The following is an 88,481-nucleotide window of genomic DNA, read 5'->3' as shown; positions in this document are numbered from 1 at the left end:
TTGTTTGGTTTTATAACGTGGAGGAAAGCCACCTCAATGCTATATCTAATGAGTTTAATAAGTTGAAAGATAGAGTTTCTGTTGCAGAAGAGCTATTGAATTCAAGATATAGTCGAAAATATGAAGGTTGTTTTGTTTATGACTAGTGAATTAGGTATAGGTAGTGAATATCTTTAATTGTAAGTGCCTAGATATGTTTGTTGATTAGTCGTTTTTGAATTAATAACCACCTTGATGGAAATAGATGAAATAATATTGGGATAGTTTGCCTTCTATAAGGAGTAATATGTCGCCATATTGGCGGCATTTGTCTATCTGCAGGTCAAAGCTTTCTTTTTATGCCAAGGCAGGTAAGCTGCGGGGCAAATAGCGTCAAGCAGGAGACGGGACGATGACAGAACAACATATCGCCGGGACTATCGGCATTCTGGGAGCGGGGTGGCTCGGGCTGCCGCTGGCGCGGGCCCTGCTGGCGGCAGGCAAGCAGGTGGTGGTGACGGTCAGCAGCGCCGAGAAGGCGGCCCGTCTGCAGGGGGAGGGGATCGATGCCCATCCGCTGACCATCTCTGCCAACATGGGCTCTGCCGAGATGCCCGTTGCTGATCAACAAGCGCCGTGGCCCATCCCCTGCGAGAGTCTGGTGATCTGCGTACCGCCCAGCAAGACCGATGACTATCCGCAGGCGGTGGCAAAGGCCTGCGCGTTGGCCAAAGCGAGTGGTACCCGGCGGGTGCTGTTTGTCAGCGCCACCTCGGTATGGGGGGCGGGGCAGCAGGAGGGGGAGCAGCCCAAGCCGCGTCATGCCCGTGGCGAGCGGATGCTGGCGGCGGAGCAGGCGGTGCTGGCAGCCGGTTTCGAGGTGGTGATGATAGTGCGCCCCTCCGGCCTTTATGGCCCGGATCGCCATCCCGGCCGGTTCCTCGCGGGCAAGACTCTGGATGGTGGCGCCCAGTCGGTCAATCTGGTCCATCTGGACGATGTGGTGGCGGCTTGTATGTTGCTGCTGGAGCGGGGCAAGGACGGGGATGTCTTCAACCTGAGCGCGCCGGTGCATCCGCGCCGCGAGCAGTTTTACCCCTTTGCGGCGCGTCAGCAGGGGCTGCCTGTTCCGGTCTTTATCGAGCCTGCCGGTGAATTTCAGCCCATCGACGGTCAGCTGATTTGCCAGCAGATGGGATTCAACTATCGCTGGCCCGATCCGGCCCACTGGTTTGCCGAGCTCGCCGCCTCGGGCAATTGAGGTTTGCCAAGGGGGTGATCGCCCCCTATCATGCCGCCATCCATGAGAGAGAGGCGGTAATGATGGTAGATACAAAACGTCACCCCGATGGGGAGTTGTTGCTGAGAACCCTGGCAATGCCAGCCGATACCAACCCCAATGGCGACATCTTTGGTGGCTGGATCATGTCCCAGATGGATATAGGTGGGGGCATTATGGCCAAGGAGCTGGCAAAAGGACGTATTTGTACCGTATCCGTCGAAGGCATGACGTTTCACAGTCCGGTCAAGGTGGGCGATGTGGTCTGCTGCTATGGCCGCTGCATGAAGATCGGCCGCAGCTCCATGAAGCTCAAGCTGGAGGTGTGGGTCAAGCCGGTACTGCGGGAAAACGACGCCCAGCGCTACTGTGTGACCGAGGGGATCTTCACCTATGTCGCCATCGACGAACACGGCAAATCCCGCCCGGTTCCGGTGAGTGCCTGATCAAATAAGCCGGGCGTTGATGATGGATATTTCCTGCTCAAGCCCGGTTTTTTGCCGTATCATGCGTTCCAGCATCTCCTCTGACCCTACATACTGAAGGGTGTCGAACAGACAGAGATCGCACTGCGGGTCCCGTCTTATCTGGTAGACGGTGGCCAGCTCCACTTGATGACAGTTTCCTTGTTGATCATAAAACGTCACGTTGTACCGAAGTTCTTTCGCCATGAGACAGCGTCCTTCTGGTTGAGTGGAACAGGGACTATCAGCTTAGTCGGCGTTGATGACGTTTGTGATGGTCAAGATACAAAGCAAAGGCGGGCGGTTTAGCCGATGAAAAATAGTTATCGCATTCTTGGCACCTCCCTGCTGACCATGGGGTTGGTAGGCTGTTTCGAGGTGCCGGATCAGAACCATCTGGTCACGGCCGATGGGATTGTGCCGGGTATCGACTGCCAGCGTCCGCCGCTGGTGGCGCTGGCGACCACGGCGCTGCCTCGTGAATTCGGCATCACGGTCTGGAACCTCTACAAGGGACAGCGCAAGAACTGGCGCGAGGGGATGGACAGCTACGCCAAGGGGCAGGATCTGGTGCTGCTGCAAGAGTCGGCCACCCGTCCCGAGATGCTCGACTGGCTGCGCGCCGGTGATTTCCAGTGGCAACAGCTGCAGGCCTTCACTCAGGGCGGCGTCTCGTTCGGAGTGATGACGGTAGCCAAGACCCCGCAGGCGTTCGTCTGTGGCGTGCGCTCCCCCGAGCCCTTGCTGCGCATCCCCAAATCCGGGCTGGTGAGCCTCTATCCGCTGCAGGGCGATCCTGACGGCGTGCTGGTGATCAACCTCCATGCGGTCAACTTCGAACTGGGGATGGCCACCTTCCGCGAGCAGCTCAACGATCTGACCGCGCTGGTGCGCCGCCATCAGGGGCCGGTGATCCTGGCCGGTGATTTCAATACCTGGAGCGACAAACGCCAGTTCTGGCTGAGCAAGCTGGTTGAAGAGTTGGGTCTGCAAGAGGCTGTGCCGGTGCCTGACTTGCGCCGCACCGCTTTTGGTCGTCCGCTGGATCACCTCTACTACCGCAATCTGGATCTGGTCGAGGTGAGCTCACCGGCGACCGACAGCTCCGATCACAACCCCATCATTGCGCGCTTTGCCGCCCAGTCGCTGACGCCGTAGTCCTGTGATTGCCCCATAAAAAATCCGGCGCCAATGGCGCCGGATTTTTTTGCGCTGTTGCCAGCGACAGAGGCATTACTGCTGATAGAGGCCCAGATGCTCTTTGGCGTAGGCTTCAAAATCGGTGCAGCCACCGATGTGCTGCTCGTCCAGGAAGATCTGCGGCACTGTGTTGACCGGCTTGCCGGCGCTCTTGGCCAGATCTTCTTTAGTGATGCCTTCGGCGTGGATATCGACGTAGCGGAATTTGAAATCATCGCGTTGTTCAACCAGCTGCTCGGCAATCTGCTTGGCACGAACGCAATAGGGGCAGCCGGGGCGACCAAAAATCACTGCAAACATCATTTCTCTCCGTTGGTGAGGCCGTTGTGTGAAACCGTCAGGTCAGGCCATTGATAAGAGGCAGGGGACAGCATATCCCCCCCTCGTCACGACTTAAAGTTGAAATTGTCGATACCGTGATTCGAGCGGCTCTATTGCCTCAGTTCTCGTCGGCGATCTGGATCGGCTGCTGCTGGTAGATGCTCTCCAGCACCCCCTTCTCGAACACGGTCCAGGGCCAGGGGGCCTTGCTGGCGCGGTAGCGCTCGTGAGTCGCCGGGTCTTGCGACAGACCGCGCTGGAACATCACGAACGCCTTGCGCTGGCCACCGGCGGTATCGATAAAGCCCACCAGGTTGGAGGTGCCGGTGATGGTGCCGGTCTTGGCGTGCACCTTGTTTTTCATCATGGGGGCGGTGACGCTGCGGCGCCACGCCAGAGTGCCATCCACCTGCGAGCTTGGCAGCAGCTTGATAAGGCCAAGCTCCGCATCATTTTTCTGGATGAAGTTGAGCACCGACAGCATCTGGCGGGCGCTGATGAGATTGTGAGCGGAGAGGCCGGAGCCGTCAGCCAGGGTGGCGTTGCCCAGATCGATGCCGTTCTTGGTCAGGATGGCGCGCACTGCCATGGTGCCGCTGCGATAGCTGCCCGGCTTGTTGTAGTAGTGGCGACCTACGGTCTTGAGGAAGGTATCGGCATAGAGGTTGTCCGATTTCTTCAGCATCTTGGCCAGCATCACCGGCAGGGAGACCGAGTAGTGGGTGCCCAGCGTCTCGGCGTTGTCCGGTGCCTTGTGGGTGACCCGCAGCAGGCCGTCATGCTTGATGCCTGCTCTGTCCATCGCCCAGCGGATGTTGTCCCAGCCCCAGGCTTCCACGTCGTGGATGGCGAAGCGCAGACCCTGTGGATCCTTGTTCGGAGTAATACAGCCCTTGAGCTCGTAGAAGTTGCCCTTGGCCATGTCCACTTCCAGTGCGCAGAACTGGCGCGCCATGTCGGCGTAGCTCATCACTTCCACGTTATCGGCACCGATGCCGATGGGCACGCCGGTGGCCACATTGCCAACCGCCGGTTTGCCAATCTGGGTGGCGGTAATGGTGCCGTAGGCGCAGTTCTTGTCGATGATGACCGAGGAGACCGGAGCGGCGAAGCAGAGGGTCTGATCCCCCCACGACCAGCCGTTGCCGCGCTCGTAGCCGTTGTAGGCACCGGTGTTGACGTAGACGTTGCCCTTGATCTGGTTGACGCCAAGCTGCTTGAACAGGGCCAGCAGATCCATCCGTGACAGAGTGGGGTCGCCGACGAAGTTGATCCAGATATCGCCATTGATGACGTTGCCCTGCTTGGCGCCGGGCTGGGCCTGAATGTCGGTGGCAAAGCGGAAGTCGGCACCCAGCTCAAGGCGGGCCGCCAGCGCGGTGAGCACCTTCATGGTGGAGGCGGGGGCGATCATCTGATCCGCATGACGGGCAAACTCAACGCCGTTGTTGCCCTGCACTATGATGGCGTACTGGCCACCCTGAGGGGGCGTCAGCGGGGCGGCATGAGCCGCCAGAGAGAAAAGAGCACAAAAACCAATCAACAGCCGCTGCATAACATCCTCTAACGTGACGAAGGGGCCAGACCGATAGCACTGACCCTGATAATTCAACCTTGTTTCACCCACCGATGCAGGATCGGCTGTGGCAAAGCAATTCATACGATTTACGCCGGTCGCCACTGGCCATCACGCCAGCGAGTTGGCGGTGCGATAGCGACCCTCATAATCAAAAATCTTCTCTTTTATCTGCCAGAAGCGCCCCGATTTGCGGGCGATGACGAAATCGGGATGGCGAAACTGGCTTTCTGCCGCCAGCACGCTCGCCAGGGTGGCAAATTCGGGCTCCAGACCCGGGGCGGGCCAATGATGACGCACAAAGTGCTGTTGAAACAAGCGCCGTGCGCCCTCGGAGTGAAATCCGAAGTACTCATTGAGGGTGAGACCATCCTCATCGTGATAGATCACCTCCAGCCGCTCCCCCTGTTTGCCGCGCCCTGCGGTGAAGGTGAGACCGGCGCAGCGGATCACCATGCAATCCTTGAGATTGAGCGCCTCTTTAAGCTTGTCGTCAGGGTCCACCAGCAACTGATCGCAGCTCTGGCAGCGGCGGGCAGCGATGTCGTTATCACTGCCGCAAGCAGGGCAGATCTTGGCGCGAAAGCGGTAGTCGCACTCTTCGTGGTTGCCCTCGTCATCTTCAAACAGCCCCTGACAGCGGCGGCCATAGTGCTCGATCACCTTGCCATCCTCGTCGGTCTTGCCCCAGAAGGTGTTGGCAAAGCCGCAGGCGGGACAGGGTACCTGCACCGGCTCGGTACCGGCGTGGGGGCGAGGTTCCCCCACTTCTGGGGCAAACAGGTTGAAGTTGTTGCCCGCATAGTCGAGCACCAGACAATCGGTCTTGCCCGGCGAGAGACGCAGGCCCCGCCCGACGATCTGCTGATAGAGGGAGACAGACTCGGTAGGTCTGAGCATCACGATAAGATCGACATGGGGGGCGTCGAAGCCGGTGGTGAGCACCGCTACGTTGACCAGAAACTTGAGCTCGCGCGCCTTGAAGGCATTGATGAGGGCATCGCGCTCCGGCCCCGGCGTTTCGCCGGTGATAAGGGCGGCCTGCTGGCCTCGGGCACCCAGCAGGCCGTGGATTTCACGGGCGTGTTCGACGGTGGCGGCAAAGATCATCACCCCCTGCCGGTCGGCGGCATACTCCAGTACCTGACTCAGGATATGGGGTGTAACCCGCTCCTGCCGCTTGAGCTCGCCGTTGAGCTCCGCCTCGCTGAAGAGGCCGTTCTCCCGCGGCACCAGCTTGCTGAAGTCGTAGTGAACGATGGGAGCATCCACCATGTGTGGCGGTGTCAGGTAGCCGTTTTTGACCATAAAGCGCAGCGGCAGCTCGAACACGCAGTCGCCGAATAGCCGCTCGCCGTGGCTTTTGACCATGCCGTGGTAGTGGCGCCGGTAGATCCAGCCCAGCCCGAGCCGATAGGGAGTGGCGGTGAGGCCGAGGATCTTGAGGGCCGGATTGGCAGCCTTGAGATGGTCGATCACCTGATGGTACTGGCTGTCGTCATCCAGCGAGACCCGGTGGCACTCGTCGATGATGAGCAATGAAAACGCCCCGTCGAAGGCAGCCAGATTGCGCGCTACCGACTGAACCGAGCCAAACACCACCTGTGCGCTTGCCTCCTTGCGATCCAGCCCTGCGGCGAAGATGTCGGCCTTGAGCCCCCATGCCTCGTATTTGGCGTGGTTCTGCTCCACCAGCTCCTTGACGTGGGCCAGCACCAGCACCCGACCACGTGCCTTGCGGGCCAGTTCGGCGATCACCAGACTCTTGCCGGCCCCGGTGGGCAGCACTACCACGGCGGGGTCCGGGTGTTTGCGAAAGTGGCTGATAACGGCGTTGACGGCGTCGGTCTGGTAGGGTCTGAGAACGAACATGCAGGTTTGGCGCGGGGCAGGGCAGGATGGCGCCATTATAGGGATCTTGCCGCCACAAAAACAGCGGGCCGGCATGATGCCGGCCCGTTGAATAGATTGTGTGCTTAGTGGAAGGGGAAGATGTAGTTCATCCAGCTTGCCATGCGCAGCAGTACCTTGCGCATTACCGAGACGTGGTGGAAGTACTCGGTATAGACGGCGGCCTGGCCGCTGGCACCGGCAATCACCTGATACTTGGCCCACTCGGGGTCGGTGATGGAGATGAGCACCGGCATGCGGCCCGGGCGGATAGCGCTGGTCTGATCCAGCAGCATGGCGTTGGCCTGCACGTTGCCGGCGGCGATGGCCGGGATCACGGCGGTCACCTTGCCCTTGAAGATCTTGCCGGGGATGCCGTCGATCACCACTTCGGCCTCGTCACCCACCGCCAGACGCTGCATGCTGTTCTGCCAGAACCAGCCCACATAGGCGGTCTCATCCTTGTGGATGAAGGTCATCACCGGACGATACATGAAGGGGGTGGCGATCATGCCGGGACGCAGGGCGAGCTGCACCACATGGCCATCGCTCGGGGCATAGACCACGGTCTGGGCCAGCTGGTATTTGGCTTCATCGAGCTGGGCCTGCAGATCTTCCAGCATGGCGCGTTGCTGATCCATCTGGGCGGCGATCTCGTCCACGCTCGCCTGAGTGACGTCGAGGTCACGCTGCTTGCCGACGCCACGGCGCATCAGGTCGCTGGCGCGATCCCGATCCAGCTTGGCGGAACGCAGTCTGGCATCGATCGACTTGAGTTGATCCTTGTTGGCATTGAGCCGGGCAGTCAGACTTTCCACCTTCAGCTTGAAGGGCTCATCATCAAGGCGAAACAGCACGTCACCCTTTTTCACCGGCTGGTTGGCTTGTACCGGCACCTCGACCACCCGGCCCTTGACCAGCGGCACAATGGGGGTTGAGAGGTAGTAGTTGCGCGCCATCTCGGAGTAGGGGTGGTTGTAGTTCATCAGCATGATGAGGGTGCCGATGAGGATCACGCCACCCAGCGCGGCGGTGGGAACAGTCCACTTGTTGAGCGGGATCCGGAAGATTTTGAAGATGGCCACGCAGAGTGCCGTGTAGGTCAGGATCAGTAGCAGGTCCATGATTTATCCCTGTTGCTCTTGCTGTTCGATATGGTTGAGGCGGCCTTTCAGCTCGGCCAGCTCCTCTCTGAGGGCCGCGATATCATCTTCATCTTTTTGCAGGCGCTGGTTAAAGCCCCAGCCCCGATCCGGGCGGTAGAGGGTGGCCCAGATCCAGAGGAACGGCCACAACACGTGCAGCGTAAACAGGCTGACCCAGCCGGCAACATGGATGGCATCCTGATGAGGGTGATTCCGATGTTTGGCTATTTCGTAAGGAATATCGTGGATCACGATGACTCCGTAGAAGATGACCAGCGCGACAAAGACGAGCAGGCCAAGGGCAAAGTAATCAAGGAACATGTATAACCTCCACTGGCTTCAAGCACAGCTTTATCATTGATTCATATATTCGGGAAAGCAATTAAGAATCACATATTTATCGTCAGGCCGCACGGAATCTAAAGGGGCTCTGCTGTATAGGAGCTTAAGGAGATTCCGGGTTGTTTTATTGGTTGTTTTGTTAATTGAAAAAGGGGCCTGCTGGCCCCTTTTTTTACAACCGGATACCGGCATCACCCTTCGCTGGGGTTGCTGACCAGCGGTTGGCGGAATTTCACCAGGAAGGCCACGGTAATTACTGTGGTGGCAGCCAGACCGATGATGGTCGAGATCCCCATCTCCAGCCCGAACCCGATGGGGGCGTTGGCCAGGTAGGTAAACACCACGGCGGTCATGAACATGGCAGGGATGGTGCAGACCCAGTGCAGCTTGCCCTCTTTGAGGAGGAAGGCGGCAGCGGCCCACAGCATGATGACGGCGGTGGTCTGGTTGGCCCAGCCGAAATAGCGCCAGATCACCCCGAACTCGGCCTTGGAGATGATGAAACCAAGGATGAACATGGGGATGGCGATCAGCAGACGCTTGGCCATCGGTTTCTGGGTCAACTTCAGGAAGTCCGCCACGATGAGGCGGGCACTGCGAAACGCGGTGTCGCCCGAGGTGATAGGCAGGATCACCACACCGAGAATGGCCAGAATGCCGCCCACGGTGCCGAGCAGGCTGGTGGAGACTTCGTGCACTACGGCAGCCGGGCCGCCGTTGGCCATGGTGGCGTTGAGCGCTTCGGTGCTGTCGTAGAAGGAGAGACCCAGGGTGCACCAGATAAGGGCGATGATCCCTTCACCGATCATGGCGCCGTAGAAGATGAAACGGCCTGACTTCTCGTTCTGCATGCAGCGCGCCATCAGCGGTGACTGGGTGGCGTGGAAGCCTGATACCGCGCCACAGGCGATGGTGATGAAGAGCAGCGGCCAGAGCGGCAGTTCGGTCGGGTGCAGGTTGGAGAAGTCCATCCCGGTGTTGTAGAAGCCTTTGCCGGAGACGATCAGGCCAACGATGAGGCCGACCGACATGAAGACCAGCAGGGCGCCGAAGATGGGGTAGAAGCGGCCGATGATCTTGTCGATGGGGACTATGGTCGCGAGGATGTAGTAGGCAAAGATCGCCACGATCCAGTAGACCAGATCGGTGGATGTGAGGTTGGCGAGCAGCCCTGCCGGGCTCAGCACGAATACCACGCCCACCAGCATCAGCAGCACCACGGCAAACAGGTTCATGAAGTGCTTGGCGGCGGTGCCCAGATGCTCACCGACCACGGTTGGCACCGAGGCACCCTTGGCTCGCACAGACAGCATGCCGGAGAAGTAGTCATGTACCGCACCGGCGAAGATGCAGCCAAAGACGATCCAGAGCATGGCGACCGGGCCGTAGAGGGCACCCAGGATGGGGCCGAAGATGGGGCCGACACCTGCGATGTTGAGCAGTTGAACCAGATAGACTTTCTTGTCCGACATGGGGACATAGTCCACCCCGTCAGCCATGGTGATGGCGGGGGTTTTCAGCTCCGGTTTCGGGCTGAATATCCGTTCGATGAATTTGCCGTATATGAAGTAGCCGGCCACAAGTAAGCCGACACAGAGGAAGAACCAAATCATTGCTACGCTCCTGCATTGTTATTTTTTAGTGTGCAGAGCGAGTCTAAAACGGTTGCGCCTGTCTGGCAGGTGAAACTCCCCGAGCGGCGCTTTGGCGCGCCGAGCGGTCGGCGGCTGTGATCAGGCGCACACTCCGCGGTTCAGTCCAGCCCCAGCTGATCTTTGAGCTCCTTGAGATAGCGACGACTGACCGGCACCCGGGCGCCGCTCGGGGTGACTATCTCCGCCAGCTGGTTATCGAGCAGCCGGATCTCGAAGATGGCGTTGGGGGAGACCAGATACTGGCGGTGACAGCGCAGCAGTGGGCTCTTTTCTTCCAGCGATTTGAGGGTGAGCTGGGTGTGGAACAGCTCCCCCTGACAGGCCACATGGACCCCGCCCAGATCGGAGAAGGCATACTCCACCTGTGCGATGGGCAGCAGCCGGACCCGATTGTGCAGATAGCCCGGAATATGTTCGATAGTCGGGGCCAGCCGCTCGATGGGCTGCGGGGCGATATCCTGCTTGAGGCGAGCGAGGGTCTTGGCGAGCCGAGCGGGCTCCACCGGCTTGAGCAGGTAGTCGAAGGCGTTCTCTTCAAATGCCTGAATGGCATACTCGTCAAAGGCGGTGACAAAGACGATGCGGGGTAGGGGGTCGAGCATGGCGACCAGCTCCATGCCGCTCAGCTTGGGCATCTGGATATCGAGGAACACCACATCAGGCTTGAGGCGCTGAATAAGCGGCAGCGCCTCGATGGCGTTGGCCGCTTCCCCCACGATCTCGATGGCAGGATCGCAGGCCAGCTGCTGCCTCAGCTCTTCGCGGGCGTAGTGTTCGTCATCGACTATCAGGGTCCGGATCATGGTTGCTCCTTGGGCAAGGTCACAGAGACGCGCGTCCACTGTTCCGGCTCGCAGCTGACGGTCACCCCGTAGCGCTCGCCAAAGGCGCTCTTGAGGCGCCGATCCACTATGGTCATTCCCAGTCCATCCCCGGCCGGACGCGGCTGCCAGGTACCAGCGTTGTCCTCTACATGGATGGTCACTGTCTCCTGTGTCTCTTCCGTGTAGAGATGCAGGCACCCCTTATCCAGAAGGGTGGAGATGCCGTGCTTGATGGCATTTTCGATAAGGGGCTGCAGAGTGAAGCTTGGCAGCTGCAGAGTGGCCAGATGGGCCGGAATGTCGTTTTGCACCGTCAGCCGATCGCCAAAGCGGGCCAGCTCGATCTCCAGATAGGAGCGGCAGTGTTCCTGCTCCTCCTGCAGAGTGGTAAGGCCGCTCTGGCGCTTGAGATTCTTGCGGAAAAAACGCGACAAATGCAGCAGCAGATCCCTAGCCTTGCCCGGATCCTGGCGGGTAATGGCGCTGATGGTGTTGAGGGTATTGAACAGAAAATGGGGGTTGATCTGGGCCTGGATCAGTTTGAGTTCGGATTGCACCAGCAGCCGCTGCTGCTGCTCCAGCCGACCGGCCAGCAGCTGCTGTGACAGCAGGTTGGCGATCCCTTCCCCCAGGGTGTGGTTGATCTTGAGAAAGAGCCGCTTTTTGGGCTCGTAGAGCTTGATGGTGCCGATCACCCCTCTGTCCCCTTGCAGCGGGATCACCAATACCGATCCCAGCTGGCATTGAGGCGAAAGGCTGCAGCGATAGGGCTGAGCATTGCCATCGGCGAACAACACCTTGTTGCGCTCTATAGCGCGCATGGTGATGGCAGAGGTAATGGGAGTGCCCGGCAAGTGGTGATCTTCGCCGGTGCCGATAAAGGCGAGGATCTTGTCGGTATCCGTGATGGCCACGGCGCCGACGCCGGTCTCCTCCTGAATGATGCGGGCTATCTTGTGGCTCGCTTCGGGGGTAAAGCCCTGACTCATGATGCCCACGGTGCGGTTGGCGATATTGAGCGCTTTGGCGGAGAAGACCCGGGAGAACTTCTCATACATCTGCTGCTGATCGCGGATCATGCTGATAAAGAGTGCCGCACCGCAGGAGTTGGCCAAAATCATCGGAGTGGCGATGGTGCGCACCAGCAGCAGGGATTTGTCGAACGGGGTCGCCACCAGCAGGATGATGACCATCTGCAGGATTTCGGCATAGAGGGTGGTAAAGAAGGCGATGCGCGGCTCGAACAGTGCATCCATCTTGCCGGCACGCATCAGACGCCAGTGGACTATGCCGCCCAAGAGCCCTTCGCAGGTGGTGGAGATGGCGCAGGCGAGATCGGTAAATCCCCCCAGGGTATAGCGATGCAAACCCCCGGTCAGCCCGACCAGAAATCCCACCAGCGGGCCGCCCAGCAGGCCGCCCAGCACGGCACCGACGGCCCGGGTGTTGGCGATGGCGTCATCAATGTCGAGGCCGACATAGGTGCCAAGGATGCAAAAGCTGGAAAAAATAATGTATATCAGTACCTTGTGAGGTAGTCTGACGGAATAGTTGGCAAGCGGGCGCAGCAGCGGGCTTTTGGAAAAAAGGTAGGCGATCACCAGACTGACGCTCATCTGTTGCAGCAAAGAGAGGACCAACTGCATAAAAAACGCTCCTCATAAGTCGGGTGAAATAATCGCCAGCCCGTGCATAAGTGTGATCAGGATCTTGTTCTGGCGGCCGAACGGGGCGGCACGGTCGGCCAGTTTGCCAGAACGAATGAATAAAACCATATTAAATCAGCAAGTTAAATTGATATTTGTGTAAGCGCACCGGGGTTGGTATTGGTGGATGGAGCATGAATGTATCCGCTGGATACGCCACACGGAGGTGGCATGCTCCGCCCGGCCGAATGGCTGGGCGTTTTTTATACATGGTCAGATGACAACCTTTCGGCGGGTCTTCGAGCAATTATTCCGGTTTGTCCAATGAGTTATCCCCAGCTTCTGGGGATAACTCAAAACGCAAAGTAGTAACAGAAGCGACGGGTCAGATTGAAGAAGAGCCGTTGCCCCTCATCCAGCTCTTCCTGCTTGATAAATGCGGTGATGGTGCGCTCGTCCTCGCGCAGGTCGATCATCGGTACGGCTTCCGGGCGCTGCCCCTTGATATAGGTGAGAATTTTCGGTTTGAGCGGCATGGTCGGTTCGGTGGACAACACCAGCGCTACCGTCTCGTCCGAGAGTTTCACCAGCGATCCCGGTGGATAAACCCCCAGCACCTTGACCAGCAGCTTGACCAGCGTCTGATCGAACTTCTTCTGAGAGAGCTTGTAGAGCTGGCTGATGGCCTGGCTTGGTGCCGCCGGATTGGCGCTGCTGCGCGGATGCAGCAGCTCGTCATAAAAGTCCACCAGTCCGATCAGACGTGCCAGTGGTGGTATCTCCCCTCCCTTGATCCCCAGCGGATAGCCGCTGCCGTCGAGCCGTTCATGATGCAGATGTGCCACCTGACGGATCTTGGGCTCGAAGGCATTGAGCTGGGTCAGCATGTCGAGACCGTATTGCGGGTGCATATTGAGAAAATTCTGCTCTGCCTTGCTGAGCTCACCACGCTTCTGGATGATCTGGCTCGGTATCTTGAGCTCGCCGATATCGTGGATAAGTCCGGCCAGACCGGTCTCTTCCAGTTCAATGGGATTCATGCCCAGCTCGCGCGCCATCAGCATGGCGATAAAGGCCACGTTGAGGCTGTGCTGCAGCAAAATGTCGGTGTGGGGGTTGCGGATCAGGTGCAGTCCAAGCGGCCCTTCATGCTGACTGAGCTGGAGGGCGGCATTGCGAACAATCTGAGCGGTATTGGCCAGCCCCTCGTCCGGCTTCAGGTTGAGGGAGCCCAATGCATCGCGCAGCTCGCTCATCGACTGGCCAAATGCCTTGTCGGCGGCACGCATGGAGCGGCGGAAGGCTTTTTCATCAAAGGGGGGCGGGCCCGAGGCAATCAGCTCTTCCAGCTCTTCAAGGTCGGGGCCGGCATCGGGAATATCGCCGCGCAGCAGGGGCTCGATCGGAAGATCGCTCTTGTCGGGGTCCACCATCATGAGGTTCAGATCAAGGTGGCGAATGATGTCCAGCTGCTGCTGATCCTTGATTTTGAAGGCATTGAACATAAAAGGATGGTTGGTCCATCCGGTGGGAAGATGGATAAAGTGGCCAACCCTCAGCTGTTCTATAGAGGCTTCGATCAGTGCCATTGATGAACTCGCATTTCTTGAATGCCTACCCAACAAGCTAGCAAAATCCGATGGATAGACAACAAAAAAACCAAGGTAACGGCTGACTGGATGCGAGGCTGTGATGATGCGCACGGAGCGCTGCGTTATCTCTTAATTCGCGCTTAATTTTTGCCTTCTACGCTGGCGGCATTCTTTCTGGTAGTGTTGCCCCCGCCATTTATTGTGTCATCCGGCATTCAGGAGTCTTCTATGCGCATCACGCTCGGTGTGATGAAGGTGAATTTGTTGCTGGTGCTCTTTTTTGCACTGGTGCTGAACTGGCCTTTCTTCCTTCGTTTTTATTCTGTTATCAGTGGTTTGGAACATGTCCGGGCCGGCTTCGTTATCTCGGTTCCTCTGGTACTGCTTGCCGCACTCAATGCCGTCTTTATCCCCTTTACCTTCCGCTGGTTGCTCAAGCCCTTCTTTTCGCTGTTGATCCTGACGGGCTCCATCGTCAGTTACGCCATGCTCAAGTACGGCGTCATCTTCGATGCCAGCATGATCCAGAACATAGTGGAGACCAACAACAGCGAGGCTACCTCCTACCTGAATGTGCCGGTCGTGCTCTGGTTCCTGCTGACCGGCGTGTTACCCATGCTGGTGCTTTGGTCGCTGAAGGTGCGCTATCCGGCAAACTGGTACAAGGGGTTGGCCATCAGGACTGGTGCACTGGCTCTCTCGCTGTTGTTCGTAGGAGGCGTTGCCGCACTTTACTATCAGGATTACGTCTCGATCGGCCGCAATCACCGGATCCTGGGCAAGCAGATAGTGCCGGCCAACTATGTCAATGGCATCTACAAATATGCCCGCGACGTGGTATTTGCTACCCCTATCCCTTATCAACCGTTGGGGACTGATGCCAAAGTCGTCGCCAAAGGGGATAAACCGACCCTGATGTTTCTGGTGGTGGGGGAGACGGCGCGCAGCAAAAACTACTCCCTCAACGGCTATGCCAAACCGACCAACAGTTTTACCGACAAAGAGGAGGGCGTCGTCTCGTTTCGGGATGTGCGCTCCTGCGGCACCGCCACTGCGGTTTCGGTGCCCTGCATGTTCTCCAACCTGACTCGCCGTGGCTATGACGAGCAGCAGGCAAACGCCCGGGATGGCTTGCTCGATGTGCTGCAGCATGCCGGTATCTCGGTGCTCTGGAAGGACAACGATGCTGGTTGCAAGGGGGTATGCCGCAATGTGCCGACCATCGATATAGCTCCAAAGGATTATCCGGCCTTCTGCAAGGGTGGTTCCTGTTATGACGAGGTACTGCTGGAGGGGCTGGATCAGCAGATCGCCCGAATGAAGGGCAACAAGCTGGTGGTCTTTCACCTGATGGGTAGTCACGGCCCGACCTACTATCGCCGCTATCCTGCCAGTGATCGGGTATTTGTGCCCGACTGCCCGCGCAGCGACATTGAAAACTGCAGCGACGAGGAGCTGGTCAACACCTATGACAACACCATCCGCTATACCGACAAGGTGGTGGCGCAGCTGATCGACAAGCTCAAGGCTCTGGAGAGCAAGTACAACACCGGCCTGCTTTACCTCTCGGATCACGGTGAGTCGCTAGGGGCCATGGGGCTCTATCTGCACGGCACACCCTACAAGTTCGCGCCGGACGATCAGACCAAAGTGCCCCTGCTGACCTGGCTCTCTCCGCAAATGGTGGCCAACCGTCAGCTGGATATGAGCTGCCTGGCCGGGGAGGCGAGCAGCAAGCGCTTCTCCCACGACAACCTGTTCCACTCGATGCTGGGGATCATGGATGTGCAGACCAAGGTCTACGACGGGGATCTGGATCTTTTCAAAGCCTGTAGAAGCCAGTAATGAGGGGTTCGAGAGTCGCCCAATAAAAAACGGCAGCCACTGGCTGCCGTTTTTTATTGCAAAGGATAAACCTTACTTCTGCTCCATGATGATCTGTAGCAGATCTCCCTCCAGCAGGGCACGCTTGACCAGCGCAAAGCCGCCATAGGTCGGCTGGTTCTGGAAGCGCGCTTTCACGATGGGCAGGCCACGGTGGAAACTCGGCAGGGACTGGTGTTCTACGCAACGGCGGATAGCCGGGAAGAGGATCTCTTCTGCTGCAGTGATTTCGCCAGCGATCAGCACCTTTTGCGGGTTGAACAGGTTGACCGTGATGGCTACCGCCCGTCCCAGATGTTCGCCGACGTTCTCGATGACGCTGCGAGCCAGTTCGTCGCCCGCCAGAGCCGCCTTGCACACCTCCTGAATGGTGATGTGCTTCTCCTGCAGCGAGCTCTGGTGACCGCGGCTGATAAGCTCCTTCACCTTGTCGATGATCGCTTCGTTGGAGGCGATGGTCTCAAGGCAGCCAAAGTTGCCGCAGTGGCAACGCTTGCCGAGCGGCTCGACCTGAATATGACCGATCTCGCCGACGTTGCGGTTTTGGCCTAGGAACACCTGACCCTTGGTGATGATCCCGGAGCCGGTGCCCTGGTGAACGCTTACCAGAATGGAGTCCATGCAGTCGCGGGACTCGCCGAAGAAATGTTCGGCCAGCGCCAGCGAGCGGGTGTCGTTGCCCACGTAGCAGGGGAGGTTGAAGTGGTTCTCAAGCAGCTTCGCCAGTCCCAGATTGCGGATCTGGTACTTGGGGGTATAGATGACCATGCCGGATTCCGGATTGACCAGACCCGGCATGGTGAGGGCGATGCTGATGAGATTGCGGCTGCGCTCGGCGTTGGCGTCGATGAAGGCGCCAATTTCCCGCAGCAGCATGTCGACCACGGGTTGCTGGTCGATCTCGGTCACCTGAATGACGTGCTGGTCGAGCTCCTTGCCGTCGAGATCATAGAGACTCAGCTGCAGGTAGCCACGGCCCAGCTTGGCGGAGACAAACTGAAAGCGATGCTTGATGGTGGTCAGCGAGATGGCTCGCCGCCCACCGGTGGAGGCTTGCGGAGAGGTCTCCTTGATCAGGCCATGCTCGATCAGTTGCCGGGTTATCTTGGTCACGCTGGCCGGGGCCAGCTGACTCAACTCGGCAATCTTGACCCGCGAGATGGGGCCTTGCAGGTCGATGAGCCTATATACGGCTGCACTGTTGACCTGCTTGATAAGATCTACGTTTGCTATTTGTCCGCCAGTCATGATGTCACTGTTGTGTGTAGTGTCCGTTAACCACGGTCCCACGGACCGTGAAGTCCTGATCGAAGACAGTGAGGTTGGCTACTTTACCGACCTGGATACTACCGAGACGTGAGTCCCATCCAATGGCGCGCGCGGGATAGAGGCTGGCCATTCTCAGTGCTTCATCGAGCGGTAATCCGACCTGCTTGACCAGATTCTCCACCCCTTCAATCATGGTGAGGGAGGAACCGCCGAGTGTACCATTCTCGTCAATGCACTGACCATCGCGCAAAAAGACGGTAGTGCCACAAAAATCAAATTTCTCAAACCCTTCCGGTGCCCCTGCTGCGGCAGTGGCATCGGTGACCAGCACCAGTCGCTCACCAAGGATCTTGTGTGCCAGACGCACGTTGGCCCAGTGTACATGGTGGCCATCGACGATCACGCCAGCATAGACATCCTTGCGATCATAGATGGCGCCCACGACGCCCGGCTCGCGACCGTTGAGGGTCGGGGTCATGGCGTTGTAGAGGTGGGTGGCAAAGCGAATGCCGTTGTCAAAGCCAGCCATCGCCTGGTCATAACTGGCGGCGGTGTGGCCGGCAGAGACCAGGATCCCCGCATCCACCAGACGGCGAACGTGGGCCGGATCGTTGCGCTCCGGTGCCAGGGTGATCTTGGCGATGGCGTCCGCGTTGGCGCAGAAGAAGTCGATCATCTCGTCCGCTGGCTGGCGGATTTGCGCGGCAGGGTGGATACCCTTGCGCTTGAGGTTGGTGTAGGGGCCTTCCAGATGGACACCCAGCACCTCGTTGGGGTGGGCTGCCATGTAGTCACGGGTGACGGTGACGGCTTGCTTCATGTCTGCATCCGGACTGGTGATCAGGGTCGGCAGAAAGCTGGTAGTACCGGATTTCAGGTTGGCCGCCTGCATGGTGGCCAGGGTCTCGGTGGTGATGTCGGTGTTGAACATCACGCCGCCACAGCCGTTGAGCTGCACGTCGATGAAACCGGCGGTCAGATTGGCGCCTTTGAGATCAATCTTCTCGATATCCGCAGACAATTCTGCCTCGCGGGAGATGGCGACAATCTTGTCGCCCTCGATAAGCACCCCGTAACCGGTCAGCACGCAGCTGCCGGTATAGAGAGTGCAGTTGGTCAATGCGTACATGGGCGCTCCTTACAGACGGCCGATGTTGGCAGCTTCCAGCTGCTGGAAGTAGCGAACGGTCTTGACCTTGAGCTCCATGGTGGAGGGCTCGTCGCACACCATCATTCCTTTCGGATGCAGTTGCAGGGTGGAGATGGTCCACATGTGGTTGACGCTGCCTTCCACGGCGGCCTGCAGAGCCAGTGCCTTGCTGTGACCGGTCACCAGGATCATGATCTCTTCCGCATCCATCAGGGTGCCGACACCCACGGTCAGCGCCAGCTTGGGCACCTGCTCCATGTCGCCACCGAAGAAGCGGGAGTTGGCGATGCGGGTATCCTCGGTCAGGGTCTTGACACGGGTACGGGAGGAGAGGGAAGAGGCCGGTTCGTTGAACGCGATGTGGCCGTCATTGCCGACGCCGCCCATGAACAGGTGGATCTTGCCGTAGGACTTGATCTTGTCTTCGTAGCGCTTGCACTCGGCCACCAGATCTTCGGCATTGCCGTTGAGAATGTTGATGTTCTCGGGACGGATGTCGATGTGGCTGAAGAAGTTGTTGTGCATGAAGCTGTGGTAGCTCTCCGGGTGATCTTCCGGCAGGCCGACGTACTCGTCCATATTGAAGGTGACCACGTTCTGGAAGCTCACTTCGCCAGCCTTGTGCAACTCGATAAGACGCTTGTAGGTATTGAGCGGAGTGCCACCGGTGGGCAGGCCCAGTACGAAGGGGCGGTCTGCTGTCGGCTTGAAGGCATTGATACGGTCAACGATGTAACGGGCAGACCACAGGCCTACTTGGCTGGCGGACTTCAACGGGATCAGGCGCATATGGATACCTCTGTGTCGGGTTGCGACCGGCTTGACGGTGGCAATGGGCTAAGACGAATTTAAGTTGTTTTATAGCGTAAATAAAGATTGCGAACTAAGCCACATCTATCCACCACCTTTATCTTGTTTGGGTGATAACGATCACGATTATCGGTTTATTAATTTGCGCAGCGAAATAAAAGCCCTAGACTGCAAATCAAGCCTTGATGGCTTATGCGTCAAACGTGATAAGCACTTAATTTCTAGAAAAACATTAACTAAGGAGAGGAACCGTGAACATTCTCGGTTATTTGCAAAAGATCGGCCGTGCCCTGATGGTGCCGGTAGCGGTATTGCCTGCCGCCGCGATCCTGATGGGGGTTGGCTACTGGATTGACCCGAATGGTTGGGGTGGTGAGAGCGCGTTGGCTGCCTTCCTGATTAAAGCGGGCGCAGCCATTATTGATAACATGTCCGTACTGTTCGCAGTCGGTGTTGCTTACGGTATGTCCAAGGATAAAGACGGTTCTGCTGCTCTGGCAGGTCTGGTCGGCTTCCTGGTCGTTACCACCCTGCTGAGCCCGGGCGCTGTGGCCCAGATCAAGAGCATCCCGGTGGAGCAGGTTCCTGCCGCGTTTGCCAAGATCAGCAACCAGTTCGTGGGTATCCTGTGTGGTGTTATCGCCGCTGAGCTCTACAACCGCTTCAGCAGCGTCGAGCTGCACAAGGCTCTCTCCTTCTTCTCCGGTCGTCGTCTGGTACCGATCGTAACCTCCGTCGTGATGATCGTTGTATCTTTCATCCTGATGGCCGTATGGCCAGCAATCTACGGTGGTCTGGTCTCCTTCGGTGAGTCCATCGTGAGCCTGGGCTCCACCGGCGCCGGTATCTACGCCTTCTTCAACCGTCTGCTGATCCCGATTGGTCTGCACCACGCCCTGAACTCCGTGTTCTGGTTCAACGTGGCCGGTATCAACGACATCCCGAACTTCCTGGGTGGTCAGGCTACCATCGATGCCGCTCTGGCCGCTGGCAAGAGCCTGGATCAGGTGAAAGGCGTGGTCGGTATGTACCAGGCTGGCTTCTTCCCCATCATGATGTTTGGTCTGCCGGGTGCCGCTCTGGCCATCTACCACTCCGCCAAGAAAGAGAACAAAGAGAAAGTTGCGTCCATCATGATCGCTGCTGCCTTTGCCTCCTTCTTCACCGGTGTAACCGAGCCGCTCGAATTCTCCTTCATGTTCGTAGCTCCGGTACTGTATGTCATCCACGCCGTGCTGACCGGTATCTCCGTGTTCATCGCAGCCTCCATGCACTGGATGGCCGGTTTCGGTTTCAGTGCCGGTCTGGTGGATATGGTGCTCTCCAGCCGCAACCCGCTGGCAACCAACTGGTACATGCTGATTCCTCAGGGTCTGGTCTTCTTCGGCCTTTACTACACAGTGTTCCGCGTAGTCATTGCCAAGCTGAACCTGAAAACTCCGGGTCGTGAAGATGATGAAGCTGCTGCTCCGGCTGTTGCCCAGTCCACCAACCGTACCGAGCTGGCCAAGCAGTATCTGGAAGTGCTGGGTGGTCAGGACAACCTGGTTACCATCGATGCCTGCATCACCCGTCTGCGTCTGACCCTGAAAGACCGCAGCATCGTCGATGAGCGCAAGCTGAAAGCCCTGGGTGCGGCCGGTGTGGTCAAGCTCGGCGAGCAGAACCTGCAGGTGATTCTGGGCCCATTGGCCGAAATCATCGCCGGTGAGATGAAAGCCCTGCGTTAATCGAGCGACTCGCTCACCTCAAGTCTAAGTCCATTGTTGACATAACTAAGGGCCCCACTTAGGGGCCCAATATAAAAAAAGCCAAGAAAATCCAACCTTTACTTCAAATGAGAGCAGCAGTTATGAACTTGAAACATTCTCTGTTAGCCATTGCCATGTCTACCGTTTTCGTCAGCCAGGTCCAGGCAGCCGATGCCGCCAAGCAAGCCGTGGTCGACTCCCTCGCCAACAATCTGGTGGTCAAGTATGAAGTCGTCACCAACGATGGCGCCGGTGCCGGTCTCGATTGCCAGGCGTTGGGCTCCGAGTGGGCGAGTTGTGGCGTTGCCAAGCTGCACCTGACCAACACCGGTGCTGACGTCACCTCCAAGGACTGGAGCATCTATGTCTCCTCCATCCGCCGCATCCAGCGGGTGGACAACGACCAGTTCACCATCACTCACCTGACCGGCGACCTCTATCGTTTGACGCCAACCGAGAAGTTCCAGGGGTTCGCCAAGGATGCCACGGTCGAAGTACCGTTGGTGGTCGAATATTGGGTACTGTTCGAATCTGACATCATGCCGAACTGGTATGTCGCCAGCGAAGGTGCCGAGCCGAAAGTGCTGGCCAGCATGAGCAACATCGACGATGCCACCACCTACGAGAAGCCGATGCCGGCTGATGGCTGGAAGCGCATCAAGGATGACAAGAACATCCTGATGAACAGTGAGACCCGTTTTGCTGCCAACCAGACCAGCACCCTGCTGCCGGCTGGCAAGGTCGACAACCAGATCCTGCCGACCCCGATGAAGCAGGTGGTCAAGGCTGGCCCGCAGGTTGACTTCTCCACCATCAAACTCAATGCCCTGGATCTGCCGAGCGATCGCGCCGAAGCCCTGAAAGCACAACTGACCAAGCTGGGTGTTACCCTCTCCGACACCGGCTACCCGGTCACCATCAAGCTGGGCAGCAAGCTCAAGCAGGCCGAAGGTTATGACATGACCATCGGCAAGAAAGGCACTGTTATCCAGGGTCACGACATTGAAGGCGCCTACTGGGGTGCTCAGTCCCTGATCTCCCTGTTGGGTGTCAACGACAAGCTGGTTAGCCAGATGACTGTTGAAGATGCGCCGCGCTTTGAATACCGCGGTATGCAGACCGACGTGGCTCGTCACTTCCGCAGCCTGGACACCATGAAGAAGCTGGTTGACCAGATGTCTGCCATGAAGCTCAACGTGCTGCATCTGGGCCTGACCAACGATGAAGGCTGGCGTCTGGAGATCCCGGGCCTGCCGGAACTGACTCAAGTCGGTAGCCAGCGTTGCCACGATCTCTCCGAAACCAAGTGCTTGCTGCCGCAACTGGGCTCCGGCCCGACCAGCGACAACCAGGGCTCCGGCTTCTACAGCAAGTCTGACTATATCGACCTGGTGCGTTATGCCAGAGCGCGCGGTGTGACCGTCATCCCCGAGATCAACATGCCGGCGCACGCCCGTGCCGCCGTGGTTTCCATGGAAGCGCGTTACAAGCGTCTGATGGCTGAAGGTAAAGAAGCCGAAGCCAACCAGTTCCGCCTGACTGACCCGAACGATACGTCCAACGTCACCTCCGTCCAGTTCTACGACAAGATGTCCTTCATCAACCCTTGCCAGCCGGGTGCTGCCACCTTCGTGGCCAAGGTGATGGATGAAGTTGCCCAGATGCACCAGGCCGCCGGCCAGCCGTTGACCGCATGGCACTACGGTGGTGACGAAGCGAAGAACATCATGCAGGGCGGTGGTTATCAGGATCCCGCTGTCACCAAGAAAGAAGAGCTGGTGGCATGGAAAGGCAACGTCGACTCCAGCAAGCAGGACAAGCCGTTTGGCAAGTCCCCGATGTGCCAGAAGATGATCGACGATGGCAAGATCAAGGACGTAGCCGAGCTGCCGGTTTACTTCGCCAAGGAAGTGGGCGAGATGGTCAAGGGCCACGGCTTCTCCACCCTGCAGGCGTGGGAAGATGGTCTGAAGTACGCCAACAGCGCCAAGGACTTCGCCACCGACAACACCCGTGTCAACTTCTGGGAAACCCTCTACTGGGGTGGCTTCAACGAAGCGATGAAATGGGCGCATAAGGGTTATGAAGTGGTCCTCTCCAACCCGGATTACCTCTACTTCGACTTCCCGAACGAGGTGCACCCGGCTGAGCGTGGCTACTACTGGGCAACCCGTTTCAACGACACCCGCAAGGTGTTCGCCTTCGCCCCGGAAAACCTGCCGCAGAACGCCGAAACCTCGGTTGACCGCGATGGCAACGCCTTCGTGGCCAAGGGTGACCAGGATCCGGTCAAGTTCAAGGGGATCTCCGGTCAGCAGTGGAGTGAAACCGTACGTACCGACGCTCAGTACGAGTACATGGTTTACCCGCGTATCTTCTCCATGGCCGAGCGCGCATGGCACAAGGGTGGCTTCGAGCTGAACTATGTGAAGGGTCGCGAGTTCTCCGGCGAAACCAAGCATGTCAACAAGGCCACTCTGAACAAAGAGTGGAACCAGTTCGCCAACCTGCTGGGTCAGCGCGTCCTGCCGAAACTGGATCAGGCCGGTGTTGAATACCGCCTCTCCGTACCGGGTGCCAAAGTGGTGAACGGTGTGCTGGAAGCGAACGTGGATCTGCCGGGCCTGCCCATCCAGTACAGCCTGGACGGCAAGACCTGGACTGCCTACGACGCCGCGGCCAAGCCGGCCGTTGATGGCAAGGTCTACCTGCGTACCACCAGCTTCGATGGCAAGCGCACCAGCCGCGTCACCGAGTTGAACTGATAGTACCCATGCCGTAACGCAAGGTGGGTCGCAAGACCCGCCTTTCCCAAGGGCGATGGTCTATCGGATTTGGGAAAGGTTGACTGTGCGTGTGAGCCTTTGTTGTGTGTGTATTGTCTGTTTTGTTTTTCATCACTTTCAGCCCCGCCTTGTGCGGGGCTTTTTTATACATCCTGCGTGACGAGGCGGCTTTGACCCGCTTTTTAGCACGCCAATAGCCTGGAACTGCCAAATTCAGGTTGAGGCAGGGCGCGTAATGAGGGATCATATCCGGCTTGACGGCGGGGGGATGAGGGTGCCAGCCGGCACAACTTCCGCCAGTGACGCTTTTTTGAGGTGAGCCATGAGTCAGGCGAACAGCCCAACTAACTTTATTCGTCAGATCATTGATGAAGATCTGGCCAGCGGTAAGCACAGCAGTGTGCATACCCGTTTTCCGCCCGAGCCGAACGGTTATCTCCATATCGGCCACGCCAAATCCATCTGCCTGAACTTCGGCATCGCCCGCGACTATCAGGGCCAGTGCAACCTGCGCTTTGACGATACCAACCCGGCGAAGGAAGATATCGAGTACGTTGAGTCCATCAAGCAGGACGTGCAGTGGCTTGGCTTCCAGTGGAACGGCGAGATCTGCTACTCCTCCGACTATTTCGACAAGCTGCACGGCTACGCCGTTGAGCTGATCGAAAAGGGTCTGGCCTATGTGGACGAGCTCTCCCCCGAGCAGATGCGCGAGTACCGTGGCACCCTGACCGAACCAGGCAAGAACAGCCCGTTCCGTGAACGTAGCGTGGCAGAGAACCTGGCCCTGTTCGAGAAGATGAAGAACGGCGAGTTTGCCGAGGGTTCCGTCTGCCTGCGCGCCAAGATCGACATGGCTTCTCCCTTCATGGTGATGCGCGATCCGGTTATCTACCGCATCAAGTTTGCCCACCACCACCAGACCGGTGACAAGTGGTGCATCTACCCGATGTATGACTTCACTCACTGCATCTCGGACGCCTTGGAAGGGATCACCCACTCCATCTGTACTCTGGAGTTCCAGGATAACCGTCGTCTGTACGACTGGGTGCTGGACAACATCACCATCGACTGCCACCCGCGTCAGTACGAGTTCTCTCGTCTGAACCTCGAATACACCGTCATGTCCAAGCGCAAGCTGAACCTGCTGGTGACCGAGAAGCACGTCGATGGTTGGGACGACCCGCGCATGCTGACCGTGTCCGGTCTGCGTCGCCGTGGTTATACTCCGGCCTCCATCCGCGAGTTCTGCAAGCGCATCGGCGTGACCAAGCAGGACAACATCGTCGAGATGAGCATGCTGGAAGCCTGCATCCGTGAAGACCTCAACGAGAATGCACCGCGCGCCATGGCCGTGCTGCACCCGGTGAAGGTGGTGATCGAGAACCTGGCTGCCGATGAAGTGCTGACCGCCCCGGCTCACCCGAGCAACGCCGAGATGGGTACCCGCGAGCTGAACTTTACCCGCGAAATCTTCATCGACGAAGCTGACTTCAAAGAGGAAGCGAACAAGCAGTTCAAGCGTCTGGTGCTGGGCAAGGAAGTGCGTCTGCGCAATGCCTACGTCATCAAGGCCGAGCGCATCGAGAAGGACGCCGACGGCAAGGTCACCTGCATCTACTGCAGCTACGACCCCGAGACCCTGGGCAAGGATCCGGCCGATGGCCGCAAGGTGAAAGGGGTGATCCACTGGGTCAGCGCTACTCACTCCCTGCCGGCAGAAGTGCGTCTCTATGACCGTCTGTTCAAGGTGCCGAACCCGGGCGCCGAAGAGGACTTCGAAGCGGCTTTGAACCCGGAATCCCTGGTGATCATCGAGGGTGCACGTGTCGAGGCTTCGCTGAAGAACGCAAAGCCGGAGCAGGCTTACCAGTTCGAGCGCGAAGGCTACTTCTGCGCCGACAACAAGCTCTCCAGCCCGGAGCATCTGGTGTTCAACCGCACTGTTGCCCTGCGCGACTCCTGGGGCAAGGTAGAAGGCTGATACCGTGGGGCAGGGGAGACTCTGCCCTCCATTGTGCTTCTATCCTGTTTCGGACAATAAAAAAGCCAGCTGATGCTGGCTTTTTTATTGTCCGTGATCTGATGTTGCAGCCGACTTAGTCGTCGTGCTTGCACTCACCGCTGGCACAGTGACCGTAGAGGTAGAGACTGTGGTTGGTGAGACGGATATTGTGCTTCTTGGCGATCTCGCTCTGGCGTTGTTCAATCACCTCGTCGGAGAACTCAATCACCTTGCCGCAGTCCAGGCAAACCAGATGGTCGTGGTGCTCCTGAGTCGCCAGCTCAAATACCGACTTGCCCCCTTCGAAGTGATGGCGGGTCACGATACCGGCATCATCAAACTGGTTGAGAACGCGGTAGACGGTGGCGAGACCAATCTCTTCACCCAGATCGATCAGGCGTTTATAGAGATCTTCGGCACTGGTGTGTTGGCAGTCCGGCTGTTGCAGGATTTCCAGGATCTTGACCCGGGGCAAGGTGATCTTGAGCCCGGCCTTTTTTAACGCTTGGTTGTTGTCTGCCATATTCTACTTATTCGCATTCTCGAAGGTGGGGTTTATTCTGATGGACTGCCGCGGGAATGGCAACCTTCAACTCGCTTGGCCTGTCATTATAGGTCGTTGCATCCCAAAAAATAAACCCGCAAATTCAAAGGGTTTAGCCACTCATCCGGGTCTGGATTGAAATAATCAATCACCTTGGACGACTTGCCGGGATGGCAGATGTTGATAAGATGTAACTTTCACATGTCTGGTCGGATGAGATCCATGGATTGGCTTTTTGACAACGCGGCCTGGGTGCGCCGCGCCCTCAATGCCTGGCCCCCTTTCTGGGGCGCCGGCATCAAGATAGAGACCCTGAGCGATGATTTTCGCTACTGTCGGGTGACCCTGAAATCCCGCTGGTGGAACAAGAATGCCAACCGCACCCAGTTTGGCGGCAGCATGTTTGCCATGACAGATCCCATCTATCCGCTGATGCTGATGGGTTACTTCAAGAACCGTTATTACGTCTGGGACAAGGCGGGCAGCATCAACTACATCAAACCGGGCAAGGGCAAGCTGGTGGCGGAATTCAACCTGAGCGATGGCAAGCTGGCCGAAATCGTGGCGGCGACCGAAGGGGGGATCAAGTACTTTCCCGAATTCGAGGTGACGGTGCAGGACGGTCAGGGGGAGCTGGTGGCGCAGGTGAAACGCACTCTCTATGTGCGGGCCAAACCCGAGCACAGGGGAGAGTGAACGGCCGCAAATTGCAGATAGAACAAGGGCCCCGACGGGGCCCTTGTTGTTTCAAGCAGGGGGAGGAGATTACTCCAGCTCGCCCAGGCACATCTCTTCGTGCAGCTGCTTGCACCAGCCTTTGACGCGCTCGGCGGTCAGCTCCGGCTGACGATCTTCATCGATACCCAGACCGACGAAGTGCTTGTCATCTACCAGCGCCTTGGAGGCTTCAAACTCGTAACCGGCGGTCGGCCAGTGACCGATGATGATGGCGCCTTTGGCTTCAACGATGTCGCGCAGGGTACCCATGGCGTCGAGGAAGTACTCGGCGTAGTCTTCCTGATCGCCACAACCGAAGATGGCAACCAGCTTGTTGGTGAAGTCGATTTCGCCCAGATCGGGGAAGAAGTCGTCCCAGTCGGCCTGTGCTTCGCCGTAGTACCAGGTCGGGATGCCGAACATCAGCAGATCGAAGTTCTCGATGTCGGCCTTGCTGCTCTTGGCGATGTCACGGACTTCAATCAGATTTTTGCCCAGCTCTTTCTGGATCATCTTGGCGACAGCTTCGGTGTTACCGGTATCGCTGCCAAAAAACAGACCTACACTTGCCATAGTGTTTAGTTACCCGTATTTGGTGTTAATGCTTGACGCTCAGACTGCAATATCCACCGCAAAGGCGGACTCAATCTGTTGCTTCAGGATAGATTGGATCAGCTCGGCTCGGCTGATGTTCTGTTGCAACGCAAGTTGGTTCAGGCGCTCCAGCAACTCGGCCTCCACCTTTAACTCTACCCGCTTCAGCCCATTCTCCCGATCGCGCTTAAGCTGGTTACGCTTGTTGATCTTGAGTTGGGTCTCGCGGGGGAGTGGGTTGGTCTTTGGCCTGCCGGGGCGCTTCTCGTTTGCGAACAGATCCAGTGTTGTTCGATCAGTTTGCTGTTTGGCCATACATCACAGATGAAAATTGTTAGCCTAGTCCTGAGCCTTCCCAGCCCAGTTCGATCAGCCCCTTGGCGACAAAACCTGCACAACCCAGAAACAGTACCAACCAGACGATGAAACGACCGAAACGGGGCACGTTGCCGCGTTTGAGAACGTCCTGAATGGCCAGGCCAATCAATATGAAAATGGCCACAAAGAATAACTTGAGGCCCAAACTTTCGATCAGGTCGATATGTTCACTTAGCATGGATTGCGCACACTCCTTATGACGGGCGCACTATATCACAAAGGATTTGGAACTGTTAACCGCCTGTGGACAGGAAATCCACAACCAGTTTGTTGAACAACATCGGTTTTTCCGCATGCAGCCAGTGGCCGGTTCCGGCGATGACGCGCACCTTTGCCGCCGGGAATTGGGCCAGTGCTGCCTCGCTGTATTGGGGCTGCATATAGTCAGAATCCCCTCCCTTGATAAAGAGTACCGGCCCTTCGAAGCAGCGCTCATCCTCGGGCCAGCCCATGATGTTGGCGTAGTTCTCCTCAAGAGCAGGCACATTGAAGCGCCACTGCCAGCCATCGTCGCCTTTGGCGAAGGATTTGAGCAGAAACTGGCGCACCCCGGCGATCTCGATATGCTCGGCCAGAATGCGCTCCGCGTCGCTGCGGCTCTGGGGCTGTGCCGCTAGAGTGGCGTTGAGGCCGGCGAACACATTCTGGTGGCGGGAGTGGGGATAGGCGACCGGCGCTATGTCGGCGACCACCAGCCGGCTCACCCGCGCGGATGCCAGCTTGGCAAGCTGCATCCCGACCTTGCCCCCCATGGAGTGGCCGACTATTGCCGCCTGATCCAGCCCAAGGTGATCCATCAGCGCGAGTATGTCGGCGGCCTGCGCCGGATAGCTCATGTCGTTGCTGCGAAAGGAGGTGCCGTGGTTGCGCAGATCGACGCTGATGACCCGATAGTGCTCGCCGAGGGCGCGGGCCAGCAGACCCAGATTATCGAGGCTGCCGAACAGCCCGTGGATCAGAATGACGGCTTGGCCCTGGCCCTGCTCTTTGAAGTTCACTACGCTCTTTTGTTGCAAAATGACACCTTGTTCGGTCATGAGTGCGTTGCCGATATGATTTAACGCACTGGAAAGAAAAGGATTTCGTGTGATGAAGGGGAAATTTGTGTGGTTTTTTTTCTAAAAAATCCCGTTCAGATTGGCTATCAGTGCGGCCGATCACACACTTGGGCCGCTATTATGCCGTATTCTCGATGAGATTCATGTACATCTGCCAGCCCCTCCCTTGGGCTGTCGGGTTTGCCTATGTATAATCGCCGCATCCGAATTTCGACGAGTCCAGCGCATCCCTATGAAAACCATCGAGCTTGATGACGATCTCTACTTCTATATCGCCAGCCAGACCCGGCACATCGGTGAGAGTGCCTCCGACATCCTGCGCCGTCTGCTGGAACAGCCTGCTCAGGGGGCCGCGTCAGCCGCCGTTGCCGAGCCAGCCGTGGCGGCACCACCCCGTGTCGTTGCCGCACCGCAGGGGCTGCAAGCCCTGCTCGACTCAGGTGAGCTGCAGCAGGAAGAGAAGTCCATCAACCGTTTCATGCAGGTGCTGAGTACCCTCTACCGGGATGACCCGGTCGGGTTTACCCAGGCCACCGAAATCAAGGGGCGCAAGCGTGTCTATTTCTCACGGGATCCCGAGGCTCTGCGCGCCAGTGGCAGCACTACCAAGCCCAAGCCGGTACCGGAAACCCCGTTCTGGGTGATCACCAACACCAACACCAGTCGCAAGCAGAACATGGTGGCCCAGCTGATGAGCAGCATGGGTTACGGCGACGAGGTGATCGCGCAGGTGTGCGGCGCAATCTAACGGTTTTTCAAGACTCAGGCCTTGCCCGGCAAGGCCGCCATTACGCAAGGAAAACGCCATGGCTCAGCATTCCCACGCCGGTCAACCGGCCCGCTTAAGCGACCTGACCAACATCCCCCGTCTGGTCAGCGCCTACTACCTCAACAAGCCGGACATGAGCCGCCCCGAGCAGCGAGTTGCCTTCGGTACCTCCGGCCACCGTGGCAGCGCCCTGCACAACGCCTTTACCGAATCCCATATTCTGGCGGTGACCCAGGCACTGGTGGAGTATCGCCAGCAGGCCGGTATCACTGGCCCGCTGTTTGTCGGCATGGATACCCACGCCCTGTCCGAATCCGCTTTTGCCAGCGCTGTCGAAGTGCTGGCCGCCAATGGCGTTGAAACCCGCATTCAGGCCGGCCTCGGTTTTACCCCGACCCCGGTCATCTCTCACGCCATCCTGCGCTACAACTCTGGCAAAGAAGGGGCTGGCAAACCGGCTGCCCGTGCCGACGGCGTGGTGATCACCCCGTCCCACAACCCGCCGGAAGATGGTGGCTTCAAGTACAACCCGCCCCATGGTGGCCCCGCCGAAGGGGAGATCACCAAGTGGGTCGAGGACCGTGCCAACGCCATTCTAGAAGCGGGTCTGGCCGGCGTGAAACGGATGCCGTTCGCCGAGGCGCTCAAAAGCCCGTTCGTGGTCGAGCATGACTATGTCACCCCCTATGTGGATGATCTGAAGAACGTACTGGATATGGATGCCATCAAGAACGCAGGCATCAAGATCGGTGTCGATCCACTGGGCGGCTCCGGCGTCGCCTACTGGGACGTCATCGCCAAGACCTATGGCCTGAACATCGAGGTGGTGAACTACAAGGTCGACCCGACTTTCTCCTTCATGACCCTGGATAAAGACGGCAAGATCCGGATGGACTGCTCCAGCCCGTTCGCCATGGCGAGCTTGATTGCCCTCAAGGACAAGTTCGACATCGCCCTTGGCAACGACCCTGACTACGACCGTCACGGTATCGTCACCAAGTCCGGTCTGATGAACCCGAACCACTATCTGGCGGTGGCAATCCAGTATCTGTTTACCCATCGCACCGGCTGGTCTGCCGATGCGGCCGTCGGCAAGACGCTGGTCTCTTCCTCCATGATCGACCGGGTGGCCGGCGAGATTGGCCGTACCCTGAAAGAGGTGCCGGTCGGCTTCAAGTGGTTCGTGGATGGTCTCTACAGCGGCGAGTTCGGCTTTGGCGGTGAGGAGAGCGCAGGCGCCTCCTTCCTGCGCAAAGATGGCACCGTCTGGACCACCGACAAGGATGGCTTCATTCTGGCGCTGCTGGCGGCGGAAATTCTGGCGGTCACCGGCAAGGATCCGCAGGCTCACTACGACGCGCTGGAAGCCAAATTTGGCCGCTCCAGCTACCGCCGGATCGACGCCCCGGCCAACAGCGCCCAGAAAGCGGTGCTCTCCAAGCTGGATCCGGCGCTGGTGGAAGCCTCCACTTTGGCCGGTGAGCCCATCATCGCCAAGCTGACCAAAGCGCCGGGCAACGATGCCGCCATCGGCGGCCTCAAGGTGGTGACCGAGAACGGCTGGTTCGCGGCGCGCCCCTCCGGCACCGAGTCCATCTACAAGATCTACATGGAGAGTTTCAAGGGCGACGCGCACCTCGACCTCATCCAGCAGGAGGCCCAGCAGATCGTCTCCGCGGCACTGGCCAAGGCCGGGGTCTGATTTCGGGTCAATCTGCCGTGAATAAATAAAGTAATTAGTATAAAAAAAGGAGCCGTTAAGGCTCCTTTTTTTATTTGCTGAGCGCGGTTTGTCAGCGCGCCGCCTTCACCGCCAGCCCCAGCTGCCACACCGCCATGGCGTAGTGGGTGCTGTGGTTGTAGCGGGTGATGGCGTAGAAGTTGGGCAGGCCGTACCAGTATTGGTAGCCGGTGCCGACATCGAGGCGCAGCAGGCTCGCCTCGCTGTGGTTGCCAAGGCTGCTGGTTGGCGTCAGCCCGGCGCGGCGCAGGGAGGCCACCGGGTAACGAGTCTGGAAGCCGTGCTCATAGCCGGGCAGTTGGCCCTGACCGCGCACCGCCACCGGTTGCCCTTTCTCCCAGCCGTGGGCCTTGAAGTAGTTGGCGACGCTGCCGATGGCATCCACCGGATCCCACAGGTTGGTGTGGCCGTTGCCGTCAAAGTCCACCGCATAGCGCTGGAAGCTGGAGGGCATGAACTGGCCGTAGCCCATGGCGCCGGCGTAGGAGCCCTTGGGTTCGGTGGGATCCATCCCCTCATCGCGGGTCATCACCAGGAAGGCTTCCAATTCGCTCGTGAAGAACTCGGCGCGGCGCGGGTAATCAAACGCCAGGGTGGCCAGCGCATCCAGAATGCGGGTCTTGCCCATCACCCGGCCCCAGCGGGTCTCGACCCCGATAATGCCGACGATGATCTCGGGCGGTACCCCGTAGATCTGCTCTGCCCGGTTCAGCTCGCTCGCGTATTCACGCCAGAAGTTGACGCCGTTCTGTACGTTGTCCGGGGTGATGAACTTGGCGCGGTAGCGGTTCCAGGCGCCGGTCGGGCCGGTCGGTTTGCTGGTGGTCGGCGCCTGGGCATCCATCAGACGGATGATCCAGTCGTAGCGCTCTGCCTGAGCCAGCACCTGATGCAGCTGGGCGCTGTCAAAACCGTGCTTCTCGACCATCTTCTGGACGAATCTGTCCACATTGGTGCGATTGGCGAAGTCCCCTTTGCTCACCCCCTGGCTGTACACGGGGCTGCGTGACGGCGTCTGGTTGATGAAAGCGCTCTTGGGCTGGGGGACGACCACGGGCTTGGCAGCCGGCGTGCTGCTGCAGCCACCGAGCAGAGGAAACAACGACAGAGTGAGAAGAGAGGCAAGGCGACGCATAGGGTTCTCAAAGAGACTGATAAAAGTGCCGCCATGGTAAAACATTGTCATCCGGGCGCAAGTGTTCCGTGCGCCTCACCCATCGCCAATTCATCGTGTGATGGATTAGCAATCTGGTGAGGAGTGCACCGCTTAGCGCTGGGGGGGACGTAGCGTGTGGTAACCGCTCCAGAGCCGGGTCAGGGTGGTGATGGCGCAGAGCAGGGCAAAGCCGTACGCGAGCGGGGCGAAGGCGGCGGGCCACAGGCACATCAGCACGAACAGGGCGATGGTCTCGCTCCCCTCGGTGAGACCGCCCAGATAATAGAGAGACTTGTGGTGGTAGACCGGATTATCGATACCCCGCTTGCCCGCCATGATGGCAAACGCCAGAAAGCTCGATCCTGTGCCCATAAAGGCAAACAGCAGGGTGGCGGCGGGCAGCGCATTGGCGGGGGCGGCGAGGGCAAAGCCCAGCACCACGGCAGCGTAGAAGATGAAATCCAGCGTGATGTCGAGAAAGCCGCCGCAGTCGGTGATGCCGGTTTCCCGCGCCACGGCGCCATCGAGCCCGTCCAGCAGCCGGTTGAGCAGGATGGCCGCCAGTGCCGATTGATAGCAGCCAAGGGCCAGCAGTGGCAACGCCAGCATGCCGATGGCAAAGCCGGTGAGGCTTATCTGGTTGGCGCTGATCCCGGCGCGGCAGAGCGGTTTTGCGAGCCGTGCAAGGGGGCTGCGGATAACGGGGATCAGGTGGCGGTCAAACAAGGTGAACTCCTCGGTCAAAAACGGGATTCGGTGAGCTGAACTATGGTGCCCGGCGCGTCTTCTTCGTCGTGGGTTACCAGAATGGCGGGAATGGCCAGCGCCTTGATCTGCGCGAACACCAGCTGGCGAAAAGCGGCCCGCAGCGGCTTGTCGAGGCGGGAGAAGGGCTCATCCAGTAGCAGGGCCTTGGGCTCGGCCAGCAGCGCTCGCAGCAGGCTGACGCGGGCCTTCTGGCCGCCGGAGAGCGCCCCCGGCAGCTTGTCTGCCTGATCGGTCAGATCCACCTGCGCCAGTGCTGCCACCGCCTTTTCCCGCCGCGCCTGATGCCCCTTCACGCTGGCCGGTATGCCGAACATCAGGTTCTCGGCAACTGTCAGATGGTCGAACAGCAGATCATCCTGAAACAGCATGCCGATACGCCGTGCCTGGGGTGGCAGATGGGTGAGCTGACGCTCGCCGAGGGTTACTTCCCCCTCCAGCCGGAGCGGGCCGCTTGGGGGCAGTACCCCCGCCAGCGCCGCCAGCAGCGAGCTCTTGCCACAGCCGCTGGGCCCCATCAGGGCCAACACCTCGCCCGGTGTCACCTGCAGGGCGGGCAGCGAGAGCAGCAGGTTTTCCTCCAGATAGAGGCGAAGAGGTGTGCTGCTCAGCATATGGTGATTTCCAACGTGAGAGTTCATCGTGAGCTGCCCCCCTTGAGCGCCGGATTGATCCGCGCCGGCAACCAGAGCGCCAGCAGATAGATAAGAAGCGGCAGCAGCAGTTGCAGCAGGCCGTAGAGACCCGCCAGCCGCCGGTTGAGGCCGCTGCCGATGGCCACCGCTTCGGTGGTGATGGTGACCACCCTGCCTGCGCCAAAGAGCAGGGTCGGCAGATACTGGGCCAAACTCACCGCAGCCCCTACCGCAAAGGCAAACAGCAGCGGGCGTGCCAGCAGCGGCGCTTTGACCTGCCACCAGGCTCGCCATGGGGTCGCCCCCAGCAGCAGGGCGCTCTGGGTGATCCGCGGGTCGAACTGGCGATAGGGGCCGTGCAGGCAGAGATAGACATAGGGAAAGACAAACAGCAGCTGACTCCAGAGCACCCAACCCCAGCCGATGCCGTCGCCCCCCCACCCGAGGCTGAACCAGTCCACCCCGAGACGGATGCCAAACAGCAGGCTGGCCTGCGGCAGCAGCAGTGGTAAGCAGATGAGCCAGAGCGGCCAGAGGCGGCGGCCCGCCTTTTGTGCCTCCAGACTCAGCACCGCCATCGCCAGCGCAATAGCCCCGCTCGCCAGCGCCAGCAGGATGCTGGTGGTCAGCAGCGGCGATAGAGTCGGCAGCAGGTCGAACCAATAATGGCCGCTCCACTGGCTCGGCCAGAGGGCGGGAAAGGGCCAGCGCCGGGCCAGCGACCAGAGCAGCAGCGCCGCCAGCACCGCCAGATTGAGGGTGATCAGAGTGAATGCAGAGCCTGCTGCGAGCCGGTTGGCAAGGGGATGGGGCGCCGCCCGTTTGCCATCGAGCCAGCAGCCTTTGCCCATCTCTTTATGAAGCCACTCCAGTAATCTGAGCAGGGCGATTAGCAGCGCCGTGATGGCGAGCAGCAGCAGGGCACCGCTGGTAGTGGCACCGCGCCAGAGCAGATCCGGGTCCTGATACCAGAGCCACAACCGCACCGCCAGCGGGGCGGGGGCATCAGGCCCGAGCAACTGGGCGAGATCCACCACTGCCACACCATATGCCGCCACTGCATAGATGGGCAGACGCAGAGCAGGCCACTGCGCCGGCAGCAGCAGGCGCCACCAGATCTGGGGGGCGCTGAAGCCAAGGCTTGCCCCCAGCCACTGCTGGCGTGCCACCCTGGCGGGGTCTTGCGCGGCGATCGCCATCAACAGCAGGAAGGGAGTCTCCTTGAGGGTCAAGGCGAGAATGAGCCCGAGTCCGGCGGGATCGCGCAGGGTCTGCCAGTCGGGGGGCAGTTCAAATCCGGTGAGGGTCGGCGAGAACAGGCGCAGCAACCAGCCGGAGGGGGCGAGCAGAAAGGCAAAACCGATGGCAAAGGCGACGTGGGGCAGCGCCAGCAAGGGCGATAGCAACCGACGCAGCCAGCAGAAGGCCCGGCTGTCGCTGTGGGCCAGCAGCAGAGCGGTCAGCAGCAGACTACCGAGGGTTGAGGCAGCGCCAATCCACAGGCTCAGCGCAGCCGAGTGCCAGAGGCCCGGTTGGGCCAGCAGCAATTGCAGATGGGGTCGGGTCAATCCCTCAGCCAGCAGCTGCCAGCCCCCCGCCAGCAGCGGAAGGCCAAAAACCAGGGCGCACCCTGCGGTAAACAGGGGGCGCCAACCGAGGGGATCGTAGTCAAACCGGCTCATCAGTGGCCGTAGCGCTCGGCCCAGGCGGCTTCGAGCCTGAGCTGCCAACTGGGGTGGGGCTCTGCCACTGATTTGAAGCGCAGTGCGGGTTGTCCCTTGGCGGAGTCCGGCAGGGCATCGCTGCGCAGCACGCTGGGATCGCCCCAGTACGCCGGATCAGCCTTGCGCGCCTGAGCGGCAGGGCTTAGCAGGAAGTTGGCGACCACCTTGGCCCCCGCGCGGGCGTTGGCGTTGAAGGGGATGGCGAGAAAATGGCTGTTGGTAAGCGCCCCTTTCTCCATGGCAATCGCTTCCACACTGGGGGGCAGGGCGCCAATCTGGGCGGCGCTCTGCGCCTCCTGCGGGTTGAAGCTGATGGCCATCGCCAGCTCGCCATCATCGAGTAGCTGGCGGGTTTCGGCGGCGCTGTTGGGGAACAGCTTGCCCTTGCGCCAGAGTGTCGGGTGCAACTCATCGAGCCAGGCCCAGAGCGGGGCGGTGAGCTTGGCAAAATCGCTTTCGGTCGCTTCCCGATAGAGGGGGGCGGGGTTTGGCGTCAATTCCAGCAGGATCTGCTTGAGAAAGCTGGAGCCATGGAACTGGGGCGGCTTGGGATAGGTGAAGCGGCCGGGATGGGCCTTGGCCCACGCAAGCAGAGTTACTGCTGAGGTGGGCGGGCTGGCGACCTCTTCGGTATCGACCATCAGATTGAGCTGGCCTATGCCCCAGGGGGCCTCCAGTCCCTCTACCGGCAGGGTGAAGTCTTCACTCACCGGCAGACTATGGTCTACCTGCGCCATGTTGGGCAGCTCCTGAGTAAAGGGGGCGCCGAGCAGCCCCTGCTCCTTGAGCGCCTTGAAGTTCTCGCCGTTGACCCAGAGCAGGTCGATGGGGCCGCCAGCTTGCTTGCCCGCCTGCTTGTTGGCCAGCAGCTGGCTGACGCTCTGGGCGATGTCATCCACCTTCACCTGCACCAGCTTGACCTGATAGTCGCGCGCCAGCTCCTGCCCGGCCCACACCAGATAGGCGTTGATCTCCGGGCTGCCGCCCCAGGCGTTGAAGTAGACGGTCTGCCCTTTCGCCTCCTCAAGGGTCTGTTGCCAGTTGTTATCAGGGCTGGCAAACAACGGGCCGCTGGCCAGCAGTGGCAGGGCGCAAAGCAGATGGGCCACTCGGCGCCTGAACAGTGAAAATGGCTTGAGCATCAAAGTTTCTCTGGTTGTCAGGCGCCACGGCGCCAGCGGTGATAACGGGCCAGCAGGGTCAGCACCCGGGTGGGCTGGTGGGCCCGTTTCCATTCACCCGCCACGTATTTGTTCCCCTCCATCAGGGTGGGATAGGCGTGGATGGTGCCGAGGATCTTGCCAAGGCCCAAGCCATGGCGCATGGCGAGCACGAACTCGGCGATCCGCTCGCCGGCGTGAGTGCCCACTATGGTGGCACCCAGGATCTGATCCTTGCCGGGTACGGTGAGTACCTCGATAAAGCCCTGACGCTCGCTGTCAGCGATGGCTCTGTCCAGCTCGGCCAGCTCGAAGCGGGTCAGCTCGAAGGGGATGCCCTGCGCCCTGGCCTCTTTCTGGTTGAGGCCGACCCGGGCAATCTCCGGCGTGGTGTAGATGGCGGCCGGCATGACCCGATAGTCGGCCCGAAAGCGCTTGAACGAACTGAACAGGGCGTTGACCGCGGCATACCAAGCCTGATGGGCGGCGGCATGGGTGAGCTGGTAAGGGCCCGCTACGTCCCCCACCGCCAGAATGCTGGGGTAGTTGGTGGCAAGGAAGCCATCGACCGCTACCGTGCCGTTCGGAGCCAGCTCCACCCCCAGCTCTTCGAGCCCGAAGCCGCTGACGTTGGCGACCCGACCCAGAGCCAACAGCAGCTGATCCCCTGCAATGGTTTGCGTTTCGTCGCCCCGGCGCAGTTGCAGCCGGATGGGGAGATCCTCAGCCGCAGGCAGATAGTCGGCTCGCTCGGCACGCCAGCCGGTGAGCACCCGTACGCCGTCGCGGGCCAGCTGATCCGCCAACAGCTCGGCCACCTCCCGCTCTTCGCGGGGCAGCAGCTGATCCGAGAGCTCTACCAAGGTAACGGGCACACCTAGCAGGGTAAAACTTTGGGCCAGCTCGCAGCCTATGGGGCCGCCGCCCAGCACCAGCAGCTGGCGCGGCGCAGTGCGCAGTTGCCAGAGAGTGTCGGAGGTGAGGTAAGGTACCTGCTCAAGGCCCGGCAGCTTGGGCACTAGCGGCCGGGCGCCGGTGGCAAGCACGATATGGCGGCTGGCAAGGCGCTGACCGTTCACCTCCACCTGCCAGGGAGAGACCAGCCGCGCCTCCCCTTCGATGCACTCCACTCCAAGTCCTTCATAGCGCGCCACCGAGTCATGGGGTTCGACCTCCTTGATGACGCGGGCGACCCGCTCCATCACGGCGGCAAAATCGGCGCAGGTTTTGCTCGGGTCAAAACCCAGTTCACTGGCCCGGCGCTGCTCTGCGGCAAAGCGGGCACTTCGGATCAGTGACTTGGAGGGAACGCAGCCGCTGTTGAGGCAATCGCCTCCCATCTTGTGCTTCTCGATGAGCGCCACCTTGGCCTTCACCGCCGCGGCAATATAGCTGGTGACCAGACCGCCGGCCCCGGCGCCAATCACCAGCAGGTTGTAGTCATAGCGTGTCGGCTTGCGGTAGGGGGCGTGTAGCCGATGCAGGGCGAGGCGCCGCTGCAGGCTCTTGAGCAGCATCGGCATCAGCCCGAGCAGGGTCAGCGCCACCATCAGGCCGGGGGAGAGGATATTGCCGGTGCTGGTGAGGTTGGCAAGCTCGCTCCCCGCCAGCACGTAGACGAAGGTGCCGGGCAGCATGCCAAGCTGGCTCACCCAGTAGTAGGTGCTGACTCTGATAGGGGTGAGCCCCATCAGCAGGTTGACCAAAAAGAAGGGGAAGATGGGGATGAGGCGCAGGCTCAACAGATAAAGCGCCCCTTCCTTCTTCATGCCGGCCTGCAAGCTGGCCAACTTGTCGCCAAAGCGCCGCTCGACCCAGTCGCGCAGCAGAAAGCGGGCGCTGAGAAAGGCCAGGGTCGCGCCAATGCTGCTGGCAAAGGAGACCAGCAGCAGGCCCCAGGCAACGCCGAACACGGCGCTGCCGGCCAGGGTAAGCAGGCTGGCGCCGGGCAGGGAGAGGGCGGTGCTCACCACATAGACGGCGACGAACAGCAGGGCGGCGCTGACGAAATGGCGGTCGACCAGGGCGGCCAGCTCGACCTGACGGGCTTGCAGCTGGGGCAGGCTCAGGTAGTGGCCAAGGTCGAAGGCGAAAAAGGCGCCGATGAGGCAGCCCATCACCAGCACCAGCAGCAGGCGGGAGCCTCTCATCAGGCGTCCTTGCTATCCGGCTGGGCCGGACGCACTGGCTGCACCGGCAGCTGGCAGAAGCCTTGCGGGGCGATATCGAGGGCGGCGTTGAACTTGGCCGACATGTTCTGGAAGGCGATGAGGCCGGTCAGCTCCACCATGGCATCGTCGTCGAACCAGGGCTTGAGGCGGGCAGCCTGCTCATCGCTGACCCCATCGAGGCCCGTCATCGCCTCGGTGTAGTCGAGAACGGCCCGCTCCCGCTCGTCGAATAAGGGGCTTTCGCGCCAGTTTGCGAGTGCCTCCACCTTCTCGCTGGAGCCCGCCCGCTTGATGAGGGTCATGGCGTTGATGTCGACGCAGAAGCGGCACCAGTTGAGCTGGGAGACCCGCACCGTCACCAGGGAGCGCAGCACGGGGTCGATGGGGGAGCGCTTGCGGTTGATGACGCCATAGAGGGTGGCGACGGCAGCAAACAGGCGCGGTGAGCGGCCCCAGCACTTGCCGGGAATGAGCACCTGACCGTAGTTGCGCTGTTGCAGCCAGAAAAAGGGGCGGATAAACCAGGCATATTCCCGGTCGGGTTTCACCTCGACGCGCATTGATGACCTTCTTATTGCTTCAAATTGGGTTTGTAGGCCTGACCCAGCCGCTCGTTGAGGCGGATCAGAAAATCCTCGATCCGTGCCCGGTTGGTGCCCAAGTCGCTGCGCCCCTGGCGGGAGGCGGAGCGCATGTCGATGCGGGTTTCGCTTGGGCCGACAAAGACCCGCAGCGCCACATCATCCTGAAAACCGAACCAGCCGGTGGTGGCCACCGCATCGAGGCCATCCGGACTTGGCCGCACCTGCCAGCCGAGCTGCTCCATCAGGGCGTGGGCTTCGGTGATCACCTCGGCCGGGGAGGCCTTGGTATAGAGAGGACCGGGTTTACCCTCAAGTGCTTTCAACGGAGCCGGATTAATCGGTAGATCCTGCGCCGTTCTGAGCTCGCTGGCCCAGCGCAACAGGGGCGGGTTGTAAGGATCCGTACTGACATCGTTGACCAGCGGTACGCGCAGCGCCTGTATCACAAAGGCCAGAGGCAGCAGCAGCGGCACTGCGCCCCAGCCATTGGTGTGTCGGCTGCGGCACCAGGGGAGGCGCACCAGCAACACCAGAGAGATGATGGCTCCAAGCAGGCAGAGGGTGAACCCGAGCCACCAGGGCCAGAGATGAAAGCGGCTGCCAAGAGCCCCTGCCAAAGGGAGCAACCAGGCCAGCAGTGGCCACCTGTATAAGCTGGGCATAGCGCGGGATCCATCCTCGAAGTGCGGAACGTGCCGAGAAGAATAAACTTAATAGCCTGATAACGTTAGTAAATTCGTGTGTGCTCAGGGGGCTTTTGGCCCATGTGTCAAGGGAGACGGTAAAACAGCGCGAGGCCCGTTGCAAACGGGCCTCGCTGGAAGGTGATTGGGGTGCGCTGACGGTATGGATCAGTTGCGATAGAGCACCTTGATAAGATGGAAGCCGAACTTGGTGCGCACCGGCCCCAGTACCTTGAGCAGCTCACCCTTGAAGACTGCATCGTCAAAGGGTTTGACCATATCCCCTTTGTTGAACTCCCCCAGATCGCCACTGCGTTTGGCAGAGGCACAGGTGGAAAAACGCTTGGCCATCTGGCCGAAGTCAGCGCCCTTTTCGATCTTCTCCTTGATCTCCAGACACTGTTTTTCGGTCTTGACCAGAATGTGCTGGGCACAGGCTTTTTTCATCGGGCGCTCCTCGGGTATTGGGGTTGGCAAATCGGGGGCGCAAGATTACCTCAATTGGCCGCGTCCGTCAGCCGCCAGCGCAGCTTTGGGGCGTGCTTGCCAGATTATCTCCAGCCCGAGCAGGGCGTAGAGGCTCCAGATGGCCAGCGGATTGAGCCACTCGCCGCCCAGTTGCATGGTCATCAGGGCGCCGGCTGCCAGCAGCAAGGTGATCCCCGGCAGGCGCCAGTAGGCGGGTAGCGGCGCCAGCAGAGCCATGGCCAGCAAGATCCCGAGGCCAAACGGCAGGTTGAGTGCGGTAAAGGCCAGCGCCTGCTGGCCACTCATGCCGGTCAGCAGGGCCAGCAGGGCGCTGCAACAGGCGAGAAAGGTGATGAACTCGAGACGATCGGCAATATAGTCAGCCATCTGTTCGCTACGTGCATGCATGATGTGTCTCCTTTAAATTGCTGACTTCAAGTGTGGGGCAGGGGGGGCGGCAAGGGGAGCGGGATAATTCGATTGCCCTGAACGAGCATTTCTTAACCGCAATTGGTTGCGTGTTGTGAGGCTCTCGCATTCGACGAGATTCTGCTGCGAAAGCGCGTCGTGGGACCAGGCTGCCGACAAATTCTGTCGCATGTTGTTTTGCGTGCCGTTGCTGGCGGGAATCCGGACGTAGCGGGTATGTGGTACTGGTGAGCGCGGCGTTGGGGTGAGATGAGGGCTAGGGTCGGCGTTTTGAGCTCGGCAGCACGTACCCGAGCGGATGATTTGTAGCCAACGTCTTCAAAGATATGGTGAATTTGCCACGGATGCCGCACTGTTGCCAGCCGGTGCCTATGTTAGGATAGGGCTCGCAATTTGCTGGGGTGCTCCGTTTCTCTGCCTCCGATGTGCCGTGAGCCGCTCCGCCATCTTAACCAATTTTCAGGAATATTGACCTTTGACAGGATGCAATCCGTCCCTGCTGACAGGGAGTTCGCTCTTTGGCTCAGCCCTTCGACGTAGCCTCCTGGTGCTCGGGTTGGGCCTTATGCTGTCGCTGATGGCCACCCCCGCACTGGCTGCCAAGCTCACCTATCAGGTCAAGGGGTTGAAAGGGGAGAACAAGGATAACGTTGAAGCCTACCTCAACGCCTTGCCCGTCTATCAGGAGCGGCAATACCGTCCGGCTCGCGCCAAGATCACCGAGAGCGTGCAAAAGGCGCTGCAGGTGTATGGTTACTACCAGCCCAAGATCACCCTGAGCCGCGACAAGAAGACCCCGTCCAACGTCCTGATCGAGGTGGACAAGGGGGAGCCGGTCATCGTCTCGCGCCTCGATATTCTGCTGGAGGGGGATGCCGGCAGCGACGAGGTCTACAGCGCCCTGCTCGATCAGTTGCCGCTCAAAGAGGGTGATCCCCTCAACCATGCCAAATATGAGTCGATCAAGGCGGATCTGGGCAGCCTCGGGCTGGCCCGCGGCTACTTCGATGCCAAGTTGGGCAAGAGCCAGGTCAAGGTGTTCCCGGACAAGGGGACGGCGGAGATCTACATCCTCTTCCAGTCGGGTCACCGCTACCACTTTGGCGAGATCCGCTACGACGCCACCCCCGAAGCGCTCCACCTGATTCGGCCGCTTATCAACATCAAGAGCGGCGACCCCTATCTCGCCATCCGTCTGGCCGAGATGTCGCAGGATGTCTCCTCCACCAAGCTGTTCCGTCAGGTCGATATCAAGCCGGTATTGAGCGAGGCGAGCAACTACCGGGTGCCCATCTCGGTGACCCTCGACAACCGGGTCGATCACGAGATTGAGACCGGTATCGGCTATGCCACCGACGTGGGGCCGCGGATGAGTGCCACCTGGGAGAAGCCCTGGGTTAACCGCTATGGCCACCGCCTCTTTGCCACCGCCAAGGTCTCCCAACCGGAGGCCGAGCTCAGCTTCGACTACCAGATCCCGGTGGGCAACCCGCTGCGGGACTACTACTCGATCCAGACCGGTTACCAGTACAAGGACAACAACGATACCCGTTCCGACCTGACGACCGTCGGTGTGCACCGCTGGACGCGGCGGCCGGAGAGCTGGGACCGGGATGTCTTTATCCGGCTGGAAAACGAAATCTATACCCAGGGTGCCGACGAGGGGAACAGCTTGCTGCTGATCCCCGGTGTCTCCTGGTCGCGGCTGCGGGTGCGCGGTGGTCTGGTGCCCGACTGGGGCGATCGTCAGCAGCTGACGCTGGAGTTCTCAGACCCCTCCTGGGGCTCCGACATCAGCTTTATGCGGGTGTGGGGGCGCAGCAAGTGGCTGCGTACTCTGGGGGATAACCACAGATTCCTGATGCGTGCCGAGCAGGGGGCCATCATTGGCGACAGCTTCTCGCTGGTGCCGCCTTCTCTGCGTTTCTTTACTGGTGGTGATCAGACGGTGCGCGGCTTTGGCTACGAGACTATCTCGCCGACCGGCTCGGACGGCAAGCTGACCGGTGGCCGCTACACCAGCGTCGCCAGCATGGAGTACAACTATCGTTTCAGCGACAAGTGGCTGGGAGCCCTGTTTGTGGATGGCGGTACCGCCACCAATGACTACAGCGAGCCGTGGAAGATTGGTACCGGTGTCGGTGTGCGCTGGGTGACCCCCATCGGTCAGGTCAGGCTGGATCTGGCGGTCGGGGTATCGGAAGAGGACAAGCCCTTGCGGCTGCATTTCGCTCTGGGGCCTGAATTATGATCTGGGTAAAACGCATTTTTCTCTGGCTGATGGGGCTGATTTTCCTGCTGCTCATCGGCGTCAGCCTGCTGGGATTCACCCATCAGGGCAACAAGTGGTTGTGGCAACAGGCCAGGGCGGCGCAGCCCTCCCTCAAGGGGGAGTTGGTGGCGGGCCAGCTTGGCTATGGTTGGACTCTGGAAGGGGCGGGTTGGCAGGATGAGCTGGTGGATGTCACCGTCGATCGCGCCGTGCTCGACTGGGATCTTGGCAAACTGCTGCAGGGCAAACTCTGGATCAAATCTCTTGAGGTGACCCATCCGGTGGTGAAGGTGGCCGACTCGGAGCCTGCCCCGGAAGAGCCGTCGGAGCCTTTTGTCTGGCATCCGCTCCCCCTCAAAATTCAGATCGACAGCCTCAAGGTGGCTGACCTCGATCTGGCGGTACCCGGTGTTGCCGTGACGCTGGGATCCCTCGATATCGGCGCCACCCTCAATCGCAAGGGGCTGATCGTGCGCGGGCCCGTGCTCGATGACCTGAAGGTGACACTGGATGACTCGGCGCCCGCCAACGCAGGGGCCAGCTCCGCCAAACAGCCAGCCACGGCGAACGCCAAGCCCGTTAACGCCAAGAGCGCTAAAGATAAGAGTGCTAACGAGCAGCAAGCCGGGGCTGCGGTTGCTCGCACCGACAAGGCCAGCATCGAGACTGCCAAACAGGGTAAGGGAGCGACAGTTGCAAAAACTGCAAAGGCAGCCCCCATTATCCTGCCCGCCATCCATCTGCCATTCCCCATTCAGCTTGAAGGGGTGAATGTTACCCGGGTGCAATACAAGCAGGGTGAGCTGGTCGAGGGGATCGACAAGTTGCAGCTCTCTGCCAGTGCCGTCGGCGATCGTATCGAGGTGCGCGAGTTGTCGCTGCGCCATGCCATGGCGGATCTGGCGCTCAAGGGCAATATCCGGCTGGGGGATGACTATCCGCTGGCGGTGACCCTGGATGCCAAGGCCCGCAAGGGGTTGCTCGATGGCGAGCTGCAAGGTGAGCAGGCGACCCTGACCCTGGGCGGCTCGGTTGGCAAACTGGCACTGACGCTGGCAGCCAAGGGGCCGGTGGCCGCCAACCTCAAGGGATCTCTGGCCGCGCTCGATCCGGATCTGCCCTTCGATCTGGCTCTCGACTGGAAGAGCCTCGGCTGGCCGTTGCACAAACCTGCCAAAGATGAGCCGAACTATCGGCTGGATAAAGGGAGCCTGACCGCCAAGGGCAAGCTCTCCGGCTACCAGTTTGCCTTCAATACCGCTGGCAAGGGCACCGATGTCCCTCCCTTCAAGGTTGTGCTGGAAGGGAAGGGTGATCTGGAGCGGCTCAGCAAGATCGCTTTGCAGCTCAACGCCCTCAAGGGGGAGCTCAAACTCGATGGCAAGCTCGCCTGGCACAAGGGGATCGAGTGGCAGGGGACGACCCTGTTCAAGGGGATCAATCCGGCCGAGCTGGTGCCTGAGTTGAAAGGGACGCTGGCCGGTGAGCTGGAGAGCCGGTTTGCGATGAACGAGGCGGGCCACTGGGAACTCAACCTGCCCAAGCTCAAGATCGATGGCAAGCTCAACCAGTATCCGCTGGCCCTCAAGGGTGAGCTGCGCGGTAACGACAAGATGGAGTGGCAGATCCCGACCCTCTCGCTGCAAAGCGGTCCCAACCAGCTGCAGGCCAAGGGGAGCATAGCCCCTGCTCGCTGGCAGCTGGATGCGGCACTGGATGCGCCCCAGCTCGGCGGCATTTATCCCGGTCTGAAGGGGGATATCAAGGGGCAGGTGAAAGTGAGCGGCAACCAGCAGACCCCCAGAGTGGCTGCCGACTTGACCGCTGGCCGTCTCTACTACGCGGGAACCAATCTCGGTGGCATTACCCTCAAGGGCAACGGCGCGCTGGGGGCCAGGCCAGCTGGCGAGCTGTCACTCTCGGTTGCCGAGTTGACTCAGGGGGCCACCAAGCTGAGCCAGCTGCTGCTCAATCTGAACGGTGATTTTAACCAGCATCAGCTGACCCTGACCATGAAGGGTGACCCGGTTGCGGCCAACCTCAAACTGGCGGGCGGAATGCGTGGGGATCATTGGCGTGGCGCTCTCTCCGAGCTCAAGCTGAAGACCCCGCTGCGCCGCTGGGATCTTACCTCGCCCTGGGATCTGGATGTGGATCTGCCGCGCCAGCGCGTGGCAATGGGGGATCTCTGCCTTGGCTCGCAAGGGGCCAGCCTCTGCGTGAAACGGAGCCAGGTCTCGGCAGCGCAAGGCTCGCTGGAGTTTGCACTGGCCGGGTTTGACCTCAAGCGGTTGCGTCCCTGGTTGCCGGACAACTTTAGCTGGCAGGCGGTGCTCTCTGCCGACGGCCGTGCCAGCTGGCGCGGCAATCAGCCGACCCTCCATGCGGTGGTGCGCACCACGCCGGGTACCTTTGTCACCGATGATCTCAAGACCGATTATCAGCAGCTGGCGCTGGGCCTTGATTTCGAGCGGCAGCAGGCGGCTATTCGTCTCGACTTTGCCTCCAAACAGATCGGCAATATCGATACCGAGCTGCTGATCAGGGAGCCCGCCGGTCGCGGTCTGCTCGGCGGCCAGCTCAAGTTTGATGATCTCAAGCTCGACACTTTTGCCCCGCTCATTCCGGAGGTGCGCTCCCTGCACGGGGTCATCTCGGCCAATGCCCGTTTTGATGGCACTTTGGCGGCGCCGCTGCTGTTTGGCCAGCTCAATCTGAGCGATGGCGAGGTGCAGACCCACTCCGACATGGTGACCCTGACCAAGCTGGTGACACGCCTCAAGATCGAAGGCAACCGGGCCGAGCTGGATGGTTCCATGCTGGTTGGCAAGGGGCCGCTGGCACTGGGGGGCTGGCTCAGCTGGGCCAAGATGCCGGTGACCGGCAGCCTCACCATTCAGGGCAAGGAGCTGGAGGCGCAGTATCCGGGGATGGGGCGGGTGAAGGTATCCCCCGATATCGCCGTCTCGCTGGGTGACGAAACCCGGGTGACCGGTCAGGTGGATATCCCCTGGGCACGCATTCTGGTCAAGAGTCTGCCTGACTCGGCGGTCGCCGTCTCTGACGATGTCACCGTGGTTTATGATGATCTGCCCCCACCACCCAAGCAGACCAGCCTGCCGCTGGCGATGAAGGTGGCGATCCGCCTTGGCAATGATGTGAAGCTGGAGGCGATGGGGCTCAAGACCGATGTGTCGGGCGGCATCAATATTCGTCAGGATCCGGGCAAGCCGCTGGCAGGCAATGGTCAGCTGGTGCTCACCAATGGTCGCTTCAAGGCATATGGCCAGAACCTGATCATCAAGGAGGGGCGGATCCTCTTCTCCGGTCCACTTGATCGCCCCTTCCTCAATATCGAGGCGTACCGTGACCCCGATACCATCGAGGGGCAGGTGACGGTGGGGGTGCGAGTGACCGGCCCGGCCAGCAAGCCGGCGATCAATGTCTACTCCGAGCCGCAGATGGCGCAGTCGGAACAGCTCTCCTATCTGCTGCGCGGCAAAGGGTTGCAGACCGGCGGTGAGGATGGCGGTTTCAACGGCCTGCTGGTGGCCGGTGCTGTGAGTCAGGCCAACGGCGTGGTGTCGAGCATCGGCGAGTCGCTCGGGATGAGCGATGTTTCCCTCGATACGGCAGGCAGTGGTGACAACACCCAGGTGACCCTGTCGGCCTATCTGCTGCCGGGCTTGCAGTTCCAGTACGGGGTCGGGGTGTTCAGCCCCATCGCCGAGTTCAAGCTGCGCTACGAACTGCTGCCGCGCCTCTATCTGCAGGCGATGAGCGGGGTGGCACAGGCAGTGGATATCTTCTATCGCTTCACGCTCTGATGGCGGTGAGAACTGAACAACGGGAGGCTCTGGCCTCCCGTTTTTATTTCGCGCTCGCCAACAGACAAATGGCGCTAAAGGTTGGGAGTGCAGAGGGATAACGGATTGGACGGGCCAGAAAAGCGAAAGCCCGGCGCAAGGCCGGGTTTTCTGAATGATGGTGGAGGGAGAAGGATTCGAACCTTCGAAGGCAGAGCCGTCAGATTTACAGTCTGATCCCTTTGGCCGCTCGGGAACCCCTCCACGGGGTATTGCTTCATATTTTTGCACTTGAATGGTGGAGGGAGAAGGATTCGAACCTTCGAAGGCAGAGCCGTCAGATTTACAGTCTGATCCCTTTGGCCGCTCGGGAACCCCTCCCCAAGTGCGAGGCGCATACTAACAGATCTTCCGCTTTTGTGAACCCCTGAAGCGGATTTTTCCATTAAAAGAATTGGATATGTGGCCGATAAGAGATGAAATCACCATTTTCAAGAGTTATCCCATGCTACCCAGTTCAATCCGTAATCAGCTGCTCGTCGATGAAGGCCAGTTGGGGCAGCGCCTCAACAAGGATCTTCAGCATGGCGATCGGGCTGATTTTCGATTGCAGCTGGCGCTACTGACCGATGCGGTGGAAGAGCAGCCCTGGTTCGATGCCAAGCCGGCGGCAAGCCCTGACCAGCGGGACTGGCGAGCGCACTTCGAGCTGCGAGAGGCTCAGGTGCTGATGGCCGAGGGAGCGGGGAGTGACTGCAGTGCCATCAATGAGCGGTTGCAGCAGGGGGGAAGCATGGTGGATGTGCGGCTCTGGCTGGCACTGCAAACGCCGCCACTGGTAGCCAGACAGCCGCTGATCGATGAGGCGGTGTTTGACAATCTGACGCTGCTGGGGCGCGAGAAGCTGCAACACAAGGTAGCCAGTGTGCCGCGTGAGGAGGATCCGCTGGTGCTGTTGCCGGTGCTTGACCGGTTGCAGCAGGGGGTCGATACCCGCCTTCACTGGCTCAGTTAGGGACTGGAGTGTCTCTTGCTCTGCCTGCTGAATATCAGGCAAACAAAAAGGCGGGATAACCCGCCTTTATGCTCTTTGTGATCCTCGATGCCTTATGCGTCAGCTTCGTCCGTTTCAACCTGCTCCTTCAACGCGGCATTGGCGCGACGGGCAATGGGTTTTTCGGTATGGCGATTGAGTTGACGCTCCAGTTTTTGTCCCAATTCGTTGATGGCGGCGTAGAGATCCTCATGCTCTGCCTGGGCAAACAGTTTGCCGTTGGGGATGCCAGCACTGGCTTCGACAATGAACATCAGACGCTCTTTGGAGACAATCACATGGGGTGTGATGAGAGGCACCTGAAGACGTTCGAGCTTTTCAAAACGGGATTCGATACGCTCGCGAATAGCCGGGGTGATGTCGATGATTTTGCTGGTAATTTCGATTTTCATATAGGCCCCCTTCGGGTCGTCTTGCTTGTGTCTTCACCTTCAGATTACTGATTGGTGGTACTTAAAATGTGACATAAGTCACAAAACGCAGCCATCATTATTCAGCAACTTATAAATTGTGATCTTTTCCGGTTTCGTGCCAAAAATCGCTTGAGCTCCTTGAAACTGGCAGGCAGTATGACGGGAATAGGATCGTTTCTGTCCCCTCTTGGCAGCACCCTGTGTCGACCTCATATCCGGTTCCCACTGCTTGATATCGCATGTTTGCACTTTGCCCCTCCTGTCTTCGACCTCATGAGCGGATCCGGGGGCAGTTGCTGCTGCCTGTTGCTGGACATCAAACGTGGTCGGTTGTTGTGTTGGAGTCATAAATGAAGCATCAAGCCACGCAGGTCATGTGGTTTTTTGATCGGCAGCATGATCAGTGGAGTCTCTCTGATCAGGGTACCTGCCAGCAGTGGCAAGGAAAGGGTGTCCATCCATGGGCCGACCAGCTGCTGCCGGAAGATGAAGCGGGTTTTGCCGACTTCCTCATCCGCCTTCATGAATCACACCTGCCGGAACAGTTTATCGGTCACCTCAGAGATAAAGAGGGAGCCCTCAACCATGTGCTCTGGAGTGGCCAGTTTGTGCCCAACCAGGAGGTCTGCTGTGGTTGGCTGCTCCCGCTTGCCGCAACGTCTCTCAAGCTCTCTCTGCCTTTGCTGCAGACCAGTCTGCTCACCCAGCTGGCGCAGGCGCTCTCTGCCCGCACCGGGCTCGACTTCTTCAACACCCTGGTCAAACAGCTCTCCCACATTCTGCAGGTCGATGCGGTCTGGGTCGGTGAGCTGAGCTCGGCGGATCGGGTGCGGGTGCTGGCCGCCGACGGGCTGGCGCTCAAGGATTACCCGCTGGTGGGAACGCCCTGCCAGCAGCTCTATCGGCAGGGTGCGGTCTGCCTGGAGGTGATCTCCGAGCAGGAGGAGTACCAGCCGTGGCTGGCAGCCGGTCAGACCTATTACGGTCAGCCGCTGTTTGATGGCCGGGGGCAACTGCTGGGCCATCTGGCGCTGCTCAGCTCGGCACCGGCAGATATGGCGAACCTCAACTCGGTGCTCAACACCTTTACGGTGCGGATGGTTGCCGAGCTGGAACGGCTGCAATCAGATGCCCAGATGCGCCTCTCTGCGGTAGCTTTCGAAACCCATGAGGGGATCATCATCACCGACCCGGGCTTCAAGATCCTGCGGGTCAACAACGCCTTTAGCCAGATCACCGGATTTGATAGCCAGGCAGTGCTCGGCCTGCAGCTGGAACAGGATCTCTGGCCCAATCTGGGGGGGCTTGGTTACGAGCTCAATCCCCTGAGCCGCTGGCAGGGTGAGACCCAGCGTCTGCACGCCGATGGTCATACCTATCCCCAATGGGAAATCGTGACGCCGGTACAGGATGAGAAGGGGGGCATAAGCCACTTCGTCATCTGCTTCGAGGATATCTCCGAGCGCAAGGCCGCCGAACGGCGGATCCAGGATCTCGCCTATTACGACGAGCTGACTGGTCTGCCCAACCGCCGCCAGCTTCATGAAACCCTGGTTCAGACCTTCAATGAGGCGACCCACAGCTGCCTGATCGGCGCGTTGCTCTTTATCGACCTAGATCACTTCAAGACCATCAACGACTCCCTTGGCCACGCCACCGGCGACTGGCTGCTCAAAGAGGTGGCAACCCGGCTCAAACGGCTGGTGCGTCAGGGCGATTGTCTGGCTCGCCTCGGTGGGGATGAGTTCGTCCTGCTGCTGCCGTCGTTGTCGGCCAGTCCGCCCCAGGCGGAGATGCAGGCTGATATCATTGCCGAGCGGCTCATCACCGAGATTGCTGCGCCCTACACCTATGCGGGGCAGGTGCTGCACATTGGTGCCAGCGTCGGCATCACCCTGTTTCCGGATCGGGAGCAGGGGGTGGATGACCTGCTCAAGCAGGCGGATACCGCCATGTATCAGGCCAAGTCGGCCGGCCGCAAGACTCGCCGTTTCTTTGACGCCTCCATGCAGCAGCAGGCGGATCGTCGCCTGCACATCCACAACGAGCTGCGCAACGCCCTCAACCAGCAGGAGCTGACGCTCTACTATCAGCCACAGCATCTGGTGGATGGCGGCGATATCATAGGTGTCGAGGCGCTGATCCGCTGGCAGCCGGCGGGGCGTGCACTGGTTTCGCCAGCCGAGTTTATCCCCATCGCCGAGGAGAGCGACCTTATTGTCGATATCGGCAACTGGGTGCTCCATGAAGCCTGTGCCCAGTATGTGCTGTGGGAGGAGAATGGTATCCATATCCCGCAGATCTCGGTCAACGTCAGTGCCAAGCAGTTCCATGCCACCGACTTTGTCGAGCGGATCCACGATGTGCTGGCGCAAACCGGCATGGATCCGGCCTGCCTCAATCTGGAGATCACCGAATCCGTGGTGCTGGGCCATGCCGAGGACACCATCAGCAAGATGACGGATCTCAAATCCCTTGGCATCAGCTTTGCCATCGACGATTTCGGCGCCGGCTACTCCTCCCTGAGCTATCTCAAGCGGCTGCCTGCCGACGAGCTCAAGATCGATCGCTCCTTCATCCAGGACATCCCGAAGGATGGCGACAACATGGCCATTGTCGAGGCGGTGATCGCCATGGCACGCCACATGGGGTTCAACGTCACTGCCGAAGGGGTGGAGTCACGCCAGCAGCTGGAGTTTCTCAAGGCGCAGGGGTGCAGCTTCTATCAGGGCTACCTCGCCTCCAAGCCGTTGCCGGTGCCCTATCTGGAGAAATATGTGCAGCGCCTCGCCAGGCAGGAGTACCCGCGTGAAATTCAGCTGAGCGGCGTAGAAAAATAGTCTCCTCTCCCCGCTGTCGCCTTGGCTGGCAACGGGTAGAATGGGAGGCAGTAGACCCACCGCCCGCGGGCGGTGTTCTTGCCTCGCAATGGAGATGTTCAGTGAAAGCTGTATGGGGAATTGTTTTGTCGGCGCTGTTTGCGCCGGGTCTGATGGCACAAACAGCGGAGCAGTCGCTGTACCGTCAGGCCTACGATGCGGTAAAGGCCGATGATCAGGCCCGTTTCCAGCAAATTCGAGCCCGTTTGGCTCATTATCCCCTATTGCCCTACCTCGATTATTACCAGCTCGCCTTTCGGCCCGGGGCGGCCGACTACAACGATGTGACCCGCTTTATCCGCGAGCATGGCGACACTCCCCAGTCGAACCGGCTGGAACGCAGTTACCTCACCTATCTGGCCCAGAGCGAGCAGTGGTCGCAATTCCTGCGCTTCTATCCGGCCAAGCCGAGCTCCACCGATCTGCTCTGCATGCATTATCAGGCGCTCTACAACACCGGCAAACAGGGTGAAGCGCTGCAGGGGGCTGGCAAACTCTGGATGAGCGGTCAATCCCGCCCCGATGCCTGCTCGCCGCTCTTCAAGCTGTGGCAGGCATCCGGTCAGCGTACTCAGGAGAAGATCTGGCAGCGGATGACCCTGGCGTTCGAGGCGGAGAACCCCAACCTGATCCGCCATCTGGGGGCCAACCTGTCGGGTAGCCTGCAAAGCTATGGCGATCAGATGGTGACCCTGTTTGAACAGCCTGCCAAGGCGATGAATCCAGCTTATTTCAGCAGCAATCCCTACTCAAGGAAGCTGCTCTCACTCGGTTTGGCCCGTTATGCCAATCAGGAACCCGAGGCGGTACTGCGCCAGCTGGCGCTCTTTCGCAGCCGCTTTGGCCTGACCCAGGCCGAGGTCAAGCCGGTTGAGCGTGCCATTGCCCGGCGCTTGCTGCTGGATCGCTCACTGGCCCAGCGTAGCTGGCTCGACAATACGGTAGTGCGGCTGGCTGATCCCGATATCACCGAGCTGCGGGCCCGTCTCGCGATTTGGGAGCAGGATTGGCGCGGCCTATCCGGTTGGGTGAAAAAGATGCCGATGGCGCGTCAGAAAGAGGATCGCTGGCGCTACTGGATGGCGCGCTCCCTTGAAGTGCAGGGGCAAAAGAAACCGGCTCAGGAGCTCTATCTGGAGACCGCCAACCTGCGCGGTTTCTACGGGTTCATGGCGGCCCAGCGTACCGGCGTGCCCTACCGTATGGTCAATCAGGGGGTGAAGCATGTCCCGGACTGGCGCACCGCCAGCCAGCGTTGGCCCTTCCTGCTGCGGGTGCGCGAGCTGCTGTCGATGAACGAAATCACTGCAGCACGGGCCGAGTGGATCCACAACATGGATCGCAACCCGGTGGCTCAACGCATCGAGTTTGGTCATATCGCCCTCAATCAGGGGTGGCATGAGCTGGCTATCCTCTCCAGCATCCGCGCCGAGGCGTGGGATGCACTGGAGCTGCGCTTCCCCAAACCTTACAGGCAGACGTTCAGTCAGGTGGCGCGGGAGCGGGCGGTCAACATGAGCCTGCTCTACGCCATCTCCCGTCAGGAGAGTGCTCTTTATCCGATGGCCCAGTCACCGGTGGGGGCGCGCGGCCTGATGCAGCTGATGCCCTCGACCGCCAAAGAGACTGCCGGCAAGCTCGGTGTGCCCTATCGCAGCGAACAGCAGCTGTTTGATCCGGCGATGAATGTCCGGCTGGGCAGTGCCTACCTCAAGCGCTTGCTCGATCTCTACGATGGCAACCGGATCCTGGCGGCAGCGGCCTACAACGCCGGGCCCGGTCGGGTGAAGCGCTGGCGCGATCAGAGTGAAAACAAGCCGATGGATGTCTGGGTCGAGAGCATCCCCTACAAGGAGACGCGCAACTACGTGCAGAACGTGTTGTCGTTTGACCTTATCTATCAGCACAAGCTGCAGCAGCCGCTGCGCTTCATGTCGGATCGGGAGCTCAACCACGCCTATTGAGCACGGGGCCGCCAGTCGGCCCCGTTTTCAAATCCCGCAGGCAGCGGGTATCATCAGCAACGCTCTGTTACAAAAGGAAACATGAGTGGTGATCGGGCTCCGGGAAATGTTCCAGGGAGCGGGATATACTCGGCCGTCGGCACCAGCAGGTTCCCCTCACAATAAAGGAATGGATAGTGGCAACGATAAAAGACGTTTCTCAGCTGGCAAATGTGTCTATTTCCACCGTATCGCGCGTGATCAACAACACGGCGCAGGTCGCCCCGGAAAAGCGCGAGGCAGTATTGGCGGCCATGAAGGAACTGAATTTTCGGCCCAACAGTTTTGCCCAGGCTCTGGTCAGCAAGCGTTCCAACTGCATCGGCGTGCTGGTCGGCGACCTCTGCGGTGGCCCCTTCTTCGCCCAGATGATGCGGGGCATTGAAACCATGGTCGATCGGGCCAACAAGTTCACCATTGTGATGTCGGGCAACCATGACATTACCCGCGAACGCCATGCCATTCAGGCCCTGCTGCAGCGTCAGTGCGATGCCCTGATCCTGCACAGCAAGGCGCTGCCCGACGAGGAGCTGAACGAGCTGGCGGCGGGTACCACTCCCATCGTCTTTATCAACCGTCAGGTGCCGGGCTTTGAGGATCGCTGCGTCTGGCTCGACAACAAGGCCGGGATCACCACGGCTTGCCAGCATCTGCTCGATGCCGGTCATCGCAAGATTGCCTTTATTACCTCCGACGACGAGGAGTTCGTCGATGGTCAGCAACGGATGGCGGGCTATACCCAGACGCTGGGGCGGGCTGGTATCTCCCTTGATCCGGCCCTGATCAGCCGCGGCTTTGCCGACGAGAACGGTGGTTATGTGGCGATGAGCGAACTGCTGGCGCGCGGTGTCGAGTTCACTGCCGTGCTCGGTTTCAACGATGGCATGGTGGCCGGGGCTATCTCCTGCCTGCTGGAGCGAGGTTACAAGATCCCGCAACAGGTGTCGGTGGTGGGCTTCGACGATATCCCCTATGCCCGCTACATCTATCCCAAGCTCACCACGGTGCGCTACCCCATTGAGGAGATGGGCAGCCGTGCCGCCGAGCTGGCCTTGCGCCTGCTCGATCACAAGCCGGTAGACGGGTTGCCGCTCAAATTCGAAGCCCAGCTGGTGGAGCGTGAATCGGTCGCCTGATCTGCGGCGAGAAGTCCTGAGCAATATGGCCCCATCGGGGCCATATCTTTATCCGCCACATGCGTTCCGGTTTTACCCCGCCAGGGCAATCCGCTGCTGGCGGCGCGCTTCCACCCCTTCGGCAAGGGTATCGAGCACTATCCGCGTCTGCTCCCAACCGATGCAACCATCGGTGACCGACTGGCCGTAGCGCAGCGGCTGGTTGCCTATATCCTGGCGTCCCTCCTTGAGAAAACTCTCCACCATGACGGCGGCGATGGTGTGGCAGCCGCTGCCCAGCTGGGCAGCCAGATCCCGTGCAACGGGCAGTTGGCGGGCGTGCTGTTTCTGGCTGTTGCCGTGGCTGCAATCGATCATCAGCCGAGGTGATAGGTGATGCTGGCGCAGCAGCTCGCCAGCCTCTGCCACATGATTGCTCTGATAGTTGGGCAGGCGGCCACCGCGCAGGATCAGGTGACCATCGGGGTTGCCATGACTGCGCACCAGTGCCAGCCGCCCGTCACCGGAAGGCTGCGGATAGAGGTGCGCGGCCCGGCTGGCAAGGATGGCCTCGACCGCGATCCGGACGTTGCCATCGGTGCCGTTTTTAAAACCGATGGGGCAGGGGAGGGCCGAGGCCAGCTGGCGGTGCAGTTGGGATTCGGTGGTGCGGGCACCGATGGCGCCCCAGCTGATGAGATCCCCCAGATAGAGCATGCTGGTGAGATCGAGAAATTCGGTGGCACAGGCGAGCCCCTCTTGCCCGAGTGCCAGCAGCAGTTCGCGCGCCTGGCGCAATCCCTCCGCCAGCCGATCGCTGCCGTCCAGACCCGGGTCGAAGATAAATCCCTTCCAGCCGAGCGTTGTGCGCGGCTTCTCGAAATAGGTGCGCATCACCAGTTGCAGCTGATCCCCGTATTGGCCCTGCAGTTCGGCCAGCCGGCCACCATAGTCGCGGGCGGCGGCCGGATCGTGAATGGAGCAGGGGCCGATCACCAGCAGCAGGCGGTCGTCCTCTCCCTGCAAAATATGACGGGCAAGCTGGCGGCTGCGCGCTATCTGACGGACGAGTCGGGGAGGGACGGGGTGATCTTGCAGCAACTCATCCGGTGTGGGCAGGGTGGCAAGGGGTGAAGCATTCAGAAGTGAGGTGAACATGAGCGATCCTTATGGCAATGGAAACCTGCATGCTCATTGCTGTCCAGTGGGGATTTTCCCCTTATTGTGTCGGGCAATGCAGCGCGGGCAAGAGGCCCGCGCTGTTGGCTTGATGAGCTTTAGAAGCGGGCCGAGCCACTGATGTAGTAGCTGCGACCCGGTTCCACGTTCTGGAAGGTGGCGTCTTTCTCTTGCAGGCGCACATCGGTCAGGTTGGTGATACCGACCCGCAGATCAAAGTTGCTGGTGACCTTGAAGCCGGTGCCCAGATCGAAGGTCTGATAGCTGGGCAGCTTGTGCAGCACCACGGCCTTGTTGACGGTCTGCTCCGCATACTGGGTGCCGGTGTAGGTGGTGCCAACGAAGGCGTTGACCCGCTCGGTAGCCTGCCAGGTCAGCTTGGCGTTGGCCTTGTGCTCCGGCCGTTCGGGCAGGGCCTGACCCTGATCGCCTTCCGCTTTCAGGTAGGTGTAGTTGGCACCCAGATTGATGTCGTCGGTCAGATCGAGCCTGCCGGTCAGCTCCAGCCCTTTGGTGGTGGCCTTCTCCAGGTTGTACCAGGTGCGGTCAGTGGAGTTCGGCAGCTGTTTGAAGGTGAGCATGTCGTCGATATCGGAGTAGAACAGGGTGGCGCTGGTCTCCCAGATCCCTTGCCCTGCGATGACGCCCAGCTCGTAGTTGGTGCTGGTTTCCGGCTTGACCTTGTCACTGCCATAGATACGGCAGCTGCCGCCGCAGCTCTCGATGCTGTAGCCGTTGGAGTACTGGTGCGGTGCCGGCGCCTTGAAAGCCTGGCTGACACCGCCTTTCACGGTCACCACATCGTTCAGTTCGTAAACCAGGTAGCCGCGCGGGGTGAAGTGACTGCCGTAGATCTCGTGGTGATCGTAACGGCCGCCCAGAGTCAGGGTCAGGCTGTCGGTCAGGCCGATCTCGTCCTGAGCAAACAGTGCCTCCTGGGAGTGACTCTCCTTGCCGCCGATATCCTTGTAGCTCACCGCATCCACCAGCTCCCGATCCAGATATTCGCCACCCAGCGTCAGGTAGTGGTTGGCCAGCGCCAGATTGGTGTAGCCCTTGAGGGTGAAGGTGTTCTCCTCCAGTTCGCGCTGCTGCGGGGCCGAGTAGCTGGTATTGAAATCGTCGATTTGGGAGGTTTCGTAGTTGGCCATGACGGTGGTGTCACCCCAGCTCCAGTTCCCCTTGTGAGTCAAACCAAACAGGTTGCGATCGTTCTGCTGCTGGCGGCTGTGCACCTTGTTGCCGGTCTTGCGGAAGATATCGAGGGGCCGCTCATCCTGGTTGTACAGATAGTCAAACTCGAAGCGTTGCTGCTCATCCACCAGCCAGCTCAGGGTAGAGGCAAAGTTGCGGGTCTGTTTGGCTTCGATGAGCGGGATGCCATCGGCCGCTTCGGGCGGAGTCCATGCCTGACGGTCATATACTTCGCCATTCATCCGGATCAGCAGGTTGTCGGTCAGCGGGCCGGTAAAGCCCAGGTTGGTTCTGTGCTGATCGCCGCCATCCTTGCCTTCAATGGCCTTGAAGTCGGCATCTGCCGCCCCTTGCCAGGTTTTGCCCGGCTGCTTGGTGATGATGTTGATGACACCGCCGATGGCATCGGAGCCGTAAAGTGCCGACATGGGGCCACGGATCACCTCGACCCGCTCGATCATGCCAAGGGGCACCGGGGTGTTGTCGAAGTTGCCACCGCGCCACAGGGCATTGGAGGAGGAGAGGCGTTTGCCATCCACCAGCACCAGCGTGTATTTGCCCGACATGCCGCGAATGCCGATATCGCTGCGGCCATTGGTGTCGGTCTCGGCCTGGATGCCCACTTCGTGGCGCAGCAGGTCGGCAAGGTCATTGACCGGTGCGGCCTTGATCTGCTCGGCACTGATAACCGAGATGGAGGCGGGTGCCGAGCGGGTATTGTGCGCCGTGGTGGTGACAGTGATCACCTCATCGGCTTGAGGCACGTTATTGGCGGCGATCGCTTGCTGGGTCAGCAGGGTGACGATGGTGGTGGCCAGCAGGCTGGGGGCAATAAAACGGGAGGTTGAGGATTTCATTATTTACATCTTCCATAACATTCAAATGATAAGCGTTATCATTATCAAGTTGAATTTGCTCCGATCGCAACTCTTTTTTATCGGTGATGTTCGGTTTCGTTCGCCCCTCTCTTTTGATTAAAAAGAAGTTAATGAAATTGATTATCATTTGTATTGATCGTTTTTTCACTCCTTGTTAGGATGCCGCTCACCCTGCGATGTTGTGAGTCAAATGACTCACATTTTGTCGTTTCAGGCAGTGATTCATTCCAAGGAGTAGCACCGTCATGTGTGACCATGCACTGGAAGAAGAGTGGCCCGCCGCAACGGCCGGGCTGGATAAAGTGTGCTGTTTTGCCAGCGGTGACAGGGTATTGGTCGCTTCCGGTATCCACGACAGTTTTACCGGCATCCCACCGGAAAAACTACTCGCCCATCTACGTCAGTTGCGCCAGCAGGGGATGGACAATCCCATCGCCATCGGCGCCATCCCGTTTGATACCCAATCCCCTTGGCATCTGGTGATCCCGACGCAATCGCAGTGGGTCAAACGGGATGCGCTGTTGCCTGCCAGCTGTTGTCAGCTCCATGGCGATGTGAGTGAAGTGACCGGCTCAGCCCATTATCAGGGGGCAGTGCGGGCGGCACTGCAGCAGTTCAGCGAGGGTCAGCTCGAGAAGGTAGTGCTGTCGCGCGCCATCGATGTGCAGAGCGCAGAGCAGACTTCCCCTGCACACGCCTATGGCTCCCTGCTGGACCAGAATCCGGGCGCCTATGTGTTTCAGATCCCGCTGCCGGAGGGGGAGACCCTGCTTGGCGCCAGCCCGGAGTTGTTGGTGTCACGCAGCGAGATGGCGGTGGTGAGCAATCCGCTCGCGGGCTCCCGTCCGCGCCCCGCTTTTCCTGATCAACCGGCGGCCAGTGCCGAACTGCTGGGTGCCCAGAAGGATCGCTATGAACATGCGCTGGTGGCCGATGCGGTCGCTGCGGCCCTCTCTCCCTTCTGCCGCGAGTTGGACGTCCCCCTGGAGCCGCAGGTGATCGCGACCCCTACCATGTGGCACCTCTCGACCCGCATCGCCGGGCGGCTCCATGAACCCTCTCCCGTGTTGGCTCTGGCGCTGGCGTTGCACCCGACGCCGGCGGTGTGCGGCACACCGCTCTCGGCTGCGCGTCAGGCCATCGCCCGGCTTGAGGGGTACGATCGCCGCTTCTACTGCGGCGCCGTCGGCTGGATGGATGCCGATGGCAATGGCGAGTGGGTAGTCACCATTCGCTGTGGCGTGCTGGCCGGCAGACAGCTGCGGCTCTATGCCGGCGCTGGGGTGGTGGTGGGCTCTTCGCCCGAAGCAGAGTGGCAGGAGACCGCCGCCAAGCTCGGCACCATGCTGCGGGCGTTTGGTCTCGAAAGCCGGGAGCCGGAGGTGACAACATGAAGCCGCTGGTGCCCTTTACCCCCTGGCCTGCAGAGCTGGCGGCCCACTACCGGGCACAAGGTTGGTGGTGCGGGCAACCGCTCACCGCCCTGCTCGATGACTCCGCCGAACGTTATCCCGAGCGCACGGCCCTGATCTGCGGTGAACGTACCCTCAGTTATGGCCAGTTAAAGCGTGAGGTCGATGCGCTGGCGGCGCGGCTGGCGGCGCGCGGGCTGGGTCATGGAGATACCGCGCTGGTGCAGTTGCCCAACTGCGCCGAGTTTTATATCTGCTGGTTTGCCCTGATCCGCTGCGGTGTGGTGGCGGTGCATGCCCTCTACAGCCATCAGCGGCGCGAGCTGGTGGCCTTTGCCCGCCAGATTGAGCCCGCCTTGCTGGTACTCAGCCCCTCTCACCCCGGCTATGACGGTGAAGCGGGAAGCCTCGCGGCCCTTGACGAGTTGGCATCGTCCTCCTGCCAGACACTGCTTTTCGAGCAGGTTGAAGGCGCAGGTCTTCAGTCTGGATTTGCATGGCGTCAGCCTCAATCCATGACCCGTGCAGATGGTTCTGTGCAGGTGGCTGCTGCGCCTACACCGACTCCAGCCGATCAGGTCGCCTTTTTCCAGCTTTCCGGCGGCAGCACCGGTACCCCCAAACTGATCCCCCGTACCCACGATGACTATGGCTACAGCGTGCGCCAGAGCGTGGCGGTGTGCGGCTGGGATGAGCGGGTGATCTATCTCTGCGCCCTGCCGGCGCCCCACAACTTTCCCCTGAGCTCCCCCGGCGCACTGGGGGTGTTTTATGCCGGTGGCTGCGTGGTGCTGGCAAAGGATCCCTCTGCGGCAACCTGTCTGCCGCTTGTGCAGCGTCATCAGGTCAACTGGGCGGCACTGGTGCCACCGGCGCTGGCGCTCTGGCTGGAGGCGGCCAGCTACTATCCACAGACCTCTCTGGAGTGTGTGCAGGTGGGGGGGGCGCGCCTCAGCCCGGCTCACGCCGAGGCGGTGGCGAGCCGCCTTGGTTGCCGCTTGCAGCAGGTGTTCGGCATGGCCGAGGGGCTGGTCAACTACACCCGCATCAAGGATGACCACTGGCACATCGTCAATACCCAGGGCCGCCCGATGAGCCCGGGTGACGAAGTGGAGGTGCGGGATAGCGATGGGCGCCCCTTGCCCGATGGCGAGTGTGGCGAACTCTGGACGCGCGGCCCCTACACCTTTCGCGGCTACTTCAAGGCAGATGCCCACAATCAGCGGGCTTTTGACCGGGACGGTTTCTACTGCACCGGCGATCTGGTCTGCCGCTTGCCCGGCGGTCATCTGATGGTGGTGGGGCGCAACAAGGATCAGATCAACCGGGGCGGGGAGAAGATCGACGCCCTCGAGATTGAAGCGCTGCTGATTACTCATCCGGATGTGCGGCAAGCGGCGCTGGTCGCCATGCCCGACCCCATGCTCGGGGAGCGCAGCTGCGCCTTTTTGATGTGCCGCGAGCCCCTCAATCTGCCCCGCTTGCGCCGTTTCCTGCGCGAGCAGGGGGTGGCCGATTACAAACTGCCCGATCGCTTGGTGCTGGTGGAGCAACTGCCCCACACCCCGGTCGGCAAGATAGACAAACAGACGCTGCGCGAGCAGCTCGCCAAGGAGTGTGCATGACCATTCAATCCCTCGCCGCCTACCCGCTGCCCACCGCTGAGGAGCTGCCCACCGGGCGGGTGAACTGGCCCTTCGAACCGGGCCGTGCCGCCTTGCTGGTCCACGATATGCAGCACTATTTCGTCGACTTCTACGGGCCGGACAATCCGCTGATCAATCAGGTCATCGACCATATCGCCACCCTGATCCGTCAGGCGCGTGCCCTCGGTATGCCGGTGGTCTATACCGCCCAGCCCGCCGAACAGAGTCAGGCCGATCGGGCCCTGCTCAATGACATGTGGGGGCCGGGACTGACCCGAGCGCCGGAGCGTCAACCAATCGTTCCGGCGCTGGCGCCCGAGCCGCAGGATACGGTGCTGACCAAGTGGCGCTACAGCGCTTTTTGCCGCTCACCGCTGGCCGAGCTAATGGCCCAATGGGGGCGGGATCAGCTGGTGATCTGCGGCATCTACGGCCATATCGGGGTGATGCAGACGGCGGTCGATGCCTTTATGCGCGATATCCGCCCCTTCCTGGTGGCAGATGCCATCGCCGACTTCTCCCGCGAGGATCATCTGCTGGCGCTCTCCTATGTCAGCCGCAATGCCGGTCGGGTGATTACCGTGGCCGAGGTGATGGCGGTGGCCAGCAAACGTCCCCTGACTCGGGAGTTGCTGCGCGCTCAGGTGCTGGCGCGGTTGCCCGCCGAGATGCAGCATGAGCAGCCCACCGAGGATGACAACCTGCTCGACTACGGTCTCGACTCGCTGGCGGTGATGGGGCTGGTGGAGGAGTGGCGTCAGCAGGGGCTGGTGGTGGAGCTGGCTGAGCTGTCTCGCATTCCGACCCTGGCCCACTGGTGGGGGATCCTCTCCCGTCAGCTCAATGTCAGTCAGGACACGGCTCATCAGGTCAACGAAGATCACGTCAGCGAGCCGGAGTGCACCCCATGAGCGAGTGGCAAGGCAGAACCGTCTGGGTAACCGGCGCAGCGCAGGGGATTGGCCATGCGGTGGCACGCACCTTTGCCGAGGCGGGAGCCAGCGTTGTTGCGTTCGATCTGCAACTGGCCGAGGCGCTGCCCGGCAACGTGAAGGGGGTGGTGATCGACGTGAGTGACAGCGAGGCCGTGACCCGCTGTTGCGAACAATTGCTGGACGAGGGACTGGGACCCGATGTGCTGGTCAATGTCGCTGGCGTGCTGGCGACCGGCAGGATTGATGAGGTGGATGACGCTCTCTTGCTGCGCACCTTCGCCATCAACACCTTCGCCCCCTTCTACCTGATGCGGGCCCTGACCCCCTGGTTTAAGGGACGGCGCAGGGGCGTCATCGTCAATGTCTCCTCCAATGCCGGTCGGGTGCCGCGAGTGGGGATGGGCATCTATGGCGCCTCCAAGGCGGCGCTGACCAACCTGACCCAAACGACAGGCTTGGAGCTCGCCCCCTATGGGGTGCGCTGCAATCTGGTGTCGCCGGGCTCGACCCGTACCCCGATGCTCTGCGGCATGTGGCAGGAGGGGGAGGCTGAGCAGCGCGAGGGAGAGCTGCGTACCATCGCTGGCCTGCCCGGGCAGTTCAAGCTGGGGATCCCCCTTGGCAAATTGGGAACACCTGCCGAGGTGGCGGCCTGCGTGCTGTTTCTCGCCTCCGATGCCGCCAGCCATATCACCCTGCAGGATCTGGTGGTCGATGGCGGTGCCACCCTGGGGGTCTAGCCCGTGCGCTGCCAATCTGGCAGGCGTGACACTCTCTTTATGGAGGAGGCTTGGCCTCCTCGCTTTTCAGCCATGCGAGCAGGGGCAAGTCACTGCTCGCTCGATGTTTGCGCAAGGACATTCCCATGGAACAGACAATGGCGATGCGCGCCACCCACCTGCGTAGTGATCACCCGCGCTGGCCACTTACCACCGCTCAGGCGGGCATCTGGTTTGCCCAGCAAAAATACCCGCAAAGCCCCGCCTGCAATACCGGCGAGTACTGGCTGCTGGAGGGGGCGCTGGCCCCCCATCATTTCACCCGCGCAGTGCGCCAGACCATCGACGAGATCCCCGGTCTGCACTGCGCCTTTGTGGCCACTGCCGATGGCCCGCAAATGGTGGCCAATCCCGCTTGCGGGCAGTTGGCCGAGTGGGATCTGCGCAGCGAAGCCGATCCGCTCGCAGCCGCGCAGGCCGAGATGCGTGCGCAGCTGGCCGCCCCCTTCAATCTGGCCGGGGGGCCGCTGTTTGCCACCACCCTCTATCGCCTTGGCGAGGGGCGGTGGGCCTGGTTTATCGCCGTGCACCATATCGCCATCGACGGCTTTGGCCTGAGCCTGCTCTGCCAGCGGGTGGCGAGTTGGTATGAGGCGCTCTGTGCCGGCGAGCAGCCAGCACCCTGCCGCTATGCATCCCAGCAGGAACTTTTGGCCGAGGAGGCGGCCTATCAGGATTCGCAGCGCTCCGCGCGGGATCGCGAGTTCTTCGTGCAGCAGCTGGCCGGGGTGGAGAGCCCTGCGTCGCTCTCCCGCCGTCCGGCGCAAGGGCCGGGCCCCACTTATCGTCTTGAGCAGCGGCTTGCTAGCCGCCAGTGGCAGGCACTGGTAGGGCGGGCGAGTCGCTCGGCCTGTCACCCCTACAGCCTGCTGCTGGCAGCAGTGGCCAGCTATGTGCAGCGGATGAGCGGTGCTGGCGAGGTAGTGCTGGGTATTCCGCTGATGGGGCGGCTGGGCTCAGCGGCGGCCGATACCCCCTGCATGAAGGTCAATGTGGTGCCCCTGCGCATCGAGCTGAGTGGCACCAGCCGGGTAGGAGAGTTGCTGGCACAGGTCGAGCGGCAATTTGCCGCCCTGCGCCGTCATCAGGGCTGCCGTCAGGAGTGGTTGCAGCAGCGTCAGCCGGGCCAGCCGCTGTTTGGCCCTCAGGTCAATCTGATGCCCTTTGCCCGCACCCTCAGCTTTGGTGAAGGGCGCAACCAGGTTTGTGGTGAGGTGCAGGTACTGGCGGCGGGGCCGGTGGAGGAGTGCGCCTTCTACTTTGCCGAGGAGGCAGGCGCTATGACCCTGACCCTCGAAGCACATCAGGGGCGCTTCAGCCAACAGGAGAGTGAACGTCATCTGGCCCGACTGGTCGCCTATCTGGCGGCCTGGAGTGAGGCTGATGATGAGGCCCTGGCAGTGCGTTTGCCGCTGTTACTGCCTTGCGAGCAGGCTGAGCTGGCGCGCTGGAACCAAACCGACCATCCGTTGCCGACCACCACCCTGAGCGCACTGCTGGCCGAGGGGCTGGCGGCGGCAGATCAGAGTGCCATCGCGCTGGAGTGTGGCGCCGAGCGTTGGAGTGTGGCCGAGCTGCGCCAGCGCACCCGCCAGCTGGCCAGCTATCTGGCAGGGAGGGGCGTGGGCCCCGGTTGTCGGGTGGCGGTGGTGAGCCCGCGCTCTCCCGAGCTTATTCTCGCCCAGCAGGCAATCATGGCGGTGGGTGCCGTCTATGTACCCGTTGACCCGGACTATCCGGCGGAGCGGATCGGCTACATTCTGGCCAGCAGCGATCCTGCGCTGGTGTTGACCAGTCGCACCTTGCAGATGCCGCTCGATGTGGCAGCGCCACTTGTCTGCCTCGATGCACCCGGTGTGGCAGAGCAGCTGGCGACGATAGACGTGGCGACGATAGCACCTTGCAATCTGCCAGCCCCCAGGCCGGAAGATGCGGCCTATATCATCTACACCTCCGGCTCTACCGGTCGGCCCAAAGGGGTGGTGGTGAGCCACGGCGCCATCGTCAACCGGCTGCTCTGGATGCAGCACATGTATCCCATCGGCCCGGCGGATCGGGTGCTGCAAAAGACTCCGGCCGGTTTCGATGTCTCCATCTGGGAGTTCTTCTGGCCCTTTATGACCGGTGCGCGGCTGGTGCTCGCCAAACCGGGTGGCCACAAGGATCCCGCCTACCTTGCCGAGCTGATTGAGCAGGCCGGGATCACCACCTTGCACTTTGTCCCCTCCATGCTGCAGATCTTCGTCGCACAAGCCGAGCCTGCTCGTTGCCGCGCCCTGCGGCAGGTCTTCTGCTCCGGTGAGGCGCTGCCCGCGGATCTGGTGCAGCGCTGGTATGGGACATTTTCAGCCCCCCTGCACAACCTCTATGGCCCGACCGAGGCGGCGGTGGATGTTACCTGGTATCCCTGCAGGGCAGACGAGGCGGTAACCAGCGTGCCCATCGGCTATCCGGTCTGGAATACCTGCATCCACATTCTCGACCCTTGGTTGCAGCCGGTGCCCCCCGGTGTGGCGGGGGAGCTCTGGATCGGCGGCGTGCAGGTGGCGGATGGCTACTTTGGCCAGCCCGAGCTCACCGCCGAGCGCTTTATTGCCAACCCCTTCGGGGCAGGACGACTCTATCGCAGCGGCGATCTGGCCGCCTGGCGCGAGGATGGCGCCATCGAGTATCTGGGGCGCCTCGATTTTCAGGTGAAGATCCGTGGCCAGCGCATCGAGCTGGAGGAGATCGAGCAGGTGCTGCTGCGCCATCCCCGAGTGGCGCAGGCGGTAGTGTTGGCCCCCGAATTTGCCCCCGGCGATCGCCGTCTGGTGGCCTATGTGGTGACCGCAGATAGCAGAGATCTGACGCTGGCCGAGCTTACACCTGCCCTTGGCGCCGCCTTGCCCGACTACATGGTGCCGGGGCTCCTAGTCACTCTGGCTGAGCTGCCGCTCACTCCCAATGGCAAGCTGGATCGCAAGGGGCTGCCGCTGCCCGATATGGCGTCGGCGGTGGGTCAGTCGCTGCCGAAAACCCTGCTGGAGGAGCGGCTTTGCCGCCTCTTCGCCGAGGTACTGGGGCTGGCGCGGGTCGGCGCCGACGATAACTTCTTTGCCCTCGGCGGCCACTCCCTGCTGGCGGCACAGTTGGTGGTGCGCATTGAAGAGTCGCTTGGACAGGATCTCACTCTGGCCAGCCTGTTCGAAGCGCCGAGCCCCGCCCAGCTGGCGCGCCGTCTTGGCGGCGAGCGGGAGGCTATGCCCATGCTGTTGCCCCTACGGGCGCCCAGTGCGCAGTCGGGCGCATCAGGACCCTCCCTTTTTTGCGTCCATCCCGCAGGCGGGCTCGGCTGGTGTTATGCGCCGCTGGTACCCCATCTGCCGGGCGACATGGCGGTCTATGCCCTGCAGGCGAGGGCGCTCTGCCAGCCGGATGCGCCGTTGCCCGCCAGCTTTGACGAGCTGGCACTCGACTATGTGACCGAGCTGCGCCGCCAGCAGAGCGAGGGGCCCTACTGGCTGCTCGGCTGGTCGCTCGGGGGCATGCTGGTGCACCGGATGGCCGCCATGCTGCAAGAGCAGGGACAGGAGGTGGCCATGGTGCTGCTGCTCGATGCCTACCCCTGTCAGCAGTGGCAGACCCAGCCGTTGCCCGATGAGCAGCGGATGCTCGATGCGCTGCTGCGGATGGGGGGCATTGCGGTTGCGGACGAGGCGCTGGATTCCCTCACTCGCGACCAGGTGGTGGCTCGGCTGGGGGAGGAAGGGAGTGCGCTGGCCATGCTCGACGAGCAGGTGGTGAGCGCCATGATTGAGCTGGTTGGCCACAACAACCGGCTGATCCGCCAGCCAGTCGACTACTGCTATCACGGGGAGGTGACCTTTATCGAGGCGTCAGCCTCCCGCCAGCCCTGGCTGGATGGGCGCGGCTGGGAGTCGCTGACAAAAGGGGAAATCCGCTATGAGCGCTTCCCCTGCCTGCATCAGGAGATGGTGCATCCCGACTGGCTGGCGAAGATCGGCGCCCTTATTTGTGAGCGGGTCGATGGGGTTGGACAACAACCGGACATCCGGCAGGAGGGGGACGCATGACCCCGGTTGCCGCCATCCGTGAGGCCTTGCTGGCGGGCAAGCTGGTGGGGCTGGGGGAGCCGCACTGGCACCCGGATTTTATCCGGCGCCAGCACGCCTGGCTGTGCGATCCGGCGCTCTGGGGAATAATGACCGACCTGGTGCTGGAGTGCGGCAACCGCCGCCATCAGGGCTTGCTCGATGCCTGGCTGGCGGGGGAGGAGAGCTGGCAGGGGGAGCCGCTGACGTTGGCGCGGCTCTATCCGGTCTGGCTCGACTCCTGCGCCTTTCCCGCCTGGATGGCCCCCGAGTTTCCAGCTCTCTTCGCTGCCCTGCGCCAGAGCAATCTGGCGCGTCCTGAACATGTGCGGCTGCGGGTGCATCTCTGCGAGCCCTTATTCGAGTGGCAGGAGATGAACCCGGAGCTGTGGCAGCAATACAACAGGGGGCGGGATCAGGCACTGGCCGACTATCTTCTTGCACTTCCCGCCCGCGGCGTGGTGGTGCTGGCGGGAGCACGTCATCTGCTCAAAGCCGCAGGAGATCCCCACTTTGCTCAGCCGACGCTGGGCAAGTTGCTGGAGGTAGCACGGCCGGGTTGGCTGCATGTGCTTCACCCCTGGCCAATGGTTGATGAGCAGGGGGAAGAGGAGAGGCTATGCGAACTAGCAGGTATCACGACTGCCGACCTCTATCCCCATTGGCCGGCGCATCCGCCGCTGGAGACTCTCATCGATCGGCTGGTGCGCGTGGCTGACAGGGGGCGGGAGATGCGAATTTGCCCCACCTTGCTGGCAGATCCCTGGCGTAGCCACTTGCTGAGCCGCGTTCACCTGCTGCCAGTTGGCATGGCCCGCCAGCTGCAACAGTGGCTGGCGTAACTGCTGATTGAAGTAACAGAAGGGGGAGCAGGCTCCCCTTTTCAATATTTGGCATCCTGTCTTCAGCACTGCAAAGTTGCACCATTTACGGCATACCTTGTCTATCATCGCCGAAAATTCAGCTCCTTCGCTACTTTAAAGAAGTTTCTACTGGTCTTACCTGAGTAAATGTCTTTGCTTTTTATTTAACAAGGTATTTACATCTAAGTGTCACCAGCATCGGTGACGCCTACAACGGCAAGGAGCCAGTTATGACCCATGTCGACATCCCTTTCCTTCGTTACCTCGATGCGGAAGGGTGCCCGGTCGCCACCTTACCGACCTGGCTGGACAAGGCGATACTGCACACTTTCTACCGCAATATGGTGATGGTGCGCAGCTATGACAAAAAAGCGATAGCGCTGCAACGAACCGGCAAACTCGGTACTTTTCCCTCCCATCTCGGCGCAGAAGCCGTGGGGATTGGCATTGGTCTCGCCATGCAGCCGCAGGATGTCTACGTCCCCTACTATCGGGACATGCCCACCCTCTATGTGCGGGGCGTGCCGATGGAGAAGAACCTGCAATATTGGGGTGGTGACGAGCGGGGCAGTTATTTTCTCAAACCTGATGGGACTCCCTCTGAAGATCTCCCCATCTGCGTCCCCATCGCCACCCAGATCACCCACGCCTGTGGCATTGCGTCCGCCTTCAAACTGCGTAATCAACCGCGCGTCGCCGTGGTCACCATCGGCGACGGCGGCACCTCCAAGGGAGATTTTCTGGAGGGGCTCAACTGCGCCGGTGTCTGGCACCTGCCGATGGTCATCATAGTCAACAACAACCAGTGGGCCATCTCGGTGCCACGCAAGTTGCAATCGAGCGCTCCTACGCTGGCCCAGAAGGGGATTGGTGCCGGGGTGCGCAGCCTGCAGGTGGATGGCAATGATGTGGTCGCTGTCTACGATGCCGCTCGCAGTGCCGTTGAGCGGGCCCGCAGCGGCAAGGGACCGACCCTGATCGAAGCGGTCAGCTATCGCCTCGGCGATCACACCACGGCTGACGATGCCACACGCTATCGCGACGGGGCCGAGGTCGAGGCTGCCTGGGCCAAGGAGCCCGTCAAGCGGCTGCGCCAGTTTATGCACAGCCAGGGGTGGTGGGATGAAGAGCAGGAGCAGAGCCTGCTGGCGGAGGCCGCCCGAGAGGTAGAGCAGGCGGTCGCCCGTTATGAGGCGATGGCGCCCCAGCCGCCGGAGGCGATGCTCGATTATCACTATGCCAGCCTGCCCGCCGAACTGCTGTCCCAGCGTGAGCGAGTGATTGCCAAGGGGATGAAACAGGAGGCTGGCCATGAGTGAGATCAGTTTGCTGGAAGCGGTCAACATGGCCCTTCACTACGAGATGGAGCACGACCCGGATGTGGTGGTACTGGGCGAGGATGTGGGGGTCAATGGCGGGGTGTTTCGCGCCACAGTGGGCTTGCGCGACAAGTTCGGTTTCAAGCGGGTGATCGACACACCGCTGGCCGAGGGATTGATCGCCGGGGTGGCGGTCGGCATGGCGACCCAGGGGCTCAAGCCGGTGGCGGAGTTCCAGTTTCAGGGCTTCATCTTCCCCGGGATGGAGCAGATCATCTGTCAGGCGGCGCGGATGCGAAACCGTACCCGTGGCCGCCTCTCCTGTCCCCTCGTCTATCGTTCCCCTTATGGCGCGGGCATTCACTCGCCTGAGCATCACAGCGAGAGCGTTGAGGCGCTGTTTGCCCATATTCCGGGGCTGCGGGTGGTGATCCCCTCCAGCCCGAGGCGTGCTTATGGCCTGCTGCTCTCGGCCATCCGCGATCCGGATCCCGTGATGTTTTTCGAACCGGATCGCATCTACCGCTCGATGAAATCCGAGGTGGTGGATGACGGTATCGGCTTGCCGCTGGATGTCTGTTTCACCCTGCGCCCGGGCCGGGATATCACGGTAGTGGCCTGGGGGGCTTGCATTCAGGAGGTGATGCGGGCGGCGAACCTGCTGGCCGAGCAGGATATCCAGTGCGAGGTGCTGGATCTGGCCACCATCAAGCCGCTGGATATGGAGACCATCCTTACCTCGGTGCGCAAGACCGGCCGACTGCTGGTGGTGCACGAGGCGTGCGGTAGCTTCGGCGTCGGTGCCGAAATTGTGGCGCGGGTGACCGAGCAGGCACTTCCTAGCCTCAAAGCGCCCCCCAAGCGGCTGACCGGCGTGGATGCCGCCGTTCCCTACTATCGCAACGAAGCGTATTACCTCATTACCGAGCAGGATATCGCCTATGCCGCTCACCAGCTGATGGAGAACCAGTGGCTATGAAATTTTTCAAATTACCGGATCTGGGTGAAGGACTGGCCGAAGCCGAGATCGTTGAGTGGAAGGTGAGTGCCGGTGATACCGTCGAGGTCGATCAGGTGCTGTTGTCGGTGGAAACGGCCAAGGCGCTGGTGGATGTACCCTCTCCGGTGGCCGGGGTGATCGCCCGTCTCTGCGGCGCCGAGGGGGATATCCTCCATATCGGTGCGCCGCTGGTGGAGTTCGAGGGGGGTGAGGATGATGGCACCGTGGTGGGCAAGGTGAGCGCCCATCAGCAGCATATCGAGGATCACTTTGTGGTGGGGGCAATTGCCCCCGGTGGCGCACTGGTGCAAGCCATGCCAGCCGTGCGACTGCTGGCACAAAAATTGGGTCTGGATATCGACCGGATTAAGGGGAGTGGCAGCGGCGGCATGGTGACCGAGCTGGATGTGCAGCAGGCATTCGAAGCTCAGCAAAGTAGCGGCAACGAGTTCCTCAAAGGGTCACGACGGGCCATGGCCAAGGCGATGGAGCTTTCTCATCAGACGGTGGTGCCGGTCAGCATTACCGACGAGGTGGATTTGCGTCACTGGCGCCCTGATGAGGATGTGACGGTGCGCCTTATCAAGGCCATTGGCGTGGCGTGCTGCGCTGAGCCCTCGATGAACGCCTGGTTTGATGGTGAAACTCTATCACGGCGGCTGTTTAAAGAGGTCAATGTGGCCATTGCGGTGGATTCCAAGCATGGCCTCTATGTGCCGGTGATGGAGAACGTGGCAGAGCGGGAGGGAACCGATCTGCGCCAAGGGTTGGATCGGATGATCGCCGATGTGAAGGCGCGCGCCGTGCCGCGCGAGATGTTGCAGGGGGCGACTATTACGCTCACCAACTTCGGCGCCATCGCGGGTCGCTATGCCAGCCCCATCGTGACACCGCCGCAGGTGGCCATCATAGGGGCAGGCAAGCTGTTCGAGAAAGTGGTGTTCATCCATGGTGAAGCACGCCCCGTCAGGGCGTTGCCGCTGTCGATGACATTTGACCACAGAGCCTGTACCGGCGGCGAGGCGGCACGCTTCCTCAAGGCACTGGTACAAGCGCTGGAAGCGCCGACCCTGTAACGGTTGTGCCCTGCCGTTGGCAGGGCACAAATTTGTTTGCGTAATCTACAAAGCCACGTATAATCCTAGGCAGCTTGAAAGGGCGATAGTTATGTCAATGAATTTGATGTTTTACATCTTTTCCTGTTGTTCATAAATTAATCCCGTTTTTTGAGCTTTACCCGCTGAAAAGCATAAGTAATTATTTTGAATACAGGTTTAAAGATATGTCTAACATGATCACCGGTACCGTTAAGTTTTTCAACGAAACCAAAGGTTTTGGCTTCATCCAGCAAGAAAACGGCCCGGACGTTTTCGTTCACTTCAGCGCCATTCAAGGTAACGGTTTCCGTACCCTGGCTGAAGGTCAGCGCGTACAGTTCTCTGTGACCCAAGGTCAGAAAGGCCCGCAGGCTGAGAACGTAACTGCTCTGTAATTCTTACAGAATTTAAGAAAGCCGTGGTGCCCTTGGTACCACGGCTTTTTGTTTATATGGCCTTTTTTCCTGACTCATACGGTGTGTGAATCATGTTCCAGACCCTGTTACTCCTGACTGCATTGACCCCGATTGTGGATGAGCCCGTGCCGGTACAGGCAGCTATGGAGGCAGAGAGGGTTTGCCAGCAGTTTGTCCATGTGCGGCTAGGTGAAGAGCGGCTACCGGACGAAATTGAGGCCCGCCAGATCCCCAACAGGGAGTCAGAGTGGCTGGTCGATGGCAAAGTAAAAGGACCCGAAGGTCCTTTGCTGTTTGCCTGTCATCTCCATCAGGGAGAGCGCTGGGAGCTGCTCAACTTTTCGCTGTGGGCTCCTCAGCCGGTCAAAGCGGTTTGAGTGCGACCAGCAGGTGCTGCAAATGCTCTACCATGGTCATGCCAAACGGGGTGAGGTAGCCGCCATCTTCGGCACTGATGAGCCCCTGCTGATGCAGGCGAACCGCTGCCTGGCACAGCTCTTCAGACATGTCGCTGCGTAATTTGATGCCCAGGCTCATGTTGGCCGGATCAAAGCATGCCAGTATCTTCAACTGGTTTATTACGTCATCAGAAATCTGATCGATACCAATCATGGATCTACTCCTTACGCTAAAGATGTATGCAAACTAGCACTCCCGGATCCACTTTAGTGGGCGCTGGTTCAAACTATTGGTCTTTGTCTCTGTCGTACCCTGCCGAGTGCTGTTTTTTTGGGCGTAATCAGATGGTTGCCACTTCTCCCTACAAGCCCCTCACCATGCCAAACGTGATAGGATAGAGCCCTCCTGTTAACCGGACGGTTCGCTTGCGGCTGTTCGCCCAGCTCAAGGTATTGCTCATGGTCAAGATCACTCTGGTATCCCTGCTGCATTCACACTCTGCCGGTTTTCCGGTCTACCCCGTCTCGCTGTTGACCTCCTTGCTGGAGAGTCATGAGGGTGATCTGTGGTTGCCTGCCCGCAATGGGAGCGATATTGCCCAGCTGCGCAAGCATGCCAAAGGGGCTCAGGCCCGTGAACTGGCGAGTCTCGATGCCGGCTGGTGCGACTTTGCCACCGGTAAGGAGGGCGCGACTGCCGAGCTGGATGCCTTGGCCAACTACGATGCCGAGATGATGGAGAACCTGCAGATGTATTGGCACAGTGCTGCCAAGATCAACAGTCCCATCAGTGACAACCTGTTCGAGCTGCGCCGCGAAGTGGTCGATGAAGCGCACGGCGCCAAACTGGCGACAGCCTGGCTGGCGCAGCAGCAGCTTCGCTTTGAGCAGTTGATGAGTGCGGCGGCAAGTGGTCGGGATCAGCTCTGCTTTGTCGAGGTCGAGTCAGCCTACTGGCTGCGGCAAAAACTGAGTGAAACGCCGGATGTGGAGCTGATCACCCCGGCGTTTTAATCCGGCCAATGTGGCTATCCTGACTTTTTTATCCGGCTCCCTGCTCTATCCTTATGGGCGTTCTGTTTCCCCCGTCTGGCGTCAGGGGGCGGCAGGCTGGACAAGCTGACCACAAGATGTGAACATGGCGCCCTTTATCGATTGAGAGAGACTTGGCCAATGAGCTATGAACTGAGCGACACCGAGCGCAATGCCGCGCTGCAACTGAACGCTGACTACCGTTACGATCACTTCATCAGCAAGCTGGTCGAGCATGAAGAGCTGTTTGTGCTGACCGATGAGCACGGCGTCATGATGCTGACTACCGACGATGAAGATTGCATCCCGGTATGGCCGCATCCGGAATACGCCAAGGCGTGGGCCGAAGGGGAGTGGGCCGAGTGCAAGCCGCAGTCCATCACCCTCAAGGTGTGGCTGGATCGCTGGATCGACGGCATGGAGCAGGACGAACTGTGCGTCGCCGTGTTCCCGACCCCGGATCAGGAAGGTATCGTGTTGGAGCCGGCCGACATCGCCGACGCTATTGCCCAGAAGCAGGCCAAGCGCGGCTAATCGCCTCCAGCTTGACGCGAGCAACTCAGGTTGCAAAAAACCAGGTTGCAAAAAAAGACCCCGCCAGTGTGCGGGGTCTTTTGCTATCTCTGCCGCTGGCTCAGGGCTGCTTGAAGCGGGTATCGACCTGAGTAACGGGAGGGAAGCTCTGGCCGCTCTTGATGGCCTCCAGCGTTTCACTTTTTACCTGTTCGTCGATCCAGAACAGACCGCCATAGCTGTAACCACTGTTGCCGCCATCGAGGGGCCAGTGGAGCAACTCGCTCTTGGGCGTAGCGGGGACCTTGGGCAGTTTTATCCAGCGCCAGGCGCCATCCCGGGTGTAGGGCACCTGATAGGTGGGCACGAAGCTGGCAAGCTCATAGAGTCGCTGCTGGATCTGGCGCGACAGCTCGGCCTTTTTGCCAAAATCGAATGCCTTGTCGTACTGCTCTACCAGGGCGGTCATCGCCTCGTCATCGATGTTCATGATGTTGTTGGTCTGCGGCTTGTGGGCGTTGATCTTGTGAAAGTGCTCCCAGTAGGCGGGGTAGCGGCCAGCGCTCCAGGCCATCCAGGCACTCTGGTGCTTTTTCTCCAGCATCGACTTGAAGCCGGCCGAAGCATCCATCAGGTTTAGCTCCAGATTGAGTCCCGCCTTCTTGGCCTCTTCCCGCAGCAGGGTCAGGCGCTGGGCGTGCTCTGCCGTGGTGTAGGTGATGGTCAGGGTGAGTGGCTCTCCCTTGCCGTTTTGCAAAATACCGTCAGGGCCGGCGGAGGTGAAACCTGCCTTGGCAAAGTAGGTGCGAGCCAGTTTGGGATCGAAGGGCCGCGCCTTGAGATCGGTGTTGGTAAAATCTCCCTGACCCGCGCCGTAGCTGTTGAGGCGCTGATAATCCCCGCGCAGCAGGGTGGTGAGCATCTTGTCGATGCTGAGGGCGTGCTGGATGCCGAGCCGCACATCGAGATTGCTCAGCAGCGGATCGGCGGTATTGAGATAGAGCCCCGTGGGGGATTGCGGGGTCTGGTTATAGAACCAGAGCCGCTCGATATAGCCCTTCTCGAACTCCGGCGTTTTGCTCTTGTCATGCCACCAGTTGGGCATCACCAGCGGGAAGGTATCGAGCTCGCCGCGCAGGAAGTGCTGCCAGGCGATGTTCTGATCCCTGATCACCTTGATCTCGAGTCGCTCCGGATTAAAGCGGCGCTGGAAGTAGCGCTCGTCATCGCCCCACCAATCCTTGACCCGCTTGAAGGTGATCGATTTGCCCTTCTTCACCTCGTCGAGCTGGTAGGGGCCGGTGACCGGTAGCACCTTCCAGTTGTACTCCTTGACCCAATTGCTGGTGAGCTTGATGGCGTGGCTTGGCTCCGGGCTGATGGGCAGTGACTCCAGCAGATCCTGGCGGCTCTTTGCGGTGCCGCTGGTGATGGAGAGGGTGTGGTCGTCAAAGCGGGTCACATCGACAATCTGGGTACTGTAGTAGTTGTTGTACCAGGGATCGTTTATCTCCTTGCTGCGCATCATCTTGAGGGTAAACACCCAGTCATCGGCGGTGACCGGTTGGCCGTCCGACCAGCGAGCTTTCGGGTTGATGCGAAAATAGAGGGTCTTGTTGTCGGAGCCGAAAGCCCATTCACTCGCCAGCATCGGCATGGGGTTTCCGCTAATGGGGTGAGTGGCCAGCAGCGGCAGGTTGGTCTCCCTGACATAGGCGGCAAACGCACCGTTGGAGTCAGGCCCGAATTTGCGCAGGGTGAGGGGGAAGCTGGTGACGAAGTCGCGGAATGTCCCCCCCCGTTTGGCAGCAGGATCTGCGTAAACGGGATCCGTGTTGTTGCTCTCCCACTTCAAATCGGCTGGCAGAGTGGCGCTCCAGCCGTAGTGACTCAAACAGAGGGTCAGGGTGATGGCACTGGTGCGAAGAAGGCGCGGAATGATCCGGGATCCGGCGGTGAATGTCGATGGCATATCCTTGCTCTCCTGATAGCTGCGTCCTGCAGGTCACCTGATGGTGGCTTCAGCCCCGTTGGGGACAGGCTCATGATGGAAATTTTCCTCGCCCCGGTCAATGGCGGCGGGCAAATAAGGGGTCAGGCGGCAGCCTGCGGTTTGAACCAGCGCAGCCGTCCGCCCAGCAGATGTACCACAAAGCCGAGTAGCACCAGAGCTGAGCCCAGCCACTGCAACGAAGTGGGATGCTCGTCCAGCAGCAGGGCTGCCGCCACCATGCCGACGCAGGGCACCAGCAGGGATAGGGGGGCTACCTGCGCCACCGGATAGCGCATCAGCAGCCGCCCCCACAGGCCGTAGCCGAGCCAGGTGGCGACAAAGGAGAGATAGAGCACGCACAGGAAACCTTGCCAGCTGATATTGAGCAGGCTGCTCGCCATCAGCTCGGGCCCCTCGAACAGCCAGGATAGCGCGAGGAAGGGGAGGATGGGCACCAGTCCACCCCAGGCGATAAGGCTCGGCAGTGTAGTCTGATAGCGCAGCCCGATCTGGCGATTGATGACGTTGCCAAGGCCCCAGCAGGCGGCCGCGCAGAGGGTCAGCACGAAGCCGAGCAGGGTCAGATTGCCTTCGCCATGGGTGGCGATGAGATAGAGGCCGGCCCCCGCCAGCGGCAGGGCCACCCAGTGGTGGGGTTGCCAGCGCTCACCCAGCCAGATCATGGCGAACAGCAGGGTGAACACCACCTGGGATTGCAGCACCAGCGAAGCCATGCCAGCCGGCATGCCGAACTTCATGGCGCAGAACAGAAAGGAGAACTGGCCGAGGCTGATGGCACCGCCATAGGCCAGCAGCCAGCGCCACGGCATGGCGGGTCTGGGGACCAGCAAGATGGCGGGGAAGACAACGCCGATAAAGCGCAGCGCCCCAAGCAGCAGAGGGGGGATGCCCTCCAGCCCCCACTTGATGGCGACGAAGTTGAGCCCCCAGCAGAGGATGACCAGAGCGGCCAGAAACTTGTCCTTGGTGTGCATGCTGCGTCCTTCGGTCTGTGGCCCGGGAGAGGCCAAAAGAGGACGAGCATACCCCAGCCTCTGTGGGCGCCGTCAAGCTGCAGGACGGGATAGCGGCTTGACAACGGGTGGCAAGGTGCGATTCAGGCGGCGACGCAGTGTACTGTGATGCCGCGCGCGGCCAGGGTGGCCCGCATGGGGGCAGGCAGGGCGTCGTCGGTGACCAGCACGCCGATCTGCCCCGGCGTACCGAGCGGGCTCGGGTGGATGGCGCCGAACTTGCTGCTGTCGGTGATGACCACATTGGTCACCCCCTTGGCCAGCACGCTATTGACCACGTCGGCCCGCATCATGTCGCGGCCGGTGAAGCCCATCTCGGGATGAAAACCGTCTACCCCGATGAAGGCCTTGGAGAAGTGCACCTGCTCGATGCACATCCGGGTCAGCGGCCCCACCACGCTCTCGCTCTGATGCTGGAACAGGCCGCCGAGCAGCACTACCTGAGCCTGGGTGTCGCGCAGCAGGTGGGCAATGTAACTGCTGATGGTGATGATGGTGACCCGCTTGTGCAGGGCCAGATGGCGGGCCAGCAGGGCGTTGGCGCTGCCCCCCTCGATAAAGACCGTCTCGCCATCCTCCACCAGCTGGGCGGCCCGCTCGGCGAGGCGCTCCTTGAGCAGGTAGTTGATGTTCATCCGGGCATCGGGGTCGTCGCTCTCCAGCGCCATGGCCGAGCCGTGCACCCGCTTGAGCAATCCCTGCTTTTCGAGCGCAGTCAGGTCGTTACGCACCGTCACCTCCGAGACCCCGGTACGTTGGGAGAGCTCGCTCACGCTCATCTTGCGGGCCTGATGGACCAGGGTGAGGATCAGTTGGTGGCGTGGGTTCATGGGACCTCGCTGGTTGACAGTGGATAGCGGCAAGCCACCCCGCGGGTGGCTTGCCGGTCATAAAGGGGCACAGCTGCCCCTGGTGGGGCCCGTCAGAGACTGTGCTCGGTTCGGGCGATGATATCATCTTGCGCATCGGGGGATAAGGCAGTGAAGAAGGCTGAATAGCCTGCCACTCGCACCACCAGATCCCGGTACTGATCGGGATGGGCCTTGGCCGCCAGCAGGGTTTCCCGCGAGACGATGTTGTACTGCACGTGCCACCCCTTGTGTACCTCGAAGAAGGTGCGCAGCAGGCTCATCAGCTTGGCCTTGTCCCGTTCGTTTTCAAGGCTTGCCGGGCTCAGCTTCTGGTTGAGCAGCACCCCGCCGAGGATGGCCGCCGTGGGCAGCTTGCCGAGGGAGTTGAACACCGCCGTGGGGCCGAGGCGATCCGAACCCGACGAGGGGCTGGCCCCTTCTGCTAGCGGGGTGCGGGCGTGGCGGCCATCCGGGGTGGCCATGGTGGCTGCACCAAAAGGCACGTTGGCCGAGATGGAAGAAGTGCCCGCATAGTAGGTGCCGCCGATGGGGCCGCGCCCGAAACGGGTGTTGTGCAGTCCCTTGAGCTCGTCGATGTAGCTCTGGTAGGCCTGTACCAGCAGCATGTCTACCTCGTCCAGATCGTTGCCATATTTGGGGGCGGCATTGGTGAGGCGCATGCGTAGCTGCTCGCCTTTGACCCCGGCAAAATCCTGCTCGAGCGCTTCGGCCAGCTCACGCTGATCCACCACCCCCTGTTCGAACACCAGTTTCTTCAGGGCCGCCAGACTGTTGCCCAGGTTGGCGATCCCCACCTGCAGGCCGGAGACCCAGTCATAGACGGCGCCCCCCTGCTTGATGGTTTTGCCGCGCTCGATGCAGTCATCCACCAGGGCGCTGCAGAGGATATCGTGGGCCTGGGCTTCCAGCACGCTGTCGACCACGCAGTCGATCTCGATGGACTTGCGGGTGAAGTAGCGTACCTGCTCGTCCCAGCGCGCCATCACCTCGTCGAAGTGGCCGAAGGTGCCGTCCCGCAGTGACTGGGACTGGGGCAAAAATACCTTGCCGGTGGTGGCATCGCGGCCGCCATCCAGCGCCGCCAGCAGGATGCGGGCGAAGTTGATAAAGCTCATGCCGGTGCAGCGATAGCCCCACTTGCCGGGCACTGCGGTCTCGATGCAGCCGATGGCGGCGTAGTGGTGGGCATCCTCCTCACTGACGCCGAGCTTGATGAATTCGGGGATCACCACCTCGTCGTTGTTGAAGGCGGGCATGCCAAAGCCACAGCGGATCACCTGAATGCAGGCGTCGAGAAAATCCTCGCTCATGCCGGCGTGGTAGCGCACCGAGAGGTTGGGCTGGGTCGAGCGCAACTGGCCACAGGACTCCAGAATCGCGTAGGAGAGACCGTTGACCGCGTCATGGGCTTTGCCCCCCTGCCAGTTCTGGCCGCCGATGGTGACGTTCTGATAGAGCGGGCTGCCGGCGGATGCCTTGGAGTGGGTGCCGGAGCGGATCTTGTTCACCTCCAGCAACTTGAGCCAGCACCCTTGCAGCAGTTCGATGGCACGCCCGCGCGGCAGGGATTCCGACAATTCCACCTCGCGGCGATACCAGGGATAGAGGTACTGGTCCATCCGGCCAAACGACACCGAGTGGCCGTTGGATTCGATCTGCAGGATGAGCTGGATGAAGTAACAGAGCTGCAGCGCCTGCCAGAAGGTCTCGGGGGGCTGGTGGGCGATGTGGGCGCAGTTGAGTGCTATGGTCTCAAGTTCACTCCGGCGCTCGGGGCGCGATTCCTGTGCTGCCATGTCGCGGGCCAGCGCGGCGTAGCGTTCGATGTGCTGGCTGACGGCATCGAAGGTAATGGCGACGGCCTGCAAAAACTGCTCGCGTTGCAGATCGGCCCAGTCAGCCAGATCGAGCCGGCTGCGCCGCTCGGCCACCTTGGCCTTGAGGCCATCGAGACCGAGGGTGAGCAGCTGCTCGTAATTGACTGCAAGGTGGGCATCCCCCGAGGTCATGTTGCCCTCGGCCTTGATGATGCCGCTCTCCAGCAGTCCCTTCTGTTCATCGGTAAAGAGGCCATAGCAGCGATCCTGTACCGTCTGGCCGCGCCAGAAGGGGGTGAGAGTGTGGATGATCTGCTTGTCTCTCATGCTCACCGCAAAGCCGGCGCCGGGGCGGTCGGCCAGCTCATCGATCTCCTTCTCGATCCAGCCCACCGTGTATTCGGGAAAGAGCGGCGCCGCCCGCACCTGACTTGCCTGGTTGCCGACGATGAGCTCGTCGTGCTTGATCCAGATGGTGCGCTCCTTGAGGTGGTGGGCCAGCGCCAGAGCGCGGCGCACCGGCAGCGGCCGTGCCAGATGGGCTTGATAGGCCTCGGTGTAGTGACGGGCGCGCTCGGTGCAGACCGGCGGTTGGACGATGTGGATCAGGCTCTCCTTGTGGGCACGGATCCGCGGGGGCAGGGTAGTGAGGTCGAGCTGGGTCATGGTCTTATCCTCTGGTCATTGTGCTGTGAGTGGCTGATGTCATGGGGTGTTGCTAGCCCCGGGTGAACGGGGTCAGCCTCTGCTCACGGGCACACTCATGGGCAAAGGCGAGCAGTGCCGGGTCATCGAGTGGCTGCAGGGGGGCCTGATAGGGTTGGTCGAGCAGGGCGTACTTGCCCGCGCCCAAGGTGTGGTAGGGGAGAAAGTGGATCTCCTGCACAGTGCCAAGGCTGGCTGCGGCCTGGGTGATGGCTTCTATGGATGCGCGGTCGGCATTGAAACCGGGGATGAGCGGCACCCGGATCTGCATCGCCACGCCGCGCTCGGCCAGACGCTTAAGGTTGGCCAGAGGCAGGGCGACCTTGCCGCGGGTCCAGTCGAAGAAGCGCACTTCATCCACATGCTTGAGGTCTGCCAGCAGCAGGTCGAGGTGGGGGAGGCTTGGTTCAATCTGGTGCCAGGGTACGTGCAGGCAACTTTCCACTGCGGTATGGAGCCCCTCGGCTTTGCATCGGGCCAGCAGGTTGGCAGCAAATTCGGGCTGCATAAAGGGCTCTCCGCCAGAGAGGGTGACTCCGCCGCCACTGTGCTCGAAGAAGGGGCGATCCCGCAAGATGGTGGCCATCAGGGTGTCCAGGCTCTCCTCCCGGCCGCACACCTGCAACGCTTCGCTCGGGCAGAGGCCGCGCAGCCGTTCCACATCCTGATTGCTGAGGGCAGAGCGGACGAGCTGGACACCCTGACTGTCACGCAAGATTGCCGGACAGGCATCGCTGCAGAGCCGACATCCCTCGATGCATTGGCGCCGGTCGAGTAGTATGTCCGGCTTGGGAGAGCGGCTTTCCGGGTTTTGACACCAGCGACAGGCCAGCGAGCACCCCTTGAGAAATACCAGGGTGCGAATGCCGGGGCCATCGTGAGTTGAATATCGTTGCAGGTCGAAAATCATACCGCCTCCTTTTGTATTTGCATTCTATTTGCTTTCGTTCGAAAGTTGATTTGATTTTGATCAAATAAAGCGCGGATGTTATTTCGCTAAAATGGCGACAGATTGAACATCCCTTTAAGGAGTCAGAGATGGAGCTTTATCTCGATACTGCCGATGTGGCTGCGGTGCGCCGCTGGTCACGGATCCTGCCGCTGGCTGGCGTCACCACCAATCCGTCCATTACCGCGGCAGGCGGCATGCCGCTGACCGAGTTGCTGCCCGCCTTGCGGGAGGTGCTTGGGCCCAAGGCGCGGTTGTTTGCCCAGGTGATGGCCAAAACCGAGACCGAGATGGTGCGCGAGGCGTTTGCCCTGCGTGAACTGGACCGGGACCTGGTGATCAAGATCCCGGTATGTGAAGAGGGATTGGCAGCCATCAAGACCCTGACTGCCAACGGGGTGCCGACGCTGGGCACGGCGGTCTATACCCCGCTGCAGGGGTGGCTGGCGGCGGTGGCGGGGGCTGAATACGTGGCACCTTATGTCAACCGGCTGGATGCGCAGGGGGGCGACGGCATTGCCACCGTGCAGGAGCTGCAACAGCTGCTGGCGCTGCATGTTCCGGGCAGCAAGGTGCTGGCGGCGTCGTTCCGCACGCCGCGCCAGGCGCTCGACTGCCTGCTGACGGGCTGCCAATCCATCACTCTGCCGCTCGACGTGGCCGAGCAACTGCTGAGAGTGCCGGCGGTAGACGCGGCGCTGGCGAAATTCGATCAGGATTGGCAGCAGGCATTTGCCTGAGCCTGATTGAAGGCAAGATGATGGGGTGGCAGAGGGCTAAGCTATAAAGGAGAGCCCGATGTGACGGGCTGGTGTCGATGGCTGACCGGAGGTGCCCCATGAGCGACCACTCCCTGCTGCCCCATGGTGAAGATCTGCGCCGCGCCGTGCGCTGGCTCAGCGAGCACCATCAACACGATATTCGAGCCATCGAAGAGGCGTGTATCCGTTTTGATTTGTCGCCACTGGATGAGGAGTTTCTCATCCAGCATTGCGCCGAGCGGCGGCGAGAAGGCGAGCCAGGCTAGACGGAGCGGATTTAGACGAAGTTGGCCAGATTGATGCCAAACTCCTTGGGATCAACCGTGTTTTCGATGGTTTCCTGAACCCCGTTTTTGGCGAGATCCAGCCACTGCACATCAAGGTAGTGGCGCTGGGTCGCGTGATAGATCACCTTGACCACCGGCTTGAGCGGCTCCTGCTGATTGCGCTGCATGACGATGGCCAGCCGCTGGTTTGACAGCTGCACCAGCGTACCCACCGGATAGACCCCCATGCATTTGATGAACTTGGTGACCAGCTCGGCATCGAAGTGGTTGTGCAACCCCTTGAGCAGGATGCGAAACGCCTGGGTCGGCTGCATTCCTGCCTTGTAGACCCGATCCGCAGTGATGGCGTCATAGACATCAACAATCCCGCTCATGCGGGTATAGAGTGAGAGCTGATCGCCTTTCAGACGCCGCGGATATCCGGTGCCATCGAGCCGCTCGTGGTGGTTGGCGGCCACTTCCAGCATGGTGGGGGTGATGCCTGGTGTGTTGCTCAATATCTCGTAACTGTGCACCACATGCTGGCGCATGATATCGAACTCCTCGTCAGTCAGCTTGCCCGGTTTGTTGAGCACCTCGTCGGGCGTCATGATCTTGCCCACATCGTGCAGTAACCCCCCGAGCGTCAGCTCCTTGAGCACGCTGCGCTCCAGTCCCAGATAGCGGCCAAAATTGGCCAACAGGATGGCAACGTTCATGGAGTGCTCCATCAGGTAGGCATCCTTGGCGCGGATGCGGGCCAGACAGAGCATGGCATCGCCGTGAGTAAACATGGTGTCTACCATCTCTTCGGCGACTTCGGCCAGCGGCGTGATATCGATGGGTTCGCCCGCCTTGAGGTGGCTGATGAACTTGCCTTGCAGCTCGCGCGCTTCCTGATAGAGGCGGCGGATCTTGAGCTCCTTGCCCTCACCGTTGGCACTGACCCGGCGTCTGGCCTGATCGCTGCCGTTGCCAAGCTCCGGCGAAGCGACCGCTTCGCTCTCGGCATGACCCAGCTTGCTGCGGGAGAGATCGATCCGCACCGTGAGTACACCCTGACGAACCAGATTGGCAATTTGTCCCTGAGTGGTGACCAACCCCATCTGGGCAATTTCCATCCCGCCGGTCTGACTGGCAATAGCGATGACATACATGCCGGGTTTCAGCTGATTGACGGGGATGACAGGATAGGATGCTTGAGACTTCATGGCGGCTTCCCGAGATTTATTATTATGAGTATCGCCCGTGATGGGTCATAGCGCAGTGTAACATCGGATGGCCACTTCGTCACAATTGGCCGCCCGTTAACAGTGGCGTTGTCGCCCCCGCCAGATATAATGTTGCCCCTTTACTTTTTGGACTCCGAGGTTGTGAATGCGGCTTGATAAATTTCTGTGCGACTGTTCCGATTTGACCCGTTCGCTCGCTGGCAAACTGATCCGTCAGGGTGAGGTCATGGTGGATGGCATCGTGGTCAAGCAGCCCGCTTTTCATATCAACGAAGAGAGCCAGATCGAGTTCGACGGCGTTGTCCTGACGCTGGATCGCCGCAATCGCTACTTCATGCTGCACAAACCCGAGGGATATGTCTGCTCCAACGAGGATCCCGATCATCCGACCGTTTTCTTCCTGATGGATGAGCCCTCCATGGGCAAGCTGCACGTGGTGGGGCGCCTTGACCTCGACACTACCGGCCTGGTGCTGGTGACCGACGACGGTCAGTGGTCCCATCGCATCACTTCTCCCCGCCACGAGTGTGCTAAGACCTATCACGTCTGGTTGGCCGATCCGGTGAGCCCCGATGCGATCGAGCTGTTCGCCGAAGGGGTATACCTGCGTAACGAGACCGATAAAACTCGGCCTGCCCAGCTTGAGTTGCTGGGTGAGTGCGAGGCGCGCCTCACCATTCATGAGGGCAAGTACCATCAGGTGAAGCGGATGTTTGCCGCCATCGGCAACAAGGTGGTGGGTCTGCACCGCGAGCAGGTCGGCGGCTTGGCGCTGGATGCAGATCTGGCGCCCGGCGAGTACCGTGAACTCACGGCCGACGAGATCGCTCTCTTCTAAATCCTCCCGGGTGTCAGTGGCCGCTGGCACCCAGTACCAGCACTGTGCCCAGCGTGGCGAGCAGGGTTCCGCACCATGCCGCCGCCGAAGGCCGTTCCCCCGAGTGCCACCACAAGAGCGGCAGCAGGATCACCGGCGTGGTGGAGGATAGAATCGCCACCATTCCCACATCGCCGTGTCGCAATGCGAGCAGGATCAGCGTCATCCCTAGCGCCATGGCCAGAAAGCCGTTGATGGCGATCATGCCGAAGATTTGACGGTTGATGGGACGAAATGGTCGGGTCAGCGGCAATCCGGTCAGTCGGAATGCGCAGTGGGCCAGCAGGGCGCTGACCATCCTGACTCCCGATGCACTCACCGCATCGACGTTGCCGCTCATCATGACCGGCTTGGCGATGATGGCGCCCAGACTCTGACAGAGGGCGGCGGTGAGGCCCAGAGCCACGCCGATAGCCAGACTTCCCCGTATCCGCTCCCATTCGCTGCCACTGCTGCGCCGACCAAACAGGATGGCCAGCATGACGCCGGCAAAGACCAGCAGGGCGCCAGCCAGTCGCGAGCCGGTCAACTGTTCGTTGAAGATCCAGAGCCCGAGCAGGGCAGAGAAGAGGGCATGGCAGGAGAAGAGCAAACCGCTGCGCCGCGGGCCGAGCCGGTTCATGCAGGCGTAGAGGGCGGTATCGCCGATAAAGATACCGATCAGTCCGGACAGGGCGAGTAGGGGAAGGGCGCTGCCGGAGAGGGTGTGCCAGCCGCCAGTCAGCAGACTGATGCTGCCAAGCATCAGGCTGACCAGAAACATCCGCCAGCGGCTATAGGCAAACGGGCCCAGATGGCGGGCTGGTTTGACCGAAATCAGGGCGGCAACTGCCCATAAACTGGCCGATGCGAGAGCCAGCCACTCATAACCCATAAAAACTCCCGAAAAAATTAACCCTAAAGACTCCATCTCCGGGGCAAGCCCGATACAATACGGGGCGTTTTCGGGGATAACAAGGGCGGCATCAGGCATTCATCAGGCGCGCCGTCGGCCTTCCCCTCCTGCAGTGGTTTTATTCGAGGTTTTGTCATGAGGTATGGTCTCTTCCCCCGGCTGGCGCAACGCTGGCTTTCCCCGCTTTTGCTCGGTGTGCTGGCGCTACCGCCGGCATACGCCACTACGGTGGAGATGGCGCCCCGCTTGTCGGATCGGCAGGTGCTGGTCAAGGGCAATGGCGGTGAACCCGACTCTCTGGATCCGGCGTTGATGCGCAGCGGTTTTCCCGGGGAAGAGGTGCTGGTGGATCTCTTTGAAGGTCTGGTCAGCGAGGATGGCCAGGGACGCATTGTTCCTGCCCAGGCTGCGCGTTGGGAAGTTAGCGAAGATGGCCTCGAATGGCGGTTTTTCCTGCGTCCACAGTTGAAGTGGTCCAATGGTGATCCGCTGGTTGCCGATGACTTTGTCTACGCCTGGCGCCGGCTGCTTGATCCTGCCCTCGGCTCTCCCTCGGCGACCTTGCTACTGACTGCCGGGATCAACAATGCCCAGTCCATCTATGCCGGTGCGCTGGAGCCCGCCAATCTCGGGGTTGAGGCGCAGAGTGACCAGATTTTGAAAGTTACTCTGGAGCGACCGGTGCCCTATTTCCTGCAGCTCATCAGCCAGCTGCCATTTGTGCCGGTCAATCAGAAGGCTATAGCTCGTTTTGGCAAACAGTGGACCGAGGCCGGCAAGCTGGTGAGCAATGGTGCTTATCGCTTGGCAAGCCGGGTGACCAACGAGCGGCTTGAGGCGGAGCGCAACAGCAATTACTGGAATGATCGCCATACCCGTATTCAGCGAGTCACCTACCTACCCATCGCCTCACAACATGCCGAGCGCTTGCGTTATGAAGCGGGCGAGATACAGCTGACCAACCGGGTATCGCCCGACTATTACCAGAAGATGAAGCAGAGCGATCCGCTGCGAGTCTGGGGATCGCCGTTGTTGGGTACCTATCTCTATACCTTCAACGTGCGCCGCCCCGAGTTGCAGGATGTGCGGGTGCGCCAGGCGCTCTCCATTACCATCGACCGCTATCAGTTGGCCAAGTCGGTGATCGGCCAGGAGGAGCTGGCGGCCTGGTCTCTGGTGCCTGATATGCCGGGTTACTCCCACCTCTCTCTCCCTGTTGCACTGGAGGATCAGATGACCCGCCAGGCCAGGGCCGTTGCATTGCTGACCGCAGCCGGTTACAGCAGTGCTCATCCACTCAGGCTGAGCATTACCTACAACACGGCAGATACCCACAAGAAGATAGCTACCCTGATTGCCGATATGTGGCGTCAGTTGGGGGTTGAGGTCACGCTCAACAATCTGGAGTGGAACAGCTATCAGGTTGCCAAGGATAGCGGTGATTTTCTGGTGGCAAGAAGCTTTCTGTTCGGTGATTACGTCGAGCCCTCGGCCATGTTGAACAGTTTCCGCTGCCAGGATCTGCGCAACGAGAGCGGTTACTGCAATCCCGATTTTGATCTGTTGCTGGAACAGGCGGTCAGTACTCTGGATGAGAAGAGCAGGGTTGCACTCTATCAGCATGCCGAACAGCTGCTGATGGAAGAGGCGCCTATCATCCCCGTGTATCATTACAATCAGATGCGACTGGTTGATCCCACTTTGCACGGGTTGCCCAGCCAGAATCTGAAAGGGACGATTGCCACCAAGGATCTCTATTTCGGCCCGCTGTAAGGAGCACTTCATGAAACTTGCCATTATTTCCGACATTCACGGCAGCATCACAGCGCTGGAGCTGGCGTTGTCACGGCTGGACTCCTGGCAGCCCGACCACTACCTGTTGCTCGGCGATCTGCTCAACCACGGCCCGCGCAATCCCGTGCCTGAAGGATACAACCCGGCCGCAGTTGCCGAGCGGCTCAACGAGCTGGCCCCCTATATCATGGCGGTGCGTGGAAATTGCGATTCCGAAGTGGATCAGATGTTGCTTATGTTTCCCATCACAGCCCCTTACAACCAGCTGCTGGTTGATGGGCGCCGCTGGTTTATGAGCCACGGGCATCTCTACCGCCCCGATGAGGTGCAACTGCCTGCGGACAGTGTATTTTTGAGCGGCCATAGTCATGTTCCGGTACTGGAGCGGCAGGGAGACCAGATCTTGATGAATCCGGGCTCCATCTGTTTTCCACGCGGTGAACTGCCGGCCAGTTATGGCTGCTATGAGGCGGGCGTACTGAGCGTCAAGAGTTGTGTCGACGGGCGAGAATTACTGCGACTGGCGCTGTAGGTCTTATTGATTGCAGAAAGTGGCAAGGCCCGATTCGTCGAGAGTCAGGCCTTGATACCGAAGGAGCGGGTGCCTGAGCGGGTATTGCCCTTGGCATCGTAGGTGAGGCTGTTGCGATCGCGCAGCTGGCTCAGAAAGCTCGCAAGACGGCGATTGGAGACAATACTGAGCTCCAGCAGTCGACCGTTGAGGTCATTTTGTTCCTGACAGGCATCCAGTTTTTCCCGGAGCCGGGTCATCTCGTCAGGATAAGCTGCCAGTTGCTGAGCCAACTCAGGCAATTGGGCCAGCTGTTTATCCAGACTCTCTATCTCAGCAAGCAGCAGCTGTTTTCGCTCGGTGAGTTCAGGCAGGGCCAGTGCCTGATGCTTTTCGAGCAAGGAGAACTCCTCTTCCAGAATGCTTTGCATCTGGCTGAGGTGTTCATCCTGGGTGTGCAGTAACGAAGGCAGATCCATCATCCGAGAACTTTGTCCAGATTGGTCTCAAAGCTGAACATCTTTTTGGCCACAGCTTCGCTGTTAACCTGATATTCGCCACTGGCAACGGCTTTCTTGAGCCGCTCGACCTTGCTTTCGTTGCCGGTAGAGGCCGTATTGAGATTCTGCTGCATCTTTTGCAATTGTTGGGCCTCACTGGTCAAGGAGACGGAGTCCAGCTTGACTGCAGCCGCTTTATTTTCGGGCTCTGGCGAAGAAGAGGTGACTGACTTGCTGCCTGTCCCCTGGCTGCTAACGGTGTTTTGCAACCGATTATTCGCCAAGTTGTTGATATTGTTGATGGCCATTTGAGTTACCTTCGTCTGCTTTAAGGTTTGCTTACCTGTTTATCGGTGCGACAGGTCAAAACTTTAGAAAAAAGTTGGTGATAAACCCGACATTTAAAAAGTGACCGTTACGGCACCGACTGCACTGACTTTTCCTTCGACAGTTTTTCCGGAGCGAATATTAACAAGCTTGATGATCTCTCCGAAGCTGCCATCTTGCAAGGCTCGGGCCATGGTTTTGATCTGGAAGCTGCTATTTTCGGCTGTCAGAGTGACCTGATCACCTTTGCACACTACACACACCTGACTCAAACGGATTGGTTGCCCCGGTTTGATTTCTCGTTTGCTGCGTACGCCGACCAGCATGCTCATGTCGGTCAGGTAGTCGCCGCGGATCAGCGTCTGATCCTGATAACCCAGTTGCAGCTGGCTTTCACTCAATAGGTCGCCTTTGGCAATCGGAGCGTTGACCGTTACATAGGGCTTCTGGATGCTCACTCGTACCGGAAGATAGACATCCCAGGGTTTGTCTTCCTCACATTTCAGG

At 60.3% G+C, this 88,481-nt stretch carries 76 protein-coding genes and 2 tRNA genes; 34 read left to right on the top strand and 44 right to left on the bottom strand.

Translation table 11 applies throughout. The features are described from left to right. Positions 1 to 391: 391 nt before the first annotated feature. Together LG31_RS0105410 and yciA are read left to right on the top strand one after the other, a co-directional pair. The gene (locus tag LG31_RS0105410) at positions 392 to 1,240 is read left to right on the top strand and encodes an NAD-dependent epimerase/dehydratase family protein (RefSeq protein WP_033113470.1); all 849 of its coding nucleotides are present in this window, start codon (positions 392 to 394) and stop codon (positions 1,238 to 1,240) included. 59 nt (positions 1,241 to 1,299) lie between these two features. Next, positions 1,300 to 1,704, top strand: a complete 405-nt coding sequence (gene yciA, locus LG31_RS0105405) for an acyl-CoA thioester hydrolase YciA (protein ID WP_033113469.1) — start codon at positions 1,300 to 1,302, stop codon at positions 1,702 to 1,704. On the opposite strand, the gene LG31_RS0105400 is transcribed toward yciA, so the two are convergent. Then, positions 1,705 to 1,929: a hypothetical protein gene (locus tag LG31_RS0105400; protein ID WP_005337874.1), complete on the bottom strand. Its 225-nt coding sequence runs from the start codon at positions 1,927 to 1,929 to the stop codon at positions 1,705 to 1,707. A gap of 105 nt (positions 1,930 to 2,034) precedes the next feature. On the opposite strand from LG31_RS0105400, the gene LG31_RS0105395 reads away from it, so the two are divergent. After that, a complete protein-coding gene (locus LG31_RS0105395) occupies positions 2,035 to 2,880 on the top strand; it encodes an endonuclease/exonuclease/phosphatase family protein (RefSeq protein WP_033113468.1) in 846 nt (281 codons plus the stop codon). A 75-nt stretch (positions 2,881 to 2,955) separates the two neighbouring features. On the opposite strand, the gene LG31_RS0105390 is transcribed toward LG31_RS0105395, so the two are convergent. The 9 genes from LG31_RS0105390 to LG31_RS0105350 form a co-directional block, all read right to left on the bottom strand. Then, positions 2,956 to 3,222 carry a GrxA family glutaredoxin gene (locus tag LG31_RS0105390; RefSeq protein WP_033113477.1) on the bottom strand — a complete coding sequence of 89 codons (267 nt, stop codon included), beginning with the start codon at positions 3,220 to 3,222 and terminating at the stop codon, positions 2,956 to 2,958. A 139-nt stretch (positions 3,223 to 3,361) separates the two neighbouring features. Then, positions 3,362 to 4,798, bottom strand: a complete 1,437-nt coding sequence (gene dacB, locus LG31_RS0105385) for a D-alanyl-D-alanine carboxypeptidase/D-alanyl-D-alanine endopeptidase (protein ID WP_033113467.1) — start codon at positions 4,796 to 4,798, stop codon at positions 3,362 to 3,364. A 132-nt stretch (positions 4,799 to 4,930) separates the two neighbouring features. Continuing rightward, entirely contained in the window at positions 4,931 to 6,691 is a 1,761-nt protein-coding gene (gene radD, locus LG31_RS0105380; RefSeq protein WP_033113476.1) for a DNA repair helicase RadD, read from the bottom strand. A gap of 104 nt (positions 6,692 to 6,795) precedes the next feature. Next, positions 6,796 to 7,833: an HlyD family secretion protein gene (locus LG31_RS0105375; protein WP_033113466.1), complete on the bottom strand. Its 1,038-nt coding sequence runs from the start codon at positions 7,831 to 7,833 to the stop codon at positions 6,796 to 6,798. Between the two features lie 3 nt (positions 7,834 to 7,836). Further along, positions 7,837 to 8,175 carry a DUF3302 domain-containing protein gene (locus LG31_RS0105370; protein WP_033113465.1) on the bottom strand — a complete coding sequence of 113 codons (339 nt, stop codon included), beginning with the start codon at positions 8,173 to 8,175 and terminating at the stop codon, positions 7,837 to 7,839. 212 nt (positions 8,176 to 8,387) lie between these two features. Then, positions 8,388 to 9,809, bottom strand: coding sequence for a carbon starvation CstA family protein (locus tag LG31_RS0105365; RefSeq protein ID WP_033113464.1), 1,422 nt, complete (start codon positions 9,807 to 9,809; stop codon positions 8,388 to 8,390). A gap of 140 nt (positions 9,810 to 9,949) precedes the next feature. Further along, positions 9,950 to 10,654 carry a two-component system response regulator BtsR gene (btsR, locus tag LG31_RS0105360; RefSeq protein ID WP_033113463.1) on the bottom strand — a complete coding sequence of 235 codons (705 nt, stop codon included), beginning with the start codon at positions 10,652 to 10,654 and terminating at the stop codon, positions 9,950 to 9,952. Further along, positions 10,651 to 12,321, bottom strand: a complete 1,671-nt coding sequence (locus tag LG31_RS0105355; RefSeq protein ID WP_033113462.1) for a sensor histidine kinase — start codon at positions 12,319 to 12,321, stop codon at positions 10,651 to 10,653. Before LG31_RS0105355 ends, btsR begins: the two co-directional genes overlap by 4 nt. 353 nt (positions 12,322 to 12,674) lie before the next feature. After that, positions 12,675 to 13,910, bottom strand: coding sequence for an HD-GYP domain-containing protein (locus LG31_RS0105350; RefSeq protein ID WP_033113461.1), 1,236 nt, complete (start codon positions 13,908 to 13,910; stop codon positions 12,675 to 12,677). A gap of 231 nt (positions 13,911 to 14,141) precedes the next feature. Here LG31_RS0105350 and LG31_RS0105345 point away from each other — a divergent pair, with 231 nt between their 5' ends. Continuing rightward, complete coding sequence (locus tag LG31_RS0105345; RefSeq protein WP_033113460.1) at positions 14,142 to 15,758, top strand: phosphoethanolamine transferase; 1,617 nt, start codon at positions 14,142 to 14,144, stop codon at positions 15,756 to 15,758. 72 nt (positions 15,759 to 15,830) lie between these two features. On the opposite strand, the gene nagC is transcribed toward LG31_RS0105345, so the two are convergent. From nagC to nagB, 3 genes are read right to left on the bottom strand one after another with little or no spacing between them, the layout of a single operon-like run. Beyond that, positions 15,831 to 17,045: a DNA-binding transcriptional regulator NagC gene (gene nagC / locus LG31_RS0105340; RefSeq protein ID WP_033113459.1), complete on the bottom strand. Its 1,215-nt coding sequence runs from the start codon at positions 17,043 to 17,045 to the stop codon at positions 15,831 to 15,833. A gap of 4 nt (positions 17,046 to 17,049) precedes the next feature. Then, a complete protein-coding gene (gene nagA / locus LG31_RS0105335; RefSeq protein ID WP_033113458.1) occupies positions 17,050 to 18,195 on the bottom strand; it encodes an N-acetylglucosamine-6-phosphate deacetylase in 1,146 nt (381 codons plus the stop codon). Between the two features lie 9 nt (positions 18,196 to 18,204). After that, positions 18,205 to 19,005, bottom strand: a complete 801-nt coding sequence (gene nagB / locus LG31_RS0105330) for a glucosamine-6-phosphate deaminase (RefSeq protein WP_033113457.1) — start codon at positions 19,003 to 19,005, stop codon at positions 18,205 to 18,207. A gap of 272 nt (positions 19,006 to 19,277) precedes the next feature. Here nagB and nagE point away from each other — a divergent pair, with 272 nt between their 5' ends. The 3 genes from nagE to glnS all read left to right on the top strand — a co-directional run bounded on the left by nagE (position 19,278) and on the right by glnS (position 25,547). Beyond that, positions 19,278 to 20,756, top strand: a complete 1,479-nt coding sequence (gene nagE / locus LG31_RS0105325; protein WP_033113456.1) for an N-acetylglucosamine-specific PTS transporter subunit IIBC — start codon at positions 19,278 to 19,280, stop codon at positions 20,754 to 20,756. A 122-nt stretch (positions 20,757 to 20,878) separates the two neighbouring features. Beyond that, positions 20,879 to 23,542, top strand: a complete 2,664-nt coding sequence (locus LG31_RS0105320; RefSeq protein WP_033113455.1) for a beta-N-acetylhexosaminidase — start codon at positions 20,879 to 20,881, stop codon at positions 23,540 to 23,542. A gap of 343 nt (positions 23,543 to 23,885) precedes the next feature. Beyond that, positions 23,886 to 25,547, top strand: coding sequence for a glutamine--tRNA ligase (gene glnS, locus LG31_RS0105315; protein WP_033113454.1), 1,662 nt, complete (start codon positions 23,886 to 23,888; stop codon positions 25,545 to 25,547). Between the two features lie 115 nt (positions 25,548 to 25,662). On the opposite strand, the gene fur is transcribed toward glnS, so the two are convergent. Further along, a complete protein-coding gene (fur, locus tag LG31_RS0105310; RefSeq protein WP_033113453.1) occupies positions 25,663 to 26,091 on the bottom strand; it encodes a ferric iron uptake transcriptional regulator in 429 nt (142 codons plus the stop codon). Positions 26,092 to 26,334: 243 nt separating this feature from the next. Here fur and LG31_RS0105305 point away from each other — a divergent pair, with 243 nt between their 5' ends. Next, positions 26,335 to 26,808, top strand: coding sequence for a DUF4442 domain-containing protein (locus LG31_RS0105305; RefSeq protein ID WP_033113452.1), 474 nt, complete (start codon positions 26,335 to 26,337; stop codon positions 26,806 to 26,808). Between the two features lie 69 nt (positions 26,809 to 26,877). On the opposite strand, the gene fldA is transcribed toward LG31_RS0105305, so the two are convergent. From fldA to LG31_RS0105285, 4 genes are read right to left on the bottom strand one after another with little or no spacing between them, the layout of a single operon-like run. Continuing rightward, positions 26,878 to 27,402, bottom strand: a complete 525-nt coding sequence (fldA, locus tag LG31_RS0105300) for a flavodoxin FldA (RefSeq protein WP_033113451.1) — start codon at positions 27,400 to 27,402, stop codon at positions 26,878 to 26,880. 39 nt (positions 27,403 to 27,441) lie between these two features. After that, entirely contained in the window at positions 27,442 to 27,738 is a 297-nt protein-coding gene (gene ybfE / locus LG31_RS0105295; RefSeq protein ID WP_005334297.1) for a LexA regulated protein, read from the bottom strand. Between the two features lie 19 nt (positions 27,739 to 27,757). Next, on the bottom strand, positions 27,758 to 27,979 hold the full coding sequence (locus LG31_RS0105290) for a DUF2788 domain-containing protein (protein WP_005334296.1): 222 nt from the start codon (positions 27,977 to 27,979) through the stop codon (positions 27,758 to 27,760). 55 nt (positions 27,980 to 28,034) lie between these two features. Next, positions 28,035 to 28,799: an alpha/beta fold hydrolase gene (locus tag LG31_RS0105285; RefSeq protein WP_084059543.1), complete on the bottom strand. Its 765-nt coding sequence runs from the start codon at positions 28,797 to 28,799 to the stop codon at positions 28,035 to 28,037. A gap of 292 nt (positions 28,800 to 29,091) precedes the next feature. Here LG31_RS0105285 and seqA point away from each other — a divergent pair, with 292 nt between their 5' ends. Both seqA and pgm read left to right on the top strand, forming a co-directional pair. Beyond that, on the top strand, positions 29,092 to 29,607 hold the full coding sequence (gene seqA / locus LG31_RS0105280; RefSeq protein ID WP_033113450.1) for a replication initiation negative regulator SeqA: 516 nt from the start codon (positions 29,092 to 29,094) through the stop codon (positions 29,605 to 29,607). A gap of 58 nt (positions 29,608 to 29,665) precedes the next feature. Then, positions 29,666 to 31,330, top strand: a complete 1,665-nt coding sequence (gene pgm / locus LG31_RS0105275; RefSeq protein ID WP_033113449.1) for a phosphoglucomutase (alpha-D-glucose-1,6-bisphosphate-dependent) — start codon at positions 29,666 to 29,668, stop codon at positions 31,328 to 31,330. Between the two features lie 91 nt (positions 31,331 to 31,421). On the opposite strand, the gene mltB is transcribed toward pgm, so the two are convergent. The 10 genes from mltB to LG31_RS0105225 form a co-directional block, all read right to left on the bottom strand. Continuing rightward, positions 31,422 to 32,504 (bottom strand): lytic murein transglycosylase B, encoded by a 1,083-nt coding sequence (gene mltB / locus LG31_RS0105270; protein WP_033113474.1) that lies wholly within the window; start codon positions 32,502 to 32,504, stop codon positions 31,422 to 31,424. A 132-nt stretch (positions 32,505 to 32,636) separates the two neighbouring features. Further along, complete coding sequence (locus LG31_RS0105265) at positions 32,637 to 33,251, bottom strand: CDP-alcohol phosphatidyltransferase family protein (RefSeq protein ID WP_033113473.1); 615 nt, start codon at positions 33,249 to 33,251, stop codon at positions 32,637 to 32,639. 14 nt (positions 33,252 to 33,265) lie between these two features. After that, complete coding sequence (locus LG31_RS0105260) at positions 33,266 to 33,904, bottom strand: ATP-binding cassette domain-containing protein (RefSeq protein WP_033113448.1); 639 nt, start codon at positions 33,902 to 33,904, stop codon at positions 33,266 to 33,268. A 23-nt stretch (positions 33,905 to 33,927) separates the two neighbouring features. Beyond that, positions 33,928 to 35,607, bottom strand: coding sequence for an ABC transporter permease (locus LG31_RS0105255; RefSeq protein WP_033113447.1), 1,680 nt, complete (start codon positions 35,605 to 35,607; stop codon positions 33,928 to 33,930). After that, positions 35,607 to 36,791 carry an ABC transporter substrate-binding protein gene (locus LG31_RS0105250; protein WP_033113446.1) on the bottom strand — a complete coding sequence of 395 codons (1,185 nt, stop codon included), beginning with the start codon at positions 36,789 to 36,791 and terminating at the stop codon, positions 35,607 to 35,609. The genes LG31_RS0105255 and LG31_RS0105250 overlap by 1 nt, the downstream gene beginning before the upstream one ends. A 17-nt stretch (positions 36,792 to 36,808) precedes the next feature. Next, on the bottom strand, positions 36,809 to 38,959 hold the full coding sequence (locus tag LG31_RS0105245; protein WP_033113445.1) for an FAD-dependent oxidoreductase: 2,151 nt from the start codon (positions 38,957 to 38,959) through the stop codon (positions 36,809 to 36,811). After that, positions 38,959 to 39,540 (bottom strand): carboxymuconolactone decarboxylase family protein, encoded by a 582-nt coding sequence (locus LG31_RS0105240; RefSeq protein WP_016350227.1) that lies wholly within the window; start codon positions 39,538 to 39,540, stop codon positions 38,959 to 38,961. Before LG31_RS0105240 ends, LG31_RS0105245 begins: the two co-directional genes overlap by 1 nt. An 11-nt stretch (positions 39,541 to 39,551) precedes the next feature. Next, the gene (locus tag LG31_RS0105235) at positions 39,552 to 40,226 is read right to left on the bottom strand and encodes a DUF1499 domain-containing protein (RefSeq protein WP_033113444.1); all 675 of its coding nucleotides are present in this window, start codon (positions 40,224 to 40,226) and stop codon (positions 39,552 to 39,554) included. A 189-nt stretch (positions 40,227 to 40,415) separates the two neighbouring features. Next, positions 40,416 to 40,694: a peptidylprolyl isomerase gene (locus LG31_RS0105230; protein WP_005334269.1), complete on the bottom strand. Its 279-nt coding sequence runs from the start codon at positions 40,692 to 40,694 to the stop codon at positions 40,416 to 40,418. Between the two features lie 45 nt (positions 40,695 to 40,739). Next, complete coding sequence (locus LG31_RS0105225) at positions 40,740 to 41,123, bottom strand: hypothetical protein (RefSeq protein WP_033113443.1); 384 nt, start codon at positions 41,121 to 41,123, stop codon at positions 40,740 to 40,742. Positions 41,124 to 41,619: 496 nt separating this feature from the next. Here LG31_RS0105225 and tamA point away from each other — a divergent pair, with 496 nt between their 5' ends. Together tamA and tamB are read left to right on the top strand one after the other, a co-directional pair. Further along, positions 41,620 to 43,395 carry an autotransporter assembly complex protein TamA gene (gene tamA, locus LG31_RS0105220; RefSeq protein WP_033113442.1) on the top strand — a complete coding sequence of 592 codons (1,776 nt, stop codon included), beginning with the start codon at positions 41,620 to 41,622 and terminating at the stop codon, positions 43,393 to 43,395. Then, a complete protein-coding gene (gene tamB / locus LG31_RS0105215; protein WP_033113441.1) occupies positions 43,392 to 47,243 on the top strand; it encodes an autotransporter assembly complex protein TamB in 3,852 nt (1,283 codons plus the stop codon). Before tamA ends, tamB begins: the two co-directional genes overlap by 4 nt. Before the next feature lie 158 nt (positions 47,244 to 47,401). Here tamB and LG31_RS0105210 read toward each other — a convergent pair. Beyond that, positions 47,402 to 47,486 (bottom strand) — tRNA-Tyr (locus LG31_RS0105210). 32 nt (positions 47,487 to 47,518) lie between these two features. Further along, positions 47,519 to 47,603, bottom strand: a tRNA-Tyr gene (locus LG31_RS0105205). 124 nt (positions 47,604 to 47,727) lie between these two features. Here LG31_RS0105205 and LG31_RS0105200 point away from each other — a divergent pair. After that, a complete protein-coding gene (locus LG31_RS0105200) occupies positions 47,728 to 48,237 on the top strand; it encodes a VC2046/SO_2500 family protein (protein WP_033113472.1) in 510 nt (169 codons plus the stop codon). 92 nt (positions 48,238 to 48,329) lie between these two features. Here LG31_RS0105200 and hpf read toward each other — a convergent pair whose 3' ends face one another. Further along, on the bottom strand, positions 48,330 to 48,668 hold the full coding sequence (hpf, locus tag LG31_RS0105195; RefSeq protein ID WP_033113440.1) for a ribosome hibernation-promoting factor, HPF/YfiA family: 339 nt from the start codon (positions 48,666 to 48,668) through the stop codon (positions 48,330 to 48,332). Between the two features lie 371 nt (positions 48,669 to 49,039). Here hpf and LG31_RS0105185 point away from each other — a divergent pair, with 371 nt between their 5' ends. From LG31_RS0105185 to LG31_RS0105175, 3 genes are all read left to right on the top strand, one after another. Further along, positions 49,040 to 51,529, top strand: a complete 2,490-nt coding sequence (locus tag LG31_RS0105185) for a putative bifunctional diguanylate cyclase/phosphodiesterase (RefSeq protein WP_033113438.1) — start codon at positions 49,040 to 49,042, stop codon at positions 51,527 to 51,529. 101 nt (positions 51,530 to 51,630) lie between these two features. Further along, positions 51,631 to 53,532: a transglycosylase SLT domain-containing protein gene (locus LG31_RS0105180; protein ID WP_033113437.1), complete on the top strand. Its 1,902-nt coding sequence runs from the start codon at positions 51,631 to 51,633 to the stop codon at positions 53,530 to 53,532. A 176-nt stretch (positions 53,533 to 53,708) separates the two neighbouring features. Next, positions 53,709 to 54,707, top strand: a complete 999-nt coding sequence (locus tag LG31_RS0105175) for a LacI family DNA-binding transcriptional regulator (protein WP_033113436.1) — start codon at positions 53,709 to 53,711, stop codon at positions 54,705 to 54,707. 72 nt (positions 54,708 to 54,779) lie between these two features. Here LG31_RS0105175 and LG31_RS0105170 read toward each other — a convergent pair whose 3' ends face one another. Further along, entirely contained in the window at positions 54,780 to 55,844 is a 1,065-nt protein-coding gene (locus LG31_RS0105170) for a 3-deoxy-7-phosphoheptulonate synthase (RefSeq protein WP_033113435.1), read from the bottom strand. Positions 55,845 to 55,963: 119 nt separating this feature from the next. Further along, positions 55,964 to 57,916: a TonB-dependent receptor domain-containing protein gene (locus LG31_RS0105165; RefSeq protein ID WP_033113434.1), complete on the bottom strand. Its 1,953-nt coding sequence runs from the start codon at positions 57,914 to 57,916 to the stop codon at positions 55,964 to 55,966. A gap of 266 nt (positions 57,917 to 58,182) precedes the next feature. On the opposite strand from LG31_RS0105165, the gene LG31_RS0105160 reads away from it, so the two are divergent. From LG31_RS0105160 to LG31_RS0105110, 11 genes are all read left to right on the top strand, one after another. Further along, complete coding sequence (locus LG31_RS0105160; protein ID WP_033113433.1) at positions 58,183 to 59,331, top strand: isochorismate synthase; 1,149 nt, start codon at positions 58,183 to 58,185, stop codon at positions 59,329 to 59,331. Continuing rightward, positions 59,328 to 60,974 carry a (2,3-dihydroxybenzoyl)adenylate synthase gene (locus LG31_RS0105155; RefSeq protein ID WP_033113432.1) on the top strand — a complete coding sequence of 549 codons (1,647 nt, stop codon included), beginning with the start codon at positions 59,328 to 59,330 and terminating at the stop codon, positions 60,972 to 60,974. Before LG31_RS0105160 ends, LG31_RS0105155 begins: the two co-directional genes overlap by 4 nt. After that, positions 60,971 to 61,906, top strand: coding sequence for an isochorismatase family protein (locus LG31_RS0105150; protein ID WP_033113431.1), 936 nt, complete (start codon positions 60,971 to 60,973; stop codon positions 61,904 to 61,906). The genes LG31_RS0105155 and LG31_RS0105150 overlap by 4 nt, the downstream gene beginning before the upstream one ends. Beyond that, entirely contained in the window at positions 61,903 to 62,670 is a 768-nt protein-coding gene (dhbA, locus tag LG31_RS0105145; RefSeq protein WP_033113430.1) for a 2,3-dihydro-2,3-dihydroxybenzoate dehydrogenase, read from the top strand. The genes LG31_RS0105150 and dhbA overlap by 4 nt, the downstream gene beginning before the upstream one ends. Before the next feature lie 125 nt (positions 62,671 to 62,795). Continuing rightward, a complete protein-coding gene (locus tag LG31_RS0105140; protein ID WP_033113429.1) occupies positions 62,796 to 66,785 on the top strand; it encodes a non-ribosomal peptide synthetase in 3,990 nt (1,329 codons plus the stop codon). After that, positions 66,782 to 67,645, top strand: coding sequence for a hypothetical protein (locus LG31_RS0105135; RefSeq protein WP_033113428.1), 864 nt, complete (start codon positions 66,782 to 66,784; stop codon positions 67,643 to 67,645). Before LG31_RS0105140 ends, LG31_RS0105135 begins: the two co-directional genes overlap by 4 nt. A 251-nt stretch (positions 67,646 to 67,896) precedes the next feature. Next, positions 67,897 to 68,985, top strand: a complete 1,089-nt coding sequence (gene pdhA / locus LG31_RS0105130) for a pyruvate dehydrogenase (acetyl-transferring) E1 component subunit alpha (protein ID WP_033113427.1) — start codon at positions 67,897 to 67,899, stop codon at positions 68,983 to 68,985. Continuing rightward, a complete protein-coding gene (locus tag LG31_RS0105125) occupies positions 68,978 to 69,964 on the top strand; it encodes an alpha-ketoacid dehydrogenase subunit beta (RefSeq protein ID WP_033113426.1) in 987 nt (328 codons plus the stop codon). Before pdhA ends, LG31_RS0105125 begins: the two co-directional genes overlap by 8 nt. Beyond that, entirely contained in the window at positions 69,961 to 71,061 is a 1,101-nt protein-coding gene (locus tag LG31_RS0105120) for a dihydrolipoamide acetyltransferase family protein (RefSeq protein WP_033113425.1), read from the top strand. Before LG31_RS0105125 ends, LG31_RS0105120 begins: the two co-directional genes overlap by 4 nt. A 206-nt stretch (positions 71,062 to 71,267) precedes the next feature. Beyond that, positions 71,268 to 71,477, top strand: a complete 210-nt coding sequence (locus LG31_RS0105115) for a cold-shock protein (RefSeq protein WP_005302803.1) — start codon at positions 71,268 to 71,270, stop codon at positions 71,475 to 71,477. A gap of 92 nt (positions 71,478 to 71,569) precedes the next feature. After that, positions 71,570 to 71,875 carry a hypothetical protein gene (locus LG31_RS0105110; protein WP_033113424.1) on the top strand — a complete coding sequence of 102 codons (306 nt, stop codon included), beginning with the start codon at positions 71,570 to 71,572 and terminating at the stop codon, positions 71,873 to 71,875. Here LG31_RS0105110 and LG31_RS0105105 read toward each other — a convergent pair. Next, positions 71,862 to 72,110, bottom strand: coding sequence for a TIGR02647 family protein (locus tag LG31_RS0105105; protein WP_033113423.1), 249 nt, complete (start codon positions 72,108 to 72,110; stop codon positions 71,862 to 71,864). The two genes, LG31_RS0105110 and LG31_RS0105105, sit on opposite strands and share 14 nt — an antisense overlap. A gap of 245 nt (positions 72,111 to 72,355) precedes the next feature. Here LG31_RS0105105 and LG31_RS0105100 point away from each other — a divergent pair, with 245 nt between their 5' ends. Beyond that, the gene (locus LG31_RS0105100; protein ID WP_033113471.1) at positions 72,356 to 72,910 is read left to right on the top strand and encodes a hypothetical protein; all 555 of its coding nucleotides are present in this window, start codon (positions 72,356 to 72,358) and stop codon (positions 72,908 to 72,910) included. A gap of 159 nt (positions 72,911 to 73,069) precedes the next feature. Further along, the gene (locus LG31_RS0105095) at positions 73,070 to 73,462 is read left to right on the top strand and encodes a DUF2750 domain-containing protein (protein ID WP_033113422.1); all 393 of its coding nucleotides are present in this window, start codon (positions 73,070 to 73,072) and stop codon (positions 73,460 to 73,462) included. A 100-nt stretch (positions 73,463 to 73,562) separates the two neighbouring features. Here LG31_RS0105095 and LG31_RS0105090 read toward each other — a convergent pair whose 3' ends face one another. The 5 genes from LG31_RS0105090 to LG31_RS0105070 all read right to left on the bottom strand — a co-directional run bounded on the left by LG31_RS0105090 (position 73,563) and on the right by LG31_RS0105070 (position 80,772). Beyond that, positions 73,563 to 75,413, bottom strand: a complete 1,851-nt coding sequence (locus LG31_RS0105090; protein ID WP_033113421.1) for an extracellular solute-binding protein — start codon at positions 75,411 to 75,413, stop codon at positions 73,563 to 73,565. A gap of 122 nt (positions 75,414 to 75,535) precedes the next feature. Further along, positions 75,536 to 76,429, bottom strand: coding sequence for an EamA family transporter (locus LG31_RS0105085; protein WP_033113420.1), 894 nt, complete (start codon positions 76,427 to 76,429; stop codon positions 75,536 to 75,538). A gap of 122 nt (positions 76,430 to 76,551) precedes the next feature. Further along, a complete protein-coding gene (locus LG31_RS0105080) occupies positions 76,552 to 77,298 on the bottom strand; it encodes a DeoR/GlpR family DNA-binding transcription regulator (RefSeq protein ID WP_033113419.1) in 747 nt (248 codons plus the stop codon). Between the two features lie 92 nt (positions 77,299 to 77,390). Then, positions 77,391 to 79,823 (bottom strand): formate C-acetyltransferase/glycerol dehydratase family glycyl radical enzyme, encoded by a 2,433-nt coding sequence (locus LG31_RS0105075; RefSeq protein WP_033113418.1) that lies wholly within the window; start codon positions 79,821 to 79,823, stop codon positions 77,391 to 77,393. 52 nt (positions 79,824 to 79,875) lie between these two features. Then, the gene (locus LG31_RS0105070; RefSeq protein WP_033113417.1) at positions 79,876 to 80,772 is read right to left on the bottom strand and encodes a glycyl-radical enzyme activating protein; all 897 of its coding nucleotides are present in this window, start codon (positions 80,770 to 80,772) and stop codon (positions 79,876 to 79,878) included. A 128-nt stretch (positions 80,773 to 80,900) separates the two neighbouring features. On the opposite strand from LG31_RS0105070, the gene fsa reads away from it, so the two are divergent. Both fsa and LG31_RS0105060 read left to right on the top strand, forming a co-directional pair. Further along, positions 80,901 to 81,551, top strand: coding sequence for a fructose-6-phosphate aldolase (gene fsa, locus LG31_RS0105065; protein WP_033113416.1), 651 nt, complete (start codon positions 80,901 to 80,903; stop codon positions 81,549 to 81,551). Positions 81,552 to 81,649: 98 nt separating this feature from the next. Next, on the top strand, positions 81,650 to 81,838 hold the full coding sequence (locus LG31_RS0105060; protein WP_033113415.1) for a hypothetical protein: 189 nt from the start codon (positions 81,650 to 81,652) through the stop codon (positions 81,836 to 81,838). 11 nt (positions 81,839 to 81,849) lie between these two features. Here the strand turns inward: LG31_RS0105060 and LG31_RS0105055 are convergent, their stop codons facing one another. Further along, positions 81,850 to 83,049, bottom strand: a complete 1,200-nt coding sequence (locus LG31_RS0105055; protein ID WP_033113414.1) for an HD-GYP domain-containing protein — start codon at positions 83,047 to 83,049, stop codon at positions 81,850 to 81,852. A 166-nt stretch (positions 83,050 to 83,215) separates the two neighbouring features. Here LG31_RS0105055 and rsuA point away from each other — a divergent pair, with 166 nt between their 5' ends. Further along, positions 83,216 to 83,908, top strand: a complete 693-nt coding sequence (gene rsuA / locus LG31_RS0105050) for a 16S rRNA pseudouridine(516) synthase RsuA (RefSeq protein ID WP_033113413.1) — start codon at positions 83,216 to 83,218, stop codon at positions 83,906 to 83,908. Positions 83,909 to 83,921: 13 nt separating this feature from the next. Here the strand turns inward: rsuA and LG31_RS0105045 are convergent, their stop codons facing one another. Next, on the bottom strand, positions 83,922 to 84,821 hold the full coding sequence (locus LG31_RS0105045) for a DMT family transporter (protein WP_033113412.1): 900 nt from the start codon (positions 84,819 to 84,821) through the stop codon (positions 83,922 to 83,924). A 156-nt stretch (positions 84,822 to 84,977) separates the two neighbouring features. Here LG31_RS0105045 and LG31_RS0105040 point away from each other — a divergent pair, with 156 nt between their 5' ends. Continuing rightward, the gene (locus tag LG31_RS0105040) at positions 84,978 to 86,615 is read left to right on the top strand and encodes a peptide ABC transporter substrate-binding protein (RefSeq protein WP_033113411.1); all 1,638 of its coding nucleotides are present in this window, start codon (positions 84,978 to 84,980) and stop codon (positions 86,613 to 86,615) included. Positions 86,616 to 86,625: 10 nt separating this feature from the next. Beyond that, entirely contained in the window at positions 86,626 to 87,168 is a 543-nt protein-coding gene (gene yfcE / locus LG31_RS0105035) for a phosphodiesterase (protein WP_033113410.1), read from the top strand. Between the two features lie 44 nt (positions 87,169 to 87,212). Here yfcE and LG31_RS0105030 read toward each other — a convergent pair whose 3' ends face one another. From LG31_RS0105030 to flgA, 3 genes are all read right to left on the bottom strand, one after another. Next, entirely contained in the window at positions 87,213 to 87,629 is a 417-nt protein-coding gene (locus LG31_RS0105030; protein ID WP_033113409.1) for a flagella synthesis protein FlgN, read from the bottom strand. Then, positions 87,626 to 87,955, bottom strand: a complete 330-nt coding sequence (gene flgM / locus LG31_RS0105025) for a flagellar biosynthesis anti-sigma factor FlgM (RefSeq protein ID WP_033113408.1) — start codon at positions 87,953 to 87,955, stop codon at positions 87,626 to 87,628. The genes LG31_RS0105030 and flgM overlap by 4 nt, the downstream gene beginning before the upstream one ends. A 93-nt stretch (positions 87,956 to 88,048) precedes the next feature. After that, positions 88,049 to 88,481 (bottom strand): flagellar basal body P-ring formation chaperone FlgA (gene flgA, locus LG31_RS0105020; RefSeq protein WP_033113407.1); only part of this gene is annotated, 433 nt, incomplete at its 5' end.

Source organism: Aeromonas lacus, from assembly GCF_000764665.1.
GTDB classification, from domain to species: domain Bacteria; phylum Pseudomonadota; class Gammaproteobacteria; order Enterobacterales; family Aeromonadaceae; genus Aeromonas; species Aeromonas lacus.
This window is presented reverse-complemented; position numbering and strand designations above follow the sequence as displayed.

What these genes read in the sequence shown, in the direction of transcription:
- LG31_RS0105410 (WP_033113470.1), top strand. Translation starts at nt 392, where the DNA reads ATGACAGAACAACATATCGCCGGGACTATCGGCATTCTGGGAGCGGGG.
- yciA (WP_033113469.1), top strand. Translation starts at nt 1,300, where the DNA reads ATGATGGTAGATACAAAACGTCACCCCGATGGGGAGTTGTTGCTGAGA.
- LG31_RS0105400 (WP_005337874.1), bottom strand. Translation starts at nt 1,929, where the DNA reads ATGGCGAAAGAACTTCGGTACAACGTGACGTTTTATGATCAACAAGGA.
- LG31_RS0105395 (WP_033113468.1), top strand. Translation starts at nt 2,035, where the DNA reads ATGAAAAATAGTTATCGCATTCTTGGCACCTCCCTGCTGACCATGGGG.
- LG31_RS0105390 (WP_033113477.1), bottom strand. Translation starts at nt 3,222, where the DNA reads ATGTTTGCAGTGATTTTTGGTCGCCCCGGCTGCCCCTATTGCGTTCGT.
- dacB (WP_033113467.1), bottom strand. Translation starts at nt 4,798, where the DNA reads ATGCAGCGGCTGTTGATTGGTTTTTGTGCTCTTTTCTCTCTGGCGGCT.
- radD (WP_033113476.1), bottom strand. Translation starts at nt 6,691, where the DNA reads ATGTTCGTTCTCAGACCCTACCAGACCGACGCCGTCAACGCCGTTATC.
- LG31_RS0105375 (WP_033113466.1), bottom strand. Translation starts at nt 7,833, where the DNA reads ATGGACCTGCTACTGATCCTGACCTACACGGCACTCTGCGTGGCCATC.
- LG31_RS0105370 (WP_033113465.1), bottom strand. Translation starts at nt 8,175, where the DNA reads ATGTTCCTTGATTACTTTGCCCTTGGCCTGCTCGTCTTTGTCGCGCTG.
- LG31_RS0105365 (WP_033113464.1), bottom strand. Translation starts at nt 9,809, where the DNA reads ATGATTTGGTTCTTCCTCTGTGTCGGCTTACTTGTGGCCGGCTACTTC.
- btsR (WP_033113463.1), bottom strand. Translation starts at nt 10,654, where the DNA reads ATGATCCGGACCCTGATAGTCGATGACGAACACTACGCCCGCGAAGAG.
- LG31_RS0105355 (WP_033113462.1), bottom strand. Translation starts at nt 12,321, where the DNA reads ATGCAGTTGGTCCTCTCTTTGCTGCAACAGATGAGCGTCAGTCTGGTG.
- LG31_RS0105350 (WP_033113461.1), bottom strand. Translation starts at nt 13,910, where the DNA reads ATGGCACTGATCGAAGCCTCTATAGAACAGCTGAGGGTTGGCCACTTT.
- LG31_RS0105345 (WP_033113460.1), top strand. Translation starts at nt 14,142, where the DNA reads ATGCGCATCACGCTCGGTGTGATGAAGGTGAATTTGTTGCTGGTGCTC.
- nagC (WP_033113459.1), bottom strand. Translation starts at nt 17,045, where the DNA reads ATGACTGGCGGACAAATAGCAAACGTAGATCTTATCAAGCAGGTCAAC.
- nagA (WP_033113458.1), bottom strand. Translation starts at nt 18,195, where the DNA reads ATGTACGCATTGACCAACTGCACTCTCTATACCGGCAGCTGCGTGCTG.
- nagB (WP_033113457.1), bottom strand. Translation starts at nt 19,005, where the DNA reads ATGCGCCTGATCCCGTTGAAGTCCGCCAGCCAAGTAGGCCTGTGGTCT.
- LG31_RS0105320 (WP_033113455.1), top strand. Translation starts at nt 20,879, where the DNA reads ATGAACTTGAAACATTCTCTGTTAGCCATTGCCATGTCTACCGTTTTC.
- glnS (WP_033113454.1), top strand. Translation starts at nt 23,886, where the DNA reads ATGAGTCAGGCGAACAGCCCAACTAACTTTATTCGTCAGATCATTGAT.
- fur (WP_033113453.1), bottom strand. Translation starts at nt 26,091, where the DNA reads ATGGCAGACAACAACCAAGCGTTAAAAAAGGCCGGGCTCAAGATCACC.
- LG31_RS0105305 (WP_033113452.1), top strand. Translation starts at nt 26,335, where the DNA reads ATGGATTGGCTTTTTGACAACGCGGCCTGGGTGCGCCGCGCCCTCAAT.
- fldA (WP_033113451.1), bottom strand. Translation starts at nt 27,402, where the DNA reads ATGGCAAGTGTAGGTCTGTTTTTTGGCAGCGATACCGGTAACACCGAA.
- ybfE (WP_005334297.1), bottom strand. Translation starts at nt 27,738, where the DNA reads ATGGCCAAACAGCAAACTGATCGAACAACACTGGATCTGTTCGCAAAC.
- LG31_RS0105290 (WP_005334296.1), bottom strand. Translation starts at nt 27,979, where the DNA reads ATGCTAAGTGAACATATCGACCTGATCGAAAGTTTGGGCCTCAAGTTA.
- seqA (WP_033113450.1), top strand. Translation starts at nt 29,092, where the DNA reads ATGAAAACCATCGAGCTTGATGACGATCTCTACTTCTATATCGCCAGC.
- pgm (WP_033113449.1), top strand. Translation starts at nt 29,666, where the DNA reads ATGGCTCAGCATTCCCACGCCGGTCAACCGGCCCGCTTAAGCGACCTG.
- mltB (WP_033113474.1), bottom strand. Translation starts at nt 32,504, where the DNA reads ATGCGTCGCCTTGCCTCTCTTCTCACTCTGTCGTTGTTTCCTCTGCTC.
- LG31_RS0105260 (WP_033113448.1), bottom strand. Translation starts at nt 33,904, where the DNA reads ATGCTGAGCAGCACACCTCTTCGCCTCTATCTGGAGGAAAACCTGCTG.
- LG31_RS0105255 (WP_033113447.1), bottom strand. Translation starts at nt 35,607, where the DNA reads ATGAGCCGGTTTGACTACGATCCCCTCGGTTGGCGCCCCCTGTTTACC.
- LG31_RS0105250 (WP_033113446.1), bottom strand. Translation starts at nt 36,791, where the DNA reads ATGCTCAAGCCATTTTCACTGTTCAGGCGCCGAGTGGCCCATCTGCTT.
- LG31_RS0105245 (WP_033113445.1), bottom strand. Translation starts at nt 38,959, where the DNA reads ATGAGAGGCTCCCGCCTGCTGCTGGTGCTGGTGATGGGCTGCCTCATC.
- LG31_RS0105240 (WP_016350227.1), bottom strand. Translation starts at nt 39,540, where the DNA reads ATGCGCGTCGAGGTGAAACCCGACCGGGAATATGCCTGGTTTATCCGC.
- LG31_RS0105235 (WP_033113444.1), bottom strand. Translation starts at nt 40,226, where the DNA reads ATGCCCAGCTTATACAGGTGGCCACTGCTGGCCTGGTTGCTCCCTTTG.
- LG31_RS0105230 (WP_005334269.1), bottom strand. Translation starts at nt 40,694, where the DNA reads ATGAAAAAAGCCTGTGCCCAGCACATTCTGGTCAAGACCGAAAAACAG.
- LG31_RS0105225 (WP_033113443.1), bottom strand. Translation starts at nt 41,123, where the DNA reads ATGCATGCACGTAGCGAACAGATGGCTGACTATATTGCCGATCGTCTC.
- tamB (WP_033113441.1), top strand. Translation starts at nt 43,392, where the DNA reads ATGATCTGGGTAAAACGCATTTTTCTCTGGCTGATGGGGCTGATTTTC.
- LG31_RS0105200 (WP_033113472.1), top strand. Translation starts at nt 47,728, where the DNA reads ATGCTACCCAGTTCAATCCGTAATCAGCTGCTCGTCGATGAAGGCCAG.
- hpf (WP_033113440.1), bottom strand. Translation starts at nt 48,668, where the DNA reads ATGAAAATCGAAATTACCAGCAAAATCATCGACATCACCCCGGCTATT.
- LG31_RS0105185 (WP_033113438.1), top strand. Translation starts at nt 49,040, where the DNA reads ATGAAGCATCAAGCCACGCAGGTCATGTGGTTTTTTGATCGGCAGCAT.
- LG31_RS0105170 (WP_033113435.1), bottom strand. Translation starts at nt 55,844, where the DNA reads ATGTTCACCTCACTTCTGAATGCTTCACCCCTTGCCACCCTGCCCACA.
- LG31_RS0105165 (WP_033113434.1), bottom strand. Translation starts at nt 57,916, where the DNA reads ATGAAATCCTCAACCTCCCGTTTTATTGCCCCCAGCCTGCTGGCCACC.
- LG31_RS0105160 (WP_033113433.1), top strand. Translation starts at nt 58,183, where the DNA reads ATGTGTGACCATGCACTGGAAGAAGAGTGGCCCGCCGCAACGGCCGGG.
- LG31_RS0105155 (WP_033113432.1), top strand. Translation starts at nt 59,328, where the DNA reads ATGAAGCCGCTGGTGCCCTTTACCCCCTGGCCTGCAGAGCTGGCGGCC.
- LG31_RS0105150 (WP_033113431.1), top strand. Translation starts at nt 60,971, where the DNA reads ATGACCATTCAATCCCTCGCCGCCTACCCGCTGCCCACCGCTGAGGAG.
- dhbA (WP_033113430.1), top strand. Translation starts at nt 61,903, where the DNA reads ATGAGCGAGTGGCAAGGCAGAACCGTCTGGGTAACCGGCGCAGCGCAG.
- LG31_RS0105140 (WP_033113429.1), top strand. Translation starts at nt 62,796, where the DNA reads ATGGAACAGACAATGGCGATGCGCGCCACCCACCTGCGTAGTGATCAC.
- LG31_RS0105135 (WP_033113428.1), top strand. Translation starts at nt 66,782, where the DNA reads ATGACCCCGGTTGCCGCCATCCGTGAGGCCTTGCTGGCGGGCAAGCTG.
- pdhA (WP_033113427.1), top strand. Translation starts at nt 67,897, where the DNA reads ATGACCCATGTCGACATCCCTTTCCTTCGTTACCTCGATGCGGAAGGG.
- LG31_RS0105125 (WP_033113426.1), top strand. Translation starts at nt 68,978, where the DNA reads ATGAGTGAGATCAGTTTGCTGGAAGCGGTCAACATGGCCCTTCACTAC.
- LG31_RS0105120 (WP_033113425.1), top strand. Translation starts at nt 69,961, where the DNA reads ATGAAATTTTTCAAATTACCGGATCTGGGTGAAGGACTGGCCGAAGCC.
- LG31_RS0105115 (WP_005302803.1), top strand. Translation starts at nt 71,268, where the DNA reads ATGTCTAACATGATCACCGGTACCGTTAAGTTTTTCAACGAAACCAAA.
- LG31_RS0105110 (WP_033113424.1), top strand. Translation starts at nt 71,570, where the DNA reads ATGTTCCAGACCCTGTTACTCCTGACTGCATTGACCCCGATTGTGGAT.
- LG31_RS0105105 (WP_033113423.1), bottom strand. Translation starts at nt 72,110, where the DNA reads ATGATTGGTATCGATCAGATTTCTGATGACGTAATAAACCAGTTGAAG.
- LG31_RS0105100 (WP_033113471.1), top strand. Translation starts at nt 72,356, where the DNA reads ATGGTCAAGATCACTCTGGTATCCCTGCTGCATTCACACTCTGCCGGT.
- LG31_RS0105095 (WP_033113422.1), top strand. Translation starts at nt 73,070, where the DNA reads ATGAGCTATGAACTGAGCGACACCGAGCGCAATGCCGCGCTGCAACTG.
- LG31_RS0105090 (WP_033113421.1), bottom strand. Translation starts at nt 75,413, where the DNA reads ATGCCATCGACATTCACCGCCGGATCCCGGATCATTCCGCGCCTTCTT.
- LG31_RS0105085 (WP_033113420.1), bottom strand. Translation starts at nt 76,429, where the DNA reads ATGCACACCAAGGACAAGTTTCTGGCCGCTCTGGTCATCCTCTGCTGG.
- LG31_RS0105080 (WP_033113419.1), bottom strand. Translation starts at nt 77,298, where the DNA reads ATGAACCCACGCCACCAACTGATCCTCACCCTGGTCCATCAGGCCCGC.
- LG31_RS0105075 (WP_033113418.1), bottom strand. Translation starts at nt 79,823, where the DNA reads ATGACCCAGCTCGACCTCACTACCCTGCCCCCGCGGATCCGTGCCCAC.
- LG31_RS0105070 (WP_033113417.1), bottom strand. Translation starts at nt 80,772, where the DNA reads ATGATTTTCGACCTGCAACGATATTCAACTCACGATGGCCCCGGCATT.
- fsa (WP_033113416.1), top strand. Translation starts at nt 80,901, where the DNA reads ATGGAGCTTTATCTCGATACTGCCGATGTGGCTGCGGTGCGCCGCTGG.
- LG31_RS0105060 (WP_033113415.1), top strand. Translation starts at nt 81,650, where the DNA reads ATGAGCGACCACTCCCTGCTGCCCCATGGTGAAGATCTGCGCCGCGCC.
- LG31_RS0105055 (WP_033113414.1), bottom strand. Translation starts at nt 83,049, where the DNA reads ATGAAGTCTCAAGCATCCTATCCTGTCATCCCCGTCAATCAGCTGAAA.
- rsuA (WP_033113413.1), top strand. Translation starts at nt 83,216, where the DNA reads ATGCGGCTTGATAAATTTCTGTGCGACTGTTCCGATTTGACCCGTTCG.
- LG31_RS0105045 (WP_033113412.1), bottom strand. Translation starts at nt 84,821, where the DNA reads ATGGGTTATGAGTGGCTGGCTCTCGCATCGGCCAGTTTATGGGCAGTT.
- LG31_RS0105040 (WP_033113411.1), top strand. Translation starts at nt 84,978, where the DNA reads ATGAGGTATGGTCTCTTCCCCCGGCTGGCGCAACGCTGGCTTTCCCCG.
- yfcE (WP_033113410.1), top strand. Translation starts at nt 86,626, where the DNA reads ATGAAACTTGCCATTATTTCCGACATTCACGGCAGCATCACAGCGCTG.
- LG31_RS0105030 (WP_033113409.1), bottom strand. Translation starts at nt 87,629, where the DNA reads ATGATGGATCTGCCTTCGTTACTGCACACCCAGGATGAACACCTCAGC.
- flgM (WP_033113408.1), bottom strand. Translation starts at nt 87,955, where the DNA reads ATGGCCATCAACAATATCAACAACTTGGCGAATAATCGGTTGCAAAAC.